The organism is Streptomyces avidinii, assembly GCF_045161815.1.
In the GTDB taxonomy this organism is placed as follows: Bacteria; Actinomycetota; Actinomycetes; order Streptomycetales; family Streptomycetaceae; genus Streptomyces; species Streptomyces avidinii.
This window is the reverse complement of sequence record NZ_CP108863.1, coordinates 2,525,409-2,640,751: the sequence shown is the minus strand read 5'-3', so window position 1 is coordinate 2,640,751 and position 115,343 is coordinate 2,525,409. Positions and strand designations below refer to the sequence as shown.

Genomic DNA, 115,343 nt, shown 5'->3' with positions numbered 1-115,343 from the left:
CGCCGCAGCAGCGCGCGCAGCCGCTCGAAGGCGCGTACGTCGCTCGCGTCGTGCGCCGGGACCGGCAGGGAGAGCGTGTCCACGGGCGCGCCCCCGCCCAGGGCGCAGCCCACGACGACGAGGGGCGGCAGGCGGGGGCCGAGCACCTCCAGTACCCGCCCCTCGCGCTGGGCGAAGAGCACCGGGCGGGCGTCGAGCATCAGCGGGTCGCAGGCCAGTTCGGCGCTCACCGCGAGCCGGGCGACGGTGTCGGGCGCCAGCCGCACTCCGTAGGAGTCCGCGACGGCGCGTACGACGGCGATGACGTCGCTGGTGGAGCTGCCCATGCCGAGGCCCACCGGGATGTCGGAGACGATCCGCAACTCCCCTCCGCAGAGCGCCTGCCGGCATCGCGGCGCGCACTCCGCCACGGCGAGTGCCGCCGCCCGGGCCGCCTTCGTACGGTCGCCCGGCAGCACGCCGATCCGCTCCGGCGCGGTGCCGGGGCGGCGGGTGAACTCCGCCCGGCTGCCCAGCCCGGCCATCGGCAGGGTGACCAGACCGGCGCACCGGCGCCCGCCGGCGTCGAGGAAGACGCCCTGGAGGATCTCGCCGTGGTGGCAGGGGGCGTGGCCGGCCCCGCGGCGAGCGGTGGGCGCGATCACGGCTGCGCCACCGCCCGGTAGCGGTAGAGGGTCGTCGGGTCGGCGCTGAACTGGGAGAAGGGGAAGGGTTCCGCGGACAGGGCGGTCACCCCGGAGCCGAGGAAGGCGCGGGCCACCGCGCTGCCGCTCTGCGCGTAGACGACCAGCGGGATGCCCCGGGTGCGGCAGCGGTCGAGGACGGTGTCGAAGGAGCCGTTGCCGAGGGTCATGCCGGTGGCGACGACGGCGTCGGCGCGCTCCAGCACCTCGTGCATGTCGGTGGTGACGGGATCGCCCCACCGGGTGGCCCTGAGGTTGAAGTCGCACGGCAGCGGTACGCCGCCCCGCTCGCGGATGGCCGCGACGAGCGGGTCGACCACGCCGATGAGGCCGACCCGGGCGCCCGCGCCGATGTCCAGCAGCCCTGCGATGGCCGCGTCGCGGGCCCGGGCGCGCACTTCGGGGGTGCCGACGGGGATGGTGACCGGCTCGGCCCCGGCGTCGCGGTGCGGGCGGCGCTCGGCCAGGTACGCGTCGAGGGCGGCGATCCGCAACGGGCGCGGCGCCTCGCGCAGCAGGACGTCGAGCGGGGCGCCCGAGGAGTCGCGGCAGACCGCCGGGTCGATCTCGCCGGGCTCGAAGGCGCAGCCGCCGAAGGAGCCGCCGAGGCGCACGAGGACGTACTGGTTGAGGTAGGTGGTGTCGCCGCCGGCCAGCCGGGTGCCGTGGTGGATCCAGAACACGCTGGTCGCGACGAGTTCGGAGGGCAACGGGCCGTGTTCACCGGCCAGTACGGACGCGATGAGGGCGTCGACGGTCTGTACGGGCGCGGTGGTGGTCCGGGTCGTCATGAGGTTCCTTCACGGAGTGTCGATACGGGTCGGGGCGCGGGCGTCAGCGCCCCCGGGGGTGCGGGTACGGATACGGATGTGGGTGCGGCGGTGCGCAGCGGCCCCCGGTAGCAGACCGCGGGCCGCCCCAGGGCGTCGGTGGCCAGTTCGGCGTCCACCTCGAAGATCCGGGCGAGGTGCTCGGCCGTGAGGACGGCGGCGGGGGTCCCGGAGGCGATCAGGCGGCCGTGGTGCATGAGCAGCAGCCGGTCGCAGTAGCGGGCGGCCAGGGTGAGGTCGTGCAGTGCGACCAGCACGGTCTGCCCGGTGCCGGCGAGCAGCTCCATGAGCTCCAACCGGTGCCTCACGTCGAGGTGGTTGGTGGGCTCGTCGAGCAGCAGGCCGTACGGTTGCTGGGCGAGCGCGCGGGCGATGTGGGCGCGCTGCCGCTCGCCGCCCGACAGCCCCTGCCAGGAGCGCCCGGCGAGCGCGGTCAGGCCCACACGGTCCAGTGCGGCGGCCACGACCGCCCGGTCGGTGGCGTCCGGTCCGCGCCGGCGGTCGCGGAAGGGCGTCCGGCCCAGCCCCACGACGTCGGCGACCCTCAGGTCGGTGTCGAGTCCGGAGTCCTGCTCGACGAAGGCGATCCGGCGGGCGATCCGCCGCGCGCTCCAGTCCCGTACGGGCAGGCCGTCGTAGTGCACCGTGCCCGCGTCGGGCACGCGCAGCCCGGCCAGGCAGCGCAGCAGCGAGGACTTGCCCGAGCCGTTGGGGCCGAGCAGGCCGACCGTCTCGCCCGGCGCGATGTCCAGCCCGACCCCGCGGACGACGGGCGTGCCCGAGGCCGACCAGCTCAGCCCTTCGGCGGTGATCCTCACAGCTCCCCCTTCCTGCGCAGGACGAGGAGGAACAGGGGGACGCCGAGCAGCGCGGTGATCACGCCGACCGGGATCTCGCGCGGTGCGAAGGCGATCCGCGCCAGGGCGTCGGTCCACACCAGGAACACCGCGCCCGCGAGTGCCGCGTGCGGGAGCAGGACCCGGTGGAGCGGGCCGACCAGGAGGCGCACCCCGTGCGGGACGATCAGCCCGACGAACCCGATGGCGCCGACGGTGGCCACCGCCACCGAGGTCAGCACGGCCGTCACCACGAGCAGCAGCATCCGGGTGCGCCGTACGCCGATCCCCAGGGAGGCGGCGGTGTCCGCGCCGAACGCGAGGCCGTCGAGGGCGTTCGCGCACAGCCAGGCGGCCGCGAGTCCGAGCGGGGTGACGAGCGCGCAGACCGCGACGGCGTCCCAGCGGGCCGGCGCCATCGAGCCCAGCAGCCAGTGGGTGAGCGCGCGCGTGGTGTCGGCGTCCGCGGAGGCCATCAGGACCAGCGAGGTCAGGGCGGTGAAGAGCTGCCCGACGACCACGCCGGTCAAGGCGATGCGGACCGAGTCCAGGCCGGTGCGGCGCAGCAGTGCCAGCAGCAGGCCGAAGGAGAGCAGGGCGCCGACGAGCGCGCCGCCGGTCACCCCGAGGGCGCCGGCGCCCGGTCCGGCCAGTGCCAGGGGCAGGGGCAGGACGGCCACGGTGACGGCGCCGGCCGAGGCGCCGGAGGACACACCGAGCAGGTACGGGTCGGCCAGCGCGTTGCGGGTGACGGCCTGCAGCACGGTGCCGCACACCGCGAGCGAGGCGCCGACCAGCGCCGCCATCAGGACCCGCGGCAGCCGCAGGTCCCAGACCAGCGAGTCCAGCAGCGGCGGCAGTGGTTCGGTGCCGAGTCCCAGCCGGGCCCCGAGCACCCGTCCGAGGTCGGTCCATCCCACGTCGGCGGCGCCGATCCGGGTACCGGCCGCCACCGAGGCGGCGAGTACGAGCACCCCGGCGAGGAACAGCCCCGCCCGGGCCGGCCCGCCGGCCCGCCCGGCCCGGACCGGCGGCGAGGGTGCGCCGTCCACCCGGACGTCGCGGGCGGCCGGCAGCAGCAGGTCCACCGTCCCCGGGTCAGCGGACATATCCGAGGTCCTTCATCGCGTCCGCCAGCAGCCCCAGGGTGTGCACGGAGCGTACGGACGGGTCCAGTTCGATGCCCGGCACCTCGATGACCCTGTTCTCGCGCACCGCCGCCAGCCGGGAGACCACCGGGTCCCCGGCCATCGCGGCACGCTTCTCGGCGGCGCTGTCGCCGGGCCGGCCGCGCTCGCTCAGATCGCCGATCACGATGAAGTCCGGGTCGCGCGCGGCGACTTCCTCCCAGGAGACCTCCGGCCAGTCCTCGGCCACGTCGTCGAAGGCGTTCTTCGCGCCGACGATGCGGCTCATCTCGCTGGGCAGACCGGTCCGGCCCGCCACGTACGGCATGCCGTTGAAGACCGAGTAGAGGTAGACGACGGTGGGCTGCCCACCGTCCGGGGCGGCGGCCCTGCCAGCGTTCTCACCGGCCGCGGCGACGGCGGCGCGCTGCTCGCGGGCGAGGGTGCCGGCCCGCTGCTCGCTGCCGAAGACCTTGCCGAGTTGCTCGTAGTCGGAGAAGAGAAGTTCGAAGGGGGTCTTTCCGGCCTCGTTCTGCTGTGGGCAGTCCACGGCGCTGACGAAGGCCGGGACCTTCACGGCGGCCAGCTCCTCCCGGGTGCCGGCGCGGTCCTTCGTGTAGAGGTCGGCGGAACCCGCCACCACGAAGTCGGGCGTGGCGGAACGCAGTTGCTCGCCGGTGGCGATCTTCGGGGCGATGACCGGGACCTTGGCGTAGGCGTCCCGGTAACGCGCCGGGATCTTCGTCTTGAGGTTGGCCGTACCGGCCATCCGGTCCTGGAGGCCCAGTTCCAGCAGGGTCTCGGTCGAGGCCTGGTCCAGCGCGACGGCGCGTTCCGGGGGCCGGTCGAAGGAGAGCTGCCGGCCGCAACTGCCGATGGCCGCCGCGGCCGAGGGCCTGTCGGCCGACGCGCGGTCCTCGGTGGTGGTGGCGGTCGAGCAGCCCGCTGCCGCGAGGGCCAGGGCGAGCGTGAGGGGAATGCCGGGTCGGGCGCGGTGGCGCATGGGTTCTCCGGTCTGGAAAGAGCGTGGAAGGCATGGGTGTGGTCGTGCACCGGGCAGGAGTGCCTCGTTGGAAAGGTACTGTAATGGTTATCGTTTTCATTAACACCCCCGGGTCGGGTCCATCGAGCCGCGATCCGGTACCTGCCGACGAACGAGGAGCACCCCACCGTGGCGACCACACCCCTGCACGGGACGACCGGGACGGCCGGGACGGCCGAGACCGGTCCGCCGCCCGCGCGTTCCGTCCTGCGCGACACCGCGTTCCTGCGCCTGTGGGCGGGCACCACCGCCTCCGGACTCGCGACCTGGGCCCTGCCCTTCGTCCTGGGCCTCGCGGTGCTGCACCGGGAACTCGGCGCGGCCGGCCTGGGACTGGTCCTCGCCGCCCGGACGGCCGGCTTCCTCGCCGCCGTCGCCGTCGGCGGCGTGCTGGCCGACCGTCACTCACGCCGCGCCGTCGTGTTCTGGTCCGCCCTCGCGGCCGCGGTCGCCGCTCCGCTGCTCGCCCTCGGGCTCGGCCGGTCGCTGGTGCTCATGACCCTGGCCGCCGCCCTCGCGGGCGCCGGACAGGGGGCCTGCCGCCCCGCCTTCCAGGCGCTCACCGCCGAGACCGTCGCCGCCGACCGCAGGCAGCAGGCCAACGCCGCCATGACCATGGCGGTACGGACCTCCACGCTGGCGGGCCCCACCCTGACGGCGCTGCTCGCGGCGTTCGTCGACGCCGGGACGCTGCTGCTGGGGATCGGCCTGCTCTGGCTGGTCGCCGCCCTCCTGCCGGGCCGGGGCGCCGCCCCGCGACCCGCCGCCGCATCACCCGCATCACCCGCACCGGCCGGATCGGCCGCCCCCGCCCTGCGCGCATCGCTGCGCGCCGAATTCGTCGACGGGATACGCGAGGCCCGCCGGCACCCCTGGTTCCTCGCCGGACTCGGCGCCCTGACCGCCGTGATCGCGCTCGGCTACTCCGCCACCGGCGTCGCCCTTCCCCTCGTCAGCCGCGACCGCTACGGCACCGAGTGGGTACTGGCCGCGGCCATGACCGCCTACACCGTGGGCGCCCTCGGCGGCGCCCTGGTCACCGCTCGCAGGCGACCCCGGTACGAGGGCTGGAGCGCCCTCGCCGGACTGGCCCTCTACGGCTTCGCGCCGCTGAGCCTGATGCTGCCGGTCCACCCGGCCGTGGTGATCGCCGCGTACGTCGTCGCCGGCATCGGGATCGAGCTGTTCAACGTGCCCTGGTTCACGGCCACCCAGCGCGAGGTCGCCCCGGACAAGCTCGCCCGTGTCTCCTCGCTGGACTTCCTGCTGTCCTACGGCCTCGCCCCGGTGGGCCTCGCCCTGATGGCCCCGGCCATCGGTGTCTTCGGCGTCACCCCGGTCCTCGCCGTGTGCGCCGGAGCCTGCTTCCTCGTACCCGCCGCGGCCGCCCTCGTGCCCACCGCCCGCCACTTCGGGCGGGCGCCCGGGCCGCGGGCGGACTGACCGGGCTCAGCGCCGGCCCGGGACGATGGCGAAGACCGCGCCCTCGGGGTCCGCGACCGTGGCCTGCCGGCCGCGCGGGCCCTCATGGGGCGGGTCGACGACGCGCCCGCCGAGCTCGACGACCCGGGCCGCGGCCACGTCGGTGTCCTCCACCTCGAAGTACGCCATCCAGTGCGGCCCCCGGTCGTGCGGCAGCGAGCGGCCGACACCGTGCACGGCGGCCACCGGGCGGCCCTCCAGATGCAGGGTCAGGTAGTCGAAGTCGTCGGAGGCCGTGGCGTGCGTCTGCGCCTCGTGGCCGAAGACGTGCTCGTAGAACTTCCCGACCGTCGAGGTGTCCTGGGTGACCAGCTCGTTCCACACCGGGGTGCCCGGCCCGCCGTGCAGCCGGGTGCCCATGCGGCTCTGCGCCTGCCACAGGCCGAAGATGGCGCCCAGCGGGTCGGAGCAGATCGCCACCCGCCCCGCGATCCCGGCGTCGAGGGGGCCCACCGCCACCGTGCCGCCGCAGGCGCGGATCGATTCGGCGGTCGCGTCGGCGTCGTCCGTGGCGAGGTACGTCGTCCAGGCCACCGGCAGGTGCCGGTCCGGCGGCATCTCGCCGATCCCGGCCACCTCGTGGCCGTTCAGTACCGCGCGGACGTACGGGCCGAGCTGCTCGGGGCCGGGTTCGTACTCCCAGCCGAACAGGTCGGCGTAGAAGTCCTCGGTGGTCCCGAGGCCGTGCACCATGAGGCTCACCCAGCACGGGGTACCGGGCGTGCGCCGGGTTGGTTCCGCTGCCTCGGTCATGTCAGCCGTCTCCTCCGTCGTGGCGCTTACCGGTGCTGATGCTTCCACTCCCGGGGACTCGGCGCGCCCCGACCGGGCCGCATCGAGGGGGCGTGGCACGGAGTTGACCGGATCGGTGCGGCCCGCCGATGACGGCCTTGTTACGCGTGTGCGGGGCGGGGAGGAAGATGGCCGGCATGACTGCGAAATCTGCGATCCTCTCCGCCTCCGAACTGAGGACCGAGCTGGCGGGCCCCCGCCCGCCGGTGCTGCTGGACGTCCGCTGGCAGCTCGGAGGCCCCGACCAGCGGCCCGCCTACGAGGCAGGACACCTGCCCGGGGCGGTGTACGTCGACCTCGACCGCGAACTGGCAGGTCCGCCCGGGTCGGGCGGGCGGCACCCGCTGCCGGACCCGAAGGCCTTCGGCGGGGCGATGCGGCGGGCGGGCGTCCCGGCGGACGGGCCGGTCGTTGTGTACGACGGCGGTCTGGGCTGGGCGGCCGCTCGCGCGTGGTGGTTGCTGCGTTGGACAGGTCACCCGAACGTGCGGGTTCTGGACGGCGGCCTGGCTGCCTGGACGGCGGCCGGCGGCGTGGTGACGACCGATCGGGTGACTCCTGCGGAGGGCGATTTCAAGCCAACTCCGGGGGCGGTCGGTCTGCTGGACGCGGACGCGGCGGCCCTGCGCCCGCGTGAAGGGGTCCTCCTGGACGCCCGGGCGGGCGAGCGCTACCGCGGCGAGGTCGAGCCCATCGACCCGGTCGGCGGCCACATCCCCGGCGCACTGTCGGCCCCGACCACGGAGAACGTGGGCCCGGACGGCCGGTTCCTGCCGGCGGACGCCCTGCGCGCCCGGTTCGCTGGGCTCGGCGCGTCCGAGGGGGCGGCGGTGGGGGTGTACTGCGGCTCGGGGGTATCCGCAGCGCACGAGGTACTGGCCCTGGAGGTGGCCGGCATCGAGTCCGACCTCTACGCGGGCAGTTGGTCCGAATGGTGCGCCGACCCGGCCCGCCCGGTGGCCACGGGCCCGGACCCCCGGTAGCCGGGACGGGGCCGGGCGTCCGCCCGGCCCCGGCGGGCCGGCGCGCTCACCGGTTCCGCCGTACCGTCCGGCCCGCCGCTCCGGGCGTCGGCGGGGCCGCTACTCCTGCTTCTTGCGGCGGGTGCCGAAGACGATCTCGTCCCAGCTCGGTACGGCCGCACGGCGCCCGGGGCGAACCCCGTCGGCCTCGGCCTGGCGGTCGGTGGTGCCGGTCAGCCGGTCGCGGTGACCCGCCACAGTACGGGGCATCAGGACATCGGCGTACGCGGCGCCCGCGCCCGCCGAGGCGGCGGGGGCCGGCGGCTCCTCGGCCTCCGGTTCGGTGTCCGGTGCCTCGGTGCGGTCCGGGACGACCATGTCGCCGCGGAAGCTCGGGACGGCTTCCAGCAGGCTGGTCAGGGTGTCCCGTTCCTCCTCGGGTTCCGGTGCGGGTGCCGGCCGGCTGTCGGCCCGGTCCAGCTGCCGGTCCAGGGCGCGGTCCAGCGGCCGGTCGCGCGGCAGCCGCGCGATCCTCGGTACGAAGGGGAAGCTCGGCTCCGGCGCCGCCGGCAGGTCCTCCGACTCGCCGATCAGCGAACGGGCCTCGTCGTCGACGGCCACGACCAGCCGGCGCGGCGGGTCGTAGGTCCAGCTCGCCGAGTGCGGTTCGCCCGCGACCCGGTAGACGAGGAGGACCTCCCAGGTGCCGTCGTCGCGGCGCCAGGAGTCCCACTGGACGGATTCCTTCTCGGCGCCGCGCAGGGTCAGCCGCTCCTGCACGGCCTCGCCGAGCTGCGGACCGGTGTTCTCGCCGGGGCGGCGCACGGGGGTCTTGCGGGCACGCTCGGCCATGAAGGCGCGCTCGGCGAGCACCGGACCCTCGAAGCGGCGCACGCGGTCGACGGGGATGCCGGCGAGTTGGGCGACCTCCTCCGCGGAGGCACCGGCTCGTATGCGGGCCTGGATGTCGCGGGGGCGGAGGTGGCTCTCCACCTCGATCTCGATCTGGTTCAGGCGCGCGCGATCGTTGCGGACGGCGGCCCGGAGCCGCTCGTCGATCGGAAGCGTGTACTCCGTGCTGTCCGCAGCCTTGAGCACCAGTCGTGTGCCGTCATTTGAGACGGCCACGACACGCAGTTCGGGCATGGGGACCTCCCGGGTGGTGCCTGCCGACGTCACGTGCGTCGCTGCTTCCGCTAGTCGAGTGTGGCCTGCCCGGGTGCAGCCTGCCACAACCTTGCCGAGTTAAACCGGCGTGTCGGGCATGCGCCCTTGATCGCCGTTATGGCACGGTTACCTGTTGGGCACGCACAGTGACCGAGTGGTTACTGTGCGCAGCAGGAATCCGTGCAATACCGCGGCATCACCGGTCTTTGAGTGCCGTGTTCCATCAATCGGCCCCCTCTCCCGAGTCCGGACATCCGAAAGGAAGGACGGCCCCAGGGCTCGCCACAGTACTCCATTCGGGCCACCTGGGTGGACCGCCGCGCCGCCGAACTTTGCTCGGACGGCGGGAGTTGGCGTGCCCTCGATCGGGTCCGACCTGCACCCGTGGTCCGTTTTCGGGTGTCTTGCTTCACATAATCACCAGAAACGGAACTATCTGCTTCGCTCAGGGGTCGGTAACTCCTGGAAGAGGAGAAGCGCGAGAGGCGGGACACACCGGGGATGTCGATGGGTCAGAAGGCGACGCGGGACGTCGAGGACGAACCGGAGAAGAAGAAGCTCGACCTGAGCGCGGCCCAGGTCGCCGGCTCCTCCCTCGCCACCGTCGCGGCGGCCCTGCTCGCCTCGAAGATGGGCGTCTACGGGACCATCCTCGGGGCCGGTGTGGTCAGCGTCGTCGCCACCGCGGGCGGGCCCGTCATCCAGCACCTCTTCCGGCGCACCGGCGACCAGCTGCGCGAGAGCACCCGGACCGGGGCCCGCCGGGTACCGCTGCCCCGCGAGGAGCCGCGGGCCGCGGACGAGGGGACGGAGCGGGGCGCCGCGCCCACGGAGGAGTTCGGCGAGGCCACCGTGCACGGCACCCGGGTACGGGGCTGGAAGCGCACCGCGGTCGCCTCCGGCGCGGCCTTCGCCATCGCCGTCGGCGGCCTCGGCACCTACGAGGCGATGGCCGGCACCTCGGTCAGCAGCGGTGGCGGCACCCTTTTCTCCGGCGGCACCCGCAAGGCGGGCGAGGACCGCCCCGCCCCGCCCCGGGACGAGCCGGGCTCCGACGGGAAGGGCGGGCGGAGCCCCGGGTCCGGGACCTCGCCGAGCCCCTCGCACCCGCGGGGCGAGCACAGCCCGAGCCCCGGGCCGAGCCCCTCGGGCTCCGGCGACCCGGGCAACTCCGGGGCCTCCGGGGAGCCGACGCCCGCTCCCTCCCCGTCGAAGCAGGCCCCGACCTCGTCCCCGAGTCCCACGCCGTCGGCCCCGGCGCCCGGTCCGGACGCGTCGACACCGACCGCGCGGCAGAGCGCTCCACCGTCGTGAGCCGTCGTGAGCCGTCGTGAGCCGTCGTGAGCCGTTGTGAGCGGCGGTGCAGTGGCGGTGAGCTGCCGTGCGGCGCCGGGACCGGTCAGTCGCCCAGGACCCGCCGCAGGTAGTCGTTGCCGAAGACCCGGTCCGGGTCCAGCCGGTCGCGCAGCGCGGTGAACTCACCGAACCGCGGGTAGACCTCGGCGAAGTACTGCGCGTCCCGGGTGTGCACCTTGCCCCAGTGCGGACGGCCGCCGTGCGCGGTGAAGATGCGCTCGGCGGCCGTGAAGTAGCCCTGGTAGGGGGTGCCCTTGTACATGTGCACCGCGATGTACGCCGTGTCGCGGCCGGACGCGGTCGACAGCGTGATGTCGTCCGCCGGGGCCGTCCGCACCTCCACGGGGAAGCTGATCCGCAGCCCCGAGCGGTCGACCATCGCCCGCAGCTCCCGCAGGGCCTCGACCACCCGCTCGCGCGGGAGGGCGTACTCCATCTCCACGAACCGCACCCGGCGCGGGCTGGTGAACACCTTGTACGGGATGTCCGTATAGGTGCGTGCCGACAGGGCGCGGCTGGCGACGCGGGCGATGGAGGGGATGGTGGCCGGGACCGCGCGGCCCAGCGAGTTGACGGCCTGGAAGAGGCCGTTGGAGAGCAACTCGTCCTCGATCCAGGCGCTCACCGGGCCGGGCGGGGCGGCCGGGCCCTGGCTGCGGTTGTTCCGCTTGGTGTTGCAGTTGCCGGTGTGCGGGAACCAGTAGAACTCGAAGTGCTCGTTCTCCGCGAAGTGCTCCTCGAACTCGGCCGTCACCCGGTCGAACCCCATCGGCTCCTCCCGGGCGGTCAGGAAGAAGATCGGCTCCACGGCGAAGGTGATCGCGGTGACGATGCCGAGCGCGCCGATGCCGAGCCGGGCCGCCGCGAAGACCTCGGGTTCCTCCTTCTCGGAGCAGGTCAGCAGCCGGCCGTCGGCGGTGACCAGTTCCAGGCCCCGGATCTGGGCGGCGATGGAGGCCGAGTCGCGGCCGGTTCCGTGCGTGCCGGTGCTGGTGGCGCCGGAGACCGTCTGCTCCATGATGTCGCCCATGTTGGTGAGCGACAGGCCCTCCCGGGCCAGGGCCACGTTGAGGTCCTTGAGGACCGTGCCCGCCGCCACCGTGACGGTCCCGGCGGACCGGTCGATCGACCGGATCCCGGCCAGGGCCTGCGGGCGTACGAGTACCCCGTCGGTGGCGGCGGCCGCGGTGAAGGAGTGGCCGGTGCCGACCGCCTTCACCCGAAGCCCGTCCTCGGCGGCCCGGCGGACCGCCTCCTGGAGTTCCCCGACCGAGGCCGGGGTCACCACGCGGGCCGGTGTGGCGGTGATGTTGCCCGCCCAGTTATGCCACGCGGTCCGTTCCCCGCTGCTCTTCCCTGCTGTCGCCGTCCCCATCGGTTGCTGGCTCCTCCCCTTGCGCCGGCCTCGTCAGCCGGCGGTATCCCGCGAACGCAACCGCCGCCGCGGCCACTCCCGCCGATACGGAGACGACGTACCCGGTCTGCGCACCTGCTGCGTCGACGACCCAGCCGGTCACGGAGGACCCGAGCGCGATTCCGACCGCGAGGCCGGTGCTGATCCAGGTCATGCCCTCGGTCAGCTTCGCGTGTGGCACGTGCGCCTCGATCAGGGCCATCGTGGTGATCATCGTGGGAGCGATGGCGAGGCCCGAGACGAAGAGCGCCACGGCCAGAAACGGAAGGTTCCCGGCCAGTAGGAGGGGGATCATACTCACGGCCATCGAACTGATGCCCAGTACCCAGCGAGGTTCGGCCCGCCCCTTGAAGTGCATGAGGCCGAAGACGATGCCCGCGAGGCAGGATCCGAACGCCCAGATCGCCAGGAACACCCCGCCGAGGGGCTTGCTGCCGTGCTCCTCGGCGAAGGCCAGGGTGGCGACGTCCACGGAGCCGAAGATCGCGCCGGTCGCGACGAAGGTCGCCACCAGGACCTGGAGGCCGGGGGAGCGCAGCGCCGAGGACCGGTCCGTGTGCTCCTGGTGCGGATGCGGTTCGGGCTCGGTGGCGGTCAGTGCCGTCAGCCACCACACGCCCGTCACCAGGCAGGCGAGGGCGACCACCGGACCGGCCTCGGGGAACCAGCCGGCCGACAGCGTCGCGGCCAGCGGGGGGCCGACGATGAAGCAGAGCTCGTCGACGATCGACTCGAACGAGTACGCCGTGTGCAGCTGCGGGGTGTCGCGGAACAGGGCCGTCCAGCGGGCCCGGACCATCGACCCGACGCTGGGCACGCATCCGGCGACGACGGCGAAGACGAAGAGCGTCCAGCTCGGCCAGCCGCCCGCCGACGCCACCAGCAGTCCGGTCACCGCGGCGGCCGCGATCAGGGTGGCCGGGCGCAGCACCCGCCGCTGGCCGTACTGATCGACGAGCCGGGACACCTGGGGGCCCACGGCCGCGGCGGACAGGGCGATGGTGGCGGTGATGCCGCCGGCGAGGGCGTAGCTGCCGCCCAGCTCGGTGATCATCGTGAGGACACCGATGCCCACCATGGACAGCGGCATCCGGCCCAGCAGGCCGGCGGCTGTGAACCCCTTGGTGCCGGGGGTCGCGAATATCGCGCGGTAGGGACTGGGCAAGGTGGTGCCCTCCGTAAGGGACGTGGTTGGCTCAGACAGATTACGTCTGCCGACAAGGCGCCCGCATGGGGAAAATACCGACAGGAAGTTAGGGTGACCTTACCTGTTGTCCGAAGCGTGGGACGGGCCGGGTCCGTTGCCCGGTCGTGGACCCCGGGTGGCAGGATTCGAGGCATGTCAGACCAGCTCCGTGACCCCGACGGCGGCTCCGCCGCCCCTTACGACGCCCTCCTGCTGCTGTCCTTCGGCGGCCCCGAGGGACCCGACGACGTCGTGCCCTTCCTGGAGAACGTCACGCGCGGCCGCGGCATCCCGCGCGAGCGGCTCAAGGAGGTCGGTCAGCACTACTTCGGGTTCGGCGGGGTCAGCCCGATCAACGGGCAGAACCGCGAGCTGCTGGACGCGCTGCGCAAGGACTTCGCCGGGCACGGGCTGGACCTGCCGGTCTACTGGGGCAACCGGAACTGGGCCCCGTACCTGACCGACGTGATGCGGGAGATGGCCGCCGACGGACGCCGCCGCATCGCGGTGCTCGCGACCAGCGCCTACGCCTCGTACTCGGGCTGCCGCCAGTACCGCGAGAACCTCGCCGACGCGCTGGCCACCCTGGCCGAGGAGGGCGTGGAGCTCCCGCGGGTCGACAAGCTGCGCCACTACTTCAACCACCCCGGCTTCGTGGAGCCCATGATCGACGGGGTGGTGGCCTCGCTCGCCGAGCTTCCCGAGGAGGTGCGCTCCGGCGCACACCTCGCCTTCACCACCCACTCGATCCCGACCGCCGCCGCGGACACCTCCGGCCCCGTGGAGGACCACACCGAGGGCGGCGAGGGCGGGGCGTACGTCAAGCAGCACCTCGACGTGGCCCGGGTGATCGCGGACGAGGTCGCCGCACGGACCGGGGTCGCGCACTCCTGGGAGCTCGTCTACCAGTCCCGCAGCGGCGCCCCGCACATCCCGTGGCTGGAGCCGGACATCTGCGACCACCTGGAGGCCCTGCACGCCGCCGGTGCGCCCGCCGTCGTCATGGTGCCCATCGGCTTCGTCTCCGACCACATGGAAGTCCTCTACGACCTGGACACCGAGGCCACCGCGAAGGCGGCCGAGCTGGGCCTGCCCGTCCGGCGGTCCGCGACCGTCGGCGCCGATCCGCGCTTCGCCGGGGCGGTACGGGAGCTGGTGCTGGAGCGGGCCGCCAGGGAACGCGGGGAGCCGGCCGCGGAGTGCTGGGTGGGCACGCTCGGCCGAAGTCATGACCTGTGCGCGGTGGGCTGCTGCCCGGCGCGGGGCCCCCGGCCGGCGGCCGCGGGCGTGGACAGTCCGTACGCGTAGGAAGTGGGACCGTGATCTCTGACGAGCTGAAGGCCGAACTGCTGGACGTGGGCCTGGAGGCCGCCCGGCAGGCCGGGGCTCTGCTGCGCGACGGCCGCCCGGCCGATCTGGCGGTGGCGGCGACGAAGAGCAGCCCGATCGACGTGGTGACCGAGATGGACATCGCCGCTGAGAAGCTGATCACCGGCATCCTCGCCGAACGGCGGCCCGAGGACGGGCTGCTGGGCGAGGAGGGCGCGGACACCCCGGGAACGAGCGGGGTGCGCTGGGTCGTCGACCCGCTGGACGGCACCGTGAACTACCTCTACGGCCTTCCGAGCTGGGGCGTGTCCATCGCGGCGGAGTACGGGGGCGAGACCGTGGTGGGCGTCGTGGCGGCGCCGATGCGCGGGGAGACCTACCACGCGGTGCTTGGCGGCGGGGCGTGGCTGGGTACGACGCGCCTCGCCTGCCGGCCGGCGGCGCCGCTGGACCAGGCGCTGCTCGGGACCGGCTTCGCGTACGTGCAGACCCGGCGGGCCCACCAGGCCGAGGTCGTGGCGCGGATCATCCCGCTGGTGCGGGACATCCGGCGGGGCGGGTCGGCGGCGCTGGACCTGTGCGACGTGGCGGCCGGGCGGCTGGACGGGTACTACGAGCGGGGGCTCAACCCGTGGGACCTGGCGGCCGGTGACCTGATCGCGCGGGAGGCCGGGGCCCTGACGGGGGGCCGTCCGGGTGAGCCGGCCTCGGGTGAGCTGACCCTGGCCGCCACCCCGGCCGTCTTCGCCTCGCTGCAGCCGCTGCTGGAGGAGTCCGGGGCCTGGCACGACTGAACGCACTGAACCCCGGATGCCCGAGTGGGCGTCCGGGGTTCAGGCCGTGCAGAGGTGCAGAGGTCGTGCGGAGGTCGTGCAGGGTCGAACAGCGGCAGAAGCCGTGCTGAAGTCGTGCAGAGGCCGTACGGGAAGTGCGGGTCCGGCAGATCGGGGGATCAGCAGGCGGGCACGGCGGCCGAGACCGGGACGCCGTGTTCGGCGGCCAGGCGCTGGAGGTCCTCCAGCTCCGCCTGTTCCACTTCCGCGAGGAAGTCGTCGCCCGTCTCGCGGGCGTGCCTGAGGTCCGACTGCGTGGTCCTGATGCGCTGCAGGAGACCCGCGGTGAATGCGTCCATGGTGGGTTCGCCCCCTCTTCGTGGGTCGGCGGCGGCACGTGGCTGTCCGCCGTCAGGGAGTGGATGGGGTGTGATCTCGTCCTCCCCTGCACCCTGGGCCCAGAAACCTCGCGAGGCCAAGGAATCCTCACTTCCGCCCCGCCGGCCCCGTGCGCGGACCGCCTTACAGCCGGTTTATGGCCGAAACGGGCAGGATGGGCGACGCAATACACGTGTGCCCTTCTGGGCTCGGAGGAAGGAAACGACGTGCGCGTACTCGTCGTCGAGGACGAGCAGCTGCTCGCCGATGCGGTGGCCACCGGCCTGCGCCGGGAGGCCATGGCCGTGGACGTCGTGTACGACGGCGCCGCCGCCCTGGAGCGGGTCGGGGTCAACGACTACGACGTGGTCGTGCTCGACCGGGACCTCCCGCTCGTGCACGGTGACGATGTGTGCCGGAAGATCGTCGAGCTCGGCATGCCCACCCGCGTGCTGATGCTGACCGCCTCCGGCGACGTGAGCGACCGGGTGGAGGGCCTGGAGCTCGGCGCGGACGACTACCTGCCCAAGCCCTTCGCCTTCACCGAGCTGACCGCCCGCGTACGGGCGCTCGGCCGGCGCACCACGGTCGCGCTGCCGCCCGTACTGGAGCGGGCCGGCATCAAGCTGGACCCGAACCGGCGCGAGGTGTTCCGTGAGGGCAAGGAGGTCCAGCTGGCCCCGAAGGAGTTCGCGGTGCTGGAGGTCCTCATGCGCAGCGAGGGCACCGTCGTCTCGGCCGAGCAGCTGCTGGAGAAGGCCTGGGACGAGAACACCGACCCCTTCACCAACGTCGTGCGGGTGACCGTCATGACCCTGCGCCGCAAGCTGGGCGAGCCGCCGGTCATCGTCACCGTGCCCGGTTCCGGATACCGGATTTGAAGCGCGTGCCCGTCACCCCGGCGCCACCGGTCGCACCACCGAAACCGACCTGGGACCCCGGCCAGCCCGAGGGTCCTTTCCCGTGGCTGCGGCCGACCATCCGCATACGCCTCACCCTGCTGTACGGCGGGATGTTCCTGATCGCGGGCATCCTGCTGCTGTCGATCATCTACCTGCTGGCCGCGCAGGCGCTGCGGCAGGGCAACGCGCTGCCGTTCCAGATCGTCGGCGGCCAGGTGAAGGTCTCCAGCACCAACTGCTCGGGCGTGATGGGCGGGCCGCTGGAGCCGGAGCAGTTCAACGCGGCGGTCAACAAGTGCGTCCTCGAACAGCGCCGGCACGCCTTGGACGACCTGCTGAGCCGGTCGCTCATGGCCCTGCTGGGCCTGAGCATCATCGCGTTCGCCTTCGGCTACGCGATGGCCGGCCGGGTGCTCTCGCCGCTCGGCAAGATCACCCGGACCGCGCGCCGGGTGGTGGGCTCCGACCTGACCCGGCGGATCGAGCTGGACGGGCCGGACGACGAGCTCAAGGAGCTCGCCGACACCTTCGACGAGATGCTCGACCGGCTGGAGCGGGCCTTCACGGCTCAGCAGAGGTTCGTAGCGAACGCCTCGCACGAGCTGCGGACACCGCTCGCGATCAACCGGACACTGCTGGAGGTACACCTCTCCGATCCCGGGGCCCCCGTCGAGCTCCAGCAGCTCGGCAAGACCCTGCTGGCCACCAACGAGCGCAGTGAGCAGCTGGTCGAGGGCCTGCTGCTGCTGGCCCGCAGCGAGAACCAGATCGTCGAGCGCAAACCCGTGGACCTGGCGGAGGTCGCCTCGCGCGCCGTCGACCAGGTGCGCGGTGAGGCCGAGGCGAAGGGCGTGGAGATCCGCGGCGAGCGCGCGCCGGCCGTCGTGCAGGGCAACGGGGTACTGCTGGAGCGGATCGCCCTCAACCTGGTGCAGAACGCCGTCCGGTACAACGTGCCGGAGGACGGCTGGGTGGAGGTCGTCACCGAGGCCCAGCACGATCAGGCGGTCCTCCTGGTATCGAACACGGGTCCCGTTGTTCCCGCGTACGAGGTGGACAACCTCTTCGAGCCCTTCAGGCGGCTGCGTACGGAGCGCACAGGCAGCGACAAGGGTGTCGGGCTGGGTCTGTCGATCGCGCGCTCCGTGGCGCGCGCACACGGCGGCAGGATCCAGGCGATGCCCCGGGAAGGCGGTGGCCTCGTGATGCGTGTCACTCTTCCCTTGTGAGGACCCTGTCACGTGTTCGCTTTTGGCTGAATGCTTGCCCTGTGAAAGCAACCGGACCTGTGTGATCGATCACAGTGCCCGGTGTCGGCCCATGTGCGTTCAGTGACCCAGGCGCGGCCGGAACGCCCGGGAAGTCCGGGTTTCCGGCCCCTCGGATGGCGGGAAATACACGGGGTGGCGTTTGTGCATGACGGCACCCGGACCGTGTACGGTCCCGCTCGTCATCCCAGCCAATCGCCCTTCAGGCGGGCGGCTGGGTGTCGATTGAGTAACAGACCTTGATGTGAGGCAAAATCTCCGCCTCAGGTCGGGCACAAGTCCGGCCTCTCGTGCGTTACGTGCGCTGAGACACCGCTAACACCCAGAGGGGGAGAGCGAACAATGGCAACGGACTACGACACCCCGCGCAAGACCGACGATGACGTCGACAACGACAGCATCGAAGAACTGAAGGCTCGGCGCAACGAGAAGTCGACCTCGTCCGCGGACATGGACGAATTCGACTCTGTCGAAAGCATGGAGCTTCCCGGTGCGGACCTCTCCAATGAGGAGCTGGCCGTCCGGGTCCTGCCCAAGCAGGCCGATGAGTTCACCTGCATGAGCTGCTTCCTGGTGCACCACCGCAGCCAGCTGGCACGTGAGAAGAACGGTCAGCCGATCTGTCGCGACTGCGACTGAGAGGCGTCGGCCGTGGCTGGCTCCACACCATTTCGGAAGGGTCGCTTCCGAAAAACTGGTGATTCGGCGGAGACGCAGGTGGCACCCATGGATCCGGAAACGGGTCCGGGAGCTCCCGGCGGCTCCGCCAGTGCGGCGATAGCCGTGCCCTCCGACACCGCCCCGGCGGTGCCGTCGGCCGCCGATGCCGACGAGGGGTCCCGGCGTGGTTTCGGGGCTCGTCGGATGCAAGCCGTCCGGAACGGTGTACGCAAGGGCGGCGAAACCGTCAGGGGCGCCGCCCTGTACCTCACCGACAGGATCATCGAGAACGCTCCGCGCGTTCCGGTCCGGGACCTCGCGACACTGCGGGCCCATTTCCCGGGCCTCGGCCCCGATCAGCTCGCCGAGAAGCTGATCTCGGGCGCCGCCAACGCCACCTCGACCGTGGGCGCGGGCGTCGGCGCGGCGGCCATGCTGCCGGTACCGCCCGCGATGCCGGCGGAACTGGCCGCCGAGATCACCGCGGTCGCGGCCATCGAACTGAAGCTCATCGCCGAGCTCCACGAGGTCTACGGCCAGCGGCCGCACGGCAACCTCAAGGAACGCAGCTTCGCCTACCTGACCGCCTGGACGGAGGAGCGCGGGGTCGACCTGACCAAGCCGACCACGCTGAACGCGGCGCTCGGCGGGCAGGTGAAGCGCGAACTGCGCCAGCAGATCATGAAGCGGATGTTCCGCAACCTGCCGAACCTCATGCCGTTCATGGTGGGCGCCGCCGTCGGAGCGGTCATGAACCGCCGGGACACCCGCAAACTCGCCGAGAAGGTCCGTGGTGACCTGCGCCGCCGGGCCGTGAGCTGGGAGGCCCTGCGGTCCCTGCCGCCCCTGGAGCACCCCGTACAGCCCCTTCCCGAGGCAACCAGGGCCGCACTGGAGGCCTCGGATCCCTCCGCGCACGGCTGAGGCCCTCCGCCGGGGCCGATCACCCCGGCGCGGACGGCGTGCCCGGGCCGGTCAGGCCGCCGGGGTCGCCGGGGTCCGGGCGGCGAGCAGCGCCGCGGCCAGGGCCTGCGGCTCGCGGGTGGAGACGTAGACGTACGGGGTCGGGTCGGCCGGGTCGGTGATCTCGATCCGGACCGCGGTCGGCACGTAGCTGCGCATCAGCATGAAGGCCCGGGCGTCTGCCTTGTGCGTGCGCCAGGCGCGCGATTCCTCGGCGTCCAGGATCTCGGGCTCGCCCAGGGCCGTCACCGGGATCCGCGCGTTCCCGGCCGCCAGCGCACCTCCCACCACGCGCACGCGCGCGGAGCCGTACGAACTCACCACCAGGCCGGCCAGCGCGGTGCCCCCCACCAGACCGGCCAGCAGCGGCATCGTGCCCAGCGGCAGCAGCATCAGCGCGCAGGCGAGGCCGATGAGTACGGCGATGCCCCACCAGGTGCGGGGGGCGGTCAGACGTTCGTCGTGGTGCGCGGTGGAGAGCTGCATACGGCCAAGCCTGCCACGAGGCGACCGGTGGGTAGCCGCGCGGGTAAGGTCTGCGGCTGTGAGTGGACGAAACACAGCGCTGACGCCCCCGGACGATGCCGCCGCACCGGTCCGGCACCCCGACGCGCCCGCACCCGGCGAGCTCCTCGGTGCGCACTACGAGCACTGCTTCGGCTGCGGCGGGGGCCAGCCCCACGGGCTGCATCTGGCGGCCCGGGCGGGCGAGGGCGTACGCATCACCGCGGAGTTCACCGTCAAGGCCGCGCACCAGGGCGCACCCGGTCTCGCCCACGGCGGCGTGCTCGCCACCGCGCTCGACGAGACGCTCGGTTCCCTGAACTGGCTGCTGCGCGTCATCGCGGTGACGGGACGGCTGGAGACCGACTTCGTCCGGCCCGTGCCGGTGGACACCGTGCTGTACCTGGAGGCCGAGGTCACCGCCGTCGCCGGACGGAAGATCTACTGCACGGCCGTCGGCCGGATAGGCGGACCGCAGGGCCCGGTCGCCGTGCGCGCCGACGCCCTCTTCATCGAGGTGAAGGTCGACCACTTCATCGACAACGGACGGCCCGAGGAGATCCGGGCGGCGATGGCCGACCCGGACCAGGTCAGGCGCGCACGCGCCTTTGAGGTGAACCCCTGATGTCCCAGACCAACCACGACTCCCGCCGGCCGGTCGACGTCCTGATCCGACGCGTCGACCCGGAGGTGCCGATTCCGGCGTACGGGCACCCCGGCGACGCCGGCTGCGACCTCGTCACCACCGAGGCCGCCGAGCTGGAGCCCGGCGAGCGCGCCGTGCTGCCCACCGGAGTCTCGATCGCCCTGCCCGACGGGTACGCGGCCTTCGTGCACCCCCGGTCCGGCCTGGCCGCCCGCTGCGGGCTCGCGCTCGTGAATGCCCCGGGGACGGTGGATGCCGGGTACCGTGGGGAGATCAAGGTGATCGTGGTCAATCTCGACCCTCGCGAGAGCGTCCGGTTCGAGCGTTTCGACCGCATTGCCCAGCTGGTTGTCCAGCGGGTCGAGAAGGTGCGCTTCCACGAGGTGGCGGAACTTCCCGGCTCGGCCCGGGCCGAGGGGGGTTTCGGCTCCACCGGCGGTCATGCGGCCGTGGCCGGATCCGGGGCTGGTCAGCAGGGTGGGAATGGCTACGCTTCGGTCGTAACCGACCGGGAAGGACAGTGACGTGTTCGGACGTCGCAAGAAGAACGACTCCGCCCATGACGGCGGCGCGGCCGAGCAGGTCGTAGACGGCGTCGCCGAGCAGGACGAGGCGGGCGGGCAGGAGAGCGATGCCCAGCCGCGCCGGGTGAACCTGCCGCCGGCCCCGCGGCCCGACGGCCCCTGGGACGTCTCCGAGGTACTCGGGAACCCGGCCGACGGCCGGGTCGACCTGGGCGGCATCCTCGTACCCGGTGTCGAGGGCATGGAGCTGCGCGTCGAGGTCGCCGGTGACGCGATCGTGGCCGCGACCGTGGTCCTCGGCGACAGTGCCGTGCAGCTGCAGGCCTTCGCCGCGCCCAAGAAGGAGGGCATCTGGGGCGAGGTCCGCGAGGAGATCGCCACGGGTATCACCCAGCAGGGCGGCATCATCGACGAGGCCCAGGGTTCGCTGGGCTGGGAGCTGCGCGCACAGGTGCCCGTACCGCTCCCGGACGGGCAGACCGGCGCCCAGCTGGTCCGCTTCGTGGGCGTCGACGGCCCGCGCTGGTTCCTGCGCGGCGTCATCTCCGGCCAGGGCGCGGTGCGTCCCGAATCGGCGGGTGTGCTGGAGCAGATCTTCCGGGACACCGTCGTCGTCCGCGGTGACGGCCCGATGGCTCCCCGCGACCCGATCGTCCTGAAGCTGCCGAACGACGCCCAGATGGTGCCGGACGGCGTGCAGACGGACGACCAGGAGGGCTCCCGCTTCGGCGGCGGCATGGGGCAGCTCGAACGCGGCCCGGAGATCACCGAGGTCCGCTGACCTCGGACGGCCCCCGCGCACAGGGGGGACCGTCATGCGTTTCGGCCGGTGGGCCCTACTCCTTCGGGGTGGGGCCCGCCTGCTTTTCCGCGCCCGTGTCCGCCTCCTGCCCCCGCCCTGGTCCGAGCGGCGTCAGGGATCCGTCAGGGATCGGCGCGGGGGGTGCCGATCGGTGCGTGCGGGGCGTGGACGTCCCGGAGAATGGGGCGCATGGGACGCGGCAAGCTCAGGATCTACCTCGGCGCGGCGCCCGGTGTGGGCAAGACCTACGCGATGCTCTCCGAGGGCCATCGCCGGGTGGAGCGCGGCGCTGACTGCGTCGTCGGCTTCGTCGAGCACCACGGCCGGCCGCGCACGGAGGTCATGCTCCACGGCCTCGAACAGGTGGAGCGCAGGGCCCTGACGTACCGGGGCGCCTCCTTCACCGAGATGGACGTGGACGCCCTGCTCGCCCGCCGGCCCGCCATAGCGCTGGTGGACGAGCTCGCGCACACCAACGTGCCCGGCTCGCGCAACGCCAAGCGCTGGCAGGACGTGGAGGAGCTGCTGCGTGCCGGCATCGACGTCGTGTCCACCGTGAACATCCAGCACCTGGAGTCCCTCGGGGACGTGGTCGAGTCGATCACCGGGGTGCGGCAGCGGGAGACGGTGCCGGACGAGGTGGTCCGCCGGGCCGACCAGGTCGAGCTGGTCGACATGTCCCCGCAGGCACTGCGCCGGCGGATGGCGCACGGGAACATATACCGGCCCGAGAAGGTCGACGCCGCCCTGTCGAACTACTTCCGGCCGGGCAACCTCACCGCGCTGCGCGAGCTCGCGCTGCTGTGGGTGGCCGACCGGGCGGACGAGTACCTCCAGGAGTACCGGGGCGAGCACGACATCCGCTCGACCTGGCAGGCGCGGGAGCGGATCGTGGTCGGGCTCACCGGCGGACCGGAGGGGCGCACCCTGATCCGGCGCGCCGCGCGGATGGCCGCCAAGGGCTCGGGCAGCGAGATCCTCGCCGTCTACATCGCCCGCAGCGACGGGCTGACCGCCGCCTCGCCGAAGGAGCTCGCGGTTCAGCGGACCCTGGTCGAGGACCTGGGCGGAACGTTTCACCATGTGATCGGCGACAACATCCCCGACGCCCTGCTCGCCTTCGCGCGCGGGGTCAACGCCACCCAGATCGTGCTCGGCTCCAGCCGCCGCCGCTCGTGGCAGTACGTCTTCGGCCCCGGTGTCGGCGCGAGCGTCGCCCGTGACTCGGGGCCTGACCTCGACGTGCACATCGTCACCCACGAGGAGGTCGCCAAGGGGCGCGGCCTGCCCGTGGTGCGCTCGGCGGCCCGGCTCGGGCGGCCCCGGATCATGGCCGGCTGGGCGGTCGGGACGATCTTCCCCGTCCTGCTGTGCCTGCTGCTCACGCACGTCGAGGCGGACCTCGGGATCGCCAACGACATGCTGCTCTTCCTGGCGCTGACGGTGGCCGCCGCGCTGCTCGGCGGGCTCTGGCCGGCCCTGGCCTCCGCCGCCCTCGGCTCGCTGCTGCTCAACTACTTCTTCGCGCCGCCGCTGCACCGGTTCACGGTGTCCGACCCCAAGAACATCGTCGCCATCGTCGTCTTCTTCGGGGTGGCCGTCTCGGTGGCCTCGGTGGTGGACCTGGCCGCCCGGCGCACCCACCAGGCGGCCCGGCTGCGCGCCGAGTCCGAGATCCTCTCCTTCCTGGCCGGCAGCGTGCTGCGCGGGGAGACCACCCTGGACGCGCTGCTGGAGCGGGTGCGCGAGACCTTCGCCATGGAGTCCGTGGCGCTGCTGGAGCGGGCGGGCGACGTGGAGCCGTGGAGTCCGGCCGGCAGCGTCGGCCCGAACCCCGCCGCCCGGCCCGAGGACGCCGATGTGGACATGCCCATCGGGGACCACATGGCCCTGGCGCTGTCCGGGCGGGTGCTGCCCGCCGAGGACCGCCGGGTGCTCGGCGCGTTCGCGGCGCAGGCCGCCGTGGTGCTGGACCGCCAGCGGCTGGTCGGCGAGGCCGAGGAGGCCCGCCGGATGGCCGAGGGCAACCGGATCCGCACCGCGCTGCTCGCCGCCGTCAGCCATGACCTCCGTACGCCCCTGGCCTCCATCAAGGCCTCCGTGAGCTCCCTGCGCTCCGCCGACGTGGAGTGGTCCGAGCAGGACCGGGCCGAGCTCCTCGAAGGCATCGAGGACGGCGCCGACCGCCTCGACCACCTGGTGGGCAACCTGCTCGACATGTCCCGGCTGCAGACCGGCACCGTCACCCCGCTGATCCGGGAGATCGACCTCGACGAGGTGGTTCCGATGGCGCTGGGCGGCGTACCGGAGGACAGCGTGGTGCTGGACGTGCCCGAGGTGCTGCCCATGGTGGCGGTGGACCCGGGGCTGCTGGAGCGGACCGTGGCCAACGTGGTGGAGAACGCCGTCAAGTACAGCCCGGCGGGGGAGCGCGTCCTGGTGGCGGCCAGCTGCCTGGGCGACCGGGTCGAGGTACGGGTGGTCGACCGCGGGCGGGGCGTGCCCGACGAGGCCAAGGACCGGATCTTCGCCCCCTTCCAGCGGTACGGGGACGCCCCGCGCGGGGCCGGCGTCGGCCTCGGGCTCGCGGTCGCCCGCGGCTTCGCCGAGGCCATGGAGGGCACCCTGACGGCCGAGGACACCCCCGGGGGCGGGCTGACCATGGTGCTCACGCTGCGCGCCGTGCGCGGCGGCCGGGCACCGGACCGTGCCACCGTGGACGGCGGCGAGAGTGCCGGGGCCGAGAGTGCCGGTGCCGGGGCCGAGGCGGCCGCGGACGCGGGTACGACGGTGGCGCCCACAGCGCCCACAGCGCCCACAGCGCCCACAGGGCCCACAGCGCCCACAGCACCGACAGTACTTACAGAACCGATGGAACTTGATCACGACCGTGATCGGATGACGCGACAGAAGGCAGGACCTCAATGACCCGGGTGCTCGTGGTGGAAGACGAGCCGCAGATCGTCCGAGCGCTTGTGATCAACCTGAAGGCACGCAGGTACGAGGTCGACGCCGCGGCCGACGGCGCCAGCGCGCTGGAGCTCGCGGCGGCCCGCCACCCCGACGTGGTCGTCCTCGACCTCGGGTTGCCCGACATGGACGGCGTCGAGGTGATCAAGGGCCTGCGCGGCTGGACCCGGGTGCCGATCCTCGTCCTCTCCGCCCGGCACAGCTCCGACGAGAAGGTCGAGGCCCTGGACGCGGGCGCCGACGACTACGTCACCAAGCCCTTCGGCATGGACGAGCTGCTGGCGCGGCTGCGCGCCGCCGTCCGCCGGGCGGAGCCGGCCGCGGGCTCCGGTGAGGACGAGGTGATCGTGGAGACCGCCGGTTTCACGGTGGACCTGGCCGCGAAGAAGGCCGTGCGCGAGGGCCGCGACGTACGGCTCACTCCGACCGAGTGGCACCTGCTGGAGGTCCTGGTCCGCAACCGCGGCAAGCTGGTCAGCCAGAAGCAGCTGCTCCAGGAGGTCTGGGGGCCCTCGTACGGCACCGAGACGAACTACCTGCGGGTCTACATGGCCCAACTGCGGCGGAAACTGGAGGCGGACCCCTCGCACCCGCGGCACTTCATCACCGAGCCGGGCATGGGATACCGCTTCGAGCGGTAGTGGGCGCGCCGGTACGCTTCCTGTATGAGTGCTGAACCGCGTCCCGAGAAGCCCGCGAAGCCGGCCAGGCCTGCGGGCCGGTTCCGCCGGATGATTGAGCGGCTGTCCACCTCCCAGGAGGAGCTGCATTCGGCGGAGCTGCAGGAGGACGCAGAAGCCGCGGGGTGTACGCGGATCTGCGACTGCCACGACCGTCAGATAGTCAAGGTGACCGGAACCCTGCGTACGGTCACCCTGCGGCCGCGTGCGGGCGTTCCCGCCCTGGAGGCCGAGCTCTTCGACGGCTCGGCCGCGCTGGACGTGGTCTGGCTCGGGCGTCGCTCGATCGTGGGAATCGAGCCCGGCCGACGCATGATTGCCTCAGGGCGCATCTCCATGACCCACGGCCGTCGGGTGCTCTTCAACCCGAAGTACGAACTCCGCCCGCTCGGACAGGAGCACTGACCGGTGACGTCACTCGACAAACCGACCACCCCGGAACCGACGGGGCCGCGACATGCCGCCGCGCCGTCCGAGGACCAGAAGGCCGTGACCCAGGCGGCGCTCTTCGATGCCTTCGGCGGTGTCCGGGGCACCGTGGAGACGATGCTGCCCGGGCTGCTCTTCGTCATGATCTACACGATCAACAAGGACGTGAAGTGGTCCGCCATCGCGGCCGGCGCGGTCGCCGTCCTGCTGGTGATCGTGCGGCTGCTGCGCAAGGACACCGTCAAGCACGCCTTCAGCGGCGTGTTCGGAGTGGGCGTGGGCGTGGCCTTCGCCCTGTTCACGGGCAGCGCGAAGGGCTTCTACCTGCCGGGCATGATCTACGGCGTCGGCCTGGGCGTGGCCTTCACGGTCTCGGCGCTGGTGGGCTTCCCGCTGCTGGGCGTGATCCTCGGCCCGGTGTTCAAGGAGAACCTGTCCTGGCGCACCCGCAACCCCGGGCGCAAGAAGGCGTACGTCAAGGCCAGCCTGGCCTGGGGCCTGATCTTCCTCGCCAAGTACGCGATCCTCTTCCCGCTGTACTGGTGGGGTGACGCGACGCAGCTGGGCTGGGTGCTGATCGCGCTGAAGCTCCCGCCGATGGTGCTCGCGGTGTACTTCACCTGGGTCTTCCTGGCCAAGGCGCCGCCGCCGATCGACGTGATCGCGGAGTGGGAGGCCAAGGAGGCTGCCGAAGCCGCCGCCAAGGGGCCGAAGGCCTGACGGCCCACAGCTGAGGAAAGGTGCGGGACCGGCCGGGAGGCCGGTCCCGCCCCTTCGCGCTGCCGCGATCCCGGAGGCGGCCCAGGGGTGGGCCGCAGGGCCGGGCCGGGACAGCCGGGGGAGCGAGGGCCCGCGGCGCGGCAGCAAGGTCGCGCAGGGGCGCGTAGGACCGGCTGCGGGAAGCACGAAGGGGGCGCGCCCCGCAGGGCGCGCCCCCTTCGCCGTCGAGCGTGCCCGCAGGGTCAGCGGCGGGCCTGGAGGAGGATCTCGAGCTGTTCCTCACGGGCCTGGGCGGCCACGAAGAGCAGTTCGTCGCCGGGCTCCAGGGTCTCCTCCCCGTGCGGGGTGAGGACCCGGTTGCCCCGGATGATCGTGACCAGCGAGGTGTCCTCGGGCCAGCTGATGTCGCCGATCTGGGTCCCCGCGACCGAGGAGTCGGCCGGCAGGGTCAGCTCGACAAGGTTGGCGTCGCCGTGGCTGAAGCGCAGCAGCCGCACCAGGTCGCCGACGCTGACGGCCTCCTCGACCAGGGCCGACATCAGGCGCGGCGTGGAGACGGCGACGTCGACGCCCCAGGACTCGTTGAAGAGCCACTCGTTCTTCGGGTTGTTGACGCGGGCCACCACGCGCGGGACCCCGTACTCGGTCTTGGCGAGCAGCGAGACGACCAGGTTGACCTTGTCGTCGCCGGTGGCCGCGATGACCACGTTGCAGCGCTGGAGCGCGGCCTCGTCCAGCGAGGTGATCTCGCAGGCGTCGGCCAGCAGCCACTCGGCCTGCGGTACCCGCTCCACCGAGATGGCGGTCGGGGCCTTGTCGACGAGGAGCACCTCGTGGCCGTTCTCCAGCAGTTCGCCCGCGATGGAGCGACCCACCGCACCTGCCCCGGCGATCGCGACCCTCATGCGTGTGCCTCCTCGGGGCCTTCGGCGAATGCCGCCTCGACCTTGTCGATCTCGTCCGTGCGCATCATCACGTGGACGAGGTCGCCCTCCTGCAGGACCGTCGCCGACGTGGGCAGCATCGCCTCGCCCAGGCGGGTGAGGAACGCCACGCGGACGCCCGTCTCCTCCTGGAGCTGGCTGACCTTGTGCCCGATCCACGCGGAGGAGGTGTGCACCTCGGCGAGCTGCACGCCACCGCTCGGGTCGCGCCACAGCGGCTCGGCGCCCGAGGGCAGCAGCCGGCGCAGCATCTGGTCGGCGGTCCAGCGCACGGTGGCGACGGTGGGGATGCCGAGACGCTGGTAGACCTCGGCGCGCTTGGGGTCGTAGATGCGGGCGGCGACGTTCTCGACGCCGAACATCTCACGGGCCACGCGGGCGGCGATGATGTTGGAATTGTCACCACTGCTGACGGCGGCGAAGGCGCCCGCGTCCTCGATTCCCGCCTCCCGCAGGGTGTCCTGGTCGAAGCCGACACCGGTGACGCGGCGGCCGCCGAATCCGGCGCCGAGCCGGCGGAATGCGGTGGGGTCCTGGTCGACGACGGCGACCGTATGCCCCTGCTGTTCCAGGGTTTGCGCGAGGGCGGAGCCCACCCTTCCGCAACCCATGATGACGATGTGCACGGCCGTCCTTCCGGCTGTCAGCGACTCGCTGGTTCCCAGCCTCATTGCATGCTCTGGTTTAACAGGGTCTCAGACCATGGCCCAAGCTACACACGGGCGGTCACCAGTGGGGCCTCTTGCGTCGCAGTCGTGGTGCCGTCGGGGAGGAATTGCGGCGGGATTGCGGTATCAGGGGGTGGGGGGTTCGTCAGTCTGATTTCGAACGCTTACGATCCTCTGCGTGTCCAAACTGACCGACGTGCCCAAACGGATCCTGATCGGCCGGGCGCTACGCAGCGACCGCCTCGGAGAAACACTCCTTCCCAAGCGGATCGCCCTTCCCGTCTTCGCCTCCGACCCGCTGTCGTCCGTGGCATATGCCCCTGGCGAAGTCCTGCTGGTCCTGTCGATCGCGGGCGTGTCGGCGTACCAGTACAGCCCCTGGATCGCACTCGCGGTCGTCGTGCTGATGTTCACCGTCGTGGCGTCCTACCGTCAGAACGTCCACGCCTACCCGAGCGGTGGCGGCGACTACGAGGTCGCCAACACGAATCTCGGACCCAAGGCCGGCCTGACCGTGGCGAGCGCCCTGCTCGTCGACTACGTCCTGACCGTCGCCGTGTCGATCTCCTCCGGAGTCGAGAACCTCGGCTCCGCGGTGCATTTCGTCATCGAGCACAAGGTGCTCTCGGCGACCGTCATGATCCTTCTGCTCACGCTGATGAACCTGCGCGGTGTGAAGGAATCCGGGAAGCTCTTCGCGATCCCGACCTATGTCTTCGTCGCCGCCGTATTCGTCATGATCGGCTGGGGCGCCTGGAAGGGCATCGTCCTCGGCGAGACCCTGACGGCTCCGACCGCAGACCTCGAGATCAAACCCGAGCAACAGGGGCTGGCCGGCTTCGCGATGGTGTTCCTGCTGCTGAGGGCCTTCTCCTCCGGCTGTGCGGCCCTGACCGGCGTCGAGGCCATCAGCAACGGCGTACCCGCCTTCCGCAAGCCGAAGAGCAAGAACGCCGCGTCCACCCTCGCCTACATGGGCGGCCTGGCGGTCACCATGTTCTGCGGGATCATCGGCCTGGCCATGGCCAGCGACGTGAGGATGGCCGAGAACCCCGCCGAGGACCTGCTGGCGAACGGCGTCCCGGTTGGCCCCGAGTACATCCAGAACCCGGTGATCTCGCAGGTGGCCGAGGCCGTCTTCGGTGACGGCAGCTTCCTCTTCGTCCTGCTGGCCGCGGCCACCGCGCTGGTGCTCTTCCTGGCGGCGAACACCGCGTACAACGGCTTCCCGCTGCTCGGCTCGATCCTCGCGCAGGACCGCTACCTTCCGCGCCAGCTGCACACCCGGGGCGACCGGCTCGCCTTCTCCAACGGCATCGTGCTCCTCGCCGGCGCGGCCATCCTGCTCGTCTGGGTCTACGACGCGGACTCGACCAAGCTGATCCAGCTCTACATCGTCGGCGTGTTCGTCTCCTTCACGCTGAGCCAGATCGGCATGGTCCGGCACTGGAACCGCCACCTGAAGACGGAGCGCGAGGTCGCCGCCCGCCGCCGGATGCACCGCTCCCGGGCGATCAACGCCTTCGGCGCCTTCTTCACCGGCATGGTGCTGGTCATCGTCCTCGCCACCAAGTTCACCCACGGCGCGTGGGTGGCCCTGCTCGGCATGCTGATCTTCTACGGCACGATGAGCGCGATCCGTAAGCACTACGACCGCGTCTCCGCCGAGATCGCCGCCGCCGAGGGCCCCAGCGACGACAGCGTGCGGCCCTCCCGGGTCCACTCGATCGTCCTGGTCTCCAAGGTCCACAAGCCCACGCTGCGCGCCCTGGCGTTCGCCAAGCTGACCCGCTCGGACACCCTGGAGGCGCTCAGCATCAGCGTCGACACCGCCGAGACGAAGGCGCTGCGCGAGGAATGGGACCGGCGCGGGATCAACGTCCCGCTCAAGATCCTCGACTCGCCGTACCGGGAGATCACCCGCCCTGTGGTGGAGTACGTCAAGGGGCTGCGCAGCGAGAACCCGCGCGACGCGGTCAGCGTCTACATCCCCGAGTACGTCGTCGGCCGCTGGTACGAACACCTCCTGCACAACCAGAGCGCGCTGCGCCTCAAGGGCCGGCTGCTCTTCACGCCCGGCGTGATGGTCACCTCGGTGCCCTACCAGCTGGAGTCCTCGGAGCTCGCCAAGAAGCGGGCGAAGAAGCGCCAGGACTGGAACGCCCCGGGCGCCGTGCGCCGGGGCCCGGTGGACACGCCCCGGCCGCCGCGGCCGCCGAAGGAGCCCACCCCGAAGGGCTGAGCAGGGTGGTGAACGGCCGGACGAGATCCACGTAAACTGGTGGGTCGGTCGTCCGGCCGTTTTCCGTTGTTTCAGTTTTTGGAGTCTCCCCACCATGACGAGCGTCGAGCAGAACGAGAAGCAGTCACTGGTCGGGGAGGAGTACGAGGTCGAGGTCGGCCCCGTCGCACACGGTGGTCACTGCATCGCCCGTACCGAGGACGGCCGCGTCCTGTTCGTCCGCCACACCCTGCCCGGTGAGAAGGTCGTCGCCAAGGTCACCGAGGGCGACGTGGACTCCCGCTACCTGCGAGCCGACGCGATCACCGTGCTCGACGCCTCCAAGGACCGCGTGGAGGCCCCCTGCCCGTACGCCGGCCCCGGCAAGTGCGGCGGCTGCGACTGGCAGCACGCGAAGCCCGGCGCCCAGCGCCGGCTCAAGGGCGAGGTCGTCGCCGAGCAGCTGAAGCGGCTCGCCGGCCTCACCCCTGAGGAAGCGGGCTGGGACGGCACCGTGATGCCCGCCGAGGGCGACAAGCTGCCGGCCGGGCAGGTGCCGCAGTGGCGCACCCGCGTGCAGTTCGCCATCGACGAGGACGGCACCGTCGGCCTGCGCCGCCACCGCTCGCACGAGATCGAGGCCATCGAGCACTGCATGATCGCGGCGCCGGGCGTCAGCGAACTGGGCATCGAGAAGCAGGACTGGCCCCAGATGGCCACGGTCGAGGCGATCGCCGCGACCGGCTCCCAGGACCGCCAGGTCGTCCTCACCCCCCGCCCCGGCGGCCGCCTCCCGCTCGTCGAGCTGGACAAGCCGGTCTCCGTCCTGCGCGTGGAGGAGAAGGACGGCGGCGTCCACCGCGTCCACGGCCGCCCCTTCGTACGGGAGCGCGCGGACGGCCGTACGTACCGCGTCGGCATGGGCGGCTTCTGGCAGGTCCACCCGCAGGCCGCGGACACCCTGATCAAGGCCGTCATGCAGGGCCTGATGCCGCGCAAGGGCGAGATGGCCCTCGACCTCTACTGCGGCGTCGGCATCTTCGCGGGCGCCCTCGCGGAACGCCTGGGCGAGACCGGGGCCGTCCTCGGCATCGAGTCGACGAAGCGCGCGGTGGAGGACGCCCGCCACAACCTGGCGGACTTCCCGCGGGTCCGCATCGAGCAGGGCAAGGTCGAGCAGATCCTCCCGAAGACGGGGATCACGGAGTGCGACCTGGTCGTCCTGGACCCCCCGCGCGCGGGCGCGGGCAAGCAGACGGTCCGCCACATCACGGGCCTCTCGGCACGCCGCGTCGCGTACGTGGCATGCGACCCGGCGGCCCTGGCCCGCGACCTGGGCTACTTCAAGGAAAACGGCTACAAGGTCCGCACCCTGCGCGTCTTCGACCTCTTCCCGATGACCCACCACGTGGAGTGCGTGGCGATCCTGGAGCCGATCCGCGACGAGGTCTGACCTGCGGTTGCGCGGCGGTCGCCGTTCGCTTCACCTGTTTTCGCCCGTCCAACAGGTGAAGCGCGAGGCTGGTTGGCCATACACCCCTGACCTGCGGACTCATCGGGGGTCAATGGCGGCGGTGCAAGCCGTGGCTGCACACCCCTCAGAGTCTTGACGCTCGTTCTGAAAGCCCATCACATTGGGCGGGCGGGGTTCGGCGTCCCCGTGTGGCTCGGCTGACACGGGGACGTGGTTGTCGGGGCGTCCGGCGCCAATCGGCTGTACGTTTTCCTCGGCCTGGCGGCTGAGGGCGAGCACTCGTCCGGGCGCGATGCATTGCGTTGTCAAGCGACCTGACTGTCCCCGGAATCGATCACCGCCGGGACGGCAGGACACTCACCACTGCAGTGGGATCGCCGCCGTTCGCCAACAGTCCACGACCCTGCTCGCCGAGCCGCCCGAGGCGGACGAGCTGGATGTCCAGGGAGCCCGGATCGCCGTCTTCCACCGCGCCGAGCAGAGCGTCGCGGGCGGCCAGGACCTCGCTGCGCAAGGTCGCGGGGTAGGCGTCCTGTTCGGCGAAGCGGATGGTGAAGAGTGCGGTCCGGACCGCCGGGTCGATACTGGTCCAGAGCTTGTCCACGTGGTCCGCGGCCGCCCGCATCCCGTCCGTGTTCATGGCCTCGCGTGCGTCCTTGGCCTCCTCGGCCGCTTTCTGCATGTCCTGCACGAGCGACTGCGGCAGGAGCCCGCACCCGCCCCGGGCGACGATTCCCGCGCCGGCCTGGGCGCTCCGGGTCCGCTGGCACAGCTCCAGAGTGTCGCGGGCGGAGTCCAGCAGGCCGTCCAAGGATCGGTTCAGGGGCTCTCCCCGGCTCAGGGCCCCGAGATCGACCTTGATCTCGGTGAGCGCGTCGTTCTCGGCATGCGTCAGTTCCTGCTTCCAAGTGGCCAGGAACTCGTCGTAGCGCGCCTGGAGGGCCGCGGCCTTCCGGACGACCGACTCGGAGACCATGGTGCGCCGCAGCCGGGCACCGCGCCATTCCTCGGAGCCGATGCGGTACTGCAAGTCGATGGTCCGGTCGGCGTCGAGCCGCACCCGAAGGGTGAGCGGCACATCGCCCCGGAGGCCGTCGGGGTGCGTGTCGACGAAGCCTCCGCAGAACTCGTTGCGTTGTGCCGAGCGCCGGTGCGGCCCCTCCCAGAGGTTGAACCGTACGGAAGTGCTGTGGGCTCCGCAGATCTTGAGGGTGTCCACCTGGTGCCATTCCGTCGGATACGGGGTGCCGCCGGGGAAGAGAACCTCCACGCTGTGATCCTCCAGCTCGACGCCGATGTCCTGGGCCGTGATCTGCTGAGGGAGGGCGGTCCCGAAGTCGCCGTCGCAAAACGAGCAGGCGCTGAGGCCGGGAGCGTTGACCAGATTGCAGGAGGGGCACTTCAGGCCGCCCGTGTCCAGCGGCGCATCGCAGTCGAGGCACATGCTCGCGTTGGCGGGGTTGTCGTCACGGCCGCACGCCGGGCATTCGGAACGGGTGACCGCCGGGGCGGCCGCGCGCAGTCCGGACAAGTCCGTGGCGCACACGGGGCAGGCGGGGGTGAGTTCGGGGGCGGGGACGTGACAGCCGGGGCAGTCGACCGTGGGCGCACCGAGCAGCGGGGCGGCACAGTCGGGGCAGGCCTCTGAGTTGATGGGAATGCCCTCGGTGGTGCAGGTCTCGGAGGGGCAGTCGAGGGCGTCGAGGAGACCCGCCTCCACGGCGGCACCGTGGGCGACGGCCGTCATGGGGTCCACCGCGTCCGACACGGCGTCTTCGCCGAAGAGATCCTGGAGGCTGCGCCGGACGGCCGGAACGAGGGTGGAACCGCCGACCAGCAGGACCCGCTGGACGTCCTCGGGCGTCCCGCTGTACTCCTTCAGCACCGTCTCGACCGTCTCCCGCATCTTGCGCAGGTGCCCGGCCAAGAGCTCCTCGAAGTCGGCGCGCCGCACCGATCCGGACCAGGAGCCGCCCTGCCGGCCGAGCGGGGCGAGCACGACGTCGGCGACGTCCTGCCCGGACAGTTCGATCTTCGCCCGCTCGGCGGCGGCCCGGATACGGGACGCATCGCCGTCTCCGTCGAGATCGCGTCCGACGAGTTCCTTCCGCAGGTGGCCGTCGAGCAGCGCGTCGAAGTCGGCACCGCCGAGGAGGTTGTCCCCGCCGAGTCCGGCTACGGAGAAGAAGCCGGGACCGAGCGTCAGGAGCGACACGTCGAACGTACCGCCGCCCAGGTCGAAGACGAGCACGGTGGCGTAGTCCTTGAGACCGTCCTCGCCCGGGCGCACTCCGAAGGCGTGCGCGGCTGCGGTCGGCTCCTGCACGATCCGCGCCACGTGGAAGCCGGCGAGCCGCCCGGCCTGGCGCACCGCGTCGAACTGGGGCTCGGCGAAGTATGCGGGCACCGTGATCACCGCGCGCCGGAACGGTACGCCCGCCTCGTCCTCGGCGTCCTTCCTGAGCCGGCGGAGCAGAATGGCGGAGATCTGCACCGGGGAGAGGTAATGCTCGCCGAGCCGGACCTCGACGGTGCCGTCGGGGCCCTTACGGACGGGCGGGGCGTCCTCGGGCCGCGTCTTCAGCGCCTGCTGGACGAGTTCGTCGTCCCAGCGCCGCCCGATCAGGCGCTTGACCTCCGTGATCACCGAACGTGGATCCCCGGAGCGCCAGTTCAGGGCTTCCTGCCCGACGAGCAGGGCACCGAACGGGTCGATCCCGACGGCCGAGGGGGTTGCTCGGCCGCCGTCCCGGTTGGGCAGGACGACGGGGACACCGTCGCGCATCCAGGCCGTGACGGAGTTGGTGGTGCCGAGGTCGATGCCGAGAGTCCGGTGCATGACGGGGTACTTCCTGATCGTCGTGGTACGGCGGAGGTGATCGTGCGCGGCCGGTGCATGGTCAGGAGCGGCGGGAGCGTCGTGCCCGCCCGGCCGACGACTTGCGCGGAAGGCGCCGCTGGGAGCGGGTGGTACGCCGGGGCTGAGCCCGTCCGCTCGTCGCCTGAGCGACGGACTCGGGTACGGACTCGGGTACGGGCTCCGGGGCGGGCCCCGGCACTGAGACGACCACGTGCGCGGGACGCAGGGTGGCGGAGCCCAGCCGGAACCCGGTGACCTGCTCCCGCAGCACGGTGCCGTTCGGCCGGGTCGGATGCGGATGCGTCCCGACGACGAGCATCTCCGCGGGATCGGCGGCCCTGCCCACGACCTTCATGGGGCTGACGTCGTACCGGGCGAACTCGCCGCGCAGCATGAGATGGGCCGCTTCGATCTGCCCGCCCAGCGCAGCGGCGGCCGAGGCGGTCTCGCGGGCGGACCGCGCCTCGTGCAGGGCGCCGACCCGGCGGCGGGTGTCGGCGAGCAGGTCGTCCAACGGCAGCAGCGAGGTCAGGAGGGCCTGCAGCCGGGCTTCGGCCTCGTCGCGCTTGCCGGACAGGGCGGCGACCCTGCGCCGCAGTTTGTCGAGCTCGGACGCCGGGCCGTCGGCGTGGCTGGGGGAGGGACCTGTCATGGGCGTTCCTCGGTGCGAGGGTGGGGCAGGGGCGGGGTGAGCATCTCGGCCACGAGCGCGGCGACCGGGGTGTGGGAGTTCTGGTTGGCCCGTTGGACGAGTGCGTGCCTGCCCGGGTCCTTCCGTGCCGAGGCGGCCAGCTCCCGAGCCGCCTGTTTTCGGAGCTCCAGGGGCCGGGCGCCGAGCGGGGTCCCGGGGACGAGCTCGTGGAGCGTGGGGCCGAACCAGGGCAGTGCGGGCGGTTCGGTACCGGTGTGGTGCGGCGAAGGCGCGCCAGTGGTCAAAAGAGGGTGTCCTGTTCGGTGTCGACGTGGCGGCGGTGGCGGGGGACCGGGCCGAAGAGTGTGCCCTGGGCCGGCAGCCCGGCGCCGACCCGCTCCGCGCAGGTTCGGTCCCGAAGCGCGCCACCGTGGTCTCCCGCTTGCTCGCGTGCACGTGCGCGGTTGAGGTAAGCGGCTTCCACGACTTGGTCGAAGCGTGCGCTGATTCCCGTCCGCATCAGGTCCTGGAGGAACAGTTCGATGACGTCCGTCGGGGAGGCGGTCTCCTCCAGGTGCTCGGCGAGGCGGAGGAGCGCCTCGTGAAGCGCCTCCCTGACATGGCCGTGGTTGAGGCTTGAGATCTTCGCGGCCGAGTTCAGCAGTGCGACACGGCGTTCCAGGCCGGCGCGGGTCTCCTCGGCGCCCGCGTTCAGCGCCGCGGTGACCAGGAGGCCCACGAGCCTGTCGTCGATGAGCCCCTTGCCGTCCGCTCCCTCCGGGCCGTCGTACCGGAACATCTCCCGGACGGCGCTCCGTGCCTCGGCCGTACACCCGCGAGTGGCCGCGGCCACGGCCTGCTCGGCGTGGTGCGCCTCCAGCCACAGCCGGGCCGGAGCGCAGTCCGGCGCGCGGACGAGTAGGTGCCGCACCTCGTCGACCAGAATTTCGTCCCCCGTGTACGCGCCGCCGAGGGCCTGCTCCAGGTCCCGCGTCAAGTGGCCGTCGAGACCCGCCCGGGCTGCCGGGTCGGCAGGCGCCACGGCCAGGGCGCGCGTGAATCGGCTCCGGCTCTGCCGAGGGTCGGAACGCTCGACTCTCCTGCCCTCCCGGACCAGTTCGGCGGTCAGTTCCGAGGCCAGGGAGGTGTCCTGGGGCAGGAGGGCGTGGGCCTGCTCGAGACCGGCGATCCGCACGAGGGGCGAGTAGTCGCGCCCGGTACGGCTCCGTCCCACGTTCCTTCCCGCCTGGAGGACGGCCGCCCGCTCGTCGTCCCTGAGGGTGTGTCCGAGCCATACCGCCGCATCGAGGTCGGCGAGGGCCTCGCTCCACTTGCCGGCCCGAGCCAGGTCCCGGCCGCGGCCCGCGAGAGCCAGGGCCAGGGGTACGACGCACGCGTCATGACCGGGCAGGTCAGCCGGCAGGGAGTCGGGGTGACGGGCGTCGTAGGCAGTGAGGAGCTCGGTGCCGCGGCCGTTGCGGACCAGGTAGTCGGAAATCTGCTCGAGAGTGGCCAGGGCGTGCGGTCCGGCGTCCGTAGGAAGGTCGGCGAAGAAGACCGCACCGTCCTTACGCTCGGCGTCCCAAGCCGTCCTCCAGGCGGAAAGGACGTCCCGCCCGGCCCGGACGTCCAGGGCGTGCAGCAGGCTGGTGACGCGTCCACCCAGCTGAGCGAGGGCCTCTTCCCAGATCGCGTCGGGCACGGGTTCGCCCCGCCGCTCGGTGAGCAGAGCGCGGAAGTCACCCGGGTCCTCATCGTCCAGGAGGTACGCCCACAGCACGATCACGACCGCCGCGGTGCGAGCATCGGTGTGCCGCTCTTCGTGAGCCAGCTCACGAAGAGCGGAAACGGCGAGGGCGTGGAGGATTCCTGTGTCCGCTTCCACCAGGCCGAAGTCGGGGCACTGGCGCAGTACCTCCGGCCAGTTCCCGACCCGCGCGGCCAGCGCAGCGAGGAGAGTGCTGTGGCGAACGGCGCCGGGCCCGATGTCGGGTACGCCGAACTCGTGGCGTAACCGCTGCAGAATCGGTTGCACGATGTCGAACTCAGCGTTCAGGAAGGCTTGTACGGCGGCGTCCAGCAGTGATTCGGCGGTGATGTCCCGGCCGGGGCCACCGCTCTCGTCCACCTGCATGTGCTGCCGCCCTCTGGATCCCCCACGTATCAAGAACCACCGTAGGGAGGTGTGTTGGCGACGTCAACGCGCTTCTTGGCAGGCCGGTCGATCTTGGCGTGATTCCACCTTTGGGGGTGAGGCTGTCCACGTACGGAACTGGCCCGCCCCGACTTCGTAGTGGGGCGCGAGGAATGGGCGCCCTTCGTGGGGTTCGTGGCGGGGAGTGAACGACCGGTGTGCAGCCCGCGACGGCGGCACACCGACCCGGAACGGGTCCTGCCCCCTCGGCGTACCCCTTACAGGGCATCCTCCTGGGGTTCGTCGTCCCGGTCGGCCACGAGTGCGGCCGGCAGCGGCAGCCCGTACTTTTCGCACAGGAAACGGGTCTGGCAGTACCTCTGGGCCTCGGAGGCCACCCTGCCGAGGACCGCGGCGTTCATGCCGGCGCCGATGAACGGCACCACCTTGGCGACGCTCGTGACCGAGACCTTGGAGCCGGCTGGGCTCAGATGCTGCATCAACTTCTCAAGCGCAGCGACGAGCTGGTGGTCGTTCCGGCGCTTGGCCGACCAGTTCTCGCGCCCCTTGAGCGCCTGCGCCGCCTGGGCGGTCTTGTGCAGCGGCTCGGCTTTGGTCGCCTGTGCGATGAAGGACCGGCACACCAGGCGTTGGATGAAGAGCTGCTCGTCGGGGTCCTTGGCGTCGTAGCCGTAGGAGTAGGCGATACGCGTGGCTGTCGATGCGCTCAGGACTTGGATGACGAGGATGTCCGCCGTCATCGCGGCAGGGATACCGGCGACGGGGACCATGGCCAGCGCGCCCATGGCACCCCCTTCGAAGGCTCCGGCAGTCCGCCACTTCAAGGTGTTGGCGGTCAACAGCCGGTCGCAGACCTTGAGGTCCTGCTCCCGCAGTTCGATGAAGGGTGGCGTCCTCCGTCCGGAGCGGCCCTACATCTCGTTCGGGGAGGCCGGAGGAACGGTGTCTCTGTGGGACGAGCCGGCAGGCAACGCGCTCCAGATGCCGGCCGAGCAGGTACGCCTCGTTCCGGCGGCGGACGGCCGGGTCCGCTGCACCTTCTCGTACGAGACCCTGCCGAAGGGCGGCTGACCTGCACCAGCCGGCGAACCCGCGCCTCGGCGCGGACCGGGGTCTGCGTCACGGTGCAAGGAACGGGCTTGGTACGCCGTGCCAGGAGACCCGCAGGACCTCGCGTGCGCGGGTACAGGCGACGAAAAGGAGACTCAACTCGCCTAGCAGGTCCTCCCGGTGCTGCTGAGCGTCCACTTCTGCGGGTGTCAGAGCCGAGGCCAGAGGGACGACGCTGTCGCTCACACCGGCGACAGCGACGAAACGGAACTCCAGTCCCTTCATACGGTGCATGGTCCCGATGCAGACGCCGTCACCGGACGCCTGAGCGGTGCCGAGGAGCCGAACGGGCAGATCGGCTTGCTCCAGCGCGTGCGCGATCTCCTTGCCCAGTTGCAGGTATCGAACGGCCACCCCGATCTCGCTCGGTTTCACGCCGTCGTTCGCCCACTGGGCGATGCACGATGCGAGGTCCGCGATCTCCTCGGCCCTGTCGGCGGATGCTCGCAGCTCGGGGTTTCCGCCGTTCAGTACGGACCGGTACCCCGCCAGCGATTCGGTCCCGCCGTCCATGTCGTCCGGGTTCTCCTTGCTGAGCAGGGACGTCGACCACTGCAGGATCTCGTGCGTGGTGCGGTAGTTGATCCGCAGACGATGGGACCGTCCGGTCACGTTCACGCCGAGGCTGCGCAGCGACACCTTGTTCCCGTAGATGCGCTGGTGCGTGTCGCCGGCGATGAACAGGTCGTCGGGCCCGGGCGCGACCGATGCCCTCAGCAGGCGCCACTGTGCCGGATGAAGATCCTGGGCCTCGTCGATCACGACATGGCGGAACGGGCGGTCTGCACGGGGTTCCAGCAGCCGGGCGGCCTCGGCGCACACCTGGAGGAAGGTCCACTCGCCGGCTTGGCGCAGTTCCCGCGTGAACCCTTCGACGGCACGCCAGACCTGGGCGCGCCGCAGCGGGCTCAGTGGGGTGCCCCGGCCGCTGCGTGACGCCTTGAGGTAGGCCTCGGGCGAGCGCAGGTCCTGGGCCAGGACGACCTGTCGCCATTCCTGGTCGAGGAAGACGTCGCTGTAGCCGAGCCCGAGTCTGCGGGCGAGGGCGTTCCAGCGGGAGTTGATCTCCTTTTGGCTGGTCAGAATGCTCAGTGGGCCGCCCCGGTCCTCGCGGACGAGCTGATTCGCGAGGGCGTCGACGTTGACGACACGGATCTTGGCGCGCAGCGTCTCGTCCGGGATCAGCAGTTCGAGCCCGTGTCGCAGGTCGGCTGCGAGATTCCTGGTGTAGGTCGTGAGCAGCACTGATTCGTCGGGTGCGTCGTCCGGCAACTGTTGTGCCAGATGGAGAGCGCGGTGCAGGGCGACCACGGTCTTGCCCGTGCCGGGGCCACCGGTCACTCGGGCAGGCCCGTTGTAGGAGGGGTGGTAGGCGATGCGCCGCTGACTGGGGTGCAGGAAGACCCGCCACGCGTCGAACGGCCGGGACAGGACGTCCAGCAGCTCTTCGGGACCGGAGAGCAGGGCGATACGCCCCTGCGAGCGGGCCATGGCGGCGGCGAGTTCGTCCTCGGCCGGGGTCTGCCGCGCCTCGGTGGCGGCGGCGCGCTCGGCGTGCACGGCCACGGACTCGCGCCAGACGTCCTCCGGGGTCAGCCCTGCGGCCAGGCCGGCGAGCACGTCGTACTGCTGCTCGGGAAGGATCTTGCGGAGCGCGTCGAGATGAGCCTCGGTGCTGAGGTTCCGTACGAGGGGCAGCAGATCGGGATCGATGCCGAGGCGGGTCAGTTCCTTGTCCGCGACATCGGTGAAGAGCCGGTTTTCCGCCGCGGTCGGGGCGTGGCGCACGTCGGCGGTGGCTTGCTCCAGGGCGATGTCGTCGCGCAGTTCGATGCCCTGGGTGGCAGAGTTCACCGTCGCCCGATGACTCAGAGCCCAGGCGATGGCGTCGTCGTGCGCCATGACCTTCAGGAGAAGGAAACTGTCTCCGGAGTCCGGTGCGAGAAGGACGCCGCGCATGAACTTGCTGATGCGGATGGTGCGGATCCGGGAGTCACGGGGGTTCTCCAGTTTTTCCAGGTGAAGCCCGGCATGGCGGTGCTCGCGGAACTTGTCGAAGACCTCGTGGACCCGCCTCTGGACGGGCTTCTCCAGCTTGGCGAACTCCAGGAGGAAGTCCTTGTGGATTCCCAGTGTCGCCATGTGTGCCCCCGGGTCGTGCGTATGCCGACGTTTCGACTGATCACCGTACGGTATGGGGCGACAATGGCGGCTCGGCGTCTAGGGTTTGGGAAGAGGACGGGCGTGCACGCTCAGGAGACCACGTTCAGCAAGCTGGTCCAGGGGGAGCAGCAGTTCCAGGTACCGCTCTACCAGCGCACCTACAGCTGGCAGCGCGACGAGCTGCAGCAGCTGTGGGGCGACGTGCAGGAGCTGGTCGAGGACCGGCAGGAAGGGCGTCCCGGCTCGGGTCACTTCCTCGGTTCGGTCGTGCTGGCGCCCGAGCGCGTCGCCGCGGGCGGGATGCAGCGCTGGCTCGTCGTCGATGGTCAGCAGCGGATGACCACCTTGATGCTCGCGTTCACGGCTCTGCGGGACCACCACCGTGCTCGGGGCTCGGTGAAGAAGGCCGCCCGTATCAACGACCTCATCCTGGTCAACACGTACCAGGAAAAGTACGACAGCTACCGGCTGCTGCCGACGCAGGCGGACCGTGAGGCGTACACGGCCTGCATCGACAGCCTCCCGAAGGCCGGCGGCGCCGGAAACGTGGGCGCTGCCTACCGCTTCTTCATCGCTGCCCTGGCCGACGGGACGGAGAGCGGTGGTGAGGCCTGGGCGGACGCGGTCGAGTCCGTCCTCGGCGACTGCCTCTCGATCGTTGCGATCACTGCCGCCGAGGGCGACAACGTCTACCGCATCTTCGAGTCCATCAACAACACCGGCGTGGGGCTCAGCCAGAGCGACCTGCTGCGCAACTACCTGTTCATGTGCCTGCCGAGCAGGGGCGAGGACGTCTACCGCAAGCGGTGGCTCCCGATGCAGGAGCTGCTCGGCCCCGCCCGTCTGGAGCTGCTGGTGTGGCTGGACCTCGTCGTCGGAGGGAACAGCCGGGCCCGGCAGAGCGAGATCTACCGGGACCAGAAGAAGCGCCTGGAGCCGCTGAGCGGGGACGAGGCGGCGCTGGAAGCCGAGATCGCCCGGTTCGCCCTGCGCGCCGGCCGCCTCATGCGGATCCTGGAGCCCGAGAGGGAAGGCGATCCCGGGCTGCGGGCGGTACTGGAGCGCCTGTCGCGCTGGGGCGGCCAGACCCACTACCCGCTGGCCCTGCACCTTCTGGACCTCGTGGACGAGGGCAGGACCCCGGCTTCGGAAGCGGCGGACGCGCTCGCGTTCGCGGAGAGCTACATGGTGCGGCGCCTCTTCGCGGGCCTGTCCACGACGGGCAGCAACCGGGTGTTCATGGAACTCCCCAAGGAACTGGACAAGGAAGGCTCTCCGGCCGAGGCGGTACACCGGTTCCTTTCGCGCCCCCGCACGGGCGCCCGTGTGTGGCCGGGCGACGACGCCGTTCGTGACGCCGTCCGCACCCGCCCCTTCTACAAGACCGGACGCAGCAACCAGCGCTTCCAGATCCTGCGCCGGCTGGAGGAGAGCTACGGATCGAGCGAGCCCGTCGACTACGACAAGGCGCCGCTCACCGTCGAACACGTCCTGCCCCAGAGCCCGGCCCAGCAGTGGTTCGACCTGCTGGCCGAGGAAGCCGCGGACGGCGAGAGCCCCCAGGAGATCCACAACCTGCTCGTGCACACCCTCGGCAACCTCACTCTTTCGGGTGAGAACGCGCGACTCTCCAACCACCCCTTCCACCGCAAGCAGGAGCTGCTCGACTCCAGTGCGCTGCGGATGAACCAGGAGATCGCCGCGCAGGAGCGCTGGGGCCGCAGGGAGATCCTCGCCAGGGCCGAGGAACTCGCCGACCGGGCCGTGGGGCTGTGGCCCGGGCCTCTGGACGGAGTCGTGCAGTCGGACGACGAATGGGCCGGCTGGCGGGAGTTGAGGGAGATCCTGCTCGCCGTGCCGGCCGGGACCTGGACGTCGTACGGTGAGCTCGCCTCCCTGATCGGTACCAGTGCCATCGCGGTCGGCAACCACATGTCGGCCAGGAAGGGCCTGCACTGCGCGTACCGCGTGCTGACCGCCGACGGCAGGATCGCGGGCGGGTTCCGGTGGACCGACGACCGGCACTCCGGAGACCCCAAGGTCGTCCTGGAGGCCGAGGGCGTGCCCTTCGACGAGAACGGTCGTGCCTCGAAGGCACACCGGCTGAGCAGCACAGACCTGGCCGTCCTGGTGGGCAGGGAACTGCCGGAGGAGACCCCGGCGGCGTCGGCCGCATCGCAGACCGGCGGCGACGAGGCCGGCACCCGCTTCGAAACGCTGCTGCGCGCGAACCAGACACCGGAGGTCGTCGAAGGCGTCCTGGCAGCACTCCGCTTCTGGGAGGAGCAGGGCGGCTACCAGGTCTACGGCAAGGCGACGGAGACCAGCTGCTTCCCCACCGTGGACGCGGGCCGGCCGGGCTCGCCGCGTGCTCTGTGGCCGATCGGCGTATACCCGGTGTCCGGGACGGCGGAGGTCGTCTTCCAGTACCTCAAGCGGCGCCCGCCGTTCGACGACGAGCCGCTGCGCCGCGCACTGATGGAGCGGTTCAACGCCATCGACGGCATCGACCTCGCCGAGGCCAAGCTCGACCTGCGTCCCTCCTTCCCGCTGGAGGTCTTCGCCACGCACACCGAGGAGATCCGTTCCGTAATGGAGTGGTTCATCCATGAGGTCGCCTTGGCGGAAGCCCGCCGCCCGATCGACGACGGCGACCCGGCGGTGTTCTGACAGGGGTGCCGCTCGGGCCGTCGCCACCTGGCCGCTTTCGGCCCTCCTCGGCTGACCCGCATCACCGCCTTCGACGTGCTGTGACGGGCCGGCCGCAGCCGGTGCACCGAAGTTCCACGAGTGTGGCCGGGCGGGCTTTCGTACGTGTTTGAATGACTGTGATTGACGTGAATCGCCCTGGCCGGGCGGTATGGAGGGGCGGAGACCCGATGACGACGCCGACCACCGACCTGGCGGGTGTGGCGCAGCGGGCGGTACGCCGCCGCGCCGACGCGCAGGACCACACCGCCGTACCCGAGATCAGCGATCTCGTCGAGGTGCGCGGGCAGCGCTGGGTCGTGGCCGACATCGATCACGGCACGGGTTCCGCGGCGATCAGCGCGCCCGGCACCCTCGTCACGCTCAACAGCGTCGAGGACGGCCGCTACAACGACACCCTCTCGGTCATCTGGGAGATCGAGCCCGGTCGCCGCCGCCTTTTCGCCGGCTCCCTTCCCGAGGTCACGGCGCACCGCTTCGACCCGCCGGAGCGCCTGGCCGCCTTCCTGGACGCCGTCCGGTGGTCGGCGGTCACCTCGGCCGACGTACGCACCCTCCAGGCGCCCTTCCGTTCGGGCGTCGCCGTAGAGCCGTACCAGCTCGAACCCGTCTCCCGGGCCGTGGCCGCGCCCCGCGTGAACCTGCTCCTCGCGGACGACGTCGGCCTCGGCAAGACCATCGAGGCGGGCCTGGTCGCGCTGGAGCTGATCCTCCGCAACCGCGCCCACAAGATCATGATCGTTTGTCCGGCCGGCCTCACCGTGAAGTGGCGCGACGAGATGGCCGAGAAGTTCGGCCTCGACTTCACGATCATCGACTCCGAGCGGGCCGCCGAGGTCCGCCGCACCCACGGCAGCGCCGCGAACCCCTTCAACATCCATCCGCGGTGCATCGTGAGCCTGCCCTGGCTGCGCGGCCCGAAGGCCCAGCGGCTGCTCGCCGAGGTGCTCCCCGCCCAGGACGCCGAGGCGATCGTCCCCGGCAAGCGGGCGTTCGACCTGCTCATCCTCGACGAGGCCCACCATGTGGCGCCCTCCGCGCCCAAGCAGTACTACCCCGTCGACTCCCAGCAGACGAAGCTGATCCGCCGACTCTCCCCGCACTTCGAGCACCGGCTCTTCCTGTCGGCGACCCCGCACAACGGCTACCAGCAGTCGTACACGGCCCTCCTGGAGATCATCGACAACCAGCGTTTCGCACGTGGCGTCGAGCCGGACCCGCAGGCCGTCGAGGACACCGTCGTCCGCCGCCTCAAGACCGACATCCGCGACCCGAAGACCGGCGAGCGGCGCTTCCTGGAACGCAGGACCACGTCGCTGTCCGTCGAGTACACCGAGGACGAGCGCCGCATCCACGCCCTGCTCAAGGAGTACGCCCAGCTCCGCCGGGCCAAGCTCGGCACCCGCTTCAAGGGCGGCCGCAAGGCGGCCGACCTGGTCACCCTGCTGCTCAAGAAGCGGCTGTTCTCCTCGCCCGACGCCTTCGCCCGCACCATCGAGGTCTACCTGGAGACGCTCCGGACCAAGAAGCAGCAGGCGGCCGAGAAGGTCGAGGACTGGCAGGAGACCTTCTTCGACGACTACGCGGACTACGACGACGAGCCCCTCGCCGAGGCAGAGGACGACGCCATCGCCCGAGCCACCACCCTCCAGCCCGGCACCGACGGCGACGAGTCGGCCCTGCTGGAGCAGATGCGCGACTGGGCCCAGCGCCACCAGGCGCAGGCCGACTCCAAGGCGCGCGAACTCATCACCTACCTCAAGGCCAACTGCCGGGCCGAGGGCGGGCACTGGCTCAACGAGCGCGTGGTCGTCTTCACCGAGTACCGCGACACCCAGATCTGGCTCCAGAACCTGCTGCGCGACCACGGCCTCGGCGGCGACCGCGTCGCCCTCCTGCACGGCGGTCTGAACACCGAGGACCGCGAGCAGCTGCGCCTGGCCTTCCAGGCCGAGCCCGCCGAGAACCCCGTACGCATCCTGCTGGCCACCGACGCGGCCAGCGAGGGCATCGACCTGCAGCGGCACTGCCACCGGCTGGTCAACTACGACATCCCGTTCAACCCCAACAAGCTCGAACAGCGCATCGGCCGCATCGACCGCTACGGCCAGCTCATCGCCCCCGAGGTCGTGCACTTCGTCGGCAGTGGCTACGAGAAGAGCACCGACACCTACGAGGCCGACCTCGAATTCCTGGCCCGGGTCGCGGTGAAGGTGGCCCGCATGGAAGAGGACCTCGGCAGGGTCAACGCCGTCCTCGCCGACGCCGTGCAGCGCCGGATGACCGGTGACCTCGGCACCGACTTCGACGTGGAACGCGCCGAGGTCTACGCCGGCCGCAAGGCCAGGAAGGGCGGCGGGAACGTCGCCGCCGAGCGCGACGCCCAGGCCCAGGCCCAGCGTCTGAGCGAGCAGGTCGCGGGTACGGTGGCCGCCCTCGGTATCACCCCCGAACGGATCGCCCGCGTGGTCTCCACCGCGCTGCCGCTCGCCCGCCAGCAGGACATCCGGCCCGTCCTCGACGACAAGGACGGGGCCGAGGGCTTCTACGAGGTCCCCACCCTCACCGGTTCCTGGGAGCGGGCCACCCACGGCCTCGCCGACAAACTGCGCCCCGAGATCCGGCGCCCGGTCACCTTCGAGGCGGCCAACCTCAAGGACAGCCACGGCAAGGAACGCGACGACGTCGTCCTCGCCCACCTCGGGCACCCCCTTGTCTCCATGTCCACCCGGCTGCTGCGCGCCGCCGTGTGGAACAAGGAGCAGATCGACCTCGCCCGCGTCAGCGCCGTGATCAGCGACCACCCGGAGCTGGAGACCACCCTCGTCGGCGCCTTCGCCCGGTTCGTCCTCATCGGCGCCGACGGCGTGCGGCTGCACGAGGAGGTCCTCCAGGCGGGCGGCTGGCTCCGCGCGGCGGAAGGCGCCGGCCAGCCCCGTTTCAGTCGGCTGGAGAAGACCACCACGGTCCGCGACATCCTCGACGACGCCTTCGCCGACCACGCCACCCAGGCCGCCCCGGTCCTGCGCGGCAGGCTCGCCGACGCCTGGCCGCACGTCAGCGAGGGTCTGGTCTCGGCCCTGGAATGGCGGGCCCGCAACCGCCAGACCGCACTGGAGACCCGCCTGGAGACTCGGCGCCGCGTCGAGGCCGAGCGGATCACCGCCCAGATCGACCGCTTCCGCGAGTCCCTGCGCCGGGCCATCGGCAACCCCGCGGAGCAGGAGGAGGAAGGCCAGCTGGAGCTGGCCTTCGACGAGGTCGAGCAGCAGCGCCGGGACCGGGAGAACTGGGAACAGCGCCGGGACGCCCTGGAGAGCGAGAAGCAACGCGAGCTCGCCGCCATCGCCGCCCGGTACGACCGGCCCAAGGCCCTGCTGTTCCCCGTCGCCGTCGTCTTCGTCGTTCCCCGCCGGGAGGCCGTGAAGTGAGCACCACCCACCGTACGAACACGGGCCGCGGACGGACCCGGAGCGGCGCCCCCGCCCCCGACGGCCGGCAGGACCACCTGGACTGGCTCAGCCTGGTCGACGTGTCCGGACCCTTCCTGACCCTGCCCGTCCTGCTCAAGATCTGGCCGCAGCTCGACTCGATCGACAAGCCGCTTCGGGCCCGGCTGCGCTACGAGCACGGGGTCTGGCAGTCCGACCCGGCGGGCGGGCAGCGGGCCTGGACGGACTTCGTCCTGAACGAGCTCCTGGGCTGGGGCGACGCGCTGCGCGAGGGCACGGAGCTCTCCGAGGCGCTCGCGGTGGACGTCCCCGAGCACGACGAGCGGATCGCCCCCACCTTCGCCCTGCTCGAACCGGGCAGCACCGCCGAGGACACGGCAGGCCTGGTCGCGGACTGCGCCATCCTCGGCATGACCGTCCCCGCGGGCCGGCACCCGTCCCAGCGCATCCCCGGCTCGGCCTGGGCGGCGACCCCCGTCGACCGCATGGCACATTTGTGCCGCCACCACGGGGTGGAGCTCGGGCTGGTGACGGACGGCCGCTGGTGGACCCTGGTATGGGCGCCGCGCGGCGGGGTCACCACGTCGGCGCTCTTCGACACGGTCGCCTGGACCGAGCCGGTCGAGCGGGTCGTCGTACGCGCCTTCCTGTCGCTGCTCAGCCGACGCCGCTTCTTCGGGGTCGAGGACGCCGAGACGCTGCTGCCGCTGCTCAAGGAGTCCCTGGACAGCCAGGAGGACGTCACCGACGCCCTCGGCGTGCAGGTCCGCCAGGCCGTCGAACTGCTGGTGGAGGCCATCGGCCGCGCCGACGTCACCGAGCGCGCGCGGGGCGGCAACGGCCTGGCCGACGTACCGGCCCAGGACGTCTACCGGGGTGCCGTCGCCGTCATGATGCGGGTCGTCTTCCTCCTCTTCGCCGAGGAGCGCGGGCTGCTGCCGAGCGACAACGAGCTGTACGTACAGGCCTATTCGGCCGGTCGGCTGTGCCAGGAGCTGGAGGACCGGGCCCGGGAGACCACCGAGGACGACCTGGAACAGACCGGGGTGGGCTGGCACCGGCTCATCGCGCTGTTCAACGCCGTGTACGGGGGAGTGGACCACCCGGCGCTGCGGATGCACGCGTACGACGGCTCGATCTTCGACCCGAACTCCTTCCCGTGGCTGGAGGGCCGGGGCACGGCGGACGGCGACCCGACGGACCCGCTGCCCATCGACGACCGCACGGTCCTGCACATGCTCCAGTCGGTGCAGCACGTCTGGATCGGCACGGGCAAGAAGAGGGAGCGGCGTCGGCTGACCTTCCGGACGCTGGACGTCGAGCAGATCGGCTACGTGTACGAGGGCCTCCTCTCGTACCAGGGCCGCCGGGCCGAGGACACCATCGTGGGCCTCGTCGGCAAGGCGGGCCTGGAGGCGGAGGTGCTGCTGACCCGGCTGGAGTCCCTGGCCCGTACGGAGGGCGAGGGGCTTGGGGCGGCACTGGCGGAGGAGTACAACAAGGCGACGGGGCTGGGGAGTCCGGCCAAGGTAACGAAGCTGCTGGAGCCGCTGAGTGACGTGGAGCGCGCCGCGGCACGGAGCAAGCTGCTGGCCGCGACGGGCAGCGACGCCGAACTGACAGACCGGCTGCTCCCGTTCTACCGGCTGATCCGCCGCGACCTGCGGGACCTGCCGGTGGTGATCGACGCGGGCGGGCTGTACGTGACGGAGTCCTCGCTCCGGAAGAACACGGGCACGCACTACACCCCGAAGTCCCTGGCCCAGCAGGTCGCGGACGGCGCGCTGGAGCCGTTGGTCTACGAGTACGGCCCCCTCCAGACGGCGGACCGGACCCAGTGGCGGCCGAAGTCCTCGACGGACATCCTGAAGCTGAAGGTCGCGGACATCGCGATGGGCTCGGCGGCGTTCCTGGTGGCGGCGTGCCGTTACCTGGCGGGCGCGTTGGTGGAGGCGTGGAGCCGCGAGGGCGACGCGCGTGCGCTGGCATACCTGGAGGCGGCGGACTCGCTGTCGGCGTCGGCGGTGGAGGCCGAGGCCGAGCCGGTGATGGTGGAGGCGCGTCGGCAGATCATCGAACACTGCCTGTACGGCGTGGACATCAACCCGATGGCCGTGGAGATGGCGAAGCTGTCGCTGTGGCTGGTCTCGATGGACCGGGATCGTCCCTTTACGTTCCTGGACGACAGGCTTGTGGCGGGCGATTCGCTGTTGGGCGTCACGTCGGTGGAGCAGCTGGAGGCCATGCACCTGGATCCGGTGCGGGGGCGGCGCATTCACGGCGACGGCATCGACTTCACGGGTGGCGTGCGGCGGGTCATTGCGGAGGTCGCGGAGGAGCGGCGGAAGCTGGCCGGCATCCCGGGGACGGGTTTGGAGGAGCTGGAGCGGAAGCGCGCCATGCTGGCGTCGGTGCGGGAGAAGACCCGCCAGGCGAGCGTCTTCGCGGACCTGGTGGTGGGCGCGGCGCTGGCCGGTGCGGGGCGGGCCGAGAAGGATCAGGACCAGCTGTCGTTCGCTGCGGTGACGGCGGCGCACGCGGTGTCCGACGCGGGGGACGACGAGGAACTGGCGGCCGCCGAGCTGCGGCGGGCCGAGACGCTGGCGCGGGGGTGGCTGGCGACTGGGAAGCCGACGGGGGCGTTCGAGCGCGAGCCGGTGCATTTGCCGCTGGTGTTCCCGGAGGTCTGGGACGAGCGGAGCGGTTTCGATGCGGTGGTCGGAAATCCGCCGTTCCTTGGTGGAAAGAAGCTTACGGGTGCGCTCGGGGAGGCATACCGAGAATACTTGGTTGGTGAGCTTGGGCGCGGTGCCCGGGGCAGCGCGGACCTAGTGGCGTATTTCTTGCTTCGGGTTCATGGGTTGCTCAACGAGAGTGGCCAGACGGGGCTGATCGCCACGAATACGCTTGCCCAGGGTGACAGCAGGGAGGTCGGACTCGATCAGATAGTGGCCGACGGCGTGACGATCCGGCAGTCGGTGAAGAGTGCGCCGTGGCCGTCTCGCAGCGCAGCGTTGGAGTACTGCGCGGTCTGGACGAGTTGGGCGGAGGTCGATGAAGCTGGCGAGCGCATCGCGGACGGAGAGGCAGTAAAGAAGATCACTACCGCTCTTGACGCTGCAACGAGAGTGACGGGTGCAGCGTGGCGTCTAGCGGAGAATCAAGGCGTCGCATTCCAGGGTGCGATCGTCCTGGGACTGGGGTTCACCCTGGACCCCGACGCAGCGCAGAACCTGATTGCGCGAGACGAGATCAACCGCGACGTGCTGTCCCCGTATCTCAGTGGCCAGGATCTCAACTCGCGCCCAGACGCCTCTGCCAGTCGATGGGTGATCAATTTCTATGACTGGAGCGAGGAGAAGTCTCGGCAGTACAAGGATGTCTTTGAGATCGTTGAGCGGGAAGTCAAGGGAGAGAGGCAGCGCCGCAAGCCTGATGGTTCATTTGTGCTGCGGAATCCCCTTCCGCAGCGATATTGGCACTACGCTGACAAGCGGCCGGGGCTTGGAAGGGCGATTTCTGGTCTCGACCGAGTGCTGGTGATTGCGCGCGTCAGCGACACTCTCATGCCGGTTTTCGTTTCGAACGGCCAGGTGTTTCACGAGAAGCTCGTGGTGATCGCCAGGGATTCGGGGGCGTTTCTAGCCTTCATGTCGAGTGCCATGCACTACTGGTGGGCAGATCGCCAGAAAACAACCCATGGTGGGGCAGGCACAGCTACCTACGCGCCAGAGCGCTGCTTTGAGACTCTTCCGCAACCTCAAGGAATTGAGGATCTGGCACACCTCGGCGACGTCTTGGCTGCTCGCCGCGCAACTGTGATGTCTGAACGCCGCGTAGGCCTTACCGCCATGTATAACCTGGTCCATGACGCGAGCTGTACGGATGCGGACATCGCCGAGCTTCGCGAGATTCATCGTGCTATCGACGAGGAGGTTGTCCGCGCCTACAGCTGGGACGACCTCCTGAGTCAGCCTGGCGGACTTGACCACGGTTTTCATGACACACGGCAGGGGCCCCGCTACACGGTCGGCCCGGTCGTCCGGCAGGAGATTCTCGACCGGCTTCTCGAAGAGAACCAGCGGCGTTACGCGGCCGAAGTTGCCGCCGGTCTGCATGACAAGAAGGGTGCCAAGAAGAAGGTGGCGGCCCCCGCCCAGCGGAAGTCGAAGCCTCCGGAAGAGGAGCCGCCGAGCCTGTTCTGAGTGTGAGGGTGGGGAAACGGTGGGCCGGTCAGCGCCAGTGGCGTGCCGGTCCGCCGCCGGCGTTCCGGTCGCGGGCCACCTTGATCGCGACCCACGGGCCCAGAACGAAGACGTTCCCGTCCTCGAACTCCAGCCGTTTCCGCCGCCCCCGCAACTCCCTTACATCCCGCACCCGGTGCGGGATGCCACCCACGGCGATCACATCCCCTCGCCGCACCCCGTCGGGCATGACCTCCAAGGTCTGCATCACGCGCTGCATGTCCGGACCTCCTACCGCCGAGGCCCAAGGCTTCGTTTGTTGGCCTCGCGGACCTTAGCCAGGAGCGCCTCGTGGCATGCGACGCCGGCTGTGGCGTCTTCGGTCGAGTCGGACTCCTCCTCCGGATCGGGCGCTGACTCCTCGGTCACTGGGCGCACTTCCTCAGGGCCGCCGCCAACTTCCACGCCACATCGGCCCGGCAGCACCCGAGTTCCACCAGAGGCGACAGGTAGTCGCTCGTCAGGGACACCAGATCGACCCCGAGTGACGGCAGCACCACATCCACCCCCGCCAACGCCTCGCGCAGCTCGTCCCGTGCCGCTTCCGCCTCTTGCGCCTTCTCCGCCGAGCGCCCGCGCCTGCCCGCATCCATGTCCGCTTGCCTCCTTGCCGATCACTGTCTTTCAGCGATGAGCATGGAGGCGTAGCGCTACGCTCACCAGGGGTAACGGTTTTCGGAGCATCGGAACGAAAACGGGAGTCGCCTGTGCCCGCCCCGAAGGAACTCGACCCGAGCGCCTCCCTCGCCGCGCTCTACGGTGCGAAGCTGCGCAAGCTCCGCATCCGCGCGGGGCTCACGCAGCGGCAGCTCGGCGACAAGGTTCCCATCGCTCACAGTCGGATCGCCCAGTTCGAGCTGGGCAACGACACACCTCCCGAGGACGTCAACGGCAAGTTGGACGGGCTGCTCAATGCCGACGGCGATCTGGTCGACCTGTGGGGTCACATCAAGCGGACGCCGTACCCCGACTGGGCGCAGAAGTTCATGGCCTACGAGGCAAGGGCGTGCGCCATGCACAAGTACATGGCGCACAGCGTGCCTGGTCTCCTGCAGACCGAGGCCTATGCCCGCGAACTGCTCAGGCTCGGCCTGCCTTGGTGTACAGGGGCGGAGGTGGAGGAGAAGGTGGCCGCGCGGATGGAGCGACAGGCACTCCTCCGGAGCAAGCAGCCGCCTTTGCTGTGGGTCGTACTCGACGAAGCGGTGATCCGTCGGCCAGTGGGTGGAGGGACGGTCATGAGGGACCAGCTGGCCCGAGTTGCCGAGGCAGCGATGACTCCGCGAATCGAGATCCAGGTGCTGCCGTTCGCTGCGGGCGGTCACTCGGCAATGGGAGGTTCTCTCACCGTGCTGTCGTTCGAGAACGGGCCTGACGTGGCCTATCTGGAAGCCGGTCACTCCGGTGAACTGGTGGAGGACAGGGCCATGGTGGCGCAGCACTCGTATCGTTACGATCTTGTGCATGCCCAGGGGCTGTCGCCCGAGGCATCAACCGCCTTGATTCGGAAGGCGATGAAGGAGTTCGGATCATGAGTGCCGCACGGATAGACACGTTGATCCTGTCTTGGCGCAAGAGCACGTACAGCGATGGGGGCGGCGGTGACTGCGTCGAGGTCGCTGACCACATCCCCGGTGCCGTCCCCGTCCGGGACAGCAAGACGCCCTCCGGTCCCGTGATCTTGGTCGGGAACGCCGCCTGGAGCGCCTTCGTGCAGCACGTCCGAGAGGTGTAGAGCCGCCCGCCTCCGGGGCGCGGATTCCTGGACCCCGGTGCGGCGTGTCGCCCTTCAAAGGAACGGGAGAGAACCCACCCAACCAAACCCGGGCGCCAACTCCCGTCGCCACACGATCGGGTGAAGGGCGCGACACGCACCCTGACCGGTGGGGTACGGTCGGCCGCAACAACCCCATACACGCAGACGGCCCCCGACAGGACTGCAATCCTGGCGAGGGCCTGACCGATCCGGAAGAGTGAAGCTTCCCGATGGCTGATCCGCAGTCTAACGCGGTCGCGCCCGCGCGCCCCGTGAATCCGATCCCCGCAGACGCCCCCAGCGCTGGCGTGATCCACTTCCGTCACCGCCACACCGACCGGTTCACAGTCGTCGGCAACCACCTGGCCCAGCATCCGCAGCTGTCCGCCGTTGCGATCGGGCTCGCCGTCTACATCCAGTCCGTTCCGGATGGGGTGAGCATCACGGCCAAGGCCCTCACCCTCCGGTTCCGTGAAGGCGAGATCACCATCCGCCGCGCCCTCAACGAGCTTGAGGTAGCCGGATATCTGGAGCGTCGGAGGATTCCGCTCGGTGGCGGCCGCTTCGCGACCCGCACCCTCGCCTATGACAAGCCCGGTTGCGCAGCAATGCCGTCAGCTGTGCCAGCTCCGCAACAACCGGCCGCGCTGCACACCGAACCCGAGCCCGTCCCACCCGCCGCCACAGGACCGGCAGCGGACCTCCTGGCCCGGCTGCGGACGGTCGACGCCCGCCTGATCCTCTCGGTGCGTGACGTCCAGCGGCTGACGCCCGCCGTCGAGGAGTGGCTATCTCGGCATGCGACCCCCGAGCAGATCACTCGTACCCTCACAGCCAACCTGCCGCCCGCGCCGGTCCCCATCCACCACCCGCCCCGCTTCCTGGAGCACCGGCTCACCACCCTCCTGCCGCCGCCCCTCCCGGTGTCCGCGCCCGAGCCGCACCGCCCACGGCCCGCGCCCCTCATCACGTGCGACGAATGCGAACGTGCCTTCCGCAGCCACGTCCCCGACGCCCTGTGCGCGGACTGTGGTCCCAGGAAGGACAACCCGTCCGTCGCGTGAGGAACCGCTACGGCTCCTGACGGATGTGCACTTTGGCCTGGTCAGGGGGCACAAGAGGGGTGATCATGGAGTGACTGTCAGTGGGGGACCGTAACGTCGAGCGAGTCAGTCACCGACCGTGGCCCGCCTGCCCCCGTCTCTGGAGTGTCGCCCGACCATGACATCCTCCGCTCCTTACGCCTCCACCTCCCTGGCCGATCTCCTGCCCGCCGTGCGCTACGCCGATCCGCAACTGCTCGCCGCCCGGCTGGAGGACGTACGGCTGCCGCTCGGCTGGTGGCACACAACCCAGTTGATGGAGATCGAGCGCGTCATCGGAGCCGAGGCGCTCAGCCACCAGGTGGCGCAGGCTCTCCGGGCCCTGTGGCCTCACGTGGAGCTCGGGGACGTGATCCCCGTACTGCGGCTGCTCGGTAGCCCGGGAGTCGAGCCGGGGAAGACGGTGGCGCAGGTCGCTCGGGAGGCAGGGCCCGGGGTGGTGGACGGAGACCGGGTACTTGCGGAGGTGTTCGGCTCGATCCTCGACCGGTTGCACCAGCGCGGCGTACCTCGGGAGGAGAGCGAGGGGACGTGCGTACGGGATGCCGTGGCAGTGATCGCCCGGTGGTTGCCGGCGGAGGCACCGGCCGAGGTACGTGCGGCGCTCGCCGTGCTCCGCGGGTTGGAGGAGCAACCCGCGGACGGGCCGTCGCCGGTGCCGGTCCCCGAGTCCGTCGAGGACCAGACAGGGGATCAGTCTGAGGCCGTAGAACTTCCGGCGCCGCGTGAAGCCTTCGAGGACCACGACTCGACCGAAGACGCCGAAGAGCCGCACGTCGGCGATGCGAGCCCGCCGCCCGTCCCCGGGCTGATGGCCGAGCCGCTCGCCGCCTTCGTGCGGCTGGTCACCGACTGGGACGAGCGTGCCCTGGTGATCGCCGGGCAGCGGACGTTCACCGACGAGCCGATGAAGCTCCAGTACCTGGGTGAGCGGTTCTCCGTCAGCCGGGAAAGGGTGCGGCAGTTGGAGCGCACCGTCATGGGCTCCGTCCGGCGGTGGCTTTCAGCCGACGAGGACGGACGGGCCTTCGCCGGGCACCTGGCCGCCGTGGCCGAACGGCTCGGCACCGTGGGCCAGGTGGCCGAGGTGCACGCACTGCACCCGGACCACGCCCGCCCCGTGGAAGCGATGGGCGTGCCGCTCGGTGACATCGTGGCGCGGCTGCTGCCCGGCGGGACGCTCGTCGGGAGCTGGATCGTGCAGGGCGACGCGGCCGCACTGAGGGCCGTCATGCAGGAGGAACTGCTCGCCGCCTGCGGGGACACCCCGTTGGCCTGGGACGAGGCGGTGGCCCTCGGGCTGCGCTACGGAGTCCGCGGCGAGGTGCTCGCCGACTGGGCGGCCGACCTCGGACGGTTCCAGGTGCGGGACGGACGGCTGCTGTACTGGGGGCGTTCGCTCAACGACCGGGCCGCCGCCGTGCTCGCCCTGCACGGCAAGCCGATGTCCATGGAGGACATCCACGCGCAGCTCGCCGACGGCACCGCCATCAACAGCATGCGCAACCAGATCTGGACCGACGAGCGATTCCTCCGGGTCGACCGCAACCTGTACGGTCTGCGCGCGTGGGGCGGCGAGGAGTACCTCGGAATCCGGGAGATGATCGCCCGCGAGATCGCCAACGCGGGCGGGGAGGCCGAGGTGAACGCGATCGCCGAGGCCATCAGCTCCCGCTTCGACGTTTCGGCCGCATCGGTCCGCACCAACCTCGCCGGACCCGGCTTCGCCCGCACCCGTCGTGGCTGGGTCCGCGTCGCCGATGAGACGAGCGAGCAGGACGCGCCGTACGTGCCGCGCAACGACGTCGCCGGCACGCGACGCTGTTTCGTCGGAGCCGACGGACGCTGGTGGTACCGGGCGGAAATGACCGCCGACCACCTGCGTGGCTCGGGCTTCCCGGTGCCCGCCGGCTGGGCCGCCCATGTCGGTGCCGCCCCCCAGCGCGAACCGGTCCAGCTGCGTCACGAGGCCGGGGAGACGTCCCTGACCTGGCGTGCCCAGCCCACTTTCGGCTCGGTGAAGCCCCTGCTGGAGCACATCGGGGCGAGCGTCGGCGACCAGGTCTTCTTCAACGTGACCGACGGCCACCTCAACGCACTGCGGCTGCCCGCACCTCCGGACGGACTCAGCCCCGAGACGGGGGCCGCCCGGCTCACCGGCTGGACGGCCGCAGTGACCCCGGCGGAGGCGGCGGAGGTGATCGCGCGGCGCATCGGCATGGACCCCGGCCAGGAAGGTCCCGCTCTGCTGGAGCGGCTGGCCGAGCGCGGGGACAAGGACATCGCCGAACTGCTCGAACGGGCCCTGTCCGGGGCGGTACCGGCATTCTGATGTCAGCCGTGCTCGCTAGCATCGGGATCACGACCGGCTGTCACGGTCCGGGCGGCGTCGGCCGCGCTGTGGGGAGGGGCCCGCGAGGGCACCGCGCGAGGGACGAAAGAGGGATGCACTGATGGCGACGGGCAAAACCGCCGAAGGGTCGGGGAGCGGGAGCGGCACTCTGGAGGAGGACCTCCTCCAACGGGTCCGCGAGGTGGCGCAGGACTTCGTGCCGGCATCCTCGTACGAGATCCGGGACGACCTGGGCGAGCTCATCAGCCGGGACCTGCTCGGCCCGTGGGACGGACCGGACGAGGAGTTCGACCACCGGGCGGCCGGTCCCCGCGACCGGTACCTCGTCGGGCGGATCGGTCCGAAGCGTGCCCTGAGCACCACCCTCGCCGCCGCCGACGAGCAGCTTCTCGACGACTCCGACGGAGAGGGCGACGGCACCGACCAGGGGCTTCCGGAGCGGCTCACCACCCAGAACGCGGGGCGCATGTGGGCCTCGTCGATGGGCCTGATGTTCGCCGTCCCGGCGGCGGACCATGCGGCTGCGGTCACCGTGCGGGTCCGATGGGGGCAGTACCACCGGTCGCAGGTCCTGGGCGACGACGGCGTCGCGCGTGCCACATGGACCCGGGAGCAGGTGGAGAAGCTCGTCACCGTCCCGGTCGACGGCGCGCCCCGTCAGGTCCTGCCGCTCACCGCCGACCAGGAGGACGCCCCCGGCGTGCGGCTGGTCGCGGAAGTACGCAACCGGCCGGGTGCCGCGGGACCCAGCCGTGTCGTCGAGCTGTCGCTCGTCAACGCGCAGGACGAACCCCAGCAGGCCAAGGACGCGGCCTGGCTGTTTCAGACCGAGCTGCACGTCACCGCCACCGACGGCAAGGCGCCGGTCTTCCTGCCGATCTCCGATCCGCTGGCCGAGGCCGAGGAGGCCGCCCAGGACGCCCTCGGTGCGGCCGACCTGGAGGAGCAGCACCTGACGCTGCTCTACCGCAACCACCTGAAGCACGCGGCGGGCCGCAACGTGGCCGTGGCGGTCACCATCGACAAGGGGGAGCGCAGGGCCCACGCCCTCACGACCACCTGGCTGCCGATCCACGACGTCCCGGCGACGATCGCCCCGTCCGGCGCGAACGCGCAGCACCTCGACGGCATCGAGCTGTCCATGGACGAGCTCGCCGTGCTCCCTCCGGCCGCGCTGAGCGACGCCCTGGCTCCGCTCGCCGACGGATACAGCGCCTGGCTCGACGAGCGGGAGGCACAGGCGGAGCAGCTGACCGGGGCGCTGCGCACCAGTGCTCTCGACGCGGTGGGACAAGCCCGTGACGTCGCGGTCCGGATCGCTCTCGGCGTGGACGCCCTCTCGAACCCCGAACACCCCGAGGTGCTGGAGGCGTTCCGCTTCGCCAACCGGGCGATGGCCCTGCAGCGGCGCCACACCGCCATCGCGGCGCTGCGGGAGCGGGAGGGCATCGCGTTCCAGGAGGCCAAGAAGCGCATCGACGCCGAGGGCCCGGCAGCCGCATCGTGGCGCCCGTTCCAGCTGGCCTTCGTCCTCCTCAACCTCCGGGCGCTCGCCGACCCGACGCTGAAGGAGCGCGAGGCGGGCCCGGACGGCATCGTCGACCTGCTGTTCTTCCCGACCGGTGGCGGCAAGACCGAGGCCTACCTCGGGCTCGCGGCCTTCACGTTCGCCATCCGCCGGCTCCAGGGGACGATCGGCACCGGGGAGGACGCCCGCAGCGGCGAGGCCGGAGTCGCCGTGCTGATGCGATACACCCTGCGGCTGCTGACCGCCCAGCAGTTCCAGCGTGCGGCGGCGCTGGTCTGCGCGGCCGAAGTGCTGCGCCGCGAGGCCTACGACGGCGGCGACGTGCGCTGGGGGACGACCCCCTTCCGGATCGGCCTCTGGGTGGGCGGTGCGGTCTCCCCGAACGGGTTCGACGAGGCCCAGAAGCAGATCGCCGAGGCCAAGGACGCCGGAGACGGCAAGGGCGCGAAGGTGCTCCAGACGCTGGCCTGCCCCTGGTGCGGCTCCGCCCTGAGCGCCCAGCGCGACCTGCACGCCGACGACGACCTGCGCCGCATCCTGCTCTACTGCCCCAACGGCGAGGGCAAGCAGGCCTGTCCGTTCTCGCAGCGCCGCTCACCGGGTGAGGGACTGCCCATCCTGACGGTGGACGAGGAGATCTACCGGCTGGCCCCCAGCCTGCTGATCGCCACCGTCGACAAGCTGGCGCAGCTGCCCTGGCGCGGCCAGGCGGGCATGCTGTTCGGGCGGGTCACCGACCTCTGTCCGAGGCACGGCTACCGGCACGCGGACCTCGACACCCGGATCAAGTGCGGGGACAAGCACCAGGCCAAGGGCAAGCACGCGGCCGTGAAGAGCAAGCCGGTGACGCGGCTGCGCCCGCCGGACCTGATCATCCAGGACGAACTCCACCTGATCTCGGGTGCGCTGGGCACCACGGTCGGCCTGTTCGAGGCGGCGGTGGACGAGCTGTGCGGCTGGTCGGCGCAGGACGCCTACGGCACCACCGTCCGGGTCGGACCCAAGATCGTGGCATCGACGGCGACGACCAAGCGGTCGGCGGACCAGATCAGCGGTGTCTTCGCGCGGAAATCGGCGATCTTCCCGCCGCAGGTCATCGACATCGGCGACACCTTCTTCTCCCAGCAGGTCGAGGTCTCGAAGGAAGCGCCTGGGCGGCGCTACCTGGGCATCTGCGCCCACGGCGTGCGTATGAAGCAGGCCGAGATCAGGGTCGCCGAGATCCTGTTCCTGGCCGGCCAGACCCTCTTCGACCGGCACGGCAAGCCCGCCGACCCGTACATGACGCTGGTCGGCTACTTCAACGCCACGCGGGAACTCGCCGGGATGCGGCGCTTCCTCGACGACGACATCGCCACCCGCGTACGGATCCACGGAACCCGCAAGGGTCTGTCGAACCGCCTCCTGCGCCGTACGGAGATGCTGTCCGTCCAGGAGCTGACCTCGCGCATCTCCTCCGCGGACATCACGGAGGTGCTGGCCCGCCTGGAGGTGTCCTTCGACGAGTCCATGGACACGACCGTGCGCCGGCAGGCGGTCGCCGACGAACTGCGTGAGGCCGGACAGCACAAGCAGCGCATCGACTTCTCGAAGCTCGGACTGCGCAACGAGGGCACGGGAGCGGTCGACGCGGTGATCGCGACGTCGATGCTCCAGGTGGGGGTCGACGTCTCCCGTTTCGGCCTCATGATGGTCGTCGGCCAGCCCAAGAACACGGCCGAGTACATCCAGGCGTCCTCGCGTGTGGGCCGTGACGCCCAGCGCCCGGGGCTGGTCGTGGCGCTCTACAACTGGACGCGGCCACGGGACCTGGCGCACTTCGAGAACTTCGGGCACTACCACGCCACCTTCTACCGGCAGGTCGAAGCCCTCTCCGTCACCCCGTTCGCCCGCCGGTCCCTGGACCGGACGACGGCGGCGGCCTGGATCGCCGCCGTGCGCAACGCGACCACGCCCCACTCCCGCAACCACGACGCCTACGACATCGACCTCGACGGCCCGGTCGCGCAGCAGGTCACCGAACGCTTCCTGGCCCGCGCCGAGACCGTCGGCGGGCCGCGCGCCCGCAAGTACCTCGGGGAGCGCATCGAGGTCCTCAAGGACGCCTGGGCGCGCAAGAAGCAGGGCTCCGCCCGCCTCGGATACGAGGAGGCGGCATGGCAGGGCCAGCGGCTCAGCGGACTGCTCAACCGGGCCACCGGCGCCACCTGGGACGAGCTCACCGTCGCCCAGTCGATGCGCGAGACGGAGAACGAGATCAACCTGCTGGTGCCGGGGGCCGGGCTCTACGACGTGGTCGGAGGGGCGCCCGCGTGGAGCTACGCGCCCGGGGCGGGCCAGGCCGGTTCCGACGGTGAGGACTCGCCCGAGGGAGACGAAACGGGCGCCGTACTGGACGGCAAGGCCGCCACGGCAGGCCGTCAGGGGAAGAAGGCTTGAGCATGACGGACAAGACACAGCACCGGCGCCGGGTCGGATCCGTACGCCCCAGCCACCTGATGTACACGGGCGGTGTGGGCGCCCTGGTCGACCTGCCCAACTTCGCCGTCCTGGTGCGGGGGATCGACGACTGGCAGTACGACGCGTTCGAATGGGCGGACCTGAAGGAGCCGCGGCTGCTGCGGGCCGTCAACGGCCTGATAGGCGACCCGTACGGCGCCCAGGTCACCCAACTGCGGCCGGCACCCTGGATGGACGGCACGGACAACGACCCCACCGGGCCAGCGTCCCGCGTCGGCGTCCCGGTCCTGCCCTTCCCCCAGTGGCTGCGCTGCACCGCCTGCAACGCCCTCGGCGGCCTCGACTCGAAGATCTTCAAGTTCGAGAACGCCAAGCCCCGGCGTCCCGACCAGGCGCGCTTCTTCCACGACAACTGCACCGCCAAGCGCAAGGGCAAGCGCCCGCTCGCCGTTGCAGCGCGCTTCGTCCTGGTCTGCCAGGCCGGACACCTGGACGACTTCCCGTACGCGTCGTTCGTCCACCGCGGCGGGGAGTGCGCCGAGGCCAGCCACCCGCGGCTGGAGATGCTCGACCACGGCGGCAACCAGGCGGCCAACGTGAAGGTGCGCTGCGTGAACTGCAGCAGCGAGCGCAACATCCGCGACGCCATGGGACAGCGCGGCGAGATCACCCTGCCGCACTGCCGGGGCCGCCACCCCCACCTGGCGACCTTCGACACGGCAGGCTGCAAGCAGCGGCCCAAGCCGCTCGTCATCGGCGCCTCGAACCAGTGGTTCGCGCAGACGCTCAGCGTCCTGGCGGTGCCGCCGACCAGCGGCAGCGCCCTGCAGGGCAAGGTGGAACAGCTCTGGGAGCACCTGCAGAAGGCGAAGTCGCAGGAGTCCCTCGACATGGTCTGGGAGCTCCCGCAGTTCAAGCCGCTGCACCAGTGGAGCCAGCCCGAGGTGTTCGCAGCCATCGAGGCGCACCGGGCCGCGGCCGCGGAACCCCAGTCCTCGGAGGCCGCCTCGTACCCGGACCTGCTCACGCCCGAATGGGAGATCTTCACCAGTCCGCAGCTTCCGGAACCGAGCGAGGACTTCGCGCTGCGCGACGTTCCGGTGCCGCCGGCCCTCGACGGGGTGTTCTCCCATGTCGTCCAGGCGGAGCGGCTGCGGGAGGTGAGGGCGTTGATCGGTTTCACCCGGCTCGACGCCCCGGACCCCGAAGACCCCACCCTGGTGGCCCGCGCACCCCTATCCCGCAGCCGCGTCCCTGCCTGGGTGCCGGCCAGCGAAGTGCGCGGCGAGGGCATCTTCCTGCGGGTCTCGGACGAGCTGATGGCCGACTGGGAGCAGCGGGTGGCCGGCACCGCGGCGCTCGCGGCGCACCGGGACGCCTACGTCGAATTCCGCCGCAACCGCTACTCGGGCCGCGTCGAGGACACCGACGACCCGCTGCGCGGCTGGCCCGGAGCCCGGTACATCGCGCTCCACACGCTGTCGCACCTGCTGATCCGGGCCATCTCGCTGGAATGCGGCTACTCCTCGGCGAGCCTCTCCGAGCGGATCTACGCAGGCCGCGAGGACGACCGGCGCACCGGCATCCTGATCTACACCGCGGTCCCCGACGCCGAAGGGACCTTGGGCGGCCTGGTCGCCCTGGCCGAACCGGAGAAGTTCAGCAGGGTCGTCCGGCGCGCCCTCCACGACGCCGAGCGGTGCTCCTCCGACCCGCTGTGTGCGGACAGGCTGCCCCGGCCTCCGCACGAGGACTTCCTGCACGGCGCCGCATGCCACGTATGCCTGTTCGTGTCGGAGACGACCTGTGAGCGTGGCAACCGCTTCCTGGACCGACGGTTCATAGTCCCCATCGACGACCCGGACCTCGTGCTCCTCCAGGGCCTCAAATGAGATGGGCACGGCTGCTCAAAGCTGCCGCGGAGGCAGAGGCGGCCGCAGGAGTCCTCGCGCTGGGCGCACTGGCCGACGGCATAGCAGCCGGACAGCCCCGTGCCGCGCTGCTCACGGTCCGGTCGGCCTACGTCTACACGGAGGCCGCGGTTGCCGTGCTCGATGCGATGGACGCGGACGGCCTGTCCCGGGAGGAAGCCGCGGCCTGCCTGCACGGGCTGGCCGCCGGCTACGCGCAGCGCGACCGGGAGCAAGAAGTCTCACTCGTGTGGAGCGGCCCCTCCTCCCACCGGGTGCCCGTACGGTCGACGGACCGGGCGCTCCTCGGGCTGATCGCCGAGGCACGCACAGAGCTGATCCTGATGACCTATTCGGCACGGCGGTACCCGCCCCTGACACAGGCATTGCAGGACGCTGCGGCCCGGGGCGTCGGCCTGGACATCGTCGTCGAGACGCTGCAAGGCGCGGGCAGCGCCCTTTCCGGGGACGAGCCGGCGAGCGCCTTCACCGATGTGCCGGGAGCGCGCCTATGGCACTGGCCCCTGGACAGGAGGGCGGAGCCCGGGGCCAAGACGCACGCGAAGCTGGCCGTGGCCGACCGGCAGACGCTGCTGACCACCAGCGCCAACTTCACGCAGTCCGGAGTGGACCGCAACATCGAGGCCGGAACACTCATCAGAGGGGGCTCCGCGCCTGCGCGGGCCGCGGAGCACGTGTCGGAACTCCAGCGCACGGGCGTCCTCCAGCGCTTCTGGTGACGTCACCCCCGGGGCCGGACCCGAAAAGGACCGATGCGAATCGGCCAAGTACTTAAGTCCCTGCCGATCATGGACCGCGCTCCAGGAGGATGGCGGGCAATGGACATGACTTCTCCGCAGGCGGAGGGCCCGCCCGACGGGTACGGGCCCTTCGCGCATCTCACTGCTCCGAATGTGCTGCTCTACCGGGCGGTGATGCGGGCCTTCCTCCTCGCCAAGGAGCGGTTCGCCGTGCATCTGCGGCCCGAGGACGTGTACGCGGGGTTGGCCTCCGGGACGCGGCCGACGGAGCTCGACGCCGTGGTCAAGGCGCTCGACAGCATGGTGGGATGGGGGAACCTGCGGGCCGATCCGGACACCGGGCGGGTCACCGCCGTCGAGGACTTCTACCGCAAGCGGTTCATCTACCAGCTCACCCGGGAGGGCGAGGCGGCGGAAGAAGCCCTCTCCGCATACGACGAGGCGCTCGGGCGGCGGGGCGCGCTGCAGGCCGTCGCGCTGCACGACATCGTGACGCAGCTGCGGGCCCTGCTCGTGCTGGCGGCCGAGGAGGAACCCGATCCGGCCAAGACGCATCTGGCGCTGGACGGCCTCGCGAGTCGTTTCGGTGCGCTCGCCGACAACGCGCGGGCCTTCATGGGCTCGCTCCAGCGGACCATCGACCTCCACGACGTGGGGGAGGAGGTCTTCCTCGCCTACAAGGACCAGCTCATCCAGTACCTGGAGCGGTTCATCCAGGACCTGATCACCCTCGGCGGGCGCATCGCCCGGCTGATCCTGGAGCTGGAGGAGGGCGGGAGCATCGAGCGGCTGTTGCGGGCCGCGGCCGCCCGCGAGGCGGCGGACGCAACCCCGCAGGAGGCGGCGTACGCGGGGCAGGCCGCGTACGAGCGGTGGGCCGGCCGGTGGGCAGGGCTGGCGTCCTGGTTCCTCAGCCGGGACGGCCGGGAGTCGCAGGCCCGGCTGCTGCGCGGCCGGGCACTGGGCGCGATCCCGCAGCTGCTGGCCGTCGTACGGTCGCTGAACGAGCGGCGGGCCGGACGTTCGGACCGCTCCGCCGACTTCCGTACCCTTGCGCGCTGGTTCGCCGAAGCGCCCGACGACGACGCCCGGCACCGACTGTGGCGCACCGCCTTCGGGCTGTACCCGGCTCGGCACCTGACCGTGGATGCCGAGACGCTGGCCGCCCGCCACGCCCGTCCCGAGCCCGCGGGAACCGCATGGGCCGATGCCGCGCCGCTGCGGATCAGCCCGCAGCTGCGCCGCACGGGAAGCTACGAGCGGCGCGGCAAACCCCGCAGGGTCGAGGACAGGCAGGAAGCGCGCCGACTGCTCGCCGAGACGGCCGCCAAGCAGGCCGCCGAGACATCGGCGGCCCGGGCCCGGCTCGTCACCCACGGCATCACCAAACTGTCCGGACTCGGCGAACTCGACCCCCTCAGCTTCCGGCTCTTCCTCCAGCTCCTCGGCGACGCGCTGGCCACCTGGCGGCCCGGTATGACACACACCGCGGCCACCAGCGGCGACGGCTCCATGGAGATCCGCCTCACGGCACCGACCGACGGGTCCATTGCCGAGGTCCGCACACCGGACGGGACCTTCCGCGGCCCGGACCACACCATCGAGATCGCCGACCTCACCGAAGGAACAGGAGGGAGCGAAGCGTGATGACGACCCCGCTCGCCGAAGTACTCGACGGGCAGCATGCCGCCGAGCGGCGCAAGGCCGCCCGTGCCCTCCTGAAGCAGCCCCTGCTGCTCGCACACGGCGCGCACGCCGACGAGTTCCGCCTCGTCCGGCGGCACGCCTCCGAGCTGCGCGACTGGTTCGACCGAAACACCGGCTGGTCCCTCCAGGTGGATGCCGAGACCGCCCGGCTGGGCAAGATCCCCGGTGTGCCGGACGACGCCACGCACCCGGCGCGCGAGGTCACCCGTAGCGCCGTCCCCTTCAGCCGCCGTCGGTACGTCCTGCTCTGCCTCGCCCTCGCCGCCCTCGAACGCGGCGAAGCACAGATCGCGCTGGGCCGCCTCGCCGACCAGATCATGCTGGACGCCAAGGACCCCCAGCTGGCCGCGGCGGGCATCCAGTTCACGCTGGACCGCCGTGACGAGCGGCTCGACCTGGCCGCCGTCGTACGGCTCCTGCTCCACCTCGGAGTCCTGCGGCGCGTCGCCGGAGACGAGGACGCGTACATCAGTGGAGCCGGCGACGTCCTGTACGACGTCGAACGGCGGGTGCTCGCAGGTCTGCTCGCCACCCGCCGGGGACCCTCCACCGTCCGGGCCGAAACGCCGGATGCCCGGCTCGCCGAGCTCGCCGCGGAAACGGCCCTCGACAGCGACGAACTCCGCTTCCGCGCCCTGCGCCGCTCGCTGACCCGGCGGCTGCTCGACGACCCCGTCCTCTACTACGACGAGCTGACCGACGCCGAACTCGGCTACCTCACGCGCCAGCGCGGCTTCCTCACCGCCCGCATCAACGAACTGACCGGGCTGGTCGCCGAAGTGCGGGCCGAAGGCATCGCCATGGTCGATCCCGAGGACGACCTCACCGACGTCCGCATGCCGGAATCAGGGACCCGCGGCCACGTCACCCTCCTGCTCGCCGAGTACCTCACGGCGGTCGGAGGCCTGGTCGTCCCCATGGCCGACCTTGAGCGCCGCGTTGTCGAACTGGCTGCCGAGCACAGCGGATTCTGGTCCAAATCGGCCCGTGAGCCAGGGGCCGAGGGTGACTTGGCCGAGCAGGCCGTCGCCCGGCTGGCCGCTCTCGGCCTGGTCGCCCGCACCGCTGACGGGGTCGTGCCGCGCCCGGCGCTCGCCCGCTACGCGGTCGGCGAGACCGTCGTACTCGAACCCCGTACAGCCGGCACCGCGCAGGTGCCCGCGCAGCGAAAGGCGTACCTGCCTTGACCCCCCGCCCCGCACCCCCCGCCCCTGCGCGTCCCCGCTGGCAGCCCCTGCGGATCGGTCTCGTCGACCTCTTCCACTACGACGTGGAGGAGTTCCACTTCCGCGACGGCCGGCTGCTGCTCCGGGGGAACAACGGCACCGGCAAGTCCAAGGTGCTGGCCCTGACCCTGCCCTTCCTCCTCGACGGGGACCTCAGCGCCCGTCGAGTGGAACCGGACGGGGACGCCGGCAAACGGATGGAGTGGAACCTCCTGCTCGGGGGTGAGCACCCGCACTCCGAACGCCTCGGCTACACCTGGGTGGAGTTCGGCCGCCGCGATGAGGTGAGCGGCGAGGAGCAGTTCCGTACGCTCCTGTGCGGGCTCAAGGCCGTCAGCGGGCGCGGCATCGCCCGCCACTGGTGGGCGGTGACCGGGCAGCGGATCGACCACGGCCCGGCCGGCGTACGCGCGGACGGGTCACTGAGCCTGCTCGACGCCACCGGCACCGTCCTGTCGCGGGACCGGCTCATCGAGGCGGTCGCCGGGCGGGGGATGGTCTACGACCAGGCCAAGACCTACCGCCGGGCCGTCGACGAGGCGCTGTTCGGCCTGGGGGAGCAGCGCTACGCAGCCCTCGTGGACCTGCTCATCCAGCTGCGCCAGCCCCAGCTGTCCAAGCGTCCCAACGAGGCCGCCCTCTCCCGCGCCCTCACCGAGGCCCTTCCGCCCATGGACCAGGCCGTCATCGCGGATGTGGCCGAGGCCTTCCGCTCCCTGGACGAGGAGAAGGAGGAGCTGCGGGCAGCCGTTGCCGCCGAACGGGCGGCCTCCGTGTTCCTCGACCACTACCGGCGCTACGCCCGCACGGCCTCCCGCCGTCGTGCCCGCCTCCCGCGCAGCGAACACTCGAAGTACGAGCAGCTGTTGCGCGACCTCGCCGAAGCGCAGGCCGGGAAGACCGCGGCGGAGGAGGAGCGGGCGGCTGCGGAGGAGCGCGTCGCCGCACTCACCGAGACCCGGGCGAGGCTGGAGGCAGCCGACGCAGCCCTGCGCGAGGGCCCGGAGATGCGCAGTGCCCGCGAACTGGAGCGGGTCGCACAGGCGGTGGACCGGGCGGAGATCGACTGTGCCCGCGCGCGCGACGACCGGGAGAAGGCCTCGATTCAGCACACCAAGGCGCTCGGCCGCCTCGGTGCTGCGGAGAACCGGCTCAGGGTCGCCCGGGAGCTGTCCGGGGACACGATGCTCCGGGCCCGGGAGACTGCTGCGGCAGCCCGGCTGAACCTTCCCGGGGACGAAGGACAGGCGGTTGCCGACCTTCGGGCCGCGGTGGCCGAAGCGACCGACCGCAGGCACCGCACCCTCACGCACGTCGAGGCGCTCGCCGACCGGGCCGAGGCGGCGGCGGCCGGGCGCCGGGCCGCCGTACTCCGGCTCGATGAGACGGAGACCGAGCTGGCGCACGCCGCCGAGGCGCTGGACACGGCCGAGGACACGGCGCAGGCCGCCGGACGGGACCTGGTCGATGCCGTACGCGAGCACGCGGGCCGGTGCGGGGAACTGGCGTACGCCGACCCGGCCGGACTTCTGGACGAGCTCCAGGAATGGACCCGGCACCAGGACGGCCCCTACCCGGCGCGCCGCCGCGCCGCGGAAGCACACAGCGCCACCGCAGCGGTACTCGCCGACCAGGCGGCGGAATCAGCACAACACCGGGCCGGCCTGGCCGCCCGGACCCGCGACGCCGAACAGGAACTCGCCGGGCTGGAGTCCGGCGGTCGGCGCGGGCCGCAGGCCCCGTACACCCGGACCCCCGGCCTGCGGGACCGGGCACCCGGTGCCCCCCTGTGGCGGCTGATCGACTTCCGGGAGGAGGTCGCGGACCACGACCGTTCCGGGCTGGAGGCGGCCCTGGAGGCGTCCGGGCTGCTGGACGCGTGGGTGCGCCCCGACGGAGTGGCCCTCGCCGCAGCCGGTCACGACGTACTCCTCGTCCCGAACACGGGACCGGTCGAGGGGGCGTCGCTCGCCGACGTACTGCGCCCGGCCGTGGACCACGGAGACGCGCAGGCCGCACAGGTCGGAGTGGAGGCGGTGGCCCGGCTGCTGGAGGCGGTCGGCCTCGGCGGGACCTCCGGTGACACGGCGCCGCCCGGCGATGTACCGGGCGCCGGCCCGTTGGGCATCGGGGCCTCGGACGGCACCTGGGTCGCGCTGGACGGACGCCACCGCGTCGGCGTCCTCACCGGCCGTTGGGCCAAACCCGCCGCCGAGTACATCGGAGAGGGCGCCCGGGAAGCCGCGAGGCGGACCCGGATCGCAGCACTGCAGGCTGAACTCTCCCTCCTGCGGCAGGAGTCGGCCGACGCCGAGGCGCAGGCGCAGGCTCTGGCGACCCGTCGACGTACGCTCGACACCGAGCTTGCTGCCGTGCCCGACGACGCGCCCCTGATCCGGGCACACGCCGACGCCGCGGCTGCCGCCGACACCATGCGCCGGGCGCGGAGCCGGTGCGACGAGCGGGCCGCCGAGGTGACGGCCGCAAGCGAGCAGGCCGAGTCGATCTCCGCCGAACTGCACGAGACCTCAGCCGATCTGGGGCTGCCGCCGGACCGGCCGGCACTGGCCGCCGTACGGCAGGCCCTCGCCGAGCTCGACGTTGTCCTGGCCGGCCTCTGGCCCGCACTCCGCGAGCGGAGCGAGGCGTCCCGGCAGGCGGACGACGAACGCGAAGAGGCGGTCCGGGCAGGGGAACGGACCGCCGAACTCGCCGTTCGTGCGGAGGATGCCGCCCGTGAGGCCGCGGCCGCCGACGAGCGGCTGGCCACGCTGCGTTCGACCGTCGGCGCCGCCGTGGCAGAGCTGGAGCGGAGGCTCGCGGAGACCGCAGAAGCCCTGCGCGGCTGCGCCGCCGACCAGCAGCGCGCCCAGGACCAGCACACGGAGGCGGACCGACGGGCCAGCCGGGCCGAGGGCAGCATCGAACAGCTGGAGAAGGCGGTCACCGAATCCGCCGCGGCGCGCTCCGAGGCCATCGCCGCGCTCCAGCGCTTCACTGCGACAGGTCTGATCGCCGTCGCGCTTCCCGAGCTCGCGGTACCCGCCGCGGACGACAGCCCATGGGCTCCCACCCCGGCCATCGCCCTCGCTCGTGCCCTCGAATCGGAGCTGTCGACGACCGACGACTCGGACGGCGCCTGGGAACGTGTGCAGCGGCGTCTGAGCGAGGAGTTCAAAACCCTCCAGGACGCACTGTCGCGGCATGGCAACACCGCCTCGGCCCGCATGGTCGAGGACGGGATGATCGTCGACATCGTCTACCAGGGCCGTGAGCGAGCCGTACCTGAACTCGCCGAGGCCCTGGCGGTCGAGGTCGGCGAACTCACCCGCATCCTCTCCGCACACGAGCGCGAGATCCTCGAAACCCACCTCATCACCGAAGTGGCCGGCACCCTCCAGGAGCTGATCGCAGCCGCCGAGCGACAGGTGCTGGCCATGAACGCCGAGCTGGAGGAACGGCCCACTTCCACCGGTATGAGGCTGCGCCTGGTGTGGAGGCCCTCCCGCAAGGCCCCGGTCGGCCTCGCCCAGGCCCGTGGCCGCCTGCTCCAGACCGCTGATGCCTGGACGGCCGACGATCGGGCCGCGGTCGGTGAGTTCCTGCAGGCGCAGATCGCCCGCCAGCAGACCGAGGACGCGGCGGGCAGCTGGCTGGAGCACCTCACCGCCGCCCTCGACTACCGCTCCTGGCACGAGTTCGCCGTTGAGCGCCAGCAGCACGGCCGGTGGGTGCCTGCCACGGGACCCGCCTCCGGAGGCGAACGCGTCCTGGCCGTGTCCGTTCCCTTGTTCGCCGCCGCCTCCTCGCACTACGCGAGCGCGGGCAGCCCGTACGCGCCACGCCTGGTGACCCTGGACGAGGCGTTCGCGGGTGTGGACGACGACTCGCGTGCCAAGTGCCTCGGACTCCTGCATGCCTTCGACCTGGACGTGGTCATGACCAGCGAGCGGGAGTGGGCCTGCTATCCGCAGGTGCCGGGCATCGCCATCGCCCAGCTCGCGCGCGTCGACGAGGTGGCTGCTGTCCTGGTCACCCGCTGGGAGTGGGACGGTACGGCCCGTACGCGCCGCGCGGACCCGGTGCGTCCGGCCGACCCGGAGCCCCTGTGGGCGTGAGCGGTCCGCCGGTGGACGAAGCGCGCCTGCGTCGGCTCCTCGGCGGCGCGGATCTGGCCTGGCTGGTGGAGCGGGCACGCCGACGGCTGGAGCGCGGGCAGCCACTCACCGGAGCCGTCTCGCTGGCAACGCCGACCCCGGCCGAGCGGGCGGCGGCCGAGAGACTGCTGGGCCGGACACCGGGTGCCGGCAGGGCGCTGACGGTCCGGCTCGACGCCGTGGACGCCGTGCTGGTCAGATCGGGCATCAGCCCGGAGGGCCTGGAGCCGGCCGTGACGGTGCTCACTGGGCGGGTGGTCCCCCTCGACGAGGTCCGTCGGAGCGAGGGACAGGCCTGGAGGGAGGCGTACGCGCCTCTCACCCTGCTGACCGAAGACCTCCCGGAGCACGCTGCCTGGGCCGTTCGCGTTCGTGACGACGGACTGGTACGCCGTCTCGCCCGTACTCCCGACACCGCCCGTCTGCTGGTGGAGCAGACTGTCCGTGTACTGCGAGAGCTGCCTGTCGAACCCGCACGGTCGCTGTCGGTGTTCGCCGCGGACATTCTGGGGAGTGCCCACGCACTCGACGACGGCATGCCGGTGGCCACCCTCGCCCTCTCCGGCGTCCGCGCTCTGACCGGCCACCCCGAGGGAACGGGAGCCGCCTGGCGGCGGGCCGCGTGGGCTTCCGCCGGACTCCTCCGGGACGACGTCTCCTCGACGGTGCTCACCCTCAACCTGCGCGGGACTGCAGCCCTGGACTGGATGGCCGAGGTGGGTGAGCCGTGCGTACTCACCCTCCGTCAGCTAGCCCACCGTCCGCCGCCGACGGCACCGCCCGTGGTCCACATCTGTGAGAACCCCGCGGTCCTTTCGGCCGCGGCGGACAAGTACGGACCGGCTGCACGACCGCTGGTCTGTGTCCAGGGCCAGCCGTCGGCTGCCGCCCTGACCCTCCTCGCCCGGCTGCACGAGCTCGGTGCAGCTTTCCGCTACCACGGCGACTTCGACTGGGGCGGTCTACGCATCGCGACGACGCTGTCGGGACACGTACCTTGGCGGCCCTGGCGCTACACGGCCGCCGCCTACCGCGAGGCGGTCGCAGCTGCCGGACCTGATCTGCGGCCGTTGGAGGGGAAACCGGCGCTGTCGCCGTGGGACCCGGACCTGGCACGCGCTCTGGCCGAGCACGCCCTGCGTGTCGAGGAGGAGGCGGTTCTGGACGTACTGCTGACGGACCTCGCGGGGTGAAAACGGTCACGGCACGTTCGGGTTCCGCGGGGCTGCTCGGCATCCGCGAGTTCCATCATCATGGCGACGTGCTCGACCCGAGGAGGTATCTGGGCGGCTGGAGATGATGGACCGAGGCGGGGCCGCTGCGGATTGGAGAGTTCGGAAGTGGAGGGACATCAAGCCTGAAGTCGAAGCGCTGACAGGGCGTGACCCTCGCATGAGGTACGTACAGGTCGATGGTCTGACCGATGGCCCTGCGCTTGACCAGTACGGTTTGGCCGCCGGTACGCCGTGGGCTCAGGCGGAACCTCTGGGGACCAGCTGCTAGCTGCGGCGGACCGGCAGCTACGAGCGGGGCGGCGGGAGCACGCTGAGGCCGCCGCGCCGCTCGTAGCTGCCGGAACCGCAGCCGCCGCGCCCGGATCGGCACCGACGAGATCACCCGGTTGTCCGGGCTCGGAGAACGCGATCCGGTGCTGCCGAAAACGGGGCTGCTGCGCTCAGGGCCCGCCCGCCAGGCCCCGTGCTCGGAACTCCGGCTTGGGGCCGAGGAGGGCACCGCCCTCGATCAGTCGTTGTGCGACCGGGTGTGATGGCACGTTTCGGGGGCGGTGATCGCGAAGCTTCCCAGGATGGGCAGGTGAACGAGGAGGGGGACCACGTGACGGTCAGAGGTGCGGACGGGTCGTCGGAGCACGACTTCCAACGGGCTCGAACCCAGTGGCTGGGGAGCCGAGTCGAAGAACTGGCGCAGATGATGGAGGCTGCCGGACCCGACCTGTACGTGCTCTTCGCGAGCCTGCGGCTGCAGATGCTGGACGGAGCGGACCGGGCCGATCGCCTTCACCGACCGGGCGGCGAGGACGCGCGGGCCTACAAGCGGTCCTGGATGCTCGGCTTCATCCGCGAGGTGACCGCGCGGGTCGGCCTGGCCCAGCAGGCTGCAAGGACTGCTGCCGAGCGGGAAGCCGAACCGGCCGTCGGGGAGGAAGGAGGCCGTAGCGTGGCGCTGGTCCTGGCCGACCGCACCTCGGAGGTCGACTCGCGACTCGCCACGCACTACCCGAAGCTGAGGAAGCCGAGCCCGACCAAGTTCAAGGGAACGGGCTACCGCCAGGGAATCGCGGACGGGCGGAACGCGGACATCGGCAGTCCGGCGTTCGGTGAGGGCGGCTGGCCGGGGTGACTCGGTCACCGAGTCCGACTGCCGATGGACTCGGTGACCGCGCTCGCCGCAGCTCGGTCTGCCGGGATACCCGGTGGCCGGGCCGCGGCGAGCGGTGTGGTCGCGTGGCGTCCTGTTGACAGGACGGTGGTCCACTCGACGGCCTTCTCCGCATGTTCGATGCGGAGCCGGGTTGGAGGGTTGGCGTCGGATTGGCTCAGGGTGGCGCACGTGTGGCACACGTCTTGACCTGGGATTTTGAGATTGGTGGCACATGTGGTGCCAGATTGGCTCGCCATGGCGCCAGATGTGTGTCATGCTGTGGGACATGGACCTCACGCCCTATGTCGCCAGCCTTCGGAACGAGCTCGCGGTGGCCGCCGAAGCGGGTGGCGAAGAAGCTCGCGCTCTCGCCGAGCGCATCACCGCGCCGCTAGAGTCGGCAGCCAGACTCACCCTGCTGAACGCCCTGTCGGACGCCATGGGTGAGGTCACCCGGGAGCTCGCTCCGGGCTCGGTCGATGTGCGGTTGCGCGGGCTCGAGCCCGAGTTCGTCGTGACCGCGCCGCCGAGGGAAGAGCCCTTCGTGGCGCAGGGGTTCGACGAGGCGCACGCGCTGCCCGCCGTCCCCGTCGTGCCGGAAGGAGAGGACAGCAGTACCGCCCGGATCAATCTCCGACTCCCCGGCCACGTCAAGACGCGTGCGGAGCAGGCGGCCGCGCGGGAGGGGCTGTCGCTCAACGCATGGCTCGTCAGGGCGGTTTCGGGGGCCCTTGAGCCCGGTGGCGGGCGACAGGCTGACGGGCCGGCGCCCCAGCGGGGCAGTGGCAGGAAGAGCTTCACGGGCTGGGTGAGCTAGCCCCCACCGGAGCACCGTTTCGGCGTGCGAGAGGCCGATCACTCTCGCTACTTCTTCACGTCCCCGGCGCGGGGGCGATCACCAGACTCACGAGGACGGGACAGCCATGCCTTCTTACGAGACCAAGGGACCCATCACCGCGACCATCCACGTCGAGGTCGGAGTCGCCCGGATCAGTGCGACGGACCGCACCGACACGGTGGTCGAGATCCACCCGCGCACCGCCGGCGACAAGGACGACATCCGCGCCGCCGAGGAGACCAAGGTCGAATTCACCGACGGCACCCTGTCGATCCGCACCCCGAAGGCGCGCGGGCTGTTCTCCGCCCGGGGTTCGGTGACGGTCGACGTCGCGCTGCCCCAGGGTTCGCGGCTGCTCGGCACGCTGGAGATGGGCGACATCAGCTGCAAGGGGACGCTCGGCGAGTGCGAGGTCCGCACCAGCGCCGGGGACATCCGGCTCGACCAGGCCGGCGCGGCGCGGCTCAAGACGCAGCACGGGGACGTCCAGCTCGACACGGCGGCGGGTGACGTCGACATCACCACCGGATCGGGCGAGGTGCGCATCCGTACGGTCGGCGGCGACGCCGACATCAAGAACTCCAACGGCAACACGTGGCTGGACGACGTGGCGGGCGATCTGCGACTGAAGGTCGCCAATGGAAACATCACGATCGGGCGAGCGCAAGGGTCCGTGTCGTCAAAGAGCTCGAATGGCAACGTACGCATCGAGGAAGTGGCGCGCGGCACGGTCGAGCTCCAGACTAAGGCCGGCAACCTCGAAGTCGGGATCCGCCAGGGGACTGCCGCCTGGCTCGACATCAACTCCCAGTCCGGGACGGTCTACAGCACCCTCGGATCCGCCGAAGGCCCCGCAGAGGGTGCGGAGACCGTCAAGGTGCACGCGAGGACCAGCCTCGGCGACATCACCATCCAGCGTGCGCACGGCGCCTGACGTCAGAGCTCTGCCTCGCAACAGCTACGAAATGGAGGGGGCACGATGAGTGCCGCGACCGAACAGATGGCCCCGCCCAAGGGGATCAGCGCAGTCGGCCTGCGCAAGTCGTACGGCGAGAAGCTCGTACTCGACGGGATTGACCTGCACGTGCAGGCGGGCACGATCTTCGCGCTGCTCGGTCCGAACGGGGCGGGGAAGACCACCACGGTCCAGATCCTCTCCACGCTCATCGCCGCCGACGGTGGCGAGGCGACCGTGGTGGGGCACTCGCTGGAGCGGAGCGCGGACGCCATCCGTGCCCGGATCGGTGTCACCGGCCAGTTCGCCGCGGTGGACGGGCTGCTGACCGCCGAGGAGAACATGCTCCTCATGGCGGACCTGCACCACCTCGACCGCGCGGAGGGCAAGCGCCGCACCGCCGAATTACTTCGGCAGTTCGAACTCACCGAGGTGGCCGGCAAGATGGCCTCCACCTTCTCCGGGGGCATGCGCCGCAAGCTGGACCTGGCGATGACCCTCGTCGGCAACCCGAGCCTGATCTTCCTCGACGAGCCGACCACCGGCCTCGACCCGCGCAGCCGCCGCACCATGTGGCACCTGATCCAGCAGCTCACGGCCCAGGGCGTGACCATCTTCCTCACCACGCAGTACCTGGAGGAGGCCGACCAGCTCGCCGACCGGATCGCCGTCCTCGACAAGGGCAAGATCGTCGCCGAGGGCACCGCGGACGAGCTCAAGCGCCGCATCCCCGGCGGGCACATCCGCCTCCAGTTCTCCGACGTGCTCAGCCTGGACGCCGCCTCCCGCCGGCTCGGCCTCGACGAGGGCGCCCGCGACGAGGAGAAGCTCACCCTGCAGATCCCGAGCGACGGCAGCATCCCCGCGCTGCGCTCCGTACTCGACCTGCTGGAGGGCGCCGGTGTCGAGGCGGACGCACTGACCGTCCACACGCCCGACCTGGACGACGTCTTCCTCGCCCTCACCGGTGACGGGTCGCGCCACCACGCGACCGCCGTTCCCGGCCCCGCCAACACGGCGCAGGAGGCCCGCCGATGAGCACCACGTACGCGATGCGCGACTCGATGACGATGCTGCGCCGCAACCTCAAGCACGCGCAGCGCTACCCCTCGATGACGATCTCGATCGTCGCGATGCCGATCCTGATGCTCCTGCTGTTCGTCTACGTCTTCGGCGGCGCGCTCGGCGCCGGCATCGAACTGCCGGGTGGCGGTACGGGTGACCGCGGCGACTACACCAACTTCGTGGCCCCCGGCATCCTCCTGATGGCCGCCACCGCCGGCGCGGTCTCGACCGCCGTGTCGGTCTGCACGGACATGACCGAAGGCATCATCAACCGCTTCCGGACCATGTCGATCTCGCGCTCCTCGGTGCTGACCGGGCACGTGGTGGGCAATGTCATCCAGACCATGATCAGCCTGGTCCTGGTCATCGGTGTCGCGCTCCTGGTGGGCTTCCGGCCCAACGCCACCGTCGTCGAGTGGCTCGCCGCCCTCGGCATCCTGGCCCTGCTCGCCTTCGGCCTCAGCTGGCTGTCCGCGGCGATCGGTCTGGGCTCCAGCAGCGTCGAGGCGGCGAGCAACGCGCCCATGCCGCTGACCTTCCTGCCCTTCCTCGGCAGCGCGATCGTCCCGCCGGAGTCCATGCCGGTCGGACTGCGCTGGTTCGCCGAGTACCAGCCCTTCACCCCGATGACCGACACCCTCCGCGGCCTGCTCATGGGTACGGAGATCGGCAACAGCGCGTGGCTCGCGCTCGGTTGGGGCGTCGTCCTCAGCGTCCTCGGCTACCTGTGGGCCCGCTCGGCCTTCAACCGCGAGGCGAAGATCTAGAGATCGAGCGCACGGACTGGAACGTGAACGGGGCTGCCCGGCCATCGGCCGGGCAGCCCCGTTCTTTGTGTTCCTGCTGTCCCGTCGACGGGACAGCAGGAACACAAAGAACGGGGCACGGTGGCCGAAAACGCAAGGAGGAATCGCTCACCAGTGCCGGTGTGGCAGGGCTGTGCGGGCATTCCTTGCCTCGCCCCGGGGCCACTCCTACGATCAATGCGAAAGGGCGGGAAATAGGCCAGGGATGATCCGGCCTCTGTGTTCATTCCGATTTCTGCCTCCCCGATTCCCGTCTTCCGTTTTCACGAAAACCGCCGAGGGGTCATGGTCATAAACGCGCGCAGCCACGCAACGGAAACCAGCGCCGGACTGGTCGTCGAAAGCCCCTTCATATGGCGGGCGCGACGGCCCGGGCACCGTCACCAACTGGTCTGCTTTCCCCAGGCCGGCGGCGGCGCGGGTGCCTTCACCGACTGGGTGCACCGGTTTCCCGCCGACATCGAGGTGGTCGCGGTGCAGCTGCCCGGCCGGCAGAACCGGATCCTGGAGGACCCGGCCACCGAGGTCGGCCCGCTGGTGCGGACCCTGGCACAGGCTCTGCGCCCGGTCCTGGACGGCCCGTTCTCCTTCTTCGGCCACTCCTGCGGGGCCCTGCTGGCCTTCGAGCTGGCCCTGGCGTTCCAGGCGCGCGGCGGCCCCCGGCCGGCCCATCTCTTCCTCTCCGGCCAGGCCTCGCCCGTACCCTTCCGCGACCGTCCCCAGCTGCACGGACTCTCCGACGAGGAGTTCCGGGCCGAGGTGCTGCGGCTCGGCGGCTTCGACGAGGAACTCGCCGAGGACGAGGACGCCATGGAGGCTCTGCTGCCGCCCGTCATGGACGACTTCACGCTCTGGGAGCAGCACGTCATGCCCGTCGACGCGCGCCTGGAGGTACCCATCACCGCACTGGTCGGCGAGTCGGACAGCCGGGCGCCGCGCGGCGAGATGGAGACCTGGGGCGCGCACACGGACACCGCTTTCGACCTGCGTGTCTACCCCAGCGGGCATTTCTATCTCTTCGAGCCCGGACTGAGCTCCGAGCTGCTCGAATTCATCGCCGCCACCGTGCTGCAGCCCTAAGCTCCCGGTGGGCAATGCCTGTATGGCAGCTTTTTCGGGTTGCCGCGGCGGCCGCCCGGCTGCGATTAATTGAGAAATCAAAACCACGAGATTCCGGTCTTCATGTCCAACCATTGGGGGATGGTCGCTTTGTGCTCGTTCCATGACACGGCGGTGCCGGTGGCGACGATTCCTGAGATGTTCGAGAAGCAGGTCGTCGCCACTCCGGATGCCGTCGCGCTGGTATGCGGCGATACCTCGCTGACCTACCGCGAACTCGACGCGCGGGCCAACCGCCTGGCCCGGGTCCTGGTGGGTCGCGGCGTCGGACCCGAGTCGGTCGTGGGCGTGGCCGTGCAGCGGTCCACGGAGCTGTGGGTGGCCGTCCTCGCCGTCCTCAAGGCGGGCGGCGCGTACCTGCCGATGGACGCGGCCTACCCGGCCGACCGCCTCCGGTACATGGTGGAGGACTCCGGCGCCCGCCTCGTTCTGGCGGACGCCCCGACCGGAGGCGAACTGCCCGCGCTCCCCGCGCCGGTGCTGCTCCTGGACGCCCCCGAGACCACCGCGTCGCTCTCCGCGCAGCCGGCCGGCCCGCTCACCGACGCCGAGCGGATCCGCCCGCAGCGGGTGGCGCAGACCGCGTACGTCATCTACACCTCGGGCTCCACCGGCCGCCCCAAGGGCGTCGCCGTCACCCACAACGGACTCGCCCCGCTGCTCGCCACGCACATCGAGCGGCTGAAGGTGAGCGCCGCGAGCCGGGTGCTCCAGTTCGCCTCGCCCAGCTTCGACGCCTCGGTGTGGGAGATGTGCATGGGCCTGCTGTCCGGAGCCACCTTCGTACTGGCGGGCAAGGAGGCGCTGGCCCCAGGCGATCCCCTGGCCGAGACCATCGCCCGCCACGGCGTGACCCACGTGACACTGCCGCCCCCGGTGCTGGCCGCCCTGTCGGCCGACGCCCTGGCCTGCGTCGAGACCCTCGTGGTCGCCGGTGACGCCACCACCCCCGAGCTGGTCGCCACCTGGTCCGCCGGCCGGCGGATGATCAACGCGTACGGGCCCACGGAGACCACCGTGTGCGCCACGATGAGCGCGCCGCTGGCCGGGGACGGCCGCGTACCGCCGATCGGACGTCCGATCACCGACACCGACGTGCACGTCCTGGACGACGCGCTGCGCCCGGTCGGCGCCGGGGTGATCGGCGAACTGTACGTGTCCGGCGCCTCGCTGGCCCGCGGCTACCTCGGCCGCCCCGACCTGTCCGCCCAGCGTTTCGTCGCCTGCCCGTTCGGCGAGCCCGGCGCACGGATGTACCGCACCGGCGACCTCGTCGAGTGGACGACCGCTGGCGACCTCGTCTTCCACGGGCGCGCCGACACCCAGGTCAAGATCCGCGGCATCCGCATCGAACCGCTGGAGATCGAGGCCGTCCTCAGCGGCCACCCCGGCGTGACGGACGCCGCGGTCCTCCCCTACGAGCGGCGCGGCAGCCGCCAGTTGGTGGCCTACGTCGTACCCGCCGCCTCCGGCCGCCCCGGCCACGGGGGCCCGGAAGGCAGCGCCTACGGCAGCATCGCCCTCGACTCCGGCTTCGGTGTCGGCGAGCTGCGCGCCTTCGCGGCCCGGCACCTGCCCGACCACATGGTCCCCTCGGCCTTCGTCCTCCTGGACCGGCTGCCCCTGACGCCGAACGGCAAGCTCGACAAGGCCCGCCTGCCGGAACCGGAGTTCAAGGGCGAGACCTACCGGGCCCCGCGCACCCCGCAGGAGGAGATCCTCGCCGAGCTGTTCGCCAAGGCCCTCGGCGTCGGCCAGGTCGGCATCGACGACGACTTCTTCACCCTCGGCGGGGACAGCATCCAGTCGCTCCAGGTCGTCTCCTGGGCCCGGGCCCGCGGCCTGGTCTTCAGCGCCCGCGAGGCCGTCGAGCACCGCACCGTCGCCGGCCTCGCCGAGATCGCCGTCGCGAACGGGCAGGGCGACGGCGCCGGCCCCGTCCTGGCGGAGTTCGAAGGCGGCGGTACCGGCTGGATGCCGCTGCTGCCCGTCGCCCGCTGGATCCGCGACTGGGGCCCCGGCTTCGACCGGTTCCTGCAGGCCATGGTCCTGGAACTGCCCGAGGGCATCGACCGCGCGGGTCTGGCCGCCACCCTGACCGCCGTGGTGGACCGCCACGACCTGCTCCGCTCCCGCCTGGTGTCCGAGGCCGACGCGGACTCCGACTCCGCCACCGACAGCGAGAGCGGCCCGAGCGGCCCGGAGGGCCTGGTGGTCGCGCCCGCCGGCTCCGTGGACGTGGATGCGCTGCTGCGCCGCGTCGCGTGCGACGGCCGCTGGGACGCCGCGTCCTGGCCCGAACTGCTGCTCGGGGAGCTGGAGGAGGCCGCACAGCAGCTGGACCCCGCCGCCGGTTCGGTGGCCCGGTTCGTCTGGTTCGACCCGTCTCCGGGCGAGGGCGGCACCGGACGGCTGCTGCTCGTCCTGCACCACCTGGTCGTGGACGGGGTGTCCTGGCGCATCCTGATGCCCGACCTCGCCTCCGCCTGGCAGCAGGTCCGCGCGGGGCGCACCCCCGAACTGCCGCCCGTGGCCACCTCCATGCGCCGCTGGGCGCACGCGCTGGCGGAGGAGGCGCGGCGCCCCGAACGGGTCGCCGAGCTGGACCTGTGGCGCTCGGTGGTCGAGGGGCCCGACCCGCTGCTCGGCGCCCGACGGCTGGACCCGGCCGTCGACGTACGGTCCTCCGTGCGGGTCACCCACGTACAGCTCCCGGTGGCGGTCACCGAGGCCGTACTGACCCACCTGCCCGCGGCGTTCCACGGCGGGGTCAACGACGGACTGCTGGCCGCCCTGGCCCTCGCGCTCGCGCAGTGGCGCCGTACCCGCTCCGTCGACGAGACCTCCGCGCTGATCCGCCTCGAAGGACACGGCCGCGAGGAGGCCGCCGCGCCCGGCGCGAGCCTCGCCCGCACACTCGGCTGGTTCACCACCGCCTTCCCCGTACGCCTCGACCTCGCCGGGATCGACCTCGACGAGGCCTTCGCGGGCGGCCCGGCCGCGGGCCTCGCCGTCAAGAGGGTCAAGGAGCAGCTGCTGGCCCTGCCCGACAAGGGCATCGGCTACGGCCTGCTGCGCCACCTCAACCCGGACACGGCCGCCCCGCTCGCCGCCCACCCCATCGGGCAGGTCGGCTTCAACTACCTGGGCCGCTTCTCCGCCGCCTCCGACATGCCCGGCGAACTGCGCGGGCAGGGCTTCACCCAGGCCCCCGAGGCCGCCGCCATCCCCGAGCTGGCCGAACTCGACGCCGCCCAGGACCCGCGGATGCCCGCCTCCGCCGAGCTGGACATCAATGCCACCGTCGCCGACCGGCCGGCGGGCCCCGTACTGAACGCCGCGTTCAGCGCCCCCGAGGGGGTGCTCTCCCCGGCCGAGGTGCAGGAGCTCGCCGACCTGTGGTGCGCCGCCCTGACGGCGCTCGCCCGGTACGCGGCCACGCCCGGCGCCGGCGGCCTGACCCCCTCCGACCTGCCGCTGGTGACCGCGAGCCAGCAGGACATCGACGGGTGGGAGCGGCGCTTCCCGGGCCTCACGGACGTCTGGCCCACCACCGCACTCCAGTCCGGCCTGCTGTTCCACTCGATCTTCGAGGACTCCTCCTTCGACGCCTACCAGGTGCAGTACGCGCTCCACCTGTCCGGGCGGGTGGACGCGGCCCGGCTGCGCGCCGCCGGGCAGTCGCTGCTGGACCGGCACGCCGGCCTGCGGACCGCCTTCGTGCACAACGCCTACGGGGACCTGGTCCAGCTCGTCCTGGACACCGACTCCGTGACCCTGCCCTGGCAGGACCTCGACCTGTCCGGCCTCGGCGCGGCGGAGCGCGAGGAGGCCTTCGAGCGGTTCCTCGCCGAGGACCTGACCACTCACTTCGACCAGCTCAGGCCGCCGATGCTGCGGATGTCCCTGATCCGGACCGGCGAGGAGACCCACGAGCTGGTACTGACCGCCCACCACGTGCTCTTCGACGGCTGGTCGGTGCCCCTGCTGATGCAGGACCTGCTCACCCTCTACGGCTCGGACGGGCAGGCCTCGGGTCTGGAACCGGCGCGCAACTACCGGGAGTTCCTCGGCTGGCTCGCCCGCCAGGACCGCGAGGAGTCCGCCCGCGTCTGGCGCGAGGAGCTGCGCGGCGTGGGGGAGCCGACGCTGCTCGCCCCGGTGGTGACCAGCGCTTCCGGAACGACGGCCCCGGCCGACCCCGCCGCGTCCGCCGACCCCGCCGCGTCCGCCGACCCCGCCGCGTCCGCCGACCCCGCCGCGTCCGCCGACCCCGCCGCGTCCGCCGACCCCGCCGCGTCCGCCGCCTCCACCGGGTCCGCCGCGTCCGCCGCCTCCGCCGAGGACATCGCCATGCGGCAGGCCGAGGTGCCGTTGCCCGTCCCGGACTCCCGCGAGCTGTTCCGGCGCGCGGCCGAGCTCGGCGTCACCCTGAACACCGTGGTCCAGGGCGCCTGGGCGATGCTGCTGGCCCAGCTCACCGGCCGGCAGGACGTGGTGTTCGCCTCCACCGTCGCCGGCCGGCCGGCCGCCCTGCCCGGTGTCGAATCCACGGTCGGCATGTTCCTCAACACCCTCCCGGTACGGGTGCGGTGCGCCCCCGCGGACACCGTCGCCGAGCTGCTCACCGCGCTCCAGGGCCGGCAGGCCGCGCTGATGGACCACCACCACTTCGGGCTGAGCGAGATCCAGCAGGCCGCCGGGGTGGACGCCCTCTTCGACACGATCATCGGCTTCGAGTCCTTCCCCATGGACCGGGCCGGCATCGTCGAGGCGAGCCGCGCCGCCGGGATCTCGATCACCGGCATCCGCTCCTTCACCGCCAGCCACTACCCGGTCACGGTGCTCGCCTTCATCGAGCCCGACCGGCTGCGCCTCGCGATCCAGTACCGGCGCACCGTGCTCGACCCGGCCGTGGCCGAGTCCATCGCCGCCCGGTTCGGGATGATCCTGCGGCAGCTCGCCGAGGACACCGGCCGCCGGGTGGGCACCGTGGAGGTGCTGGAGCCCGCCGAGCGGGACCGGCTGCTGAACGGGCCCGGCGCGGCCGCCGATGCCGCCGAAGGGGCCGGGCCCGCGACGACGGTCCCCGAGCTCTTCGCGCGGCAGGCCGCCGCCGCACCCGACGCGGTCGCCGTGGTCTCGGGCGGGCGGTCCCTGACCTACCGGGAGCTCGACGAGCGGGCGAACCGGCTGGCCCGCGGCCTGATCCGGCGCGGCGCCCGCCCGGAGGTCCCGGTGGCCCTGGCCCTGCCCCGGTCGGCCGACCTGCCGGTCGCGCTGCTCGGCGTACTGAAGTCGGGCGCCGCCGTCCTTCCCCTCGACCCGCGGCAGCCCGGCGACCGCCTCGCCCACGTGCTGACCGACGCGCGGCCGCTGCTGGTGGTCACCGACGCGGACACCGCGGCCGGACTGCCGGACACCGGCGTGCCGGTCATGCACCTGGGCGAACTGAGCGCCCCGGACGACGATCCCGCCGCGGTGGCCGCGCCCGCGCCGCGGCCCGACGGGCTCGCGTACCTCTCGTACGCGTGCGGCAGTTCGGGCGGCCCGACGGGTGTGGAGATCAGCCACCGCAACCTCACCGACCGGGTGCCCGGGCTGCTCGCCCGGCTCGGATCCGGCGCCGGCTCGCGCCTGCTGGTGGGGACCTCGGGCCCGGAGGACGCGGGAGCACCCCTCCCGGAGATCGTCGCCGCGCTCTGCGGCGGCGCCGGTGTCGAGGTGCTCCGCGAGCGCGACCCGCGGGCCACCACCGCGGCCGATGTGCTCGCCACGACCCCCTCCGCCTTCGCCGACCTGCTCGACGAGGCGGTCGACGACCTCCACGTGGACACCGTCGTGTTCTCGGGCGAGGCGCTGCCGACCGCACTGGCCCGGCGGGCGGCGGAGTCCGCCCCGGGCGCCCGCCTGGTCACCCTCCACGGGCACCCCGAGACCGGTCCCGCCACAGCGCACTCCCTGCCGGAGGGCGGGCCGGGCCCGGCCACCGGGGCGGTCCTCGCCGGGACCCCGCTCGCCGGGGTGCGTGCGTACGTCCTCGGCGCGGGCCTCACCCCGGTGCCGCAGGGCGCGGTCGGCGAGCTGTACCTCGCGGGCGGCGCCCCCGCCCGCGGATACCGGGGGCACGGCGGCCTGACCGCCGGGCGGTTCGTCGCCGACCCCTACGGCCCCGCCGGGTCCCGGATGTTCCGCACCGGCGACCTGGTCCGCCGGAACGGGGACGACCGGCTGGAGCTCCTGGGGCGCGGCGACAGCGAGGCGACGGTCCGCGGCACGCGGGTCGCACCGGCCGAGGTCGAGGCGGTCCTCGCCGGGCACCCCGGGGTGGCGCAGGCGGTCGTCGTGGTCCGCGCCGGCCACGGGCCGGGCGGGACCGGGCAGCTGGTGGGCCACCTCGTACCCGCCGACCCGTACGGCGCCGAGCCCGCCGCCCTCGCCGAGGAGGTACGGGCCCACGCGGCGCGGTACCTGCCCCCGGCGCTGGTACCCGCGGTCCTCATGACGCTGGAGCGGCTGCCGCTGACCCCGGACGGCAGGCCGGACCGGGCGGCACTGCCCGAGCCCGAACCGGCCGGCCGCCCCTACCGGGCGCCGCGCACCCCCGAGGAGGCGGCTCTGTGCGAGCTGCTCGCGGAGGTGCTCGGCGTCGACCGGGTCGGCATGAACGACGACTTCTTCGAACTGGGAGGCAACTCCCTGCTGGCGACACGGCTCACCAGCCGGATCCGGAAGGTGCTCGGGGTGAGCGTGCCTTTGCGGTCGATCTTCGAGTCTCACGCAATTTCAGAACTTTCGCGCACGGTCAAGAACGCAGGCACGTCGAGCCGGCCTCGACTGCGCAAGATGGACAGGAGTGGACAGTAAAATGATCCCGTTGTCGTTCGCACAGCGTCGGTTGTGGTTCATCGACCGATTCGAGGGACCGTCGGCCACCTATAACGTCCCCTTCCTCGTGCGGTTGACCGGCGAGCTGGACCGGACTGCCCTGCAGTCGGCGGTGCGCGATGTCGTGGCACGGCACGAGAGCCTTCGTACGCTCATCGTGATGGACGAGCAGGGCGTCCCCTCGCAGCAGGTGCTGCCGGTGGACGCGGCGCTGCTCGACATACCGCTCGTGGAGGCCGCACCCGAGGCGGTGGACGAGGCCGTCTTCGAGGCGGCGCAGTACACCTTCGACCTGTCGGCGGAGATCCCGGTCCGCGCCACCCTGCTGCGCTCCGGCGAGCGGGACCACGTCCTGCTCCTGCTGGTCCACCACATCGCCAGCGACGGCGAGTCGATGGAGCCGCTCTCGCGCGACCTGGCCACCGCGTACACCGCCCGGCTGCGCGGCGAGGCCCCGCAGTGGGCGGACCTGCCCGTGCAGTACGTCGACTACACGCTGTGGCAGCGCGAGCTGCTCGGCGACGAGAACGACCCCGAGAGCGTGGTCTCCACCCAGGTCGGCTACTGGCGGGACGAGCTGCAGGGCGTGCCGACGCCGCTGCGCCTGTCCACGGACCGGCCGCGCCCGCCGGTGGCCAGCCACCGCGGCGACACGGTCGGTTTCCCCATCGACGCCGAGCTGCTGGCGGCCGTCGAGGCCGTGGGCCGCGAGCGGGACATGACCGTCCCGATGGTCCTCCAGGCCGCCCTCGCCGTGGTGCTCCAGCACCTGGGCGCAGGCCAGGACATCGCCATCGGCTCCACCGTCGCCGGCCGCACCGACGACGAACTCGCCGACCTGGTGGGCTTCTTCGTCAACACCTGGGTGCTGCGCACGGACCTCTCCGGCGCCCCGAGCTTCGACCGGGTGCTGGAGCAGGTCCGTCAGAAGGCGCTGACCGCCTACGACAACCAGGACGCTCCCTTCGAGCACCTCGTGGAGGTCCTGAACCCGGAGCGGTCCACCGCCTACCACCCGCTCTTCCAGGTCATGTTCACGTGGGAGAACGACGCCTGGATCGACCTGGAGCTGCCGGGTCTGGAGCAGGCGCGGTTCGAGGTGCTCGCCACCCCGACGGCCAAGTTCGACCTGGAGTTCAACTACTTCTCCGACCCGACCGGTCCGGGCATGCTCTGCTACCTGGAGTACGCCACCGACCTGTTCGACCGCACCACCGCGCAGTCCGTCGTCGACCGCTACCTGCGGGTCATCCGCGAGGTCGTCGCGCACCCGGAGCGCCCGGTCGCCCTGGCCCCCGTCCTGGACGGCACCGAACTGGACACCGTGGTACGGCAGTTCAACGACACGACGGTCGCCTTGCCCGAGGTGACGGTCGCCGAGCTCTTCGAGCGGCAGGTCGCGGCCACCCCGGACGCGATCGCGCTGGAGGCCGGGGACGAGACCCTCACCTACCGGGAACTCGACGCGCGTGCCTCGCGGATCGCGCGGGAGCTGACCGCGCGCGGCGTGGCCGCCGAGACGCTGGTGGGCGTCGCCCTGCCGCGCACGGCGGACCTGGTGGCCGGGCTGCTCGGAGTGTTCAAGGCCGGCGGTGCCTACCTGCCGATCGACCCGCGATACCCGAGCCGGCGGCTCGACTTCATCCTGTCGGACGCGGCGCCCGCGCTGATCCTGACCGACGAGCAGACCGTGGGCGTGCTGCCGCAGACGCGGATCCCGCAGCTGTTCGTGGCCGACATCGACATCGACATCGACATCGACATCGACCTCGGCGACGCGCAGGCCGCGCAGGACGTGGAGCCCGGCGCCGCCACGGCGGGCCGGCCCGGCCAGGTCGCGTACGTCATCTACACCTCGGGCTCCACGGGCACACCCAAGGGCGTCGCGATCACCCACGCCAACGTGGTGAACGACGTCCTCGGGCTGGCCTCGGCGATCGGCGTCGGCGCGGGGACCCGCGTGCTCGCCGGGACCTCGGTCAACTTCGACGTCTCCGTCTTCGAGATCTTCTCCACCCTCTGCTCCGGCGGCATCGTCGAACTGGTTCGCGATGCGCTGGTGATCGGCGAGCGCGGCGGCTGGACCGGCGGCGTGATCAGCACGGTCCCCTCCGTCTTCGCTGAACTGCTCGGCCAGGTCGGCGGCCGCATCGAGGTCGACACCGTGGTCTTCGCCGGTGAGGCCCTGCCCACCTCCCTGGTGCAGCGCGTCCGCGAGGCCGTGCCCGGCGTCCGCGTCGTCAACGCCTACGGCCAGAGCGAGTCCTTCTACGCCACCACCTTCTCGCTGCCCGCCGACCAGGAGTGGGACGGCGCCGGCAGCGCCCCCGTCGGCGCCCCGCTCGGCAACGTCCGCACCTACGTCCTCGGCCCCGGCCTGCGCCCCGTCCCGCTCGGCGTGGTGGGCGAGCTGTACGTCGCCGGCGAGATCGGCCGCGGCTACTTCGGCCGCTCCGCCCTGACCGCCGACCGCTTCGTGGCCGACCCCTTCGGTCCGGCCGGATCGCGTATGTACCGCACCGGTGACCTGGCACGCTGGAACGCCGACGGGCAGCTGGAGTACGCGGGCCGCGACGACGCGCAGATGAAGGTGCGCGGCTTCCGCATCGAGCCCGGTGAGATCGAGGCCGTCCTGACCGCCCACCCGGGCGTGGCCCAGGCCGTGGTCACCATCGGTGAGGGCCGCGGCAGCAAGCAGCTCGTCTGCCACGTGGTCCCGCTCGACGCCGACCAGGGCGGTTTCGGCACCGTCGCCAGCCTCGCCGACCTCGACGTCGACCTGACGACGAGCGTGTCCGTGCGCGAGCTGCGGCGTTTCGCCGCGGGCCGGCTGCCCGAGTTCATGGTCCCGTCCGTGTTCGTCATGGTGGGACGGCTGCCGCTGACCGCCAACGGCAAGCTCGACCTGGCGGCGCTGCCCGAGCCCGACTTCAGCGGCGGCGAGTACCGGGCCCCGCGCAACCCCGCGGAAGAGGTGCTCGCCGCGGCCTACGCCGAGGTACTCGGCCTCGACCGGGTCGGCATCGACGACGACTTCTTCGCCATCGGCGGCGACAGTATCCGCTCCATCCAGGTGGTCTCCCGCGCCCGCAGCGGCGGTGTGGAGGTCAGCCCGCGCCAGATATTCGACCAGCGCACCGTCGCCGAGCTGGCCGCCGTCGCGGTCCTCGGGATCGAGGCGGAAACCGGCCCGGTCCTCGCGGAGCTGGCGGGTGGCGGCATCGGCCTGTTGCCGCTGCTGCCGATCGGCGAGTACCTGCTGGAACTGGGCGAGGGCATCGACCGGTTCTCCATGTCCATGGCCGTCGAGCTGCCCGAGGGCATCGACCGGCCCGCGCTGGCGGCCACCCTCGGCGCCGTGCTCGACCACCACGACATCCTGCGCTCCCGCCTGGTCGCCGCCGACGGCGCCGACGACCGCGCCGACGACCGCGCCGGCCTCCGGGTCGGCGCCCCCGGCTCGGTCGACGCCGACGCGCTGATCCACCGCGTCGAGTGCGACGGCCGCTGGGACGAGCAGTGGTTCGAGCGGGCCACCGCCGAACTGAACGCCGCCACCGGGCGACTGGACGCGGCGGCCGGCACGATGGCGCAGTTCGTCTGGTTCGCCCCGCAGCAGGGCGCCGGGCGCCTCCTGCTCGTCCTGCACCACTTCGTGGTCGACGGCGTGTCCTGGCGCATCCTGCTGCCGGACCTCGCCACCGCCTGGGAGCAGGTCCGCGACGGCCGCACCCCCGAGCTGCCCGAGGTGGGCACCTCGGCCCGCCGCTGGGCGCACGCGCTGGCCGAGGAAGCCGCCTCGCCCGAGCGCGTCGCCGAACTCGCCCTGTGGCGCTCCGTCGTGGCCGGTCCCGACCCGCTCCTGGGCTCCCGCGCCCTGGACCCCGCCGTCGACGTGATGCCCACGGTGGACCACACCTGGCTCAAGCTGCCGGTCCCGGTCACCGAGACCCTGCTGACCACCCTGCCCGCCGCCTTCCACGGCGGTGTCAACGACGGCCTGCTCGCCGCGCTGACGCTTGCCGTCGCCCAATGGCGCCGGACCCGCGGCATCGACGAGTCCTCCGCCCTGATCCGGGTCGAGGGCCACGGCCGCGAGGAGGACGTCGTCCCGGGCGCCGACCTGTCGCGCACGGTCGGCTGGTTCACCACCATGTTCCCGGTCCGCCTCGACCTCGCCGGGATCGACCTCGACGACGCCTTCGCGGGCGGCCCCGCCGCCGGCGCCGCCGTCAAGGCCGTCAAGGAGCAGCTCCGGTCCCTCCCGGACAAGGGCGTGGGCTACGGCCTGCTGCGCCACCTGAACCCGCAGACCGCCGAGGTGCTGCGCCGGTACTCCGCCGGCCAGATCGGCTTCAACTACCTGGGCCGCTTCTCGTCCTCCTCGGACGTGCCCGAGCACCTGCGCGGCCCGGGCTGGACCCTCGCCGAGGGCACCACCGGACTGATCGCCGACCAGGGCGAGCGGATGCCCGCCCTGTCCACGCTGGACGTCGGCGCCCTCGTCACCGACACCGAGCAGGGCCCGGAACTCACCGCGCGCCTCGCCTTCCCCGCGGGCCTGCTCGCGAAGGAGGACGTGGAGGAGCTCGCCGAGCTCTGGGGCACCGCCCTCCAGGCCCTGGCCCGGCACGCCGCCCGGCCCACCGCGGGCGGTCTGACCCCCTCGGACGTGCCCCTGGTCCGGGTGACCCAGGGCGAGATCGAGGCCTGGGAGGAGAGCTACCCGGGCCTGGCCGACATCTGGCCGCTGACCACGATGCAGGACGGACTGCTCTTCCACGCCCAGCTGGCCGGCTCCACCTTCGACGCGTACCAGATGCAGCTGGTCTTCCACCTCTCCGGGCAGGTCGAGCCCGCCCGGCTGCGGGCCGCCGGTCAGGCGCTCCTCGACCGGTACGCCAACCTCCGCACCGCGTTCGTCTTCGACGCGGCGGGGGACCGGGTGCAGGTCGTACGGGACCGCGTGGAGCTGCCCTGGCAGTACCTCGACCTCAGCGGGTTCGGCGAGGAGGGCCGCGAGGAGGCGCTGGGGCGCTTCCTCACCGAGGACCACGACTCCCACTTCGACCTGACCCGGGCCCCGCTCGTACGGATGTCGCTGGTGATGCTCGCCCCCGACCGCTGGGAGCTGGTCTTCACCGCCCACCACGTCCTCTTCGACGGCTGGTCGATCCCGGTCCTCATGCAGGACCTGCTGCGGCTCTACGGCTCCGAGGGCGACGCGTCCGCGCTGCCGCGGGTGCCCGGATACCGCGACTTCCTGGTGTGGCAGGCCGGCCAGGACCGCGAGGCCTCGGCCCGCGCCTGGGCCGCGGAGCTCGCCGGAGTCGAATCGCCGACCCTGATCGCCCCCGACGCCGCCCTCGCGTCCGACCCGGCCGGCATCGGCCAGATCGACATCCCGCTGTCCGCGGACGACGCCCGCGAACTGGGCCGGCGCGCCGCCGAACTGGGCCTCACCCTCAACACCCTGGTCCAGGGCACCTGGGCGCTCGTCCTCGCCGGGCTCACCGGCCGCCAGGACGTGGTCTTCGGAGCGACCGTCTCCGGCCGTCCGCCCGTCGTGCCCGGCGTGGACGCGATGGTCGGCCTGTTCATCAACACCCTCCCGGTACGGGTCGAGTGCGGTCCCGGCGCAACGCTCGGCGAACTGCTGCGCGACCTGCAGAACCGGCAGAGCGCCCTGCTCGACCACCACCACCACGGGCTGCTGGACATCCACCGCTCGGTCGGGCTGAACGTCCTGTTCGACACCCTCGTGGGCTTCGAGTCGTACCCGATCGACGGCGTCGCCATCAAGGAGGCGTACTCCGCCGCCGGCATCGCCGTCACCGGCATCAGCCCGCTCAGCGGCGCCCACTACCCGCTGGTCGTGATGGCCTTCGCCGATCCGCACCTGCGGGTGGCGCTCCAGTACCAGCACCACCTCTTCGACCCGGCCACCGTCGAGGGCATCGCCGTCCGCTTCGCGCGGATCCTCCAGCAGCTCGTGGCGGACCCGGACGCCCGCGTCGGCTCGGTGCACGTGCTGGAGTCCGCCGAACGCGAGCGGCTGCTCGGCGAGTTCAACGACACGGCCGTGCCCGCCCCGCGGCGGACCGTCCCCGCCCTGTTCGAGGAGCGGGCCGCGGCCACCCCGGACGCCGTCGCCGTCGCCTTCGGCGGCCGGACCCTGACCTACCGCGAGCTGGACACCGACGCGAACCGGCTGGCCCACCTGCTCGCCGCGCGCGGCGTCGGCCAGGAGTCCGTCGTGGGCGTGGCCCTGCCGCGCTCGCCGGAGCTGGTCGTGGCCCTGCTGGCCGTCCTGAAGGCCGGCGGCGCCTACCTGCCGGTGGACCCGGAGTACCCGGCCGAGCGCATCGAGTTCATGCTGCGCGACGCCGCTCCCACGCTGCTCCTGACCGACTCCGCGATCGTCGCCGGTCTGCCCGGCGGCACCTGCCCGTACCTGGTCCTGGACGACGCGGACACGTCCGCGGCCGTCGCCGCGTCCCGCGCCGAGGCCCTGCCGGCCGCCGCTCACGACCGGGTGGACCAGCTCGCGTACATCATGTACACCTCCGGCTCCACCGGTGTGCCCAAGGGCGTCGGGGTCACCCACCGGGCCGTGTCCGGCCTGGCGCTGGACCGCCAGTACCGCGGGGGCGCCCACGAGCGGGTCCTCGTGCACTCCGCCCAGTCCTTCGACGCCTCCACCTACGAGCTGTGGACCCCGCTGCTGGGCGGCGGCACCGCCGTGGTCGCCCCCGTCGGCAAGCTGGACGCCGCGGCGCTGGCCGCGGTCATCGCCGAGCAGCGGGTCACCGCGCTGTGGCTGACCGCCGGTCTGTTCAAGGTGATCGCCGACGAGAACCCGGAGTGCTTCGCCGGCGTCCGCGAGGTGTGGACCGGCGGCGACGTCGTCTCCCCGGCCTCGGTGACCCGAGCCCTGCGGGCCTGCCCCGGCCTCAAGGTCGTCGACGGCTACGGCCCGACCGAGACCACCACCTTCGCCACCACCCACCCGATGCCCGACCCCGAGCGGGTCGGCGAGCCGATCCCGATCGGCCGCCCGATGGACAACATGCGCGTCTACGTCCTCGACGCGGGCCTGCGCCCCGTGCTCCCGGGCGTGCCGGGCGAGCTCTACATCGCGGGTGCGGGCCTGGCCCGCGGCTACGCCCACCGCTCCGCGCTGACCTCCGAGCGCTTCGTGGCCTCCCCCTTCGGCGAGCCCGGCGAGCGGATGTACCGCACCGGCGACGTGGTCGCCTGGAACCCGGACGGCGCACTCGTCTTCCAGGGCCGCGTGGACACCCAGGTCAAGATCCGCGGCTTCCGCATCGAGCCCGCCGAGGTCGAGGCCGCGCTGGCCGGGCACCCCGGCGTGGCCCAGGCCGTGGTCACCTGGAACGAGGACCGGGCCGGCGAACGGCGGCTCATCGGCTACGTGGTCCCGCGCGTGGACGGCTCCGACACCTCCGGCGCCGCGGAGCAGGTCGACGAGTGGGAGGAGATCTACGACGACCTGTACGCCGTGTCCGACGCCCGCTGGGGCGAGGACTTCACCGGCTGGAACTCCAGCTACACCGGCGGCCTGCCCATCGCGCTGGACGAGATGGCCGTGTGGCGCGACGCCGCCGTGGAACAGATCACCAACTGGTCCCCGCGCCGCGTGATGGAGATCGGCGTCGGCACCGGCCTGCTGATGTCGCAGACCCTCGGGCAGGTCGAGGAGTACTGGGGCACCGACATGTCGGCCGCGGTCGTCGACCGGCTGCTCGTGCAGGTGGAGCAGACCGGGTTCGGTGACCGGGTGCACCTGCGGCACCAGAACGGCGACGACATCTCCGGTCTGCCGCGCGAGCACTTCGACCTCGTGGTCATCAACTCGGTCGTCCAGTACTTCCCCGACGCCGAGTACATGGACCTGGTCCTGGCCGGCGCCATGGAACTGCTGGCCCCCGGCGGCCGGATCCTGATCGGTGACGTCCGCAACGCCGCCACCCTGCGGCTCTTCCGCAGCGGCGTGCAGCGCGCCCTGCACCCCGAGGCCTCCGCCTCGGTGAGCCGCGCCGCCGTCGCCCGCGCCATCCTGATGGAGAAGGAACTCGTCCTCGACCCCGAGTGGTTCACCCGCTGGGCCGAGCGGCACGGCGCGGGAGGTGTGGACATCCGGCTGAAGGCCGGCCGTCCGCACAACGAGCTGACCCGCCACCGCTACGAGGTCCTGCTGCACAAGGCACCCGTGGCCGCGCTCGACCTGGGCGAGGTCCCGGCCCTGGCCTGGGGCCGCCGGGTCGAGGACTTCCTCGGCCTGGAGGAGCTCGTCCGCAGCCACGGCGAGCAGCCCGTACGCGTCACCCGCATCCCCAACGCGCGTCTCGCCGACGAGGTCGAGGCCGCCGCCGCGATCGGTGTGATCTCCGCACCCGCCGCCGCGGGCCCGGTGCTCGACCCGCAGGACCTGCGCGAGTGGGCCGCCGAGCGCGGCTGGGGCGTCGTGCTCACCTGGTCGGCCGCCGCGGCCGAGTGCTTCGATGCGGTCATCCTCCCGGCCGGGCCCGTCACGGACCAGGTCCTGACCGGCGGGTTCACCCCGTCGGGCCGGGCCGACCGGCTGCTGGCCAACGAGCCGGCCGCCGCGGGCCGGATCGGCACCCTGGTCGGCGCCCTGCGCGACTGGCTGGGGGAGCGGCTGCCGGACCACCTGGTGCCGTCCTCCGTCGTCGCCATCGCCGAGGTGCCGCTGACCCCGAACGGGAAGCTGGACCAGCGGGCCCTGCCCGCACCGGACTTCGCCGCCGCGGCCACCGGCCGGGCCCCGCGCACCCCGCAGGAAGAGGTCCTGTGCGGCCTGTTCGCCGCGGTGCTCGGCCTGGACCGGGTCGGCATCGACGACGACTTCTTCGCCCTGGGCGGGCACTCCCTGCTCGCCACCCGCCTGGTGAGCCGGATCCGCGAGGCCCTGGACGTCGAACTGCCCATCCGGGTCGTGTTCGAGGCGCCCACGGTCGTGGAGCTGGCCCTGCACCTCGCGGCCGGCGCGCCGGTCCGGCCGCCGCTGCGCCGCACGGCCGAGCGCCCGGAGTCCGTACCGCTGTCCTTCGCCCAGCGCCGGCTGTGGTTCATCGACCGCTTCGAGGGCCCCTCGGCGACGTACAACGCGCCCTTCCCGCTGCGCCTGACCGGCGAGCTGGACCTGCCGGCGCTGGAGGCCGCGCTGCGCGACGTCGTGGCCCGCCACGAGAGCCTGCGCACGCTGATCGTCGAGGACGCCGACGGCGTCCCGGCCCAGCGAGTGCTGCCGGCCGACGAGGCGGAGCTGCACGTGCCGCTCGTGGAGGTGGCGCAGGGCGGGCTCGCCGACGCCATGGCCGAGGCCTCGGCGTACCTCTTCGACCTGGCCACCGAGATCCCGGTACGGGCCCCCGTGCTCCGGCTCGGCGACCGGGAGCACGTCCTGGTCCTGCTGATCCACCACATCGCGAGCGACGGGTCCTCCATGGCCCCGCTGGCCCGCGACCTCGCCACCGCGTACGCGGCCCGCAAGGAGGGCGGCGCCCCGCAGTGGGCGGACCTCCCGGTCCAGTACGTCGACTACACGCTGTGGCAGCGCGAGGTGCTCGGCGACGAGGAGGACCCGGCCAGCGCCCTCGCCGCGCAGGTGGGCTACTGGCGCGAGGAGCTGGCGGGTGTGCCGCAGCCGCTGCAGCTCGCCTCCGACCGCCCGCGCCCGGCCAAGGCCTCCCACCGCGGCGACGCCGTGGAGTTCGCCCTGGCCCCCGAGGTGGCGGCCGCGGTCGAGGAACTGGCGCGCCGGCACGGCGCGACCTCCTCGATGGTGCTCCAGGCCGCGCTGGCGGTACTGCTGCACGGACTCGGCGGCGGCGACGACCTGACGATCGGCTCCCCGATCGCCAACCGCACCGACGAGGCCCTCGCCGAACTGGTCGGCTTCTTCGTCAACACCTGGGTGCTGCGCGTCGACCTGTCGGGCAACCCCGCCTTCACGGAGCTGCTGGAGCGGGTCCGGGGCAAGTCCCTGGCCGCGTACGACAACCAGGACGTTCCCTTCGAGCGGCTGGTGGAGGTGCTGAACCCGGAGCGGTCCACCGCCTACTCCCCGCTCTTCCAGGTGATGTTCGCCTGGCAGAACTTCGCCCGGAAGGACTTCGCCCTGCCGGGTCTGCAGGTGGAGTTCGAGCGGGTCCGCACCGAGACCGCCAAGTTCGACCTGTTCTTCAACATGGCCGACCTGCCCGGCATGGGAGTGGTGGGTCTCCTGGAGTACGCCACCGACCTGTTCGACCGGGAGACGGCCCGGGCCGTCGCCGACCGCTTCGTACGGGTGGTGGGCCTGCTGGCCGCCACGCCCGAACAGCGGGTGGCCGCGGTCGAGCTGGTGCGGCCGGACGAGCGCGAGCTGGTGCTGCACGGCTTCAACGCCACCGCGCGGCCCACCCCCGAGGTGACCGTTCCCGCGCTCTTCGAGCTGCAGGTCGCCGAGCGGCCCGACGCGGTCGCGCTGGTCTGCGGCGAGGAGTCGCTGACCTACCGCGAGCTGGACGAGCGGGCGAACCGGCTGGCGCGCGAACTGACCCGGCACGGCGTCGGCCCGGAGACCGTGGTGGGCGTCGCCCTGCCGCGCACGGCGGACCTCGTCGCGGCCCTGCTCGCGGTGCTGAAGGCGGGCGGCGCCTACCTGCCGATCGACCCGAAGTACCCCAGCCGGCGCCTGGAGCACATCCTGGCCGACGCACGGCCGAGGCTGGTGCTGACGGACGCGGCCACCGCCGGTGTCCTGCCCGACTCCGGGATCACCCGGCTGTACCTCGGTGACCTGGCCCTCGGCGGCTCCGCGGACGCCACCGGCCCCTTCGGCGACGCCGACCGCCCGGCGGCCCTGCTGCCGGACCACGCGGCCTACGTCATGTACACCTCCGGCTCGACGGGTGTGCCGAAGGGCGTCACCGTCACCCACTCCAACGTGGTCAACGGCGTGCTGCGACTCGCCTCCACGATCGGCGTGAACTCCGGCACCCGTACGCTCGCCGGCGCCTCCGTCAACTTCGACGTCTCCGTCTTCGAGGTCTTCACCACGCTGGTGGCGGGCGGCACGGTCGAGCTGGCCCGTGACGTCCTGGTCATCGGCGAGCAGGGCGGCTGGACCGGCGGCGTGATCAGCACGGTCCCCTCGGTCCTCGCCGAGCTCCTCGACCAGGTCAACGGCAAGATCACCGCGGACGCGGTGGTGTTCGCCGGCGAGGCACTGCCCGCGTCCCTGGTCCGCCGGGTCCGCGAGGCCGTCCCCGGGGTCCGGGTCATCAACGCCTACGGCCAGACCGAGAGCTTCTACGCCAGCACCTTCGCGCTGCCGGCCGACGAGGAGTGGGACGGCACGCACACCGCCCCGATCGGCGCGCCCCTGGGCAACATGCGCGCGTACGTCCTGGGAGCGGGCCTCGGCCCCGTGCCCGTGGGCGCGGTGGGCGAGCTCTACGTGGCGGGCAACGTCTCCCGCGGCTACCACGGCCGCGCCGCCCTGACCGCCGAGCGCTTCGTCGCCGACCCGTACGGTGCGCCCGGATCTCGGATGTACCGCACCGGCGACCTGGCCCGCTGGCGGGCCGACGGGCAGCTGGAGTACGTCGGCCGCGGCGACGCCCAGCTCAAGATCCGCGGGTTCCGCATCGAGCCCGGCGAGATCGAGGCCGCCCTGACGGCCCACCCCGGGGTGGAGCACGCCGTGGTGACCGGCCAGACCGGCCCCGACGGGGCCAAGCGCCTCGTCGGCTACGTCGTCAGCTCCCCGGACTCCGGCGGCCAGGTGGACGCGCAGGGCCGGTTCGAGGCCGATATGACCTCCGGCATCACCATGCGGGAGCTGCGCCGCTTCGTCACGGGCCGGCTGCCGGAGTTCATGGTCCCGGCGGTGCTCGTGCCGCTGGACCGGCTGCCCCTGGCCCCCAACGGCAAGCTGGACCGGGCGGCCCTGCCCGAGCCGGACTTCGCCGGGGAGAGCTACCGCGCCCCGCGCAGCCGCACCGAGGAGGTGCTGGCGGGGGTCTACTCCGAGGTGCTCGGCCTCGAACGGGTCGGCATCGACGACGACTTCTTCGCCATCGGCGGCGACAGCATCCGGTCCATCCAGATCGTCTCCCGCGCCAAGGCACACGGCGTCGTCGTCAACCCGCGGCAGATATTCGAGCTGCGGACGGTGGCCGAGCTGGCCGCCGCGGCGGGCAGCCAGAACCTCGGCCCCGTCCTGGCGGAGCTGGAGGGAGGCGGCACCGGCTTCATGCCGCTGCCCCCCATCGCCAAGTACATGCTCGAACTCGGCAGCAGCTTCAACCGGTTCTCGATGTCCGCGGCGCTCGACCTGCCCGCCGGTATCGACGAGGACGGGCTGACGGCGGTACTGACCGCGGTGCTCGACCACCACGACATCCTGCGCTCCCGTCTCGTCCTCGACGGCGACGGCAGCCTGGACATCGCCGCCCCCGGCACGGCCCCGGTGGCCGGGCTGGTCCGGCGGGTGGCCTGCGAGGGCACGTGGGACGAGGCCTGGCTGGAGACGGCCAGGGCCGAACTGGACGCCGCGACCGGCCGGCTGGACCCGGCGGCCGGCACCATGGCCCAGTTCGTCTGGTTCGCGCCGGAGCAGGGAGCCGGCCGACTGCTGGTGGTCCTGCACCACCTGGTCGTCGACGGCGTGTCCTGGCGCATCCTGCTCCCGGACTTCGCCACGGCGTGGGAGCAGATCGCCGCGGGCTCCGCCCCGAGCCTGCCCGCCGTCGGCACCTCCGCGCGCCGCTGGGCGCACGCGCTGCACCACGAGGCCTCCGACCCCGACCGCATCGCCGAGCTGGGCCAGTGGTCCGAGATCGTGGACTGCAACGACCCGGTGCTCGGCTCGCGTCCCCTGAACCCCGCGGTGGACGTCATGTCCACCGTGGAGACGGTCTCCCTGGAGCTGTCGGAGCAGGTCTCCGAGGCGCTGCTGACGGCGGTGCCCACGGCCTTCCACGGCGGGGTCAACGACGGTCTGCTGGCCGCCCTCGCCCTCGCGGTGACCCAGTGGCGCGCCGACCGGGGTGTCGAGGAGTCCTCGACGCTGATCCGGCTGGAGGGCCACGGCCGCGAGGAGCAGGTCGTGCCCGGCGCCGACCTGTCCCGTACGGTCGGCTGGTTCACCAGCATGTTCCCCGTACGGCTCGACCTCGCCGGTCACGACGTCCAGGAGGCCCTCGCCGGCGGCGCGGCCGCGGGCGCCGTCCTCAAGACGGTCAAGGAACAGCTCGTGTCCATCCCGGACAAGGGCGTCGGCTTCGGCCTCCTGCGCTACCTCAACCCGTCCACCGCGGCCGAGCTCGACTGGCGCGCGACCCCGCAGATCTCGTTCAACTACCTGGGACGGGTCGCCGCCGGCGACACCTCCGACGGGCAGCGGGCCGCCGGCTGGAACCTGGCCGCCGACGCCCTCGGTCTCGCCGCCGACCTGGACGCGGACATGCCCGCGCTCTCCACGGTCGAGATCAGCGCCTACGTCACCGACACCGACCGGGGCCCGCGGTTCAACGCCCGCGTCTCCTACCCGGCGGGCGTCCTCGCGCAGGCCGAGGCCCAGGAACTGACCGACCTGTGGGTCCGTGCGCTGGAGGGCCTCGCCCACCACGTCACCGCCCCCGGCGCCGGCGGCCTGACGCCCTCCGACCTCCCGCTGGTCCGCATGACGCAGGGCGAGATCGAGAACTGGGAGGCGCAGTACCCGGGTCTGGCCGACGTCTGGCCGCTGACCCCCCTCCAGTTCGGTCTGCTCTTCGAGACCATGCGCCTGGAGGAGAACGCCTTCGACCCGCACATCGTGCAGGTGGCCTTCCACGTCCAGGGCCGGGTCGACGCGGCCCGGATGCGGGTGGCGGCGCAGGCGCTCCTCGACCGGTACGCCAACCTGCGCACCGCCTTCGTCACCGACGCGAACGGGGACCTCACCCAGCTCGTTCTCGACCGGGTCGAACTGCCCTGGCGGGTCGCCGACCTGCGCGGGCTCGACGACGCGGCCCGCGAGGAGGGCCTGGAGCGGATCCTCGCCGAGGACCACTACGCACAGTTCGACCCGGCCAGGCCGCCGATGCTGCGGGCCTCGCTGGTCCGGCTGGCGGCGGAGACCTCCGAACTGGTGCTCACCGTGCACCACGCGCTCTTCGACGGCTGGTCGTTCCCGCTGCTCGTACGGGACCTCGCGTACCTGTACGCGTCCGAGGGCGACGCATCCGGGCAGCCGCGCGTGCCCGAGTACCGGGAGTTCCTGCGCTGGCTGTCCCGGCGGGACGACAAGGCGGCGGCCGCGGCCTGGGCCAAGGAGATGGAGGGCGTCAGTGAGCCCACCCTGCTCACCTCCGAGACCCCGGTGGACGGCGGCGAGGACGCCCGCGTCGGGCAGGTCGACATCCCGCTGCCGCTGGACGAGGCCCGCGCCCTGAAGAAGCGCGCCGCCGAACTGGGCGTGTCGATGGGCACCCTGGTCCAGGGCGTGTGGGCGCTGATGCTCGGCCAGCTCACCGGAAAGCGGGACGTGATCTTCGGAACCACGGTCTCCGGCCGCCCGGCCGAGGTGCCCGGCGTCGACCAGATGGTGGGCCTGTTCGTCAACTCCCTGCCCATCCGCGCCGAGTACGCACCGAGCGAGACCCTCGGCCAGGTGCTGAAGAACCTCCAGGAGCGGCAGACCGCCCTGCTGGACCACCACCACTTCGGACTCCACCGCATCCAGCGGGAGGCGGGTCTGAAGGAGCTCTTCAACACCATCGTGCTGTTCCAGTCCTTCCCGGTCGACAAGGAGGCACTGGGCGCGGCCAACACCGCGGCGGGCGTCTCGTTCACCGGGATCCGCCCCTCCGCCGGCGCCGCCTACACGGTGGGCCTGGCGGCCGACGCCGAGCCGTACCTGCGCATGATCCTGCAGTACCAGCGGCAGGCCATCGCCGCGGAGACGGTGGAGCGGATCGCGGACCGGGTGCTGCACATCCTGCGGCAGCTGATCGCCGACCCGCAGATCCCGGTGGGCGCGCTGGACGTCCTGCACGAGGCCGAGCGCGACCGGCTCCTGCTCGCCTTCAACCGGACGCAGACCGAGACCCCGGCCCTCACGCTGCCCGCACTGTTCGAGCGGAAGGCGGCCGAGGCACCGGACGCCGTCGCGGTGCTCTTCGAGGACGAGAAGGTGACCTACGGGGAACTGGACGCGCGGGCCGACCGGCTGGCGCGGGTCCTCGTCGAGCGGGGCGTCGGACCGGAGACGGTCGTCGGCGTGGCCCTGCGGCGCTCGCCGCAGTGGCCGGTCGCGGTCCTCGCCGTGATGAAGGCGGGCGGCGCCTACCTGCCGCTGGACCCGGCCTACCCGGCCGACCGGCTCACGTACATGGTCGAGGACTCGGCGACCGGGCTGATCCTGACCGACGGCGCCACCGTGGACCGGCTGCCCGACCTGCCGTCGGAGCTGCTGAACCTGGACGCCCCGGAGCTCGCCGCGGCCCTGACCGCCGCGGACGACGGCCCGCTGTCCGCAGTCGGCCGGTTCCGGCCGGCTGCGGTGGCCAACACCGCCTACGTCATCTACACCTCGGGCTCCACCGGCCGCCCCAAGGGCGTGGCCGTCACGCACACCGGCTTCGCCAACATGGTCGCCGAGGTGACGGAGCTGCTCGGCATCACCGCCGACAGCCGGGTCCTGCAGTTCGCCTCGCCGAGCTTCGACATCTCCGTCGGCGAGATGTGCATGTCCCTCTTCGCCGGCGGCGCCCTGGTGATGGCCGACCCCGACCGGCTCGCCCCGGGGACCCCGCTCGCCGAGACGGCCGACGCGTTCGGGGTGACCCACGCGATCCTGACGCCCACGGTGCTGGCCGCCATGCCGGCGGGCTCGCTCTCCACCGTCGAGTCCCTGATGGTGGCCGGTGAGGCCACCGCGCCGGAGCTGGTGGCCACCTGGTCGGCCGGACGCCGGATGTTCAACGGCTACGGCCCGACCGAGACCACCGTCGGCGCCACCGTGAGCGAACTGCTCGCCGGCGCCCCCGTGTCCATCGGACGCCCGATCCGCAACACCCGGGTCTACGTCCTGGACTCGGCGCTGCGCCCGGTCCTGCCGGGCGTGCCCGGCGAGCTGTACATCGCCGGCGCGGGCCTCACCCGCGGCTACCTCGGCCGGTCGGAGCTGACCGCCCAGCGGTTCGTGGCCTGCCCGTTCGGCGAGCCCGGGGAGCGGATGTACCGCACCGGCGACCTGGTCGAGTGGACCGGGGACGGCGAGCTGGTCTTCCGCGGCCGCACCGACCACCAGATCAAGATCCGCGGGTTCCGCATCGAACTCGGCGAGATCGAGACCGCGCTGACGGCCCACCCGACCGTGGACCACGGCGTCGTGACCGCCCGGGACAACCTGGCCGGCGACAAACAGCTCGTCGCCTACGTGATCCCCGCACCGGGCGAGAGCGTGGTGGCCGAGGACCTGCGCAAGCACCTCACCAGCCGGATGCCCGAGTACATGGTCCCGTCCGCCTTCGTCACGCTGGAGCAGCTGCCGCTCACCCCGAACGGCAAGCTGGACCGCGAGGCCCTGCCCGACCCGGAGTTCAAGGGCGGAGCCGACTACCGCGCACCGCGCAACCCGCTGGAGACCACCCTGGCGAAGCTGTTCGCCGAGGCGCTCGAACTGGAGAAGGTCGGCATCGACGACGACTTCTTCGACCTGGGCGGCCACTCGCTGCGCCTGACCCGCCTCATCAGCCGGATCCGCGCGGTCCTCGGGGCCAAGGTCCCGATCCGCGTGATGTTCGGCGCCACCACCGTGGCGAAGCTGGCCGAGTACCTGGAGGCCCAGGTCAAGACCAGCCGGGCACCGGTCTTCGCCGACCCGTTCGCCGTGGTCCTCCCGATGCGGACCGAGGGCACGAAGCCGCCCCTGTGGTTCATCCACCCGGGTGTCGGACTGTGCTGGTCCTACGTGGGCCTCGCCCAGCTCCTCGGCGACCGGCCGGTGTACGGCATCCAGGGCCGCGGGTTCGACGGCACGGGCCGGGCCGGGTCCACGCAGGCCATGCTCGACGACTACCTGGAGCAGATCCTCGCGGTCCAGCCGGAGGGCCCGTACCACCTGGTGGGCCACTCCACGGGCGGCACCTACGCCCACGCCCTCGCCGCGGAACTGACGCGGCGCGGACACGAAGTGGCGCTGCTCGCCCTCATGGACAGCCCGCCCAGCGCCTGGTTCCGGCACATCGAGGACCCGGTGAACATGCCGGAGGTCCGCGAGTTCTTCAAGGAGTTCTTCATCGGCTCCGGCGTGGACGAGGACCGCGAGGCGCTGGTGGAGAACGGCAGCCACCTCTTCAAGTCGCACGCCGAGATGCTCCTGGAGTGGGACTCGCCGGTCTACGACGGTGACGCCGTGTTCTTCAACGCCACGCAGAACCCGGACGAGTCCTACGCCGGCATCTGGGCCCCGCACATCGGCGGCAGCGTCCACGAGTACGACATCGACGCCACGCACATGGGGATGCCGAAGGCCCAGCCGGCGGCCGAGATCGCCCGCATCATCAACCTGCACCTCGAGGGGAACTGACCATGACCGGGACATCCGCCGACACGGACGGGACGGAAGCCGCGGCCTTCGTCGACGACCTGGGCATCAATCCGGAGTTCTTCTGGCTGCGGGGCCACCGGCCCGAGCACCCGGTCGAGGTCAACGACTACGGCATCGTCAACGTGTACGGCTACAAGGAGGTGCTGGAGGTCGTCGCCGACCCGGGGACGTACTCCAGCGACGTCGCCGAACTGATCGCCGGCGACGTGGAGATCGACCCGGAGTTCAGCGACGGCACCCTGCTGCAGTCCGACCCGCCGGACCACACCAAGCTCCGGAAGATCATCAGCAAGGCGTTCACCCGCGGCATGGTCGCGGCCCTGGAGCCCCGGATGGTCGAGATCACCCACGAGCTGCTCGACCAGGTGTCCGACCAGGACAGCATCGAGATGGTCGACGACCTCGCCTACCCGATGCCGATCATCGTCATCTCCGAGCTGCTCGGCGTACCGCAGAGCGACCGCGACCTGTTCAAGACCTGGGTCGACCGGATGGCCCACAGCGCGGTCGCCCTCACCTCCGGCGACCGCGACCTGGACGAGGACGTCGACGCCCAGGCCGCCATGCGGGTCGTCCCGGAGATGTTCCAGTACCTGCGCGAGCACGCCGCCGAACGCCGCCTCAAGCCCCGCGAGGACCTGCTCACCAAGCTGGTCGAGGCGGAGGTCGACGGCGAACGGCTCAGCGACAACGCGGTGGTGAACTTCGCCAACGAGCTGCTCGTCGTCGGCCACGCCACCACCAGCGCCCTGCTCGGCAACACCCTCCTGTGCCTGGACCGCTACCCCGAGCACCTGGCCGCGGTGCGCGGGAACCCGCAACTGACCCCCGGCCTCGTCGAGGAGTCGCTGCGCTACCTGAGCCCGATCGCGACGGCCTACAAGGCCTGCGTCGCCGAGGGCGAGCTCGCCGGCGTCAAGGTGCACCCGGGGCAGCTGGTCGCCATCTCGCTCTCGGCGGCCAACCGGGACGAGCGCCAGTTCACCCGCCCGCACCTGTTCGACCCGGCCCGCGACCCCAATCCGCACATCGGCTTCGGCCGGGGCATCCACTTCTGCCTCGGCGCGCCGCTGGCCCGGATGGAGGGCCGGATCGCGACGGACATCCTGCTGGACCGCTTCCCGAAGCTGCGGACGGACCCGGACAACCCGCCGGCCTTCCTGCCGCTGCCCCACGTCATCTCCACCTCCGAGCTCCCGCTCCTCGTCCGATGAGGCCCCGACCCGAAGCCCGCGGCCGGGCCGCCGAAGGAGAACCCCGATGAGCAGCACCACGACCAGCCCCGTCGACAAGTGGGAGATGCACCCGCGGCATTTCTGGCTGCGCGGCATCCGGCCCGAGAAGCCGGTGGTCCACGACCCCGAGGTCGGGATGTGGCACGTCTACGGGTACCCGGAGACCCTGGAGATCCTCAGCGATCCCGGGACCTACTCCTCCGCGGTGGCCGCGCGCTACGTCAGCCCCGAACAGGCCGCCGTCGCCTTCGACGGCAACCTGACCCAGGCGGACCCGCCCGAGCACCAGCAGCTGCGCAAGCTGGTCGGCCGCACCTTCACCCTGAAGATGGTGGCCGAGCTCGAATCACGCATCACCGCCCTCACCCACGAGCTCCTCGACGAGATCGAGGGCGACACCTTCGACCTCGCGGAGGCCCTCGCCTACCCGCTGCCCGTGATCGTCATCTGCGACATGCTCGGGATCCCGCGCGAGGACCGCGACCTCCTCAAGGAGTGGGCGGACCAGTCCCTCATGGCGAGCGCCCAGCTCACCACCCACCAGGGCGACCAGGCGCAGGAGGAGTCCCTCGACACCCAGGCCGAAGCGGCCATGGCGATGGGCTTCTACATCCTGGAGCTGGTCACCCAGCGGCGGGCCGAACCGCAGGACGACCTGCTGTCCCGGCTCTGCGAGGCGGAGGTGGACGGGGAACGGCTGACCGACCGGCAGATCGTCAACTTCGCGAACCTGCTGATCTCGGCCGGCCACATCACCACCACCATGCTGCTGGGCAACACCATCCTGTGCCTGGACGCCTTCCCGGACGTCGACGAGCGGGTCCGCAACGACCGCTCGCTGGTGCCCACCCTGCTGGAGGAGTCGCTGCGCTACCTGAGCCCGCTCGCGGCGGGCTACCGGGTCACCACGCGCGACGTCGAGATCGGCGGGGTGACGGTGCCCGAGGGCGACGTCCTGGAGGTGTGGTTCTCCGCAGCCAACCGCGACGCCCGGGTGTTCGACAACCCGGACGTCTTCGACCCGGCCCGCGCGCCCAACCCGCAGATCGGCTTCGGCCGGGGCATCCACTTCTGCCTCGGCGCCCCCCTGGCACGGCTGGAGGGCCGGGTGGCCATGAACATCCTGTTCGACCGCTTCCCGAAGCTGCGCGTCGACCCGGACCGGAAGCCGACCTTCCTCACCTCCCCGGAGTTCACCGGGGTCTGGAAGCTGCCGATCCGCGTCGACTAGGCGGTGCCCCAGAACCCCGGCGGCCCGGACCCGGACCCCCCTCCGGATCCGGGCCGCCGGGCCCGTACCCCCCCCACGCACACACCACCCCGCGCAGGACAAGGAGCATCTCTTGACCCACTACGACGTGATTGTGGTCGGCGCGCGGTGCGCCGGGGCTCCGGCCGCGATGCTGCTCGCGCGCGCCGGCTACCGGGTGCTCATGGTCGAGCGCGGGACCTTCCCCAAGGACACCCTCTCCACGCTCTACATCCATCAGCCCGGAGTCGCCGCCCTCGCCCGCTGGGGCCTGCTGCCCGCCGTGGTGGCCACCGGCGCCCCCGCCCTCGACCACGTCCGCTACACCCACGGCGACATCCGGCTCGAAGGCTGCTCCTGGGCCGCCGACGGGCAGGGCGCCGCCTACGCCCCGCGCCGCTATCTGCTCGACCCGATCCTCGCGCAGGGCGCCGTCGACGCGGGCGTCGAGTTCCGCGAGAACTGCTCGGTCAGTGACCTCGTCTTCGACGGCGACCGCGTCGTCGGCGTCCGGCTCGGCCCCTCCGCGGGCGGCGCCGTCGAGCGGGCCACCCTCGTCATCGGCGCCGACGGAATGCGCTCGACCGTGGCCGCGAAGGCCGGCGCCCCCTTCGTCGTCGAGGACCCGACGTCCACCTGCGCCTACTACTCCTACTGGTCCGGCCTCGAACCCGGCTTCCGGCTGTTCGACACGCCCGGCCACTGGGTCGGCACCGTACCGACCAACGACGGCGCGACCCTCGTCGCCGGCTATTTCCCGCAGGAACAGTTCCACAGCGTCCGCGGCGACGCCCTGAACGCCCTGCTCACGAACGTCGAGAAGACCGCCCCCGAGCTGCGGGAGGAAATGGCGGGCGGCGCCCGCCTGGAGCGCGTCTACGGCACCGGCGACCAGCGCAACTTCTTCCGGCAGGCCACCGGAGCGGGCTGGGCGCTCATCGGCGACGCCGGCCACCACAAGGACTCGATCACCGCGCGCGGCATCACCGACGGCTTCTACCAGGCCCAGCTGCTCGCGGACTGCATCGGCGACGGCCTGCACGACCCCGAGCGGCTGCGGGCGGCCCTGGACACCTTCGCCGAGCAGCGGCTGGAGGGCCTCATGCCCGAGTACCGCGCCACCTTGAAGACGGCCCGGCTGGACCCGCCGCCGCACCACCTGGACCTGCTGCGCGCCATCGCCACCAGCCGGGACCTGACGGACCGGTACTTCTCGACGCTGTCCGGTGTCTGCCCGATCGACGAATTCGTCACCCCCGAACTGCTCGACCTGATGGAAGAGATGGAAATGAAAGGACTGAACGGATGACCGACGGGACGACCGACGGGAGGGCCGAAGGGACGGCCGGCAGCGACCGGCCGCCGCTCACCCTCGGGCAGGAGCTCATCCGGTCCGCCCACCGGGAAGGGCCCGGACCCGAGGCGGCGTACGCCCACCACCCGGTCCTCGCACTGAGGCTGACCGGCGTCCTCGACCGGACCGAACTGACCGCGGCGCTGCGCCGGCTGGTGGCCCGGCACGAACCGCTGCGCACCACCTTCACCGAAGCCGGCGGCGCGCCCGCCCAGCAGATCTGGCCGGCCGGTCCGCTGGAGCTGGAGTTCACCGACCTGGAGCCGGCGCCCGCCGACGCACGGCCGGAGCGGCTCGGCGCCCGCATCGCCGAACTCGCCGCGAGACCCTACGACCTCACCTCCGGCCCGCTCCTGCGCTCCCTGCTGATCCGCCTCGGCCCCACCGAGCACGTACTGGTGCTCGCCGCCCACCGCATCGCCGTGGACACCCGCTCCGAGACGATCCTCACCACCGAACTCGCCGAGCTGTACGCTGCGGCCGTCTCCGGTCGCCCCGCCCGACTGCCCGAACTCCCCGTCCGCTACGCCCAGTACGCGGCCGAACAGCGCGCCCGCGTCACCGAGGCCGCACTCGCGGCCCAGCTCGACCACTGGCGAAGCCACCTCGCCGGCCTGCCCGCACTGCGGCTGCCCACCGACCGCGCCCGGTCCCGGGCGCGCGGCGCCGCCGCGGCCCGGCACACCTTCCGGGTACCGGCGCGGACCGCGCGCGTGCTCGCCGAGACGGCCGCCGCGCACGGCGGCACCCTGTTCGCGGGTCTGTTCACGGCCTGTCAGGTGCTGTTCTCCCGGCACACCGGCCAGGAGGACCTGGCACTCGGCACCCGTGCGAGCGGCCGCCCCCGGCCGGTGCTCGACGGCCTGGTCGGCGCCTTCGACAACCCCCTCCTGCTGCGCGCCCACGTACGGCCCGAGGCGCCGTTCACCGAACTCCTCGCCGCAACCTGCGCCACCCTCGCCGAGGGCCTCGCCCACCAGGACGTGCCCTTCGAGCAGGTCCGCAGCGCCCTGGGCGAGGGCAAGGACGCCGGCGACACCCCCGGCGTACAGGTGATGGTCGCGCTGCGCGGCGCCGCCGGGGCGGCCGAGCCCGCGCAGCCGCCCGCACTGGCCGTGTGCGCCTTCCCGCCGCCCGGGGTGCCCGCGGAGTTCGACATCACCGTGGAGTTCACCGAGACCACCGCCGGCGACCTGGACGTCGTACTGGACTACGACAGCGCGCTGTTCGACGCCGTCACCGTGGAGGTGCTGGCCCGCCACCTGTCGGTGCTGCTCGGCGCCGCCGCGGCCGACCCGACGCTGTCCGTGGCGGACCTGCCGCTCGCCGACGCGGAGGAACTGCGGCTGCTCACCACCGAGTGGGCCGTCAACCGGGCCGAGTTCCCCTCGGACCGGTGCGTGCACGAGCTCGTCGCCGAACAGGCCCGGCTGAGCCCCGACGCGGTCGCCGTCACCGCCGGCCTGGAGACGCTCACCTACGCCGAACTGGACGCCCGCGCGAACCAGCTGGCCCACCTCCTCGTCGCCGACGGGGTCACGCCCGGCACCTTCATCGCCGTCTGCCTGCCCCGCGGCCCCGAACTCGTCACCGCGCTGCTCGCCGTCCTGAAGGCCGGTTGCGCCTACCTGCCGCTGAACCCCGACTACCCCGCGGACCGGCTCGGCTTCATGCTCTCCGACGCCGGGGTGCCCCTGTGCCTCACCGAGTCCTGGCTGACCGGCAGACTGCCGGTCACCGACACCCGGACGATCTGCCTGGACGAGCAGTACGCGGCCGTCGCCGAGCTGCCGACCGGGGCCCCGCGGGTCGAGGTCACCGCCGACGACCCCGCCTACCTCATGTACACCTCGGGCTCCACCGGCACACCCAAGGGCGCCGTGATCGGACACCGCTCGGTCGTCCGGCTGTTCTGCAACGCCGACTGGGTGTCGCTCGGCCCGGACGACGTCATGGCCCAGGGCTCGGACGTCACCTTCGACGCGGCCACCCTGGAGATCTGGGGACCCCTGCTCGCGGGCAGCCGGATGGTCGTCATCGACAAGGACACCCTGCTGGACCCGGCCGAGCTCACGGCCGCCCTGCGCCGGCACGGCGTCACCACCCTGTTCGTGACGACCGCCGTGTTCAACCAGATCGTCGCCGCCGACCCGTACGCCTTCGGCGCGCTGCGCCACGTGCTCTTCGGCGGCGAGGCGGCCAACTCGGTACGGGTGTCCGAGGTACTGGCGGCCGCCCCGCCGCAGCGGCTCGTGAACCTCTACGGCCCCACCGAGACCGCGGTCCTCGGTACCTGGCACCTCATCCGCGAGGCCGACGAGAACCTGACCGTCCCCATCGGCCGGGCCGTCGCGAACACCACGGCCTACGTCCTCGACGACCAACTGCGGCCGGCGCCGATCGGCGTGGCCGGCGAGCTGTTCATCGCCGGACCCGGAGTGGCCCAGGGCTACCTCAACCGGCCCGAACTGACTGCCGACCGCTTCCTGGACAACCCGCACGGCGGGGCCCCGGACCACCGGATGTACCGCACCGGCGACCTGGTGCGCTGGACCAGCGCGGGAGTCATCGAGTACGTGGGCCGCGCCGACCACCAGGTCAAGGTCCGCGGTTACCGCATCGAGCCGGGCGAGATCGAGCTCGTGCTCCAGCAGCACCCCCGGGTCGGGGTGGCGCTGGTGGTGGCCCTCGCCGACGGCGAGCACAAGCGCCTCGTCGGCTACGTGACCCACGCCGTGCCCGGACAGCCCCCGCAGCCGGCAGAGCTGCGGGAGTTCGTCTCGGCCCGGCTGCCGGTCCACATGGTTCCGTCCGCCCTCGTGTGCCTGGAGCAGTTCCCGCTCACCCCGAGCGGCAAGGTCGACCGCAAGGCCCTGCCCGCCCCCGAGCACGCCTCGGCCGCACCCGCGAGCGCCCTGGAACCCCGTACCGGGACCGAGCGGCTGCTCGCCCAGATCTGGTCCGACGTGCTCGGCGTCCCGACCGTCTCGGTCACCGACAACTTCTACGAGCTGGGCGGGGACTCCATCCTCGGCATCCGGGTGGTGGCCAGGGCGAAGAAGGCCGGGCTGGTGATCTCCGCCAAGGACGTGTTCCGCAAGCAGACGATCGCCGAACTCGCCACCACCGCCGTGGTGGCCGAAGCCGCCTGAGCACCCCGCTGCCCCTGCCCACCTCCGTCGAAGACCATTGCCGCGCCGCGGGCCCTGGGGCCCGCGGCCCTGGAGGAGACACAGCCATGACTGCCCCGACCCTTCCGTTGGCCGAACTCGCCGCCCTGGCCGACCCGGCGGCCCTCGACCTCACCGACCCGCAGACGTTCGACGACAACGACCCCCACGAGATGTGGCGGCCCTACCGCGCGCACAACCCGGTGTTCCGGCACGCCCCCAAGGGCGGCAACCCCGGCTTCTGGGTCTTCACCAAGTACGACGACATCATGGCCGCCTACCGCGACAACAAGCGGTACACCTCCGAGCAGGGCAACGTGCTCAGCACGCTGCTGCTCGGCGAGGATTCCGCCGCCGGCAAGATGCTCGCCGTCACCGACGGCCCGCGGCACCGCGAGATCCGCAACCTCATGATGAAGTCCTTCTCACCGCGGGTCCTCACCCCCGTCGTGGAGAACGTCCAGAAGCTCACCGACCGGCTGATCTCAGAAGCCGTCGAGATGGGCGAACTCGACTTCGTCACCGCGGTCGCCGACCGGATCCCCATCCACACCATCGGCGACCTCATGGGCATCCCGGCCGAGGACCGCGAGCAGCTCGTGGACTGGAACGCACAGACCCTGTCCCGCTACAGCGCCGACGACGGCGAAGAAGTGTCGCTGATGGCGCGCAACGAGATCGTGCTCTACATCTCCGGCCTGATGGCCGAGCGCCGCCGCAATCCGGGCGAGGACGTCCTCAGCACGCTGGCCACCGCCACCATCGACGGCGAACCGCTCAGCGAAGAGGAGATCATCTACAACGCCTACAGCCTGATCCTGGGCGGTGACGAGTCGAGCCGGGCCACCGCCTCCGGCATCGTGCACGCCTTCAGCCGGCACGACGACCAGTGGCGCCGCCTGAAGAACGCCGAGGTCACCCTGGAGAGCGCCACCGAGGAGGTCATGCGCTGGACCACCCCCACCATGCACTTCGGCCGGTACGCCCTCGTCGACATCCCGATCCGTGACCACGTCGTCAAGGCCGGCGAGATCGTCACGCTGTGGAACAGCTCGGCCAACTTCGACGAGGACGCCTTCGTCGACCCGTACACCTTCGACCTGGGGCGGACGCCCAACAAGCACGTCAGTTTCGGTCACGGCCCGCACTTCTGCCTCGGCGCCTACCTGGGCCGCGTCCACATGATCTCCATGCTGGAGTCGCTGCGCACCCGGGTCGCCGACATCGAACTGCTGGCCCCGCCCACCCGACTCTTCTCCAACTTCGCCAACGGACACGCCACCTTGAAGGTCCGCCTCACCGGCGAACGCTCGATCTGACGGCCGTCCCGGCGTCGATCGCTGCCGTTTGGGCACGACTGCCTTCCCGCCGCCGTTCATCGTCGACACTGCAGAGCGTCGGCCCCCGCGGCGATGACCTCGGCGAGCCGGTTGGCGAAGGCCGCGTTGCAGCCTCCGAGCCGGACGAAGCCGTGGCCGGCCACCGGCCCGTCGTTGGACAGGGAGGGAAGGGTCAGGTCGGCGAGCGCGAGCGCCGCCTGGAGGTTGGTGACGGCCTCCTCGCCGGCCCGGTAGGCGGTGTCCTGGCGCCGCTTGTACCTGGTTCGTTCGGAGTAGGTCATTTCGTACGGCATGCCTGTGATCTCTCGTGATAGGCCTGGGAGGTGACGCGCCGGAGCGCGTCGTGGATCTGGTTCCGTCCGGCGTCCGCTTCCGGGCATGGGCGTGCCCCGGCGGTGCGTCGTTCGGACGGGCCGCAGTGACCGGACGGCCGGCGGCGCGATGTGGTCTGACCTGCGGTGCGGGGAGCGGGTCGGGGCCCGGGCCGCGCCGGGGCAACGACATAGACCGTCAGGCTGAGTCTGTGCAGGGCCCGTGACTATCGGTTTCGATCTTCGTTTCAAAGGTGCAGGCGAGCACCCGTGTGACGCGTGGGGAAGGAGTGGGGTGTCAAGGAAGCCAGTGGCTGGCACCGCCCCACGCGTACGGCCGTCATGCGCCGTACCCGAATCCACGCCCCCCGGACGGAGAGCGGACGACCTTCCTCTCCGCCGCGGAGTAGCCGGGAGGGACACCGTCCTGGCCGCGCGCGGCCGTGGCCGCCTGCCCGAGCACCGAGGCGGGCGGGGTTCGGTGCCGCGGCGCAGCCTGTCGGGGCGGCCGCGTGAGGGTGATCTGGCGGACCAGCTGCTGGAAGCAGGCCAGCGCCGCGATCGCGGGAAGTGCGGACGACGTCCCGGCAGCGATCGTTCTGGGCGCCTGGGCCACGCACAGAAGCGTGGCCAGGGTGGAGAACAGCAGCACGATGGACCAGGAATGCAGCGCGCGGCGCTGGTGCAGCGCGGATCTGAGAATGGACAGGGAAGCGACCATCCAGGGGCCGTAGATCAGCAGGGGCCACCAGCCGACCACGGAGCGGGCCGTGTGGAGCCCGGCGCTGTGGCGCAGGGCGTCGCAGATGGCCAGCCCGCTGAGGATGCTCACCACGGCGGCGATGACGGCGACCAGCGCTGCCGTGAACAGGCTGCCCGTTCGCACCAGGGTCACGACCGGCGACTTCGACGGGCTCCGGCGGTGCCCGCTGGAGGCCTGCCTGGGCGGCCGCTCGGCAGGCGTGTGCTTCAGCCCCGCCACGAGGCCGAGGGCGCTGACCGTGTCACCGACGTCGTCGAAGCCGACGCGGCCGAAGGTCTCCGACTGCCGGGGCGGAGCGCTCTCCTGGAGAAGGATGGCGAGCTCCTCCGCCGGATCCCACGGCCGGTCGGGCTCACCGTGCCCGCCGAGCGGCTGCCCGGGTTGATCCTGCTGTAGGTGGTCCGGCCGGCGCCGGAACGCGGTGGTGTCCGGCTGCGGATGGTGGCCGTGGATGTCTGGGTATCCGTACGGCTCAAACACAGGAGCTGCCGCCCGAGTGCTCGTCGACAGGCGCCGTGGACGGGGCGGTGCTCCCCGACCTCCGGTCGAACTCGACCTGGATCACGCTCATCGTATGGAGGAAGTCCTCAAAGATCGAGGACGAGTAGCTCAGATCGATCTCCAGACTCTCGTGTTCCAGCGTTGCGGTCCCGGCCTCGCTGCACCCTGTTGCGCGTGGGGTGAAAGTCCACTTTCCGACCCGGGTGGCCCCGGCGTGAGAGCTGCCTCCCTGTCCGTCCTCTTCCGCAGATCTGCGGAAGAGGACGGGGAGCTTTGCTGTTGTCATATTCCATAAACGCTGCCGGTGTTGGTCAGGGTGTGCGCCATCCGGGTGATGGTGGCAGATGAATAGGCGTTGCCTGCCGTTTATCGGTTCTGCAAACACAACAGGAGTTCGGCAGGAATGTCCTGCCGTGCCGTTGCGCCGCAGCTCAGGGGGGCGATGAGCGGCGGGCCGGAGTCGGGCCCGAGTCCGGCCGCCGCCGACCGCCGGACGATCATCGGTTGAAAGGCTGAGATGCCGAGGCCGGGTCGATTGCTGCGCATGGCTGCAATCGGCAGGGAGGGCGCAACTCTGCATATGCCTCTGCGTTATGCCCGACGATCGCCGGGGCTCCGGTCGTGTGTGCCCCTTGAACCATCAGCCTTCGAAAGGACCAGCCGTGGGAGACATCCTCCTGTGGATCGTGCTGATCTCCGCCGCCCTGGGCACAGGTTGCACTGCTCTGACGTCATCAGGGACCGGCCGTCTGTGGCACGTGGACGCCCTTGAGCTGAGGCGCCAGCAACGCTTCAAGCACGTCCTGTCCTGTCATGTGGAGGCCATCCGGCGCTCTCGCCGGGAAGCCGCGGCACCGGGGCAGCCGGGAGGGGGGCCCGCGGGCTTCCCGGCCTGCGTGGGCGAGGATCCGTTCCGGTTCGTCGACGAGCCGTCTCTGCCGCCCTTCGCGGGAGCCCCCTACGGCGGTGCCCCACCCCGCCGCCGGCCGAGCCCACTCGCCGAATGACCGCGGCTCCGACGTCCCGCGGCTCCGGGGCGGGATGATCGCAGAATTGATCAAAAACCCCGGCAATCGGCACGTGGGCAGTCACATAAAACCCCGGCAATCCGTACATTGCTGGCTCCCGCCGCGGTAATGGGCACGGTAAATCGCGGTGGCCTGTCTAATTCCAGTTCGATGTACTTCCGTGCTGCTTTGTTCGGAGAAATGGAGAGAACTGCCAAGAATAAAAGAAATATCATCCGTCTATCTCTGGCGGGGGCTCCGGCCGGCAATTCGCAAGGGGCTGCCACCCTTCCCCGGGGCGCCCTCCGGCAGCAAGGTCTATCCGTCCCGCACCGCGTGCGAACACGAGAAGGGTTGCGTGAGCATGGCTCCGTACGGCGACCGATCCGATCGAGGCCCCTGGGCAGCCGCCCGACGCCGTGTCCGGCCGGCGGCAGTCCGGGTGGCGAGAGCAGTGCGGGCGGCGCTGTTGGGGGTGACACGCCGCCTGGCCCAGGCGCTCGCGGCCGGCGCGGTCCGATCGACCCGGACGGAAATATGCTCGACCCAGGTGCTCCAGGACGAATACAGGGCGGGTTTCTCCCTGCCCTCGCCTCGTCAGGCGAGCGCCGCGAGCGACCTCCACGAATGTCCGTGGTGCCTGTCCCTCGGGAGTCCCGACACTCCCGACCCTCCCGGCCCGGCCGGCCCCACCGAGCACTGACGGAGGAGCCCGGCCGGTACGGGCCATCGGGTCAGCGGCCGCTGCCCACCAGGGAGGCGGCCGTAAAGGCACGCAGGTCCTCCGCCATCGCCCGGGCCACCTCCGGCTCCTGCGACTGCAGGTAGAAGTGGCCGCCCTCGAAGTACCGGACCCTGAAAGCGGACGCCGTGTGCTCGCTCCACCGCAGCAGCCCCGCGCGCGGCACGTTGTGGTCCTGAGCGCCCGAGTAGGCGTACAGGGGGCAGGCCAGCCGGGTGCCCGCCGCGCCGCGGTAGCTCTCCGCCGCCTTGAAGTCGGCGCGCAGGGAGGGCAGTACGGCCGACATCAGGTCCTTGTCGGCCAGCAGCTCCGGCGGGGTGCCGGACAGGTCGGAGATCGACGAGGCGAGGTCGTCGTCCCCCAGCAGGGACAGGCCCCGGCTCAGGTGGATGGCGGCCGCCGGCCGCCCCGAGACGATCACGCCGATCGGCGCGCGGTCCGGGTGCAGGCTCTCCAGCCGCAGCGCCACCTCGTACGCGACGATCGAGCCCAGGCTGTGCCCGAACAGGACGAGCGGCCGGTCCGGCCGGGGGAGCAGCGCCTCGACGACCCGGTCGGCCATCTCCCCGATGTCGTCGACGCAGCGCTCGCCGAGGCGGTCCTGGCGGCCCGGATACTGCACGTTGAGGACCTCGGCGCTGTCGGACAGCGCCGCCGACAGGGTGTAGTAGCCCGTTGCCGAGCCGCCCGCGTGGGGGAAGGCCACCAGCGTCGGGGCATCGGCCGGCGGCCGGTGGTACTGGCGCAGCCAGCCCGTCGGGTCGGAGCCGGGCCCGTAGGTGCGCTTCATCGCCGATCTCCGTTCTTTGGGGTCCCGCCGGACCCGGGGGTGTCCGAGGTGGTGCGCGCGAGGGGGTGCGTACCCACGTGCTCGCGGGGGAACAGCAGACCGGGGCCGACGTCCGCGAGGGACGCGCAGCCCGTGAGGGCCAGGGCCAGGCCGAGGTCGGTGAGCAGGCAGCGCAGGACGTGCTCCACGCCGCGCCGGCCGTCGAGCGCGAGCCCGTACACGTACGGCCTGCCGTACAGGACGGCGTCCGCGCCGAGGGCCAGGGCCTTGACCACGTCACTGCCGGTACGGATGCCGGAGTCCATCAGCACCGGTACGTCCGGGCCGACCGCGGCGCGCACCCCGGGCAGCGCGTCCAGGGCGGACACGCCGCCGTCGAGCTGGCGGCCGCCGTGCGTGGAGACCACCACGCCGTCCGCGCCGTGCTCCAGCGCCAGCCGGGCGTCGTCCGGGTGCAGGATGCCCTTGACCAGCAGCGGCAGCCGGGTCAGCCGCCGCAGCCAGGCCAGGTCCGCCCAGGTGAGGGTGGGGTCGGTGGAGATCTGAGCCCAGCGCAGGACGGTCGCGGTGGCGTCCGCCGCGGCGGGCAGTCCGGCCCGGAAGGCAGGATCGCTCGTGAAGTTGGCGATGCCGGTGCCGCGCAGGAACGGCGAGTAGCCGCGGTCGAGTTCCGCCGAGCGGAAGCCGAGATGGGTGGCGTCGACGGTGACGACGATCGCGCTGTAGCCGCTCGCCTCGGCGCGCCGGACGAGGGACTCGCCCACCGACCGGTCCGAGGGCAGATACAGCTGGAACCACCGCGGCTGGTCGCCCGCCTGCCCGGCCACCTCCTCCAGGGTGCGGGAGGCGAAGGTCGACAGCACCAGCGGCACCCCGGCGGCCGCGGCCGCCCGCGCCGTGGCCGTCTCGCCCTCGGGGTGGGCCACCTGCTGCGCGGCCAGCGGCGCCAGCAGGACGGGCACCGGCAGCCGCTGCCCGAACAGGGTCACCGAGGTGTCCGTGCGGCGCGTGCCGCGCAGCATCCGCGGTACGAGCCGCACCCGGTCGAAGGCCTCGCGGCCCGCCCGTCCCGTCGCGCCGGACCCGGCGGTGCCCGCCACGTAGGCGTAGGCGTCCGGGGACATCACCTCGCGGGCCGCGGCCTCCAGGGTGGTCGGATCGGTGGACAGCTTCGGGGTC

At 71.9% G+C, this 115,343-nt stretch carries 71 protein-coding genes (2 of these 71 cut by a window edge); 46 read left to right on the top strand and 25 right to left on the bottom strand.

The features are described 5' to 3' along the window. The 5 genes in view from OG373_RS11355 to OG373_RS11335 are tightly spaced (each overlapping or abutting the next) and all read right to left on the bottom strand, a layout consistent with a single transcriptional unit that may run on beyond the window. Positions 1-644: the 5' portion of a GHMP kinase gene (locus OG373_RS11355; RefSeq protein WP_405437925.1), read on the bottom strand. It extends 385 nt beyond the left edge of the window; the window shows 644 of its 1,029 coding nt (coding positions 1-644); its start codon is at positions 642-644; its stop codon lies off the left edge, out of view. Beyond that, complete coding sequence (locus OG373_RS11350) at positions 641-1,474, bottom strand: Rossmann-like domain-containing protein (RefSeq protein ID WP_405437923.1); 834 nt, start codon at positions 1,472-1,474, stop codon at positions 641-643. The genes OG373_RS11355 and OG373_RS11350 overlap by 4 nt, the downstream gene beginning before the upstream one ends. After that, positions 1,471-2,331 carry an ATP-binding cassette domain-containing protein gene (locus OG373_RS11345; protein WP_405437921.1) on the bottom strand — a complete coding sequence of 287 codons (861 nt, stop codon included), beginning with the start codon at positions 2,329-2,331 and terminating at the stop codon, positions 1,471-1,473. The genes OG373_RS11350 and OG373_RS11345 overlap by 4 nt, the downstream gene beginning before the upstream one ends. Beyond that, complete coding sequence (locus OG373_RS11340) at positions 2,328-3,458, bottom strand: FecCD family ABC transporter permease (protein WP_405437919.1); 1,131 nt, start codon at positions 3,456-3,458, stop codon at positions 2,328-2,330. The genes OG373_RS11345 and OG373_RS11340 overlap by 4 nt, the downstream gene beginning before the upstream one ends. Next, positions 3,448-4,479 carry an ABC transporter substrate-binding protein gene (locus OG373_RS11335; RefSeq protein ID WP_397732212.1) on the bottom strand — a complete coding sequence of 344 codons (1,032 nt, stop codon included), beginning with the start codon at positions 4,477-4,479 and terminating at the stop codon, positions 3,448-3,450. Before OG373_RS11335 ends, OG373_RS11340 begins: the two co-directional genes overlap by 11 nt. Before the next feature lie 168 nt (positions 4,480-4,647). Here OG373_RS11335 and OG373_RS11330 point away from each other — a divergent pair, with 168 nt between their 5' ends. Next, entirely contained in the window at positions 4,648-5,961 is a 1,314-nt protein-coding gene (locus OG373_RS11330) for an MFS transporter (RefSeq protein ID WP_405437917.1), read from the top strand. Between the two features lie 6 nt (positions 5,962-5,967). Here OG373_RS11330 and OG373_RS11325 read toward each other — a convergent pair whose 3' ends face one another. Then, positions 5,968-6,753 (bottom strand): VOC family protein, encoded by a 786-nt coding sequence (locus OG373_RS11325; protein WP_405437916.1) that lies wholly within the window; start codon positions 6,751-6,753, stop codon positions 5,968-5,970. 176 nt (positions 6,754-6,929) lie between these two features. Between OG373_RS11325 and OG373_RS11320 the strand changes: the two genes are divergently transcribed. Beyond that, complete coding sequence (locus OG373_RS11320; RefSeq protein WP_405437914.1) at positions 6,930-7,775, top strand: sulfurtransferase; 846 nt, start codon at positions 6,930-6,932, stop codon at positions 7,773-7,775. A 99-nt stretch (positions 7,776-7,874) separates the two neighbouring features. On the opposite strand, the gene sepH is transcribed toward OG373_RS11320, so the two are convergent. After that, complete coding sequence (sepH, locus tag OG373_RS11315; protein WP_397732204.1) at positions 7,875-8,900, bottom strand: septation protein SepH; 1,026 nt, start codon at positions 8,898-8,900, stop codon at positions 7,875-7,877. Between the two features lie 522 nt (positions 8,901-9,422). On the opposite strand from sepH, the gene OG373_RS11310 reads away from it, so the two are divergent. Beyond that, complete coding sequence (locus tag OG373_RS11310; protein ID WP_405437912.1) at positions 9,423-10,235, top strand: hypothetical protein; 813 nt, start codon at positions 9,423-9,425, stop codon at positions 10,233-10,235. 85 nt (positions 10,236-10,320) lie between these two features. Here the strand turns inward: OG373_RS11310 and OG373_RS11305 are convergent, their stop codons facing one another. Both OG373_RS11305 and OG373_RS11300 read right to left on the bottom strand, forming a co-directional pair. After that, on the bottom strand, positions 10,321-11,652 hold the full coding sequence (locus OG373_RS11305; protein WP_405437911.1) for a D-arabinono-1,4-lactone oxidase: 1,332 nt from the start codon (positions 11,650-11,652) through the stop codon (positions 10,321-10,323). Beyond that, a complete protein-coding gene (locus tag OG373_RS11300) occupies positions 11,600-12,856 on the bottom strand; it encodes an MFS transporter (RefSeq protein ID WP_405437910.1) in 1,257 nt (418 codons plus the stop codon). The genes OG373_RS11305 and OG373_RS11300 overlap by 53 nt, the downstream gene beginning before the upstream one ends. Positions 12,857-13,030: 174 nt before the next feature. On the opposite strand from OG373_RS11300, the gene OG373_RS11295 reads away from it, so the two are divergent. After that, positions 13,031-14,185, top strand: a complete 1,155-nt coding sequence (locus OG373_RS11295) for a ferrochelatase (RefSeq protein ID WP_405437908.1) — start codon at positions 13,031-13,033, stop codon at positions 14,183-14,185. 11 nt (positions 14,186-14,196) lie between these two features. After that, entirely contained in the window at positions 14,197-15,000 is an 804-nt protein-coding gene (locus OG373_RS11290; RefSeq protein ID WP_405437907.1) for an inositol monophosphatase family protein, read from the top strand. Between the two features lie 158 nt (positions 15,001-15,158). On the opposite strand, the gene OG373_RS11285 is transcribed toward OG373_RS11290, so the two are convergent. Then, positions 15,159-15,338, bottom strand: coding sequence for a hypothetical protein (locus OG373_RS11285; protein ID WP_030385668.1), 180 nt, complete (start codon positions 15,336-15,338; stop codon positions 15,159-15,161). 246 nt (positions 15,339-15,584) lie between these two features. On the opposite strand from OG373_RS11285, the gene OG373_RS11280 reads away from it, so the two are divergent. The 4 genes from OG373_RS11280 (at position 15,585) to OG373_RS11265 (ending at position 19,111) form a co-directional block, all read left to right on the top strand. After that, entirely contained in the window at positions 15,585-16,238 is a 654-nt protein-coding gene (locus OG373_RS11280; protein WP_030008767.1) for a response regulator transcription factor, read from the top strand. A gap of 5 nt (positions 16,239-16,243) precedes the next feature. Beyond that, positions 16,244-17,488: a sensor histidine kinase gene (locus OG373_RS11275; RefSeq protein ID WP_397732194.1), complete on the top strand. Its 1,245-nt coding sequence runs from the start codon at positions 16,244-16,246 to the stop codon at positions 17,486-17,488. A gap of 381 nt (positions 17,489-17,869) precedes the next feature. After that, the gene (locus tag OG373_RS11270; RefSeq protein WP_030008769.1) at positions 17,870-18,166 is read left to right on the top strand and encodes a DUF4193 domain-containing protein; all 297 of its coding nucleotides are present in this window, start codon (positions 17,870-17,872) and stop codon (positions 18,164-18,166) included. Between the two features lie 12 nt (positions 18,167-18,178). Further along, a complete protein-coding gene (locus OG373_RS11265) occupies positions 18,179-19,111 on the top strand; it encodes a hypothetical protein (protein WP_405437905.1) in 933 nt (310 codons plus the stop codon). 51 nt (positions 19,112-19,162) lie between these two features. Here OG373_RS11265 and OG373_RS11260 read toward each other — a convergent pair whose 3' ends face one another. Next, positions 19,163-19,636 (bottom strand): DUF3093 domain-containing protein, encoded by a 474-nt coding sequence (locus tag OG373_RS11260; RefSeq protein ID WP_405437904.1) that lies wholly within the window; start codon positions 19,634-19,636, stop codon positions 19,163-19,165. 58 nt (positions 19,637-19,694) lie between these two features. Here OG373_RS11260 and OG373_RS11255 point away from each other — a divergent pair, with 58 nt between their 5' ends. From OG373_RS11255 to OG373_RS11225, 7 genes are all read left to right on the top strand, one after another. After that, the gene (locus OG373_RS11255; protein ID WP_405437902.1) at positions 19,695-20,279 is read left to right on the top strand and encodes a PaaI family thioesterase; all 585 of its coding nucleotides are present in this window, start codon (positions 19,695-19,697) and stop codon (positions 20,277-20,279) included. Next, positions 20,279-20,824, top strand: a complete 546-nt coding sequence (gene dut / locus OG373_RS11250) for a dUTP diphosphatase (protein WP_189972789.1) — start codon at positions 20,279-20,281, stop codon at positions 20,822-20,824. The genes OG373_RS11255 and dut overlap by 1 nt, the downstream gene beginning before the upstream one ends. Before the next feature lies 1 nt (position 20,825). Beyond that, positions 20,826-21,605 (top strand): DUF3710 domain-containing protein, encoded by a 780-nt coding sequence (locus OG373_RS11245; RefSeq protein ID WP_397732185.1) that lies wholly within the window; start codon positions 20,826-20,828, stop codon positions 21,603-21,605. Positions 21,606-21,815: 210 nt separating this feature from the next. After that, entirely contained in the window at positions 21,816-24,554 is a 2,739-nt protein-coding gene (locus OG373_RS11240) for a DUF4118 domain-containing protein (protein WP_405437898.1), read from the top strand. Further along, the gene (locus OG373_RS11235) at positions 24,551-25,237 is read left to right on the top strand and encodes a response regulator (RefSeq protein WP_397732181.1); all 687 of its coding nucleotides are present in this window, start codon (positions 24,551-24,553) and stop codon (positions 25,235-25,237) included. The genes OG373_RS11240 and OG373_RS11235 overlap by 4 nt, the downstream gene beginning before the upstream one ends. A gap of 24 nt (positions 25,238-25,261) precedes the next feature. Next, positions 25,262-25,681 carry an OB-fold nucleic acid binding domain-containing protein gene (locus tag OG373_RS11230; RefSeq protein ID WP_078626234.1) on the top strand — a complete coding sequence of 140 codons (420 nt, stop codon included), beginning with the start codon at positions 25,262-25,264 and terminating at the stop codon, positions 25,679-25,681. Between the two features lie 3 nt (positions 25,682-25,684). Continuing rightward, positions 25,685-26,425, top strand: a complete 741-nt coding sequence (locus OG373_RS11225) for a DUF3159 domain-containing protein (protein WP_053173408.1) — start codon at positions 25,685-25,687, stop codon at positions 26,423-26,425. A 242-nt stretch (positions 26,426-26,667) separates the two neighbouring features. On the opposite strand, the gene OG373_RS11220 is transcribed toward OG373_RS11225, so the two are convergent. Together OG373_RS11220 and OG373_RS11215 are read right to left on the bottom strand one after the other, a co-directional pair. Continuing rightward, complete coding sequence (locus OG373_RS11220) at positions 26,668-27,330, bottom strand: TrkA family potassium uptake protein (protein ID WP_189972784.1); 663 nt, start codon at positions 27,328-27,330, stop codon at positions 26,668-26,670. Continuing rightward, complete coding sequence (locus OG373_RS11215) at positions 27,327-27,995, bottom strand: TrkA family potassium uptake protein (protein WP_189972891.1); 669 nt, start codon at positions 27,993-27,995, stop codon at positions 27,327-27,329. Before OG373_RS11215 ends, OG373_RS11220 begins: the two co-directional genes overlap by 4 nt. A gap of 220 nt (positions 27,996-28,215) precedes the next feature. On the opposite strand from OG373_RS11215, the gene OG373_RS11210 reads away from it, so the two are divergent. Together OG373_RS11210 and OG373_RS11205 are read left to right on the top strand one after the other, a co-directional pair. Next, positions 28,216-30,279 (top strand): APC family permease, encoded by a 2,064-nt coding sequence (locus OG373_RS11210; RefSeq protein WP_405437895.1) that lies wholly within the window; start codon positions 28,216-28,218, stop codon positions 30,277-30,279. A 94-nt stretch (positions 30,280-30,373) separates the two neighbouring features. Beyond that, the gene (locus OG373_RS11205) at positions 30,374-31,711 is read left to right on the top strand and encodes a class I SAM-dependent RNA methyltransferase (RefSeq protein WP_405437893.1); all 1,338 of its coding nucleotides are present in this window, start codon (positions 30,374-30,376) and stop codon (positions 31,709-31,711) included. 355 nt (positions 31,712-32,066) lie between these two features. Here the strand turns inward: OG373_RS11205 and OG373_RS11200 are convergent, their stop codons facing one another. From OG373_RS11200 to OG373_RS11180, 5 genes are all read right to left on the bottom strand, one after another. Further along, positions 32,067-34,571 (bottom strand): Hsp70 family protein, encoded by a 2,505-nt coding sequence (locus OG373_RS11200; protein WP_405437890.1) that lies wholly within the window; start codon positions 34,569-34,571, stop codon positions 32,067-32,069. 61 nt (positions 34,572-34,632) lie between these two features. Then, on the bottom strand, positions 34,633-35,244 hold the full coding sequence (gene grpE, locus OG373_RS11195) for a nucleotide exchange factor GrpE (RefSeq protein ID WP_405437887.1): 612 nt from the start codon (positions 35,242-35,244) through the stop codon (positions 34,633-34,635). After that, on the bottom strand, positions 35,241-35,528 hold the full coding sequence (locus OG373_RS11190; protein ID WP_405437885.1) for a hypothetical protein: 288 nt from the start codon (positions 35,526-35,528) through the stop codon (positions 35,241-35,243). Before OG373_RS11190 ends, grpE begins: the two co-directional genes overlap by 4 nt. Next, the gene (locus OG373_RS11185) at positions 35,525-37,357 is read right to left on the bottom strand and encodes a hypothetical protein (RefSeq protein ID WP_405437883.1); all 1,833 of its coding nucleotides are present in this window, start codon (positions 37,355-37,357) and stop codon (positions 35,525-35,527) included. Before OG373_RS11185 ends, OG373_RS11190 begins: the two co-directional genes overlap by 4 nt. Before the next feature lie 278 nt (positions 37,358-37,635). Continuing rightward, entirely contained in the window at positions 37,636-38,253 is a 618-nt protein-coding gene (locus tag OG373_RS11180; RefSeq protein WP_405444024.1) for an EcsC family protein, read from the bottom strand. Between the two features lie 67 nt (positions 38,254-38,320). Here OG373_RS11180 and OG373_RS11175 point away from each other — a divergent pair, with 67 nt between their 5' ends. Beyond that, entirely contained in the window at positions 38,321-38,449 is a 129-nt protein-coding gene (locus OG373_RS11175; RefSeq protein WP_405437882.1) for a hypothetical protein, read from the top strand. A gap of 48 nt (positions 38,450-38,497) precedes the next feature. Here the strand turns inward: OG373_RS11175 and OG373_RS11170 are convergent, their stop codons facing one another. Beyond that, complete coding sequence (locus tag OG373_RS11170; protein WP_405437880.1) at positions 38,498-40,630, bottom strand: UvrD-helicase domain-containing protein; 2,133 nt, start codon at positions 40,628-40,630, stop codon at positions 38,498-38,500. Positions 40,631-40,732: 102 nt separating this feature from the next. Between OG373_RS11170 and OG373_RS11165 the strand changes: the two genes are divergently transcribed. The 3 genes from OG373_RS11165 to OG373_RS11155 all read left to right on the top strand — a co-directional run bounded on the left by OG373_RS11165 (position 40,733) and on the right by OG373_RS11155 (position 51,017). Beyond that, the gene (locus OG373_RS11165) at positions 40,733-43,321 is read left to right on the top strand and encodes a DUF262 domain-containing protein (protein WP_405437878.1); all 2,589 of its coding nucleotides are present in this window, start codon (positions 40,733-40,735) and stop codon (positions 43,319-43,321) included. 209 nt (positions 43,322-43,530) lie between these two features. Continuing rightward, on the top strand, positions 43,531-46,791 hold the full coding sequence (drmD, locus tag OG373_RS11160; RefSeq protein ID WP_405437876.1) for a DISARM system SNF2-like helicase DrmD: 3,261 nt from the start codon (positions 43,531-43,533) through the stop codon (positions 46,789-46,791). After that, a complete protein-coding gene (locus tag OG373_RS11155; RefSeq protein WP_405437873.1) occupies positions 46,788-51,017 on the top strand; it encodes an Eco57I restriction-modification methylase domain-containing protein in 4,230 nt (1,409 codons plus the stop codon). Before drmD ends, OG373_RS11155 begins: the two co-directional genes overlap by 4 nt. Positions 51,018-51,045: 28 nt before the next feature. Here OG373_RS11155 and OG373_RS11150 read toward each other — a convergent pair whose 3' ends face one another. Further along, positions 51,046-51,276 carry a hypothetical protein gene (locus OG373_RS11150; protein ID WP_405437871.1) on the bottom strand — a complete coding sequence of 77 codons (231 nt, stop codon included), beginning with the start codon at positions 51,274-51,276 and terminating at the stop codon, positions 51,046-51,048. Between the two features lie 145 nt (positions 51,277-51,421). Next, positions 51,422-51,649, bottom strand: coding sequence for a hypothetical protein (locus tag OG373_RS11145; protein WP_398562999.1), 228 nt, complete (start codon positions 51,647-51,649; stop codon positions 51,422-51,424). Positions 51,650-51,763: 114 nt separating this feature from the next. Between OG373_RS11145 and OG373_RS11140 the strand changes: the two genes are divergently transcribed. From OG373_RS11140 to OG373_RS11025, 24 genes are all read left to right on the top strand, one after another. After that, complete coding sequence (locus tag OG373_RS11140) at positions 51,764-52,591, top strand: Scr1 family TA system antitoxin-like transcriptional regulator (protein ID WP_405437869.1); 828 nt, start codon at positions 51,764-51,766, stop codon at positions 52,589-52,591. Then, entirely contained in the window at positions 52,588-52,791 is a 204-nt protein-coding gene (locus OG373_RS11135) for a DUF397 domain-containing protein (protein ID WP_405437868.1), read from the top strand. The genes OG373_RS11140 and OG373_RS11135 overlap by 4 nt, the downstream gene beginning before the upstream one ends. A 329-nt stretch (positions 52,792-53,120) precedes the next feature. Further along, on the top strand, positions 53,121-53,876 hold the full coding sequence (locus tag OG373_RS11130; RefSeq protein ID WP_405437867.1) for a hypothetical protein: 756 nt from the start codon (positions 53,121-53,123) through the stop codon (positions 53,874-53,876). Between the two features lie 157 nt (positions 53,877-54,033). Beyond that, positions 54,034-56,247 (top strand): hypothetical protein, encoded by a 2,214-nt coding sequence (locus tag OG373_RS11125; protein WP_405437866.1) that lies wholly within the window; start codon positions 54,034-54,036, stop codon positions 56,245-56,247. 121 nt (positions 56,248-56,368) lie between these two features. Then, positions 56,369-60,235, top strand: a complete 3,867-nt coding sequence (drmA, locus tag OG373_RS11120; protein WP_405437864.1) for a DISARM system helicase DrmA — start codon at positions 56,369-56,371, stop codon at positions 60,233-60,235. Positions 60,236-60,237: 2 nt separating this feature from the next. After that, positions 60,238-62,148 (top strand): DrmB family protein, encoded by a 1,911-nt coding sequence (drmB, locus tag OG373_RS11115; protein WP_405437862.1) that lies wholly within the window; start codon positions 60,238-60,240, stop codon positions 62,146-62,148. Continuing rightward, positions 62,145-62,906, top strand: coding sequence for a DISARM system phospholipase D-like protein DrmC (gene drmC, locus OG373_RS11110; protein ID WP_405437860.1), 762 nt, complete (start codon positions 62,145-62,147; stop codon positions 62,904-62,906). The genes drmB and drmC overlap by 4 nt, the downstream gene beginning before the upstream one ends. A gap of 105 nt (positions 62,907-63,011) precedes the next feature. Next, entirely contained in the window at positions 63,012-64,574 is a 1,563-nt protein-coding gene (locus OG373_RS11105) for a TIGR02677 family protein (protein ID WP_405444023.1), read from the top strand. After that, a complete protein-coding gene (locus OG373_RS11100; protein ID WP_405444022.1) occupies positions 64,574-65,821 on the top strand; it encodes a TIGR02678 family protein in 1,248 nt (415 codons plus the stop codon). The genes OG373_RS11105 and OG373_RS11100 overlap by 1 nt, the downstream gene beginning before the upstream one ends. Continuing rightward, positions 65,818-69,978 (top strand): TIGR02680 family protein, encoded by a 4,161-nt coding sequence (locus OG373_RS11095; RefSeq protein ID WP_405437858.1) that lies wholly within the window; start codon positions 65,818-65,820, stop codon positions 69,976-69,978. The genes OG373_RS11100 and OG373_RS11095 overlap by 4 nt, the downstream gene beginning before the upstream one ends. Further along, entirely contained in the window at positions 69,975-71,210 is a 1,236-nt protein-coding gene (locus tag OG373_RS11090) for a TIGR02679 family protein (protein ID WP_405437855.1), read from the top strand. The genes OG373_RS11095 and OG373_RS11090 overlap by 4 nt, the downstream gene beginning before the upstream one ends. A gap of 622 nt (positions 71,211-71,832) precedes the next feature. Continuing rightward, positions 71,833-72,378 carry a hypothetical protein gene (locus OG373_RS11085; RefSeq protein ID WP_405437853.1) on the top strand — a complete coding sequence of 182 codons (546 nt, stop codon included), beginning with the start codon at positions 71,833-71,835 and terminating at the stop codon, positions 72,376-72,378. Positions 72,379-72,685: 307 nt separating this feature from the next. Next, complete coding sequence (locus OG373_RS11080) at positions 72,686-73,216, top strand: toxin-antitoxin system HicB family antitoxin (RefSeq protein WP_405437851.1); 531 nt, start codon at positions 72,686-72,688, stop codon at positions 73,214-73,216. Positions 73,217-73,322: 106 nt separating this feature from the next. Next, on the top strand, positions 73,323-74,171 hold the full coding sequence (locus OG373_RS11075) for a DUF4097 family beta strand repeat-containing protein (protein ID WP_405437849.1): 849 nt from the start codon (positions 73,323-73,325) through the stop codon (positions 74,169-74,171). Positions 74,172-74,216: 45 nt separating this feature from the next. Beyond that, entirely contained in the window at positions 74,217-75,230 is a 1,014-nt protein-coding gene (locus OG373_RS11070; protein WP_405437847.1) for an ATP-binding cassette domain-containing protein, read from the top strand. Next, a complete protein-coding gene (locus tag OG373_RS11065) occupies positions 75,227-76,024 on the top strand; it encodes an ABC transporter permease (RefSeq protein ID WP_030385726.1) in 798 nt (265 codons plus the stop codon). The genes OG373_RS11070 and OG373_RS11065 overlap by 4 nt, the downstream gene beginning before the upstream one ends. 324 nt (positions 76,025-76,348) lie before the next feature. After that, positions 76,349-77,143 (top strand): thioesterase II family protein, encoded by a 795-nt coding sequence (locus OG373_RS11060; RefSeq protein ID WP_405437844.1) that lies wholly within the window; start codon positions 76,349-76,351, stop codon positions 77,141-77,143. 177 nt (positions 77,144-77,320) lie between these two features. Further along, a complete protein-coding gene (locus OG373_RS11055) occupies positions 77,321-84,049 on the top strand; it encodes an amino acid adenylation domain-containing protein (RefSeq protein ID WP_405437842.1) in 6,729 nt (2,242 codons plus the stop codon). Between the two features lie 10 nt (positions 84,050-84,059). Then, on the top strand, positions 84,060-101,681 hold the full coding sequence (locus OG373_RS11050) for an amino acid adenylation domain-containing protein (RefSeq protein WP_405437841.1): 17,622 nt from the start codon (positions 84,060-84,062) through the stop codon (positions 101,679-101,681). Positions 101,682-101,683: 2 nt separating this feature from the next. After that, positions 101,684-102,916 (top strand): cytochrome P450, encoded by a 1,233-nt coding sequence (locus tag OG373_RS11045; RefSeq protein WP_397732070.1) that lies wholly within the window; start codon positions 101,684-101,686, stop codon positions 102,914-102,916. 46 nt (positions 102,917-102,962) lie between these two features. Continuing rightward, the gene (locus OG373_RS11040; RefSeq protein WP_405437839.1) at positions 102,963-104,168 is read left to right on the top strand and encodes a cytochrome P450; all 1,206 of its coding nucleotides are present in this window, start codon (positions 102,963-102,965) and stop codon (positions 104,166-104,168) included. Between the two features lie 112 nt (positions 104,169-104,280). Beyond that, complete coding sequence (locus tag OG373_RS11035) at positions 104,281-105,495, top strand: NAD(P)/FAD-dependent oxidoreductase (protein ID WP_405437838.1); 1,215 nt, start codon at positions 104,281-104,283, stop codon at positions 105,493-105,495. Then, entirely contained in the window at positions 105,492-108,692 is a 3,201-nt protein-coding gene (locus OG373_RS11030; protein WP_405437836.1) for a non-ribosomal peptide synthetase, read from the top strand. Before OG373_RS11035 ends, OG373_RS11030 begins: the two co-directional genes overlap by 4 nt. Before the next feature lie 86 nt (positions 108,693-108,778). Further along, a complete protein-coding gene (locus tag OG373_RS11025; RefSeq protein WP_405437835.1) occupies positions 108,779-110,029 on the top strand; it encodes a cytochrome P450 in 1,251 nt (416 codons plus the stop codon). Positions 110,030-110,085: 56 nt separating this feature from the next. Here the strand turns inward: OG373_RS11025 and OG373_RS11020 are convergent, their stop codons facing one another. From OG373_RS11020 to OG373_RS11005, 4 genes are all read right to left on the bottom strand, one after another. Further along, complete coding sequence (locus OG373_RS11020; protein ID WP_405437833.1) at positions 110,086-110,343, bottom strand: hypothetical protein; 258 nt, start codon at positions 110,341-110,343, stop codon at positions 110,086-110,088. A 358-nt stretch (positions 110,344-110,701) separates the two neighbouring features. Continuing rightward, positions 110,702-111,604: a hypothetical protein gene (locus OG373_RS11015; RefSeq protein WP_405437831.1), complete on the bottom strand. Its 903-nt coding sequence runs from the start codon at positions 111,602-111,604 to the stop codon at positions 110,702-110,704. Positions 111,605-113,366: 1,762 nt separating this feature from the next. After that, complete coding sequence (locus OG373_RS11010; protein ID WP_405437830.1) at positions 113,367-114,164, bottom strand: thioesterase II family protein; 798 nt, start codon at positions 114,162-114,164, stop codon at positions 113,367-113,369. Continuing rightward, positions 114,161-115,343: the 3' portion of an alpha-hydroxy-acid oxidizing protein gene (locus tag OG373_RS11005; protein ID WP_405437828.1), read on the bottom strand. Its footprint extends 914 nt past the window's final position; only the last 1,183 of its 2,097 coding nucleotides appear in the window; its start codon lies off the right edge, out of view; it ends in the stop codon at positions 114,161-114,163. Before OG373_RS11005 ends, OG373_RS11010 begins: the two co-directional genes overlap by 4 nt.

What these genes read in the sequence shown, in the direction of transcription:
- OG373_RS11125 (WP_405437866.1), top strand. Translation starts at nt 54,034, where the DNA reads ATGACATCCTCCGCTCCTTACGCCTCCACCTCCCTGGCCGATCTCCTG.
- OG373_RS11285 (WP_030385668.1), bottom strand. Translation starts at nt 15,338, where the DNA reads ATGGACGCATTCACCGCGGGTCTCCTGCAGCGCATCAGGACCACGCAG.
- OG373_RS11200 (WP_405437890.1), bottom strand. Translation starts at nt 34,571, where the DNA reads ATGCACCGGACTCTCGGCATCGACCTCGGCACCACCAACTCCGTCACG.
- grpE (WP_405437887.1), bottom strand. Translation starts at nt 35,244, where the DNA reads ATGACAGGTCCCTCCCCCAGCCACGCCGACGGCCCGGCGTCCGAGCTC.
- OG373_RS11205 (WP_405437893.1), top strand. Translation starts at nt 30,374, where the DNA reads ATGACGAGCGTCGAGCAGAACGAGAAGCAGTCACTGGTCGGGGAGGAG.
- OG373_RS11020 (WP_405437833.1), bottom strand. Translation starts at nt 110,343, where the DNA reads ATGCCGTACGAAATGACCTACTCCGAACGAACCAGGTACAAGCGGCGC.
- drmB (WP_405437862.1), top strand. Translation starts at nt 60,238, where the DNA reads ATGACGGACAAGACACAGCACCGGCGCCGGGTCGGATCCGTACGCCCC.
- OG373_RS11065 (WP_030385726.1), top strand. Translation starts at nt 75,227, where the DNA reads ATGAGCACCACGTACGCGATGCGCGACTCGATGACGATGCTGCGCCGC.
- OG373_RS11010 (WP_405437830.1), bottom strand. Translation starts at nt 114,164, where the DNA reads ATGAAGCGCACCTACGGGCCCGGCTCCGACCCGACGGGCTGGCTGCGC.
- OG373_RS11340 (WP_405437919.1), bottom strand. Translation starts at nt 3,458, where the DNA reads ATGTCCGCTGACCCGGGGACGGTGGACCTGCTGCTGCCGGCCGCCCGC.
- OG373_RS11350 (WP_405437923.1), bottom strand. Translation starts at nt 1,474, where the DNA reads ATGACGACCCGGACCACCACCGCGCCCGTACAGACCGTCGACGCCCTC.
- OG373_RS11305 (WP_405437911.1), bottom strand. Translation starts at nt 11,652, where the DNA reads ATGGGGACGGCGACAGCAGGGAAGAGCAGCGGGGAACGGACCGCGTGG.
- OG373_RS11240 (WP_405437898.1), top strand. Translation starts at nt 21,816, where the DNA reads ATGGGACGCGGCAAGCTCAGGATCTACCTCGGCGCGGCGCCCGGTGTG.
- OG373_RS11320 (WP_405437914.1), top strand. Translation starts at nt 6,930, where the DNA reads ATGACTGCGAAATCTGCGATCCTCTCCGCCTCCGAACTGAGGACCGAG.
- OG373_RS11100 (WP_405444022.1), top strand. Translation starts at nt 64,574, where the DNA reads ATGACGACCCCGCTCGCCGAAGTACTCGACGGGCAGCATGCCGCCGAG.
- drmC (WP_405437860.1), top strand. Translation starts at nt 62,145, where the DNA reads ATGAGATGGGCACGGCTGCTCAAAGCTGCCGCGGAGGCAGAGGCGGCC.
- OG373_RS11070 (WP_405437847.1), top strand. Translation starts at nt 74,217, where the DNA reads ATGAGTGCCGCGACCGAACAGATGGCCCCGCCCAAGGGGATCAGCGCA.
- OG373_RS11270 (WP_030008769.1), top strand. Translation starts at nt 17,870, where the DNA reads ATGGCAACGGACTACGACACCCCGCGCAAGACCGACGATGACGTCGAC.
- OG373_RS11335 (WP_397732212.1), bottom strand. Translation starts at nt 4,479, where the DNA reads ATGCGCCACCGCGCCCGACCCGGCATTCCCCTCACGCTCGCCCTGGCC.
- OG373_RS11235 (WP_397732181.1), top strand. Translation starts at nt 24,551, where the DNA reads ATGACCCGGGTGCTCGTGGTGGAAGACGAGCCGCAGATCGTCCGAGCG.
- dut (WP_189972789.1), top strand. Translation starts at nt 20,279, where the DNA reads ATGTCCCAGACCAACCACGACTCCCGCCGGCCGGTCGACGTCCTGATC.
- OG373_RS11025 (WP_405437835.1), top strand. Translation starts at nt 108,779, where the DNA reads ATGACTGCCCCGACCCTTCCGTTGGCCGAACTCGCCGCCCTGGCCGAC.
- OG373_RS11145 (WP_398562999.1), bottom strand. Translation starts at nt 51,649, where the DNA reads ATGGATGCGGGCAGGCGCGGGCGCTCGGCGGAGAAGGCGCAAGAGGCG.
- OG373_RS11040 (WP_405437839.1), top strand. Translation starts at nt 102,963, where the DNA reads ATGAGCAGCACCACGACCAGCCCCGTCGACAAGTGGGAGATGCACCCG.
- drmD (WP_405437876.1), top strand. Translation starts at nt 43,531, where the DNA reads ATGACGACGCCGACCACCGACCTGGCGGGTGTGGCGCAGCGGGCGGTA.
- OG373_RS11045 (WP_397732070.1), top strand. Translation starts at nt 101,684, where the DNA reads ATGACCGGGACATCCGCCGACACGGACGGGACGGAAGCCGCGGCCTTC.
- OG373_RS11055 (WP_405437842.1), top strand. Translation starts at nt 77,321, where the DNA reads ATGTTCGAGAAGCAGGTCGTCGCCACTCCGGATGCCGTCGCGCTGGTA.
- OG373_RS11220 (WP_189972784.1), bottom strand. Translation starts at nt 27,330, where the DNA reads ATGAGGGTCGCGATCGCCGGGGCAGGTGCGGTGGGTCGCTCCATCGCG.
- OG373_RS11295 (WP_405437908.1), top strand. Translation starts at nt 13,031, where the DNA reads ATGTCAGACCAGCTCCGTGACCCCGACGGCGGCTCCGCCGCCCCTTAC.
- OG373_RS11230 (WP_078626234.1), top strand. Translation starts at nt 25,262, where the DNA reads ATGAGTGCTGAACCGCGTCCCGAGAAGCCCGCGAAGCCGGCCAGGCCT.
- OG373_RS11310 (WP_405437912.1), top strand. Translation starts at nt 9,423, where the DNA reads ATGTCGATGGGTCAGAAGGCGACGCGGGACGTCGAGGACGAACCGGAG.
- OG373_RS11060 (WP_405437844.1), top strand. Translation starts at nt 76,349, where the DNA reads ATGGTCATAAACGCGCGCAGCCACGCAACGGAAACCAGCGCCGGACTG.
- OG373_RS11080 (WP_405437851.1), top strand. Translation starts at nt 72,686, where the DNA reads ATGGACCTCACGCCCTATGTCGCCAGCCTTCGGAACGAGCTCGCGGTG.
- OG373_RS11030 (WP_405437836.1), top strand. Translation starts at nt 105,492, where the DNA reads ATGACCGACGGGACGACCGACGGGAGGGCCGAAGGGACGGCCGGCAGC.
- OG373_RS11325 (WP_405437916.1), bottom strand. Translation starts at nt 6,753, where the DNA reads ATGACCGAGGCAGCGGAACCAACCCGGCGCACGCCCGGTACCCCGTGC.
- OG373_RS11150 (WP_405437871.1), bottom strand. Translation starts at nt 51,276, where the DNA reads ATGCAGCGCGTGATGCAGACCTTGGAGGTCATGCCCGACGGGGTGCGG.
- OG373_RS11135 (WP_405437868.1), top strand. Translation starts at nt 52,588, where the DNA reads ATGAGTGCCGCACGGATAGACACGTTGATCCTGTCTTGGCGCAAGAGC.
- sepH (WP_397732204.1), bottom strand. Translation starts at nt 8,900, where the DNA reads ATGCCCGAACTGCGTGTCGTGGCCGTCTCAAATGACGGCACACGACTG.
- OG373_RS11105 (WP_405444023.1), top strand. Translation starts at nt 63,012, where the DNA reads ATGACTTCTCCGCAGGCGGAGGGCCCGCCCGACGGGTACGGGCCCTTC.
- drmA (WP_405437864.1), top strand. Translation starts at nt 56,369, where the DNA reads ATGGCGACGGGCAAAACCGCCGAAGGGTCGGGGAGCGGGAGCGGCACT.
- OG373_RS11185 (WP_405437883.1), bottom strand. Translation starts at nt 37,357, where the DNA reads ATGCAGGTGGACGAGAGCGGTGGCCCCGGCCGGGACATCACCGCCGAA.
- OG373_RS11170 (WP_405437880.1), bottom strand. Translation starts at nt 40,630, where the DNA reads ATGGCGACACTGGGAATCCACAAGGACTTCCTCCTGGAGTTCGCCAAG.
- OG373_RS11075 (WP_405437849.1), top strand. Translation starts at nt 73,323, where the DNA reads ATGCCTTCTTACGAGACCAAGGGACCCATCACCGCGACCATCCACGTC.
- OG373_RS11260 (WP_405437904.1), bottom strand. Translation starts at nt 19,636, where the DNA reads ATGCAGCTCTCCACCGCGCACCACGACGAACGTCTGACCGCCCCCCGC.